Below are 95,967 nucleotides of genomic sequence, written 5' to 3'. Positions count from 1 at the left end.
CGTCGCCGGTGCCGCCGACCAGGGTGTCATCGCCGGCGCCGTCGGTCAGGGCGTCGTTGCCGGCGCCGCCGTCGATGGAGTCGTTGCCGGCTTCGCCAAAGAGGTTGATGTCGGTGCCGCTGCCGCCGAGGAGGGTGTCGTCTCCCTCGCCGGCGTAGACGTTGCCCCAGCCCCAGACGTGGCTGCTGCCCAGCTCGATCCAGTCGTTGCCGGCGCCGGTGCTGATGTAGTCGTCGCTGCCCCAGCTGCCGGTGTGCACCGTGTCATCGCCGCTGCCGGTGCTCAGGTTGATCGCCTCCACCTCCTGCAGTTGGTGTGCGCCCACCTGGCCGGCCAGCGGTTGGCGCAGGTCCACGGTCAGGGCCGCGGTGGCGTCGCCCAGGTAGGCGGAGACCCGGTCCCAACCTTCGCCGCCCACCAGGGTGTCGGCGCCGTCGCCGGCATACAGCAGGTCGTCACCCTCACCGCCCAGCAGGCTGTCGTCCCCAGCGCCGCCGTCCAGCACGTCGTTGCCTTGCCCGCCGTCCAGCAGGTCGCGGCCGGTGCCGCCCCACAGCTGGTCATGGCCTTCGCCGCCTTGCAGGGTGTCACGGCCGGCCCGGCCTTCCAGCCAGTTGTGGCCGGCATTGCCGACGATCAGGTTGCCCTTGGCGTTGCCGATGCCGGCCAGGTCGCCGCTGCCCATGAGCCGCAGCTCCTCCAGCCGCCCGCCCAGCTGGTAGCTGGTCCAGGCCTGGACCACGTCCCAGCCTTCGCCCGGCCGCTCCTTGATCACGTCGCCGGCGCTGTCCACCACATAGGTGTCGTCACCCAAACCCCCGCGCAGGGTGTCGTCGCCCGCGCCGCCGTCGAGCAGGTCGTCCTTGTCGGTGCCGCGCAGCAGGTCGTCCCCCTCTGTGCCGGTGACGGTCTTGTCGGCGGAGGCGGCGGGATGCCGGCGGGCAAGGTGTGCAGAGGCCATGGCGTGTCTTCCTGGAAAGTGAGGTGGGATGGCCGGGGTTGTAACGGCTGGTGCGTTACCCCGGCGTTATTGGGTGCGGGTCACGCCGCTTCAGTTTGGGGGGGAGGGTTCGGTTGTGCCGGAATGGAGCAGCTTGTGACACCTGGTGGTCGGCTCACCGGCTGGCGCGGGCTTCTGGCGGGGAAAGTGCCGGCTGTTCGCGGCGGCGGCCCTGCGGTCTGATGCGGGACAGTCCCCATCTCAGCGCCTTTTTGGCCCCTGCACCGTGTTTCACCCCCGCCGTTCCCTGACCCTGTTTTCCGCCAGGCCTCCGTGTGGGCCTGCGCCTGTGGCGCATGCCTTGGCTTGTGCACTGGGCCTGCCCCTGCTGCCAGCCCTGGCCCATGCGACAGAGCCCCCGTTGGAGGAGGCCGTTGAGCGTGTGGTGGTCACCGGTGCGGTGCAGCCCGGCCGCGTGATGGCCATGCCCTATGCCGTCAGCGTGGTCGACCGCGAGGCCCTGCGCCTGTCGGGCCCCGGCGTGAACCTGAGCGAGGCCATGGCCCGGGTGCCGGGCCTGGTGGTCAACAACCGCGCCAACTATGCGCAGGACCTGCAGATCAGTGCCCGCGGCTTTGGCGCGCGCGCCGGCTTTGGCGTGCGGGGCGTGCGCCTGTACGCTGATGGCATTCCGGCCAGCGGCCCGGATGGCCAGGGCCAGGTCTCGCACTTCAACCTGGGCGACGCCCAGCGGGTGGAGGTGCTGCGCGGCCCCTTTTCCGTGCTCTATGGCAACAGCTCTGGGGGTGTCATCAACCTCATCAGCGCCCCGGTGGACCGGGCTGAGGCCGAGCTGGCGCTGGATGCCGGCTCCTTTGGGCTGCGCCAGGCCCGAGCCCGTGTGGCAGGCCCCCTGGGCCAGGGTTGGGACGCCCGCTTGAGCCTGTCGCAGTTCCGCTGGGACGGCTTTCGGGAACACAGCGCCGCCGAGCGCACCCAGGCCCACCTGCGGCTGGGCTGGACCGGGGCCAGCGACCGGGTGGTGCTGGTGGCCGGCTACTTTGACCAGCCTTCTGACGACCCCCTGGGCCTCAAGCCCGCCGACTTTGCGGCCGACCCGCTGCAGACCGTGCCCGAGGCCGAGCAGTACAACACCCGCAAAGTGGCCCGCCAGACCCAGCTGGGCCTGAGCTGGCGCCACGACTTTGGCGAAGACGGCCCCCTGCGCGAGAGCCTGCTGAGCGCCTACAGCGGCCAGCGCGGCGTCACGCAGTGGCAGGCCATTCCCGTGGGCACGCAAGGCAACCCCCGCCATGGTGGCGGGGTGGTGGACTTTGACCGCGACTACAACGGGCTGGAGGCGCGCCTGCGCTGGCAGTTGGACACGGTGGCCCTGGTCACTGGCCTGGCCTGGGACCGGCAGGTTGACGACCGGCGTGGCTACGAGAACTTCATCGGCAGCACCCTGGGCGTGACCGGTGCCCTGCGCCGCGAGGAGGACAACACCGCCCGCAGCCGCGACGCCTACGCCCAGGCCGACTGGCCGCTGGCGGCGGACTGGACCGCCAGTGCCGGCGTGCGCAGCGGCCGCGTCCGCTATGTCACCGAGGACCACTACGTCAAACCGCCCAATGTGGACGACTCCGGTGCCCTGGCCTACGACTACACCAACCCGGTGCTGGGCTTGCGCTGGCAGCTGGACCCCGGCTGGCAGCTCCATGCCAGCGTGGCGCGGGGTTTTGAGGCGCCCACCCTGGGCGAGCTGGCCTACCGACCGGACGGCGCAGGTGGCTTCAACACGGCGCTCAAGCCGCAGGTGAGCCGGCAGCTGGAAGTGGGCGGCAAATGGCGCCGCCACGGCTGGGCGCTGGACCTGACGGCCTTCCTCAACCGCGTGAGCGACGAGCTGGCCACCCTGACCAACAGCGGCGGCCGCTCTACCTTCCAGAACGTGGGCGACACCCGCCGCCAGGGCCTGGAGCTGGCCGGCCGCTGGCAGTTGGCGCCGCAGTGGCGCGCCCAGACCGCACTGACCTGGCTGCAGGCCGAGTACCTGGACGCCTTCAAGGCCTGCGCCGGCACCCCCTGCACCAGCCCCAGCCTGCTGGTGCCGGCGGGCAACCGCATTGCCGGCACCCAGGGTCGCGCCGCATGGGCCGAGCTGGCCTGGCAGGGCGGGCACTGGGGCGAATGGGCGGTGGAGGCCCGCGGCGTGGGCCGTGTCCAGGCCAACGATGCCAACACCGCCTCAGCCGCCGGCCACGGCCTGGCCGCCCTGCGCTGGAGCCAGCGCTACGCCCTGAGCGGCGCCCAGCGCCTGGAGGTCCTGGCGCGGGTCGACAACCTGGCCGACCGCCGCTACGCCGGCAGCGTCATCGTCAACGACGGCAACGGCCGCTACCTGGAAACCGGCAGCCCCCGTGCTGTGCTGCTGGGCCTGCGCTGGGTCGGGGGCCTCTGAGCGGCCTTCGGCTGCCCCCCCCCACGTCCCGGCGGCGCCTTCTCCTGATCCAAGCCCGGAGGTCCCATGTCCCCGTCACGCCTCTCGATCCCGGTCGCGCCCCACCTGGCGCGGTGGACGCGGGTGCCCGCCTGGACCCTGGCCCTGGCCTGGGCCCTGGGCGGCGCGGCCATGGCCCAGACCTCTGCGCCCCCCGGGGCCCCGGGGGTGGCCGACGCCTTCGAGGGCGATCCCTTCCGCTCGCTGCCCTGGGTTGACATGCGTCGGGAGTACCTGGGGCCACAGGCCCAGGTGCGCTGGGAGGCGCGGGTGCGGGTCCAGGGCCCGGACTTTGCCGAAGACCCGATGAACGTCCCCATCCACGTGCAGGTCGACCCCGCCCTGGGGCCCGTGCGCCAGATCACCGTGCTGGTGGACCGCAACCCCATCCGCCGGGTGGTGGACTACTTCCCGGTGCAGGCCTTGCCCAGCCTGTCTTTCCGCTTCAAGCTGGAGCAGGCTTCGCCCGTGCGGGCGGCGGTGCAGACCGCCGACGGGGTCTGGCATGTGGGCGGCACCTGGGTGGAGTCCGCCGGCGGCGGCTGCACCGTCAGCGGCGCCACGCGCAAGGACGGCAGCTGGTCCCAGACCCTGGGGGAGGTCAGTGGCCGGCTCTTCAGCGGCCTGCCTGAAGGGGCGGGCGCCGCCTCGCGCCTGCGGCTGCGGGTCATGCATCCCATGGACACCGGGCTGGTCGGTGGCATTCCCGCCTTCTTCGTCAACCGCCTCTCGGTGCGGGATGCGCAGGACCGCGAACTGGCCCGCCTGCACAGCTACGAACCTGTCAGCGAGAACCCGGTGTTCAGCTTCGACTTTGCCCAACCGCCCGCCGGCGGCGTGCGCATCGTCGGCAGCGACAACAACGGCAACCGCATCACCAGCCGCCTGGAGTGAGACCCGTGACCGCCGGTGCCACCATGTTCCGCCGCTCCCGCCTCGTCGAATCGCGCCTGTGGCGCCGCGTCACGCCGGGGCTGCGCCTGCTCCTGCTGGCCTGCCTGCTGGTGGGCCTGGCCGCCGCCTTGCCGGTGCTGGCACAGCCTGTGGCCGGCGCCGCCGCCGACCTCCCGACCCCCCGGGCTGATGCCGCCCGCCTGGACTACCGCCTGCAGGCCCGTCCGCTGGCCCCGGGCGCTTGGGTGGTGGAGGGCGACAACGCTGACTTCAGCGTGCCCAACGGCTGCAACATCATCAACACCGCCTTCTTTGCCACCGGAGCCGGCGTGGTGGTGGTCAACACCGGCACCAGCCGGCGCTACGGCGAGCAGCTGCGCGCCCTCATCGCCCGCACCACCCCCGAGCCGGTGGTGCGTGTGCTGCACCTCAACCTGCACCCCGACTACTTCCTGGGCAACCAGGCCTTTGCCGATGTGCCCCGTGCGGCCACTGCCGCCACCCGGGCTGGCATCGCCCGGGAGGCCGCCGCCTACGAGACCAACCTCTACCGCCTGTGCGGGGACTGGATGCGCGGCACCGAGGCCCTGGCCCCCGACCAGGAACTCGAGGCGGCGGTCCGCACCGGCGTGCTGCAGGTGGGCCAGCGCCGCTTCGAGCTGCTGGAGCTGCAGGGCCACACCGAGAGCGACCTGGTGCTGTTCGAGCCCCAGTCCGGCGTGCTGCTGGCTGGCGGCCTGGTCTTTGTCCAGCGGGTGCCCACCACCCCCCATGCCCAGTTGGGGCCCTGGCGGGCCAGCTTGGCGCGGCTGGCGGACTGGGCGGCCCCCCGCGGGGTGCGCTGGCTGGTGCCCAGCCACGGGCCGGTGCAGGCCCTGTCCGGCGGACCGGCGGTGGCGGCCGCCACCCAGGGCACCGACCGCTACCTCGACTGGCTGGACCGCCACTTCAGCCGCTGGGCGGCACAGGGCGGGGACATGAACGACGTCATCCGGGCCGAGGTGCCGGTCGAGTTCCGTGCCTGGGCCGCCTTTGGCACCGAGTACCTGCGCAACGTCGCCCACCTTTATCCCGCCTATGAGCGGCAGGTGATGGCGCCCGGCCGTCCGGCCGCACGCTGAGGGCGCGCCCGGGCGTCAGCCGGCGGCGCCGCGGCCTTGGGCCGCGGCCCGGCAGTCCGGGCATTGGCCATACAAGGTCAGCTCATGGCCCTGCACCTCAAAGCCCGGCGGCGCCAGCCGGCCCAGATCACCCGGGCAGGCATGCACGTCGAACACCCGCTGACAGCCCAGACACTGGAAATGGTGGTGGTGGTGGTGGGTGGTGGCCTCGTAGCGCACCCCGTCGCCCGGCAGCGTCACCGCCTGGATCAGGCCCGCCTCCAGCAGCGACTTGATGTTGCGGTAGACCGTGGCCAGGCCGATGCCCGGCACGGCGTCGCGCGCGCCCTCCAGGATCTCCGGGGGTGAGAGGGGGCGTCCGGCCTGCTCGATCAGGTTGCGGATGGCGGTGCGCTGGCGGGTCGAACGTTCCATGGGCCGGAGGCAGCGGGGTGGGGCGGCCCGCATTCTCGCCGCTGCGGCCCGTGCCGGGGGGGCCGCCTCTCCATCCACCCGTTTCGCCGGACGCCAAACCCTTGCACGCCGATATTGAGAGTGCATTTGCAATAATGGCCATCTGCGTGCCCCGAGCCGCCGGCATCCCTGCCGGCCGGGTGCCTGCGCCCCACCGCCATGACCGCCCACGCCGCCACCGCCCTGGAACCCCTGGACCGCCACCCGCCCTTGCCGCGGGCCGGTGACGCCGCGGCCCCCGTCGGCGGCTCGGTGATGGCCTGGGCCACGGCCCGGTCCGCGGGGCCGGCCCTGCCGCCGCCCTCGGTGGTCTGGTCCGGCCTGGGGGCACGCCTGGCGGTGGTGGCTCCGGCGCTGGCCTTGCTGTGGCTGGCCGTGGCCTGGGCGCTGGCCGGTCAGGGCGGATGAGCGTGGCCGAGGCGGGACTGGCGCTGCAGGGTCTGGCGGCCTGGCAGGCCGGCCGGCAGGTGGCCGGCCCGGTCCATGGCACGCTGGCCATTGGCAGCTTCACCGCCCTGGTGGGCGCCAACGGCGCGGGCAAGGGCAGCCTGCTGCAGGCCTTGCAGGCCGCCTGGGTGGCCGGGCCGGGCGCGGCGCGGCCGGGGTGGTGGTCGCGGCTGGGGGCCCTGGCGGGCCGCCAGGCGTCGGCTTCCCGCAGCCAGGCCGGGGGGGCCGCGTTTGCCGGGCGGGTGCAGTGGCAGCCGCCCCCGGGCGGCTCGGCACTGCACCCGCGCCTGGTGGTGCTGCCCCAGCAGCATGGGGTGGACCGCAGCCTGCCGCTGACCGTCTGGGACCTGCTGCTCATGGGGTTTTGGCCTCGGTTGGGTGCCTGGCGGCCACTGGACGCAGCCCACCGCCGGCAGGCGCAGGCGGTGCTGGAAGACTTTGGCCTGGGCGGCCTGGCCCCGCGGCTGCTGGCCGAGCTTTCGGGCGGCCAGTTCCAGCGCCTGCGCCTGGCCCGACTGGCGCTGATGGATCCGGCCATTCTGCTGCTGGACGAGCCCTTCACCGCCCTGGACGAGGCCGGTTCGGCCTGGCTGCTCACCCGGCTGCAGACCTGGGCGGCGGAAGGCCGCATCGTGCTGGCCGTGCTGCATGACCTGGCGCTGGCCCGCCGTGCCGTGCCCCAGGCCCTGTGGCTGGAGCAGGGCCGGGTGCGGGCCTGGGGCCCTGCCGACCAGGTGCTGGCCCCGCACCGCGCCGATGCGGGTCTGTCCGACGCCGGAGCTGTCCATGGCTGAACTCTGGCAACTCCTGGCCACACCGCTGGCGGCCACCCTCTGGCAGCCCTTTGCCGAGTTCGGGTTCATGCGTCGGGCCCTGGTGGCCTGTCTGGCGCTGGCCCTGGCGGCCGGGCCGGTGGGCACCCTGCTGGTGCTGCGGCGCATGAGCCTGGTGGGCGATGCCATGGCCCATGCCCTGCTGCCCGGTGCCGCCCTGGGCTACTGGGTGGCGGGCCTGTCGCTGCCGGCCATGAGCCTGGGCGGCTTTGCCGCGGCCATGGTGGTGGCCCTGCTGGCGGTGGCCGTGGCCCGCCTGACCCCGCAGCGCGAGGAGACCAGCTTTGCGGCCTTCTACCTGCTGGCGCTGGCTGCCGGGGTGATGCTGCTGTCGCTGCGGGCCAGCAGCGTGGACCTGCTGCATGTGCTGTTCGGCAGCGTGCTGGCGGTGGACGACGAGGCGCTGTGGGCGGTGGCGGGCACCGCCAGCCTCACCGTGGCAGGTCTGTCGCTGCTGTTGCGGCCGCTGCTCATGGACACCGCCGATCCGGCTTTTGCCCGCAGCGTCGGCCTGCGCGGTGGCGGGGTGCACCTGGCCTTCATGGTGCTGGTGGTGGCCACCCTGGTCAGCGGCTTCCAAGCCCTGGGCAGCCTGATGGCCGTGGGCCTGATGATGCTGCCGGCGGCCAGCGCCCGGTTCTGGGCCCGCCGGCTGGGCGGGCTGATGGCCGTCTCCACAGCTGGGGTGGCGCTCAGTAGCGTCTGCGGCCTGCTGCTCTCCTTCCACCTCAACGTCCCCTCCGGGCCGGCCATCGTGCTGTGCGCCGGGGGCGCCTATTGCCTGTCCCTGCTGCTGGGCCGCCATGACAGCGCCTGGGCCCGCTGGCGTGTCCGCCGGCTGGCCGGGCAGGGCCCCGTCACCTCTGCCCCAGGGCCCAGCCCATGACCCCTACCCGTCTTCTGATCTCCCGTCCTGCGGGCCTGCGTCGGCGCGCTGCCCTGGGCCTGGCCCTGGGCTCGGCGCTCCCGCCGGTGCTGGCGCAGCCCGACGCCGCGGCGACCCCGGCCGCCACGCCCCCGCTGCGGGTGGTGGCCAGCTTTTCCATCCTGGCCGATCTGGTCGCCCAGGTCGCCGGCCCAGTGGCCGAGGTCAGCGCCCTGGTGGGCCCTGACGCCGATGCCCACGTCTACCAGCCCACCCCGGCCGACGTGCGCCGCCTGGCGCAGGCCGATCTGGTGGTGGTCAACGGCCTGCACTTTGAGGGGTGGCTGCAGCGCCTGGTGCGCAGCGCCGGCTACCGCGGCCCGGTCCTGGTGGTCAGCCAAGACATCCAGCCGCGCCAGCAAGGCGGGCATGCCGATCCCCATGCCTGGCAGAGCCTGGGACATGCGCGGCGTTACGTGGCCCGCATCGCCCAGACGCTGCAGGGCTTGCGGCCCGGGCAGGCCGCCAGCCTGCAGGCCCGGGCCCAGGCCTATGACCAGCAGCTGGCGGCGCTGGACCAGCGCCTGCGCGCCGACTTTGCTGCCTTGCCGCCTGAGCGCCGGCGCCTGATCACCGGCCACGACGCCTTCGGCTACCTGGCCGAGGCCTATGGCCTGACCCTGCTGGCCCCCCGCGGCGTCAACACCGAGCAGGACGCCTCGGCCGCCGACGTGGCGCGCATCATCCGGCAGATCCGCAGCGAGCGGGTGCCAGCCGTCTTCCTGGAGAACGTGAGCGATCCGCGACTGGTGCGGCGCCTGGCCGAGGAGGGGGGCGCCCGCCTTGGCGGTCAGCTCTACTCGGATGCGCTCTCCGGTCCCGGCGGCCCAGCCGCCACCTACCTGCAGCTCTACCAGCACAACGCCCGCACCCTGCTGGAGGCGTTGCGCTGACCTGTCCGCCCTGGAGGCCCCATGAGTCCTGTGCCTGCTGCGTCCTCTTCTCGCCCCCTCCTGCCGTGGACGGGTGGGTGTGCCGGCCCGGCCCGTGTCCGGGTGCTGGCGGTAGCCGGTGGCCTGGCTGTCTGGATGGCGGCCCCGTCCGCGCAGGCGCAGCACGGGCATGCCGCCCATGTCCACGGTCAGGCCCGTCTGGAGCTGGGTTGGGACGTCGGGCCGGCGGGTGGCCAGCTCAGCCTGGCGTTGGAGGCCCCGCTGGAGAGCCTGCTGGGCTTTGAACATGCGCCGCGCACCGCCGCCCAGCGCCAGGCCGCCCAGGCTTTGCTGGGCCGCCTGCGCACCGCCCAGGGCCTGTGGACCCTACCTGCCGAGGCAGACTGCCGCCTGGCCCAGGCCCAGGTGCAGGCGCCGGTGCTGGAGGCTGCCCCAGCCCCCGGCGCGGCGACGCCGGACGCAGACGGCCATGCCGAGTTGCAGGCGCAGTGGCGCTACGACTGCGCCCGGCCCGCAGCGCTGACCGGCCTGCAGCTGCATCTGCAAGGCCAATTCGCCCCGCTGCGCCGGCTGGAGGTGCAGGCCGCGGTGCCGGGTGGCCAGTTCCGCCGCGTGCTGGGCCGCCAGGACCGCGGCGAGCTGCGCTGGGGCCGCTGATGGCCGCACCCGTGCTGTGCTGGAGCGCGCTGCGCCAGGCCTGGCCGGGCCAGCCCCTGCTGCTGGACCTGCCGCCCGGCCAGGTGGCCGTCGGCGAACGCCTGTTCCTGCACGGCCCCAGCGGCTGTGGCAAGAGCACGCTGCTGGCCTTGTTCTGCGGCATGCTGACCGCCCAGAGCGGGCAGGTGAGCCTGCAGGGCCAGGACTGGGCGGCCCTGCCGGCGGGCCGGCGGGACGCCTGGCGTGCCACCCACCTGGGCTTTGTGGGCCAGCAGTTCAACCTGCTGCCCTGGTGGCCGGCGCTGGACAACGTGCTGCTGCCCGCCCGCTTCTCGCCTGCACGGGCCCGTGCTGCCGCCGCCGCGGCCGGTGGCCTGGAGGCCGCGGCGCTGGACCTGCTCGAGCGCATGGGCCTGTCGCCGGCGCTGGCCCGCCAGCCCGCCGGCCAGCTCTCCGTGGGCCAGCAGCAGCGCGTGGCGGCAGCCCGGGCGCTGCTGGGCGGCCCGGCCCTGCTGGTGGCCGACGAGCCGACCTCCGCCCTGGACGAGGACAGCCGTGCCGCCTTCCTGCAGACCTGGCAGCAGGCCTGCGCGCAGGCCGGCAGCGCCCTGGTGCTGGTCAGCCACGACCGTCGCCTGGCCGAGGGTTTTGACCGCGTGCTGCACCTGCCCAGTCTCAACCGCGCCGGCCCGCCGGCCGGCACCCGGAAAGGCCTGTCATGAATCCGCGTTGGCACCGCAGTGGCGGCGGCCCCGGGGCCGGCGCCACCCTGCTGCGGCTGGCCGTGGGCAGTGCCTGGCACCGTCGCTTTGTGCTGGGCCTGGGGGTGGCCGCCGTGGCCCTGGCCAGCCTGCTGCTGGTGGGGTTGGAGCAGTTGCGCCACGACCTGCGGCGCAGCTTCAGCCAGAGCCTGAGCGGCACGGACCTGGTGGTGGGGCCGCGCACCGGCTCGGTGCAGCTGCTGCTCTATGCCGTCTTCCACCTCGGGCAGCCGGCCCATGCCTTGGGCTGGGGCAGCGTGCAGGCCTTGGCCGGGCACCGTGCGGTGGACTGGGTGGTGCCGGTGGCGCTGGGCGACAGCTTCCGCGGTTTTCCGGTGGTGGGCACCACCCGCGCCTATCTGGACCATCTGCAGGTGGGCGACCGGCAGCCTCTGCGCCTGGCCCGGGGCCGCTGGTTTGTGGGCGAGCCCGGGCCTCAGGGCGAGTCCGGGCCGCTGGCCGAGGTGGTGCTGGGCGCCGAGGTGGCCCGGCGCCTGGGGTTGGGCCTGGAGGCGCAGGTGGTGCTGGCCCATGGCGATGGGGCGCTGGCCGAGAACGATCACACCGAACTGCCTTTTCGGGTGGTGGGGGTGCTGGCGCCCACCGGCACCCCGGTGGACCGGGCCCTGCACGTCAGCTTGAGTGCGCTGCAGGCCCTGCATGTGGACGGGTTGAGTGGGGTAGGGGGCCTGGGCGCCTTGGGGGCCTGGGCGGGCCTGCCCGGCATGGGCGGGCCGCGGGCCGAGGGTCAGCCCGGGGGGGCGACCCCCGGCGCGCGCGACTGGCGGCAGGTGGACCTGCGGCCGCGCAGCGTCACCGCTGCCTTCGTCGGGCTCAAGAGCCGGGCGGCGGTCTTCTCGGTGCAGCGCTGGGTGGCGCAGCAGGGGCCGGAGCCGGCGATGGCGGTGCTGCCCGGGGTGGTGTTGGATGAGCTCTGGGACGTGCTGGGCCCGATGGAGGAGGCCCTGCTCGGTGCCAGCCTGCTGGTGGGCGCGGTCAGCCTGAGCGGCCTGGTGCTGGCCTTGCTGGCGGGTCTGGAATCGCGCCGGCGTGAGCTGGCCCTGCTGCGGGCGGTGGGGGCGGGACCACGCCATGTGCTGGCCCTGCTGGCGCTGGAGGCCGCCCTGCTCACCGCCGCCGGGGTGCTGGCGGGTGCCCTGCTGGCCTGGGTGGCCATGGCCGCCCTGCGCGAGCCTTTGCTGCAGACCTGGGGCATCGTGCTGCAGCCGGGCTGGCCCTTGCCCGGGCAGTGGCGGGCGCTGGGCGCGGTGCTGGCGGGCGGCGTGCTGGCCGGCCTGCTGCCGGGATGGCGCGCCTACCGGCTCTCGCTGCAGGATGGTCTTACCCCCCGGGACTGAAGGCCGGCCGTATGCTGCGGCCTGGGCGGGCGGCCCCAGTTGGCAGCCCCTCCCAGGCCCGGCCCGCCACGCCTGCCCGCCACACCTGCCCGCCACCCCGCGCTGCCCCAGACCTCCACCCTTGCCTGCCTACCCCTGAGCCCTTTGGCCTGCGTGACATGACCCCCGCCTCCGACCTTCCCTCCCGGCTGCGCCGACGCGGCCTGTTGCAGACCCTGGCCGCGCTCGCCCTGGGCCACGCCGCCACCTGGCCAGTGCGCGCCGCCCCGCGCGAGATCAAGTGGCTGGAGCTGGTGCCCGCCGGCTGGGACCCCTTCGGTCCGCTGCGCCAGCAGCTGCAGGGGCGCGACGCCGCGAGCTTGTCGGACGGGGATCCCCAGGTGCTGGAGCTGATGCGCCAGGTCCGCCAGCTCTGGGATGCCGCCCCCACGGTGCCGGCCATGGACGGGGTGACGGGCCGCATCCCCGGCTACATCGTGCCGCTGGACGATGCCAGCCAGGGCCTGCGTGAGTTCCTGCTGGTGCCCTATTTCGGCGCCTGCATCCACCAGCCCCCGCCACCGGCCAACCAGATCCTGCGGGTGGTGGTTTCCGGTGCGCCGCTCAAGGGCTACCGCACCATGGACACCGTCTGGCTCACCGGCACCCTGCGCATCGAACGCCAGGACACCGCCCAGGGCGCCAGCGGCTACCGCCTAGAGCTGCAGCGCATCGATCGCTACACCGCCAGCACCCGCGAGCGCTGAGGGGCCGTCAGTCCTCGTCCTCGGTCGGGCCGTCCTGGGCCAGGGCGGGTGCCCCGGCGGTGGCCGCTTCCTTGGGGTGGCGGAAATGCCACCAAGGCAGGGCCTTGGTCAGTGAGAGGACTTCGCCCGGCTGGCTGGCACCGTAGCCGGCCAGGCCCGCCAGCAGGCGCGGCCAGGCCGGGTCCTGCAGCACCTGGCACAGCTTGATCACCGCGGGGTGCTCCAGCGCCTCCTTCAGGCACACCAGAAAGTACTCCTCCTCCACCAGCGGGATGAAGTCCAGGCCGAAGGCTCGGGCGGCCGCCTCGATACCCACGCCGGCGTCGCCCAGGCCGCTGGCCACGGCGGCGGCCACGGCCATGTGACTGTCCTCCACCGTGTGGTGGTAACTGCCGATGAGGGACGGGTCCACCCCGGCCTGCGCCAGCAGGTGGTCGGTCAGCAGCCGGGTGCCCGAGCCCGGCTGCCGGTTGATGAAGCGCAGCGGGCTGTGTGCCAGCTCGGTCAGGCTGCGCAGCCGCAGCGGGTTGCCGTGGGCCACCATCAGCCCCTGCTGGCGCCGTGTGCAGCCGATGAGCTTGTGGCGACCGGGCTTGAGCAAGGGCTTGAGCCCCTGGGCAAAGACCCCGCCGCCATCTTCCAGCCGCGGTACATGGAATCCGGCCACGCCGCAGCGCCCCTCGGCCAACGCCCGCAGCGCGTCCATGCTGCCGGCAAAGCGCAGGTCAATGTGCAGGCGGTGGCCGGCGCTGGCCTGCTCGCGCATCAGCGGCAGCGCCAGGTCGTGGCTGGCATAGACCGTCAGCACCTGCTGGGTGCCGTCCAGCGCCTCGGCCAGCACCCGCTCCAGCTCGGCGCGCAGCGCCTCGATGTGCGGCGTGAGCCGGGCGCGGGCACGGGTCTCGGCCCACAGCAGGCGCTCGGCAAAGGGCGTCAGCCGTGCGGGCTGGCCCTGCGCCCAGGTCACCAGCTTCTCGCCCATCACCTCCTCCCACTGCCGCAGCGCGCCCCACACATGCCGGTAAGAGGCGCCCATGGCCTTGGCCGCATGCTGGATGGAGCCGTGCTCACGCACCGCGGTGAGCAGGTCAAACAAGGGGTTCTGCACCTCCGCCCCCCGCTGGCCCTGGGGGTGGAAGCTGTACTGAAGGTGGACGCCGCGTGATTGCATGGCGCCGATTGTGCGTGCCGGGCCCGGCGGTCCCGACCCTGCAGGCTACTGTGATTTCACACAGCACTGTATGAAAAAACAGTATCCTAGCGCCCGGCGCGGCTCCACGGCCTCCGCGTCTTCCGTGGCCGCTCCGGGGCGCCCGGCTCCTCCCAGGCCGATGCCGTGCCGCCTGTTGCCATGCCCACGCCGGATCTGTCGCCCTCATCTCCCCTCGCCCCTGCTCAGGGGCCCAGTCGCCGTGTGCAGTTCAGCGCCGCGCTGGCCCTGGCCACCACCGCCGTGGGGGTGGCCATGGCCGCCGCCGCGGCGGCCGAGCGCTCCGGGAACGGGCCGGACCGCTGGCTGGTGACCGCGGCGGCCATCGTGCTGGCCCTGGGGGCGCACATGCTGCCAGCCCTGGCGCGCCGCCAGCCCCTGGCCTGGGCCCTGTGGCTGGGCTGTGTGCTGGCCACCCTGTATGGCCATGCGCACTTCTTTGCCGCCGCCCAGCACCGGGCCGGCCTGCAGCGGGCCGAAGGCGTCACCGCCGGCCAGCAGGCCGCGGCGTGGCAGGTGGAGCTGGCCGCGATTTCGGCCCGGCCGTTGGCGGTGGTGGCCGACGAGCACGCGCGCCAGGCGGTTCGCCATCAGCAGGCCGAGCGGGCCTGGCAGCGATGCGAGCGCGGCAGCCCGGGGCAATGCCAGGGCCCGCAGGCGGTGCAACAGGCGGCGGTGGCCCGTCTGAGCGCCCTCGACACCGAGCGCCAGGAGGCCCAACGGGCACAGGCCCTGCGCGAGCGCCTGAGCCAGGCTGCCGGCGAGCTGGACCGCCGCCAGGCCGCGGCCCGCCAGGACCCCGTTCATCTGGAGTTGGCCCAGCTCACCGGCCTGACCCCGCCGGTCATCACCCTGGCGTCGGCCGTGGGCCAGTCGCTGCTGGTGGAGCTGCTGGCGGCCATGCTGTGGGTGCTGGCCACCCCGCCTACCCCGGCGGGGCCCGGAACGGGCTCCCGCCGGCAGCCCGGGCCAGGCCCGGCGACCGGCACCATGAACGCCGTGGCGACTTCCGCAGGCGCCTCGGTGGCGGGCGCCCTCTCGGGCGGCTGGCGGCCCGGTCGGCGTGTCGCCGTGGCGCCAGCGGTGGCCGCGGGGGGCTTGCCGGGCACCACGGGCCAGCCGGCGCCGCACGCCGAGATGCGCTGGCGGCAGGCGGCCGCGGCCACCGTGGCGGGGGTGCTGCCCTGGCCTCCGGCCGCCTGGGCTCTGGGGGCCATGCCGCCGCCGGCCCCGCCGGCCTGGCGTCAGGCCGGTCCGCAGCTCGCCCCGGGCTTGCCGGGCGGCTGGCCACCGGTGGTGCTGCGCCTGTCGGACCCATGGACCACCGCTGCGCCGGCGCTGTGCGCGGGCACCGGTGCGGACGCAGGCGCGGAGGCTCTGCCTCGGGCGGTGCCTCCGCCGGCTGCGTCGCCGGGCCCGGCCCCCTCGTGCACACCGACCGCCCCAATGTCCGGGCGGTCGGCCCCGCCGCAGCAGCCTTGCCTGTTTGGCGGCCTGGACGGGGACGATCAAGCGGCGGCCCTTCAGGCCGGCGCACCGGCGCGTCCGGATGCCCGCCCCCGGGTCCGCCGCCCCTTGCCGGCTGGCCGCTTCGGCGGCACGGGGGCCTGAGCGCCGACCGTCCCGCAAGGGGTCACCTGCCGTGTGACCCACTGGCGACGGCCTTGTGTCCCCCAGCACCGGCGCACAGAATCGGTGGCCATATGCCCGCCGCCGCCGCCCCCTTCGTTTCCGCTCCAGCCCCCGTACCTGCCGGTGCTGCCGCCACCGTCGGCCCGGTCCCCGATCCCGCAGAGGCTGCGCGTCCGGTCGGGCTGGACGCGCCGGACCGGACGGCCCTGGCCGCCCGGCGCGCCCGCATCGGCGCCTGGATCGCCCACCTGGAGGCCGGCTTGCTGGAGCGGGCGGCCGCCGTGCGTCTGGTGCTGCTGGCGGCCCTGGCGGGTGAGCATGTGCTGCTCATCGGCCCGCCGGGCACCGCCAAGAGCGAGCTGGCGCGGCGGCTGCACCGCGCGCTGCAAGGCGCGCCCTATTTCGAGCGGCTGCTCACCCGCTTCTCCACGCCGGAGGAACTGTTCGGCCCGCTGTCCTTGCAGGCCCTGGAAGCCGACCGCTACGAGCGGCTGACCCGCGGCTTCCTGCCCGAGGCGGGGGTGGCCTTTCTGGACGAGGTGTTCAAGGCCAATTCAGCCATCCTCAATACGCTGCTGACGCTGCTCAACGAGCGTGAGTTCGACAACGGCAGCGGCCGGCAGGCCACGCCGCTGGTGACGGTGGTGGGCGCCAGCAACGAGGGCCCGCTGGATGAGGGGCTACAGGCCTTCCACGACCGCTTTCTGCTGCGGGTGCCGGTGGCGCCCGTGGGCGAGGAGAGCTTTGCCGCGCTGCTGGCTTTGCCTGCCGGAGCCGCCATGCCGGTGGCCTCGGCACCGGCCGCCTGGACCCCGCAGGAGCGCCAGGCGCTGGCGGCTGCGGCGCAGCAGGTGGTGCTCTCGCCGGCCTTTGTGCAGGCCTGCCTGGCCCTGCGCCGCTGGCTGGCGGCGCAGGGCCGGCAGCTGTCAGACCGGCGTTGGCGGCAGTGCACCGGTCTGCTGCGGGTGTCGGCAGCGGCCGAGGGCCGTACCGCCTTGGACGAGCTGGACCTGTGGCTGGCGCCCTATGTGGCGGCTTCACAGCCGCAGGAGGTGCCGGACCTGATCGATTGGTGGGTGGGGGACTGCCTGCAAGCCCGCCCTCAGGAGGCGGCTTGGCTGACGCGGGCGGTGGAGGCCTTTGAGCGGCAGCTGGAGCTGGAGACCAGCGCCCGCGACGACGCCCAGGGTCAGGACGCGGCGGGCAAGCTGGCCCTGGCCCGTGCCATCGGCGGCGCGCAGGCGGCTGAGCCCTCGGGCGGCATGCGCATGCTGTCGGCGGCGCTGGAGGTGCAGACCCGCCGCCACTACAGCCCGGTGCACGTGGCCGCGCGCGTGGCCCAGGTGGAGGAAGTGCTGGCCCAGCTGCAGCCCGCCCTGGCGCAGGCCGAGGCCGGCGCCGCCGCCCTGGCGCAACGTCTGGCCGATCGTCTGTGGTGGCCACCGGCTTTGGGGGAGCAGGTTTTGGCGGGCCCCCGCCGCACCGTGGCCGTGCTGCAAGCCCTGGCCGACCGCCTGGCGGCCACGCGCCAGGGGTTTGCCAGCCTGCCCCTGCGTCCCGATGTCCCGCAGGCCTTGGCGCAGGACGACCCGGGCGCTTCGCCTGCCACGCCTGCAGCCCTGCCACCGCCGCCGGTGGCCTGGGTGGCATGAACCCGCCCGTGCCCGACGCGACCGGGCTGGATGCCCCCTACCACCAGCTCGCCCCCTTGCCGCGTGGCCTCTGGCTGCCCGCCCTGGTGGCGGCCGTGGGGGACCGCGCGGACCGTCTGGCCCATGTCCGCCACTGGCTGGAGGCGCTGGTGGACGGGCGGCTGCCGCCCGAGGAGGCCGACTGGGGCGAACGCGAGACGCCGCGCGCCGGCCCGTCGCTGCGTGCGGTGGTCGCCGCGCTGGGCCTGCCGGCACTGTGCCGCGGGGTGCCCGATCTGGCCCAGCAAGTCTTGCGCACCCTGCTGTGGCACCTGGACCGCCTGCCTGACCTGCAGCCGGCGCTGAGCCGTGCGGCCGCCGTGCAGCGGGTGACCGACGACTTCCGTGCCGCCTGGACCGACCAGACCCACGGCCTGCAGGACGACCTGGCCCTGCTGCAAGGGCTGGGCGACCTGGCCCACCTGCGATGGGACGCGCTGCGCGGTCACCTCAATGCCCGGCCTTGGCAGGCGGCACGCCGCGCGGCCGACTGGCTGGCCCAGATGCCGGAGCTGGCCGCCCTGATCCAGCGCCTGGGCCGCAGCGAGCCGGTGGGGCAGGTGTCTCCCCGGCCCGCCCCACGGCAGCCGGGCAGCGCCGGCCCGCCGGTGCCGCTGCGGCCGGTGGTCATCCGCCTGCCCGATGCCCCGGGCGAGATCACCGGCATCCGCCTGGCTGGACAGCCCGAGCGCATGCTGGCCAGCCAGGCCTTGATGCTCCACCATCCGGTGCTGCGCAAGCTCTGGCGTGCCCGCTTTGCCGAGGCCCGTCTCTTGTGCTGGGACACCGAGGCGCAGTCGTGTGAGGGGCGCCCCGATCCCGCTGCGGCGCGGCAGGCCCCGTCGGCGCCAGACCGGCCGCAGGCCCTGGAGCGCGGGCCCATGATCGTGTGCCTGGATACCTCCGGCTCCATGCGGGGGGCGCCGGAGAACGTGGCCAAGGCCGTGGTCATTGCGGCGCTGCGCGCGGCGCATGCGACCCGCCGCGGTTGCCTGCTGCTGGCCTTTGGCGGGCCTGACGAGGTGCTGGAGCAGCGCCTGGACCAGGGCGAGGCGGGGCTGCAGGCCCTCCTGGACCTGATGGGTCGCAGCTTTGACGGCGGCACCGATGTGCAGACGCCCATCGAGCGTGCCATCGAGCGGGTGCATGAGGACGCCTGGCGCGGCGCGGACCTGCTGATCGTGAGCGATGGCGAGTTTGGCTGCGTGCCGCAGACCCTGGCCCGGCTGGACGCCGCTCGCGAGCACCTGGGCTTGCGGGTACAGGGCGTGCTGGTCGGCGACCGTGAGACCCTGGGCCTGCTGGAGGTGTGCGACGCCATCCACTGGGTACGCGACTGGCGCCGTTATGCGGAGGCTGCCGAGCAGGGGGCCGCCCGGCCCGGTGCCCCGGCGGCGGGGGGATTTTCCCCGGTGCACAGCAAGAGCCTGACCGCGCTGTACTTTCCCAATGCCCTGTCGGGCCGCGCCCAGCGGCACCACAGGGCGTGAACACCGGCGAGCCCGTCCATGACCATGACCCACAGACCTGTAGCGCCCCCCATCGCCGACCTGGGCCCGGCCCGTGAGGTGCTGGCCATGCTGCAGGCGGCCTTTGAGCGCCGGGCCCCACCCCGTGTCAAGGCCCTGCACCTGCCGCCGCCGCCACCACCGGGTGGACGGCGTGGCGAGTTCTGTGCGCTGGAGCTGCAGGACGGCACCCTGGGCCTGAGCTATGTGCTGCTGGATGCCACCTGGGCAGCCCTGGCGGCCCAGCCCTCGTGCCTGCCCCAGGCGGGGGATGAGGTCTGGCCACTGGCCCAGGGCTGGTGCGCACCTGAGCCCTGGCGCCAGGCCCTGGGGTTGGCCGCGGTCAATGCGCTGACCCGCTGCGTCTTTGACCGGGCCGGTTTCGTGCCGCCTGCCAGCGCCGACTCGATGGGCCACCTAGACCTTCAGCCCGGCGAGACCCTGGGCATGGTGGGCTGGTTCGCCCCGCTGCTGCCGCGGCTGCGCGCCCGGGGAGTGAAAGTGGTGGTGGTGGAGCTGCGCCCGGAGCTGGTGGGGGAGGAGGAGGGGGTGCGCATCACCCTGGACCGGACGGCGCTGGCCGGGTGTGACCAGGTGCTGGCCACCGGCACCCTGCTGCTCAACCACACCCTCTCGGCCATGCTGGCGCCGTGTCGTCAGGCGCGCCGCTTTGCCCTGATCGGTCCCAGCGTGGGGGTGCCGCCCGATCCGCTGCTGGCGCGTGGCGTGAGCCTGCTGGGCGGCAGCTGGGTGGTGGAGGGGCCGGCGGCGTTGCAAGCGCTGCGGTCGGGCCAGGCCCTGGGGGCGGCGGCGCGCAAGTTCGCGCTCACCGCCCAGGACTATCCAGGTTGGCCGGCGCTGATGGCGCGTGGGGGGTGAGGCCACCCGCGTCGACCGGTTCAGCCGCCACCGCGCTGCATGTGCAGGTCAAAGCGCTTCATGAAGGCGATGCGCTCGGGGGCCTCCACCCCCTCGAAGCGGTAGACCACCCACAGGCGCGGCAGCCGCACCAGAGCGATCTGCCGCGGGGCCAGGACCTGCCAACGCAGGTGCAGCACCCCCGCACCCAGGCGCACCTGCGCCTGGCCGGGGCCAGGACCCAGGCTCAGGCCATGGCCGCCGCAGGCCCCGGGCAGCCAGCCCAGCCATTCGGCTTCGGTGCAGCCGGTGTCGCGCTCGAAGGATTCGCCGTAGCTGGCGGTGTCGAACACGGTCGATCCCTTGGGGCGCCGGCCACTCAGCCGCCGGCGATCGGCGGCCAGATGGCCAGGGTGTCGCCCTCGACCAGGGCCAGGGTGGCCCGATCCTCCGGCGCCACGTAGCGGCCGTTGACCAGCACCAGGTGCACCAGCTTCATCGGCAGGGCGAAGGGCTCGATCACCTGTGCAATGCTGGCGCCTTCGGGCACCTCCAGGGCCATCTGGTTGTGGGTGCGCCGATCCGGCGGCAGGTACTCGGTGAGGCTGGCGTAGAGCTTGAATGTGATCTGCATGGTGGCCGCCATGTTGCCGGCCTCAGGCCGCCTTCACCAAGGCATGGACATCGCCTTGCTGGGCGCAGGCCAGGTAGGCCTCCATCAGCAGTGTGGGGTCGGCGATCAGCTTCTCGCGCCAGGGGCCCAGCTTGACCTCCCCCTCGACCAGACCGCGCATCACCCCGACGTGCTGGATCCAGCCCACCGAGTTGCAGCCCACCAGCTTCTCATGGTCGAACTGCAGGCTCAGCAGCTTGCCCTCGGCCTCGTCGATCAGCTCCACCTGCCGGCCGCCGGGCACGCCGTCCCATTTGCCGAAGCTCGAGGAGATCATGCCCAGGGTGTCGAGCACATTGATCTGGGTGACGCCCTTGAGCTCGGCCTTCTGGCCGGCCATGTTGAGCGCCGCCACCCGGGCCTGCTCGGCGGCGTTGGGCTGGATCGCCGAGACGATGGTCTTGCCGCTGACCTTGTCGAAGGCCTCGGCGCAGTCACCGGCGGCGTAGATGCCCTCGACGTTGGTCTGCAGGTGCTCGTCGGTCAGCACGCCCACCAGGCAGCGGATGCCGGAGTTCTCCAGGAAGCCGATGTTGGGCCGCACGCCGGTGGCGCTGATGACCAGGTCGGCCTCCAGCGATTGGCCGGTGGACAGCTTGACGCGCATCGGGCCGCTGGGGTTGTCGGCCTGCTGACCCAGGCCCACCATCTGGGCGATCTTGCCCAGCAGGCCGGGCTCGGCGGCGGTGCCGCGCTCGATGGCCTCGACCCGGGCCCCGGTGTAGACCTTCACGCCCTTGGTTTCGCACCAGCGGCGGATCATGCCGCCGGCGGTGGGACCCATCATGCGCGGCACCATGCGGTCGCCCATCTCCACCACCGAGAGCTCGACGCCGCGCTGCTGCAGTGCTTCCATGATGATGCAGCCGATGAAGCCGGCGCCCATTTGCAGCACCTTGGCGCCGGGCTTGGCCAGGGCCTGGATGTTGCGTGCGTCGGCCAACGTCCAGCAGGTGTGCACGCCAGGGCCGTGGATGCCGGGAATGGGCGGCGTGGCTGGCGAGGAGCCGGTGGCGATCAGCAGCTTGTCGAAGGGCACGCGGTGCCCGTCGGACAGCAGGATCTCGCGCCGGCCCACGTCCACGGTGGTGGCGCGCACCCCGCGGCGCACCTCGATGCGCAGGCGCTCGAAGTGCCCCGCCGTGTGGCGCAGGTGGGTCCCTTCCTCACCCACCTTGCCGATCAGCAGGTAGGGAATGGCCATGCGCGAGTAGGGCGCCTCGGGCTCGTCGCCGATGACGAGGATGTCGTCGTTCGGGGCGTGCTTGCGCAGGGTTTCGGCGGCGATGACGCCGGCCGGGCCGGCGCCGAGGATGACGTGCTTCATGGGGTGCTTCGGTGCGGGGGGATGAAAAAGGGCGGTTCCGAGAACCGCCCCGTGGCTCAGGTCATGACGGGTGATGCCCCCGTCACGCGGCCGTCACAGGCCCAGGCGCGAACGGGTCTCGTCCTTGAGCTGGCCGTCCTCGTTCCAGCCGCGCAGGGCGTAGTACTTGGGCAGCATCTCGGGCAGCTTGTTGACCAGGCCCTTGGCCGGACCGGTCTTGGCGGGTTCTTCCAGCAGTCGCTTGGGCAGGGTGTCGTCCTTGCTGGTGAAGCCGGCCCGGTTGTTGAAGTCGCGCTCCATGTTCCAGATGCGCTCGCCGATCTGCGAGAGGTTCTCCAGCGTGAACTCTTCGCCGCAGGCGGCGGCCACCTGCGGCTGCACGTCGGCCAGGCCCCAGGCGAAGCTGGTGAAGATGCAGATGCCGGCGGCGTCGAAGGCGGCGGTGGCGTCCTGGAAGGCGATGACCAGCTCAGGCTTGCCCTCGGCGGTCAGCGGGTCGGTCTTGACCGGGATGCCCAGCACCTCAGAGGCGATGGTGTAGCTGCGCAGGTGGCAGGCACCGCGGTTGCTGGTGGCGTAGGTCAGGCCCATGCCCTGCACGCCGCGCGAGTCGTAGGCCGGGAACTCCTGGCCCTTGACGCTCATGGACAGCTCGGGGTGGCCGTACTTCTTGCACAGGCGGGCCGAGCCCTGGCCAATTTCCTTGCCAAAGCCTTCGCCCCGGGCGGTGATCTCGGCGAAGTGGGCCAGCGCCTTGGCGTCACCGAACTTGGCGTCGATGCCCAGCTGCTCGGCGGTCAGCACGCCCATCTCGTAGAGCTCCATCACCGCGCCGATGGTGGCGCCGAAGGAGATGGGGTCCATGCCCTGCTCGTTGCACAGCACGTTGGCGTACTGCAGGGCCTCCAGGTCGTTGACGCCGTTGGCCGCGCCCAGCGCCCAGGCCGCCTCGTACTCCAGGCCGCCCGAGGCACCCCAGTACTGCGGCTTGTTCTCGACGGTGAAGTGGGACTTGTCGATCTTGGAGATGCGGCCGCAGGCGATGGTGCAGCCGAAGCAGGCCTGGTTGGTCACCAGGTGCTTCTTGCCGTCGGTGGCGCGCGGCGTGGCCATGGCTTCGGCCGAGATGTCCTTGGCGCCTTCGAACTGCACGTCACGGTGGTTGCGGGTGGGCAGCGCACCGATCTCGTTGATGACGTTCATCAGCACCTGGGTGCCATAGGTGGGCAGGCCGGCACCGGTGACGGCGTTGTCATGCAGGATCTTCTTCTTCTCGAAGGTGACCTTCATGAACTCCTTGGGGTTGGCGATGTTGCCCACACCCTGGGTGCCGCGCACCACCACCGCCTTGAGGTTCTTGCTGCCCATCACCGCGCCCACGCCCGAGCGGCCAGCCGCGCGGTGCAGGTCGTTGACGATGGCGGCGTACAGCACCTGGTTCTCACCGGCCAGGCCGATGCAGGACACGCGCACCAGCGGGTCCTGGTGTTCCTTCTTCAGGCCTTCCTCGGTTTCCCAGACGCTCTTGCCCCACAGGTGCGAGGCATCCTTCAGGGTGGCCACCTCGTCTTCAATGCTCAGGTAGACCGGCTTGGCGGCCTTGCCCTCGAAGATGACCATGTCCCAGCCGGCCATCTTGAGCTCGGCGCCCCAGTAGCCGCCCGAGTTGGAGCAGGCGATGGCGCCGGTGAGCGGGCCCTTGGTGACGACGGTGTAGCGGCCGCCGGTGGAGGCCATGGTGCCGGTCAGCGGGCCGGTGGACCAGATGATCTTGTTGTCGGGCGACAGCGGGTCCACCTTGGCGTCGACTTCCTCGACGAAGTACTTGGTGGCCAGGCCGCGCGAGCCCAGGTAGAGCTTGGCCCAGTCCATGCGCAGCGGCTCGGACGTGATGGCACCGGTGGAGAGGTTGACGCGGAGGAGTTTTCCAGCCCAGGACATTGCGGTGTTCTCCCAGTCGGTTCAGGTGGCGGACGGCTGGTTGCCCAGCTTGTCGGCCCAGGCGGCCATCTTGTTGAGGCCGGTCCAGTTGGCGTCGATGTAGGTGATGGCGCCGGTGGGGCAGGCCTCGGCGCAGGCGGGGTTGCCGTCGCACAGGTCGCACTTCTGCACCTTGCCGGTTTCCTGCATGTAGTTCACCGTGCCAAAGGGGCAGGAGATGGTGCAGACCTTGCAGCCCACGCAGGTGGTCTCGCTGACCACCTTGGCGCCGGTCTTCTTGTCCACCGTGATGGCTTCCACCGGGCAGGCGTGCAGGCACCAGGCCTCGTCGCACTGGGTGCAGGTGTAGGGCACCTTGCGCCCGGTCTCATGGAAGTTGAAGACCTTGATGCGTGACTTCGCGGGGGCGAACACGCCGTAGTTCTCGTAGCTGCAGGCCATTTCGCACTGCAGGCAGCCGGTGCACTTGTCCGGATTGATGTGGAGGCTCTTCTGCATGACGGGGTCTTTCGCAGTCGGTCCGGGTTGAAGGGGTCGTGGATCCCGGAATGCAGGCGACGCCTCCCCGGGGTGCTATGCAAGTGTCTGCATAGCGTTTCGCACGGCAAACCTGGGGCTAACCCTGGAAAGTGCGGGGCTTTTGCCCGGCGGAACGAAAAAAGGGCCTGGTCCGTTCCAGCTTGGTACAACTGGAACGGACCAGGCCCTGGAGATGCGAGGCGTTCTCGATGCAGAACGCCGCGCTCAGGCGCCCGAGGCGGTGCTCAGGGCTTGGCGTTGGGGAAGAACAGCGGCTCGCCGTTGATCTTGTAGGCGGCGATGCTGGCCTGGCCGCCCGGGCTCACCACCCAGTCGGCGAACTGCTGGGCCATGTCGGCCTTCACATGCGGATGCTTGGCGGGGTTGACCACCATCACGCCGTACTGGTTGAACAGGCTCTTGTCGCCCTCGACCAAGACAGTGAGGTCGGCGCGGTTCTTGAAGGCCAGCCAGGTGCCGCGGTCGGTCAGCACATAGGCGCCGGTGGAGGCGCCCATGTTCAGCGCCGGGCCCATGCCGCAGCCGCATTCCTTGTAGCCTGCCGGCTTGGCCGCGGCGGGGTCGACGCCCACCTTCTTCCACAGGCGCAGCTCGGCGGCGTGGGTGCCGCTCTTGTCGCCACGGGAGATGAAGCTGGCGCCGCTGGCGGCCAGCTTGCCGAGCGCCGTGCCGATGTCCTGTCCCTTGACCTTGGCCGGATCGGCGGCCGGGCCGACGAGCACGAAGTCGTTGTACATGACGTTGCGCCGCTGGGTGGCGAAACCCTCGGCCACGAACTTCTCCTCGGCGGCGGTGTCGTGCACGAAGACGATGTCGGCATCGCCACGGCGGCCGGTGTCCAGTGCCTGGCCAGTGCCCACGGCCACCACGCGCACCTCGATGCCGGTCTTGTCCTTGAAGGCCGGCAGCAGGTGCTTGAACAGGCCGGACTGCTCGGTGGAGGTGGTGGAGGCCATCACGATGAACTTCTCCTGCGCTTGGGCCGGCAGCAGCGGCGCCATGGCCAGCGCCAGCATGGCCAGCAGGGGGCGGCGGCGGTTCAAGGTCGGGGCCGTCGGGTGGGTCAGAGCCATGGCAGTTCTCCTTGGAGGAATTGGGCCGCCTCTTGCGGCAGGTCTCGGGCGTGGAAGAAGTCTTCGGTGGGCCGGTCGGCCAGCACGCGGCCGCCGCCCAGGCAGATTACGCGGCGCGCCAGGCGCTTGACCTGGCCCAGGTTGTGGCTGCTCATCACAATGGCCACGCCGTCGGCGGCCACCTCCTCGATGAGGCGCTCCACTTCCTTCTTGGCAGACGGGTCCAGGCTGGCCGTGGGCTCGTCCAGGAACAGCACGTCGGGTCGCAGGGCCCAGGCGCGCGCCAGCGCCAGGCGCTGCTGCTGGCCCCCCGAGAGGCTGCGTGCCGGACGCTGAGCCACATCGGCCAGGCCCACACGGGCCAGCGCCAGCGCGCAACGCGCCTCGCGCTCGGCGCGGGGCACACCGCGCAGCCACAAACCCAGCAGCACGTTGCGTCGCGCCGAGCAATGCAGCAGGAAGGGGCGCTGGAACAGCATGGCCCCCACGGGCGGGCGGCCGTCCGGTTGTGGTGGCACCTCCCGCCGCCCCTCGGTGGGCGCCACCAGTCCATGCAGCAGGCGCAGCAGACTGGTCTTGCCAGCCCCGTTGGGGCCCACGAGGGCCAGGCGCTCACCGGGGTGCAGGCCCAGGCTTACGCCCTGCAGGGCCTGCACACCCCCCAGCCGCAAACCGGCCTCATGCAGCTGCACCAGGGGGAGGGGCAGGGCGCCCGCAGCCGGCATGGAGGCAGCCCGCCCGCTCATGCCAGGCCCTCCTGGCTGCGGCCGGCGCCCCCCGGCAACAGGCCGACCAGCAGGTTGATCAGGCCCACCACGCCCAGCAGCACCAGACCCAGGCCCAGGGCCAGGGGCAGGTCCCCCTTGCTGGTTTCCAGCGCGATGGAGGTGGTCATCACCCGGGTCACCCCGGCGATGTTGCCACCCACGATCATCACCGCGCCCACCTCGGAGATGGCCCGGCCGAAGGCGGTGAGCAGCACGGTGAGCACGCCATAGCGGGCATGGGCCAGCAGCAGCAGGGCCCGCGCCAGCGGCCCGGCACCCAGGGACTGCAGCTGCTCGCCGCCTTCGGCCAGGCCGTCGAGCACCAGGCGGCGCGAGAGCGCGGCGATCAGGGGCACCACCAGCACCGTCTGCGCCACCACCATGGCCGACGGCGTGAACAGCAGGCCCCAGGGGCCCAAGGGGCCGGAGCGCGACAGCAGCAGGTACACGCCCAGCCCGACCACCACCGAGGGCAGGGCCAGCAGGGTGTTGAGACCCCAGACCAGCGCCCGGTGGCCCGGGAAGCGGGCCACCGCCAGCCAGGCCCCACCCAGCAGGCCCAGCACGGCGCCCAGGGCGATGGCCGTGCTGCTGACCTGCAGGGACAGGCTGACGATGCGCAGCAGCTCGGCGTCGGCGTCGCGGATCAGGGCCAGGGCGGTGAGCAGGCTGTCGTGGAGCGTGGACATGTCGCGGCGTCTTGCCGGGCGGAGCCGCCCGGGGTGCGGGAGGCGCCAAAGAGGGGGCGCCGGCATTCTGGCGGCAGGCCGTGGGCAAAGCGATATGCATCGAGATGCATAGGTTGGGCGGATGCCGTCCCCCGGGGCGGCGGCGTCACAATGACGCCTTCCGTCTGCCCTTTGATGCCCATGCCAGAACTCGGACCCTCTCCCCTCGCCAGCGGCCAGGAGCTGCCCGTGGACGAAGCCCGTGCCCGGGTGGCCGCCTGCCTGCAGCCGCTCACCGAGACCGAAACGGTGCCGCTGTCGGCGGCCTTGGGCCGCGTGCTGGCGGCTGATGTCATCTCCCCCATCGATGTGCCGGCCCACGACAACTCGGCGATGGATGGCTATGCACTGCACGGCGCCGACCTGCTGGCCGGGCAGGCCACGGCCCTGCAGGCGCTGCCCACCACCGTGCTGGCCGGAACACCCTTCACCGGCGTGGTGGCCCGCGGCCAGTGCGTGCGCATCATGACCGGGGCGGTGATGCCGCCGGGCCTGGACACGGTGGTGCCCATCGAGCTGTGCCAGGTGCAGGGCGAGGTGGTGCAGCTGCGCGCCGATGTGCTGCGCCCGGGGGAGAACCGCCGGCGCCAGGGCGAGGACCTGGCCTGCGGGCGGCCGGCGCTGCGCGCGGGCCAGCGCCTGCGACCGGCCGACCTGGGGCTGGTGGCCTCGCTGGGGGTGCCGCAACTGCAGGTGTTCCGGCGGCTCAAGGTGGCCTTGTTTTCCACCGGTGACGAACTGCGCAGCCTGGGCGAGCCCCTGGCCCCCGGGTGCATCTACGACAGCAACCGCCACACCCTGACCGGGGCATTGCAGCGCCTGGGCGTGGAGGTGCTGGACCTGGGTCTGGTGCGCGACGATCCGGCCGCGCTGCAGGCCACCCTGGACCAGGCCATGGCGCAGGCCGATGTGGTGATGACCAGCGGCGGCGTGAGCATGGGCGATGCCGACTACACCCGCGACCTGCTGGCGGCCCGTGGTGAGGTGGGCTTCTGGAAGGTGGCGATGCGGCCCGGCCGGCCCTTTGCCTTTGGCCCTTTGCACGGACCGCAGGGCCGGCGTCCGCTGCTGTTTGCCCTGCCGGGCAACCCGGTGGCCGCCCTGGTCACCTTCTATGCCTTTGCCCGCGAGGCCCTGATGGTCCTGTCCGGTGCGCGGCCCGAACCGCTGCCCCGCCTGACCGCGCGCAGCGCCGCCCCCATCCGCAAGCGGCCCGGCCGCACCGAATACCAGCGCGGCATCGTCGAGCCCACCGAGGAGGGCGGCTGGCAGGTGCGCCTGACCGGCGCCCAGGGGGCGGGCATCCTGCGCAGCATGAGCGAGGCCAACTGCCTGGTGGTGCTGGGGCACGGACAGGGGGCCGTGGCCGCGGGTGAACCGGTGACGGTCTGGCTGTTCGACGGCCTGGTCTGAGGCCCGTGGCCCTGCTGCCCTACCGCCTGCTGCGCGCCTGCACCACCCGTTCCGGGTGGCGCAGCACCCAGGCCTTCAACCCCAGCAGGGCCAGGCTGGCCAGCACCAGGCCGGCCGTGGCCGCCACCCAGAAGCCGGGGGCGCCCCGCAGGGCCTCGGGGGTGCTGCCCGGCGCGGAGAAGGCCAGGTGCTGGCCCAGGCCCAGGCCCACGCCCCACAGCGCGCCGGCGTAGATGAACATCGGCCAGGCGGCCACGCGCCAAGCCCGCAGGGTGAAGGCCACCAGCGTCTGCACCGCATCGGCGATGTGGAAGGGCACCAGCCAGGCCAGCAGGGGCAGGGCTGCGGCCAGCACGGCGGCATCACCGGTGTAGAGCCCCAGCACCGGCTCGCGTGCCAGCCAGACCCCCAGCGCCAGGGCGGCGGAGACACCGCAGCCCAGTTGCAGGCCATGCCAGCCCAGGCGTCGCGCGTCCTGCAGGTCGCCTGCCCCGATGCGCTGTGCCACCAGGGTGGTGGTGGCGTTGGCCAGGGACAGCGGCAACATGAACATCAGCGACACCAGGTTCATCACCAGCTGGTGGCCGGCCACGGCGGTGGGACCCAGGCGGGCGATGAACAGGGCCATGAAGGCAAAGCCCGAGACCTCGATGAGGATGGCCGAGCCGATCGGCAGGCCCAGCCGGGCCTGCGCCCAGAGCACTCGGCCATCGGGCCGGTGCAGGCCGCGTCCCCACAGCTCGAAGCGCTCGTAGAAGCGGTCGCGCCGCAGCAGCCACAAGGCCCCCAGCAGCTGGACCGACATGGCTGCGGCCGTGCCCAGGCCGGCGCCGGTCACCCCCAGCGACGGCAGGCCCAGAGCGGGTGCCCCGCCCACCAGCAGCACGGTCAGCGGCGCCTTGACCACCAGTCCGCCCAGCTGCAGCGCCATCACAGCCTTGGGGCGGGAGACGGCGTTGTTGAAGGCTCGGAACACGGTGAACAGCAGTGCGGGTGGCAGCGCCAGCGCCAGGGCCAGCAGGTAGCCGCGCACGCCACCGGCCAGCTCGGGCGAGGCCCGCGCGATCCAGAGAAAGGGCTGCGGAAACAGCAGCAGGCCGCAGCCGGGCAGGGCCAGCAGCAGGGCCAGCCAAACGCCCTGGTGCAGCTGGTCGCCAGCCGTGCCCAGCCTGCCAGCGCCATAGAGCTGGCCCACCAGGGGCGACAGGCCGAGCACCGTGCCCATCAGGCCGATGAAGATGGTGATGTAGGCGGCCGCGCCCACGGCGTAGGCCGCCAGGTCCTGCGGCGCATGCCGGCCGACCACCACCGTGTCGATGGTGGCGAAGGCCAGCACCGCCAGTTGGCCCACCAGCAGCGGCCAGGCCAGGGGCAGCAGGCGGCGGGCGTCCCGGACCAGGCCGTGGCCGGCGCGGCGCGACTCAGCCACGGGCGCGCTCGGCATAGCGGTTGAAGCGCCAGGCGGTGCCTTCGGCGGTGATGCGCCGCCAGACCTGACGTTTCTGCGCCGGGCTCAGGCTGGGCCAGTGCTGCACCTCGACTTCGGTGCGGCCGCAGCCCTTGCAGACCGCATCGCCCTGGGCGGTGGAGCAGATGGCGATGCAGGGGGCGTCGGGAGTGCTGGCGTACCAGGCCAGCCAGGCGGCATGCGCGGCACCGTCCAGCCGGGACTCGGGCACCTCCTGTTCGCGGCGGTAGACCATGTCGCCATAGACCTGGGCCAGCGCGAGCACCTCGGGGCAGGCCTGCACCCCGTCGAGGGAGGGATGCTTGTCGCGCCACCAGTTGATGGCGGCTTCCAGGTCGGTGATGTGCAGTGAGGCCATGGGCAGCGCGGGCCGCCTGTGGGGCGGCCCCAAAAGGCAGAGGCCACCCGTGTGGGGTGGCCTCCAGGGGCGATGCGCCGGATTCTAGGAGCCTGGGCTCAAGCCTGCAGCGCCTTGGTGCAGAGCTTGAAGTCGGCGTCCTCAGGAAAGGGCTTGACCGCGAAGCCCAGGCCACGCATGAGCTTGAGCATCGAGTCGTTGTTGGCCAGCACCAGGCCCTGGATCTCGTCGAGGCCCTTGGCGCGGGCCACGTCCATGATGGCCAGCATCAGACGCGAGCCCAGGCCCTGGCCGGCGCAGGCATCGGACACCACCAGCGAGAACTCGCAGGTCGTCTGGTCCGGGTTGGTGATGTAGCGCGAGACGCCGATGATCCGCTCCACCTCGGTGAAGCTGCCGTCCTCCTGCAGCTGTCGCTCGGTCTGCACCGCGGCCAGGGCCATCTCGCGGTCGTAGTCGATCAGGGTGTAGCGGGCCAGCATCTTGGCCGGCAGCTCCTGCATCGAGCTGACGAAGCGGAAGTACCGGCTTTCCGGACTCAGCGAGCGCACCAGATCCTGCAGCATCTGCGCGTCGTCGGGATGGATGGGCCGGACCTTGACGACGCCACCGCCCTTCATGGGCCACTCCCGCTCCAGGCCCGCCGGGTAGGGCAGGATGGCCAGGTGCGGATAGGCTTGGTTGCTCTGGGCCGCGTGCTCCACCACGATGCGGGCATCCACCGCCACGGCGCCATCCTCGTCCACGATGATGGGGTTGATGTCCATCTCCCGCAGCTGCGGCAGCGTGCAGACCATCTCGGAGACGCGCAGCAGCACCTGCTCCAGCGCTTCCAGGTCCACCGGCGGGCTGCCCCGCCAATGCTGGAGGGTCTCGGCCACCCGGGCACGCTCGATCAGGCGCTGGGCCAGGAACTGGTTGAGCGGCGGCAGCTCCATGGCCCGGTCGTTGATCAGCTCGATCATGGTGCCGCCGGCGCCGAAGGTGATGACCGGCCCGAACGGGTCGTCGGTGCTCAGGCCGATGTAGAGCTCGCGGCCGCGTGGCTTGCCGCTCATGGGCTGCACCGTGGCCCCATGCACGCGCGCAGCGGGCTGCAGGCGCTTGACCCGTGCCAGCATGTCGTGGAAGGCGTCGCGCACCTGGCTGGCACTGGTGAGGTTGAGCACCACGCCCTGCACATCGCTCTTGTGGCTGATGTCGGGCGAGTCGATCTTGAGCGCCACCGGGTAGCCCAGCTGGCTGGCGATCAGCATGGCCTCGGTGGGGGTGCGGGCCAGCATGGTCCGCGTGACCGGGATGTGGAAGGCCGCCAGCAGCGCCTTGGATTCCATCTCGGTGAGCACCCGCCGGCGCTCGGCCAGCACGCCTTCGATCAGCAGGCGCGCGCCTTCGGCGTCGGGTTCCTGCAGCGCACTCAGCGGCGGCGGGGTCTGCTGCAGCAGTTGCTGGTTCTGGTAGAAGCTGGCGATGTTGCCGAAGGCGTCCACCGCCGCCTCCGGGGTGCGGAAGCTGGGCAGGGGCTTGGCGTGGAGCAAGGCACGCGCCTCGCGTACCGAGTCATCACCCATCCAGCAGGCCACCACCGGCTTGGACAGGCGCTGGGTGGCCTCCAGCACGCCCTGGGCGATGCTCAGCGGGTCAGACTGCCGGTAGCACGCCGGCTTGGGGCTGTAGATCACCAGGATGCCATCCACCCCGGCATCGCCGGCACACGCCTGCACGGCGGCCTTGTAGTGCTCGCCGTTGGCCTCCTCGCCCAGGTCGATGACCTGGCTGACCGCGGCCACTGGCGGCAGCTTGAGCGCCAGCGCGGCACGGTTGGCCTCGCCCAGGCGGGCGACCTCCAGGCCGATCTCGTTGGCCCAGTCGGCGGCCAGCACGCCCGGCCCGCCGCCATTGGTCACGATGGCCAGGCGCTTGCCGGTGGGGCGGTAGCGTGAGGCCAGGCAGCGTGCGGCCGAGAACAGCTGGGTGAAGCTGCGCACCCGCACCACGCCGGCGCGGCGCAGCGCGGCCTCAAAGACGTCATCGGCGCCGACGATGGCGGCCGAATGGGTGAGTGCGGCGTCACTGCCGGCGGGCTTGCGGCCGGCCTTCATCACCACCACCGGCTTGACGGCGGCTGCGGCCCGCAGGGCGCTCATGAAGCGCCGGGCGTGGGTGATGCCCTCCATGTAGACCAGGATGGAGTGGGTGGAACCGTCGTTGGCCAGGAAGTCCAGCACCTGCGCCAGGTCCACCGCGGTGTTGGCCCCCAGCGAGACCACGGTGGAGAAGCCCACACCGTTCTGCCGCGCCCAGTCCAGGATCGAGGACGTGAGCGCGCCGGACTGCGACACCAGGGCCAGCGGACCGGGCGAAGCCAGCGCCCCCGCCACGCTGGCGTTGAGCTTGAGTGCCGGACGCTGGAAGCCCAGGCTGTTGGGCCCCAGCAGGTACACACCGTGGCGCTTGGCCACCGCATGCAGGGCCGCGCAACGCGCGGCCGGCAGCCCCGAGGTGGCCACCAGTGCCGCCTTGCAGCGGATGCGCCCGGCGATTTCCAGCGCCGGCTCCAGCTGGTCATGGGGCAGGGCGATCAGGGCCAGATCGGCGCGCGAATGGGCCAGATCGGCCAGCGTGCCCTGCATGCCGATGTCCAACCAGGTGATCGCGCCGGCGAAACCGCAGCCCTTGAGGGATTCGATCAGCGCGGCGGCCATGGGGTCGGCCAGTTCCGGATGCTCAGGATCGCCCGCGAAGACCACGATGGACTTGGGCAGGAACAGGGGTGTGAGGAAATGCTGGTCCACGGACGTGTCGCCCGCCGTTGCCGGGGGCGTGTGTAGTGCTGGGGTGACGGGGCAGGATACGCCCGGGCGTGGGCCCGCGTCGTGTCCGGGGCGTCGCGTGCTTGCTTTGCGTCAAGGCCTGGGGGCCCGGAGCCCCCTGCCCGCCAGGCCTGGCGAGAACGCGGCAGCCGGGGCCAGCGCCCAAAGGCACTGAACCGCCGGCCCCGTCCTCCCGGGGGCGCGGGCGGTGGGGCAAGGCGGTTCAGCAGAAGGGCGGCGGCGGGCGCCGCTCAGAAAGGTGGGGCGGGTGGACTCACCAGGAGGCCCGACCCATCCCCATCACGCGGCGGTACCACTCGTGGAAGTGCTGCATGCCGATCTCCATGGGCTCCTGGTAGGGACCCACCTCGTCATCGCCGCGCTCGAACAGGGCCTTGCGGCCGGCGTCCATGCGCTCGCCGATCTCGTCGTCCTCGATGCAGGTCTCCATGTAGGCCGCGCGCTGGGCTTCACAGAACTCACGCTCGAAGGCGGCGATTTCCTCGGGGTAGTAGAACTCCACCACGTTCAGGGTGCGGTCGATGCTGATCGGATACAGCGTGGACACCGTCAGGACCTTGGGGTACCACTCGACCATGATGTTCGGGTAGTAGGTCAGCCAGATCGCCCCCTGCTTGGGCGGCTGGCCGTCATGGGCTTGCAGCACCTGGTCGCGCCAGCGCCGGTACACCGGCGACCCCACCTGCTTGAGCTGGTCGTGGATGCCCACGGTCTGTACCGAGTGGTGCTTGCCAAACTCCCAGCGCAGGTCGTCGCAGGTGACGAAGTGGCCCAGACCGGGGTGGAAGGGGCCGACGTGGTAGTCCTCGAGGTAGACCTCGATGAAGGTCTTCCAGTTGTACCTGCACTCGTGCATCTCGACGTGGTCGAGCACGTAGCCGGAGAAGTCCAGGTCGGCGCGCGGTCCCAGGCCGGCCAAGTCGGCGGCGATGTCGCGGCCGTTGTCCTCGAAGACCATGCCGTTCCAGGTCCGCACCTTGTAGTTGTTGAGGTGCAGGCAAGGGTCGTGGTCGAAGTGCGGGGCACCAATCAGCTTGCCCTGCAGGTCGTAGGTCCAGCGGTGCAGCGGGCAGACCACGCTGCTTTTGGTGTTGCCCCGCCCCTTGAGCATGATGGCTTGCCGGTGCCGGCACACGTTCGACACCAGCTGCACCCCATCTCGGGTACGCACGAGCATGCGCCCCTCGCCCTCCTGGGGAAGGGCGTAGTAGTCGCCCAGTTGGGGCACGGACAGCTCATGCGCGAGGTAGCGCGGCCCGTGTTGAAAGATGAGTTCCTGTTCACGCTTGAACAGGTCGCCATCGAAGTAGGTGGATACAGAGAGTTGAGAGCGCGTGCGCTCCAGAGCTTCCAGCGTGATGCTCAGGTCCGACATGATCCCCAGGATCTCCAAAAACACATGCCAGTGAACCCCCCACCCGGTGGCCCCGCGGGTGGGTTTGTGACGATTCTTCCTGCGGCCGGGCGATGCCGTCTCCGGTGCCGACCGGACCGGCCTGGGCGCCTGCGCGGGGCAGGATTTGGGGTCGCCAGGCAGGCTTTTGGCCGCAAAAAGGGGCTGAATTCTAGCGTGTACCCTGCGCCTCGGGGTGGTTTGGCGTCTGATCAGGATCAAGGCTCCCCAGGGACTGCCCGCGTGGTCGCCCGGGGCCATGAGGGGCGATGACTACAATCCGTGGCTTTTGTCCTGCCCCGCCGCCATGTGCTTTTCTCGACGTCTGCCGGGCCTGCGCCGGCCCCTTGCGCCGAACCCGACGGGCCCGCGCGGTGGTCTGGCGTGCTGTCCTTCGCCCGGTCCTCGCGGGGTGGTGCGGTGACGGCGCAGCATCCCCTGTCGGCCTGGATGGCCAACGAGCAGCGGCGCATTGAGACCTTGCTGGGCACGATGGTTCCCCGGGAGGCGCCGGCCGGTCTCGGTGAATCCATGCGCTATGCCGTGCTGGACGGCGGCAAACGCATCCGCCCGCTGCTGGTGATGGCCGCTGCGGAAGCTGCAGGCGGGCGGCATCCCGAGGGCGCCGACCGTGCGGCCGTGGCGGTGGAGCTGATCCACGCCTATTCGCTGGTGCATGACGACATGCCGTGCATGGACAACGACTTGCTGCGTCGCGGCAAGCCAACGGTCCATGTGAAGTTTGGCGAGGCCCAGGCGATGCTGGCGGGCGACGCCATGCAGGCCCTGGCCTTTGAGGTGCTCACGCCAGAGCCTTCGGCGCAGCTGCCCTGCGCCCTTCAGGCGCGGCTGGTCGCGCTGCTGGCCCGGGCGTCCGGGCATGCGGGCATGGCGGGTGGCCAGGCCATCGATTTGGCCAGCGTGGGTCGGCCCCTGGACGAGGCCGCGCTGCGGGACATGCACCGCCGCAAGACCGGCGAGCTGCTGTGCGCCAGCGTGCTGATGGGGGCGGCCAGCGGTGGCGAGACGGCCGTGGTGGAGCCCCATTTCCACGCCTTCGGCCAGGCCCTGGGCGTGGCATTCCAGGTGGTGGACGACATCCTGGACGTCACGCAGGCCTCCGAGGTGCTGGGCAAGACCGCCGGCAAGGACCAGGACGCCAATAAGCCCACCTACGTCTCCATGCTCGGGCTGGAGGCTGCGCGGCAGTACGCCGCCCAGCTGCACGCCCAGGCACTGCAGGCCCTGGCCACCTGCGGCCCCGAGGCCGACAAGCTGCGCTGGCTGGCCGACAAGGTGCTGCATCGCCAGCATTGAGCCCGCCCTCGGGCACTCGTCACGACATCGCGCAAGAACCGGAACCTTCCGCATGAACCACCCCTTGCTGGAGACCATCGACAGTCCGGCCGATCTCCGCGCCTTGAGCCGGCCACAGCTCAAAACCCTGGCGGCGGAGCTGCGGGACTTCCTGCTGCAGAGCGTGAGCCGCACGGGCGGCCACCTGTCCTCCAATCTGGGGACGGTGGAGCTCACCATCGCGCTCCACCATGTCTTCGAGACGCCACACGACCGACTGGTCTGGGACGTGGGCCACCAGAGCTATCCCCACAAGATCCTCACCGGCCGCCGCGAGGCGATGGCCACCCTCAAGCAACTCGGCGGGATCAGCGGCTTTCCTCGGCGCAGCGAGAGCGAGTACGACACCTTCGGCACCGGGCATTCCTCGACCTCGATTTCTGCGGCGCTGGGCATGGCCCATGCGGCCAAACTCAAGGGCGAGCGTCGGCGTGTGGTTGCCGTGATCGGCGACGGGGCGCTCACGGGCGGCATGGCCTTTGAAGCCCTGAACCACGGGGGGTATGCAGGCGGCGCCGGGCTGCCGGACATGCTGGTCATCCTCAACGACAACGACATGTCCATCTCCCCGCCGGTGGGAGCGCTCAACGGATACCTGGCCCGACTGATGAGCGGGCGCTTCTATGCCGCCGCGCGCGAAGGGGCTAAGTCGGTGCTGCGGCACACGCCGCTGTATGAGCTGGCCAAGCGCCTGGAGGAGCATGCCAAGGGCATGGTGGTGCCCGGCACGATCTTCGAGGAGTTCGGGTTCAACTACGTCGGCCCGATCGATGGGCATGACCTGGACTCTCTGGTGCCCACGCTGGAGAACCTGCGCCAGGCCAAGGGGCCGCAGTTCCTGCATGTGGTGACCAAGAAGGGCTTTGGCTACAAGTTGGCCGAGGCCGATCCGATCAACTACCACGGCCCTGGCAAATTTGATCCGGCAGTCGGTTTGCAAAAGCCTGCTGCGCCCGCCAAGCTCACCTTCACCCAGGTCTTCGGGCAGTGGCTGTGTGACATGGCGCAGGCCGACCCCCGGCTGGTCGGCATCACCCCGGCCATGCGGGAAGGGTCCGGCATGGTGGAGTTCGAGCAGCGCTTCCCGAACCGGTACCACGATGTGGGCATCGCCGAGCAGCATGCCGTCACCTTCGCGGCCGGGCTGGCCTGCGAAGGCCTCAAACCGGTGGTGGCGATCTATTCCACCTTCCTGCAGCGCGGCTATGACCAGCTGATCCACGATGTGGCGTTGCAGAACCTGCCGGTGGTGTTTGCGCTGGACCGTGCCGGCTTGGTTGGCGCCGACGGCGCCACCCACGCGGGTGCCTTCGACATCGCCTACCTGCGCTGCATCCCGAACATGGCGGTGCTGACGCCTGCCGACGAGCGCGACTGTCGGCAGGCCCTGTCCACCGCCTACGGCCGAGAACATCCAGTGGCCGTCCGCTACCCGCGTGGCGCCGGGGCAGGCGTGGCACCGGACGCGGATCTGGACGTCTGGCCCTGGGGCCGTGCGGAGCTGCGCCGAGAGGGGCGCAGGGTCGCCATCCTCGCGTTCGGCACCCTGCTTTGGCCTGCGCTGCAGGCGGCGCAGGCCTTGGATGCCACCGTGGTCAACATGCGTTTCGCCAAGCCCCTTGACTTGGAGATGGTCGAGCGCATGGCTGGCAGCCACGAACTCCTGGTCACGCTGGAGGAGGGGTGTCTGGCGGGTGGTGCCGGTTCCGCGGTTCAAGAGTGGTTGGGCCAGCAGGGGCTGACCGTCCCGGTGTTGAGTCTGGGTCTGCCCGACGAGTTCATCGAGCATGGTGATGCCTCGCGTCTGCTCAGCGACGTGGGGCTGGATGCTGCAGGCATCCAGCGGCAGATCGAGCGGCGGTTGGCTGGGCCCTGACTCCCCTACGTCCTAGGGGTGGTCTGGGTTCGCGTGCACTGTTTCACGCGCTTTCCCGCTCGTCTTGGGAGCTTGTCCGCTGGTACTGCAACATCTTGAAACTTGTGGTGATCGGTTCAATATGCACGGGTGACCACCCCCTTCGCAAGCCCTGTCCCACTCGTCTCCCAGCGCGGCATGACCCTTGTCGAGCTGATGGTGGTCGTCCTGATCGCGGCCATCCTGGCCACCATTGCCGTACCGGCGTACCAGAACATGCACAAGACCCAGACCGTCGACGCCATGGCGTCGGTGTTGACGGAGTCCTTGCAGTTCGCCCGTTCCGAGGCCTTGCGGCGTAACGCTCGTGTTGTCGTGTGCGCGAGCACGGACGCCGATGCGACGGCGCCAAGCTGTCGGGCAGAGGGTGATTGGTCCGAGGGCTGGATCGTGTTCCTGGATGCCGACGCCGATGGCACGCTCGCCGACGGGGACCGTGTGCTCAAGGTCCACTCCGTCCTGGGCATGGGTACCGAGGCGACGGACCTGGATGACCAACTGGCAATGACCTTCCTGCCCAATGGCATGGTGTTGGCCACCGAGGCCGCCATCGCTGCGGACCGCAACGCCGTCCATGGGCTCAAGGTCTCTCCTTTCACTGATGACGCCGCAGACTACCAGCGGGTGGTCTGCGTGACCCGTGCCGGCCGCATCGAAGCCAAGTCAGGGACACACGCATGCTGAGCAGTCAACAGGCCCGGCGAGGTCCCGCGCGGCACCGACGTCGTTCACGTGGCGTCTCCCTGATCGAAACACTGGTGGCAGTGTTCGTGACGTCCATCGGCTTGCTGGCCATGGCTAGCCTGGTTGGCATCGCCGCCCGGTATGCCAAGACAGCCGAGTTCCGCATGGAGGCCTCCCTCCTGGCCCAGGACATGGCAGACCGCATGCGCGCCAATCAAGGCACCGCCGCAGAACTCGACAACTACATCCTGCAGCCCACGGACCTGGCGCAGGCGGCGCCTGAGGCGCTGCCCACCTGCGCCGTCGCCACCGAGTGCACCCAGGCGGAAATGGCGGCCATAGACCTGGCGCTTTGGCGGCGAGGGCTGCGCAACCGCCTGCCCAACGGGACGGGCTACATCGCCGTGGCCGACCAGGCTCTGCGTGCTGTGGACCTCTGGGTCGTCTGGCAGGATCCTGCCGCCTTGACCAGCACCGACGACTGGGGTGAATACCTCAACGCGGGTGACAGCGAGCGCTCCTGTCCCCCGCAGATCAAGGACATCACGCCCTTGCCCCGTTGTCTCTACATGCGGCTTGGTCTGTGATGCGCGCGCGCTTGACTCCTCGGCGGGCGGCCCGGCGTCGGCAACACGGGCTGACCTTGGTCGAATTGATGGTCTCCGTGACCATCGGGCTGTTCGTGGTTGCCGCCATGTTCCTGGCCTATTCCAATTCGGGTGGCACGAGCCGGCAGGCCAACATCGTGATCCGCATGTCCGAAGACGCCGCCCTGGCCTTCAACGTCCTTCGCCAGCAGGTGAGTCTGGCGGGTTTCAGCATGCCAGTGGGCGTCAACGCCGGCCAGACGGCGTTGACCAAGCGATTCAACAGCCGGGGTGTTTTTGGCTGTGACGGCGCATTCGAGGACATGGACGCCGACATCGACACCCTGGCCTGTGACGAGGCCGCCGGGGCCGCCCCCGACAGCTTGGCCGTGGCCTTCGAGGCAGACGCCTTCAACAGCGTCCTGACCGCCGATGGGTCGCCCGTGGATTGCATTGGCAATGGCATTCCCCTGGTACCCGGCGCCGACTACTGGGTGTCCTATTCACGCTTCTATGTGAGCAACGGCACGCTGTTCTGCCGCGGGTCCGGCAATGCCGGAGGCCAGGCCCTCATCGACAACGTCCAAGAGGTGTCCTACCAGTTTGGCGTGGCCAAGGCCGGCGAGCATCGGGCAAGTTACTACGACACGGCTGGCAATCTTGACGCGGCCGCCTGGAGCCGGGTGGTGACCGTCAGGGTGTGCCTGGTGCTGCGGAGCGCGGAGCCAATTCTGGAAGGCGTCAGCGTGGCCAATCCCAACACCTATCAAGGCTGTGACCCCTTCGCCGATCCGGTTGACATGGGGGCGGCGGACCGGCGTCTCTACCGTGCCTTCACCAGCACCATTGCGGTCAACAACCGGCTTCTGAGGCAACCTTCATGAGTACTTTGTACGCTCCGGTCTTCAGGCGGCCCACCCAGCGGGGGGCCGCCCTGGTGGTGGCCCTGGTGCTGCTCATGCTGATGTCCCTGGGGGCCGTCTCCTTGATGAAAGGGGCGGTGAACGCGGAGGTCACCGCCAACAACGCCCGCCTCAGGGGCCTGGCCGAGCAGGCGGCACAGGTTGCACTGCTGCACTGCGAACGCCTCTACCAGGCAGAGTCCGCTGATCTGCCGGTCCTGCCCAGCCAGGGCGTGGACGACCGCTGGTCCAATCCGGCCGAATGGCGTGATGGCCGGCGCTACGTGTTGCCCATGAGCGCCCTGATGTCTGATATCAGTTCGTTCACCAGCTATGGCCAGGACGCCATGCCGCAGTGCATGGCAGAGTTGGAAGAACTGCCCGACGGGACCGAGGTGGTGATCATCACCGCCCGAGGCTTCAGTCCGGATTACTCGGCTTCGCCGAATGGCGCTACCTTGTCTGGGGCGCAGGTCTGGCTTCAGAGCACCAGTTTCTTCAAGGACGTCTCAGAGTGATCTGGCGGATTTCCATGCAACACCACGGTTTGTCCATGGCCACCCCACCAGGTTTCGGGCTGGTGGGGGCGCTCCTGTTGTCGTCGGTGAGCCTTGCGGTGGAGCCTTCGCAGCGCCCGTTGGTCGTCCGCTCCGGCGAGGTCCCGTTCCCCAACGTGATGATCACGCTGGACGACTCGGGCTCCATGCTGTTGGATTACATGCCCGAGGGCAACTTCAAGGTCAACGGCTACTCCCTGACCCTCAGCAACGGCTTGGGAAATCCGGTGGGTTTTCCGGGGGAGCCGCGCTACAACACCGTTACCGTCCCCGCACTCAAGACGGGCGCTTCCGCCTATCAGATGCAGTACCGGTCGCCGGACGTCAATGTGCTCTGGTACAACCCCGCGATCCTCTATCTTCCCTGGAGCCGCTCCGACAAGACGGGCGGCAACTACGGTAACGCGGTGGCCACCGCCGCCAAATGGGACCCTGAATTGCTGGTTCCGCCGGCATATCCCGCCTACAACCTCAGCCCGACGGGTGGCAAGGTCACGCTCAATATCAATTGGTGCGAGGCATCGGACTGTTACCGTGGCACCAAACGTCGACAGGACTTTTATCCTGGCACTTATTACCGGCTCAAGGCTGGGCAGGATCCGACCAAGACGGCGAGCTATGACCGGTATGACGTGAACGACACCACCGGGGCGCATGCGGCCTCGGGCATTCCGCCCAACCGGACCGATTGCAACACGTCTGCGGAGATCGCCGCCAACAAGTGCAATCAAGCGCATGAATTGCAGAACTTTGCCAACTGGTTCAGTTACTACCGCACCCGTGAAGGGTTGGCCAAAGGCGCACTGTCGCAGACCCTGGCCAACTTCAAGGACAAAATGCGTGCCGGCTTCGGTCGGATGAACACGTCCAGCAGCGACTTTGACTGGGATACCTATACGCCCCGCACCCTGACGGTCGACGGTCGAACGGGCTACGTGGTGAACCTCGGCATCAGGCCCCTGGACACGGATCATCTCAAGCGCATGCAGGAGTTGATCTTCACCACGGTCTCCTTCGGCAATACACCGACCCGATTTGCACTGGATGAGGTGGGCCGGTATTTCAAGGACCGAACAGACGCCTACAGTCCCTGGCTGTCCACGGTGGGCGTGCCGTCCAGCGGCAAACTGCGTTGCCGGCGGTCCGTGAGCCTGCTGGTGTCAGATGGGTACTGGAACGCCAGTGAGCCTGACGGCTGGGTCGCGCCAGAGGACCTCGACACCTCCGCCTCTCCTTTCGACTACAGCAGCAGCGCGGACAATCCCTATGGCTTCTCGCCGACCCAGTACCTCCCCGTACGCCCCCTGGTGGATGGCGCTGGTTCTGCGGGAACAGCCGTTGCCGGGACACTGGCAGATGTGGCGGCCAAGTACTACCGGGAGGATCTCGACGCGTCGGTGGAGAACGGCATTGCGCCCAGCGATGGCGATGTGGCCTATTGGCAGCACCTGACCCAATACATGGTCGGTTTGGGCGTCAGCGGCACCCTGGATGCTTCCTCTGCCACGGCCAAGGCCGAGACGTTGAGAAAAATCCGTCTGGGCGACCTCAACTGGCCTTCACCTTTCTCGGGATCGACCAGCACCCGCATCGACGACATGTGGCATGCGGCGGTCGTCAGCGGTGGCGATTTCTATTCGGTACGCAACCCCACCGAACTCTCCAACGCGCTCAAGGATGCGCTGGGCAGCGCAGTGGGGGTGCTGGCCAAAGAGGCGGGTGTGGCCACCACCACCAGTACGCTCACGGCCGGGAACATCAAGTACGTTCCCCGCTACAAGTCGGTGGCTTGGTGGGGTGATGTGGAAGCCTACAGTCTGGATGCCCGGGGCTCGGTTCCCACGGGCAGCTCGCCGATCTGGGTGGCCTCTTCGTCCTTGCCTGCGCATGGGTCTCGTGCGCTCTACACCATGGGCTCCGCGGGGCCGCTGCAGTTCAAATGGGCAGGTGCGATCCAGGCGGATGCGGCCTTGGTTTCTGCCACGGGCTTGACGGAGAACCTCGTCAATTACATCCGGGGAGATGCCACCCGGGAGGGGGATTCCAGCACTTTCCGCTCCAGAGGCTCGAAGTTTCTGGGCGACTTCGTGAACTCGCCCCCGCTGCTGATACAGGGCAATCTGGATCTGGATTACGAAACGCTTTCCGACAGCAGCCAGTCCCAGAGTTACTCGGCCTACCTCGCGGCCAAGAAGGCGCGCACGCGGGGTGTCCTGGTGGTCGGGGGCAACGCCGGCGCGCTGGAGTTCTTCCGTACGACGGACGGACAGGAGGTCTTTGGTTATCTGCCGCGAACCGGTTTGAAGAACCTCGGCATCCTGGGTCAGCAGGACTACGGCAGCGACGCCAACTACCACCGGTATTTCGTTGACGGCCCGACCTACGAGACGGACGCCCACATCATCCCGCGAGGTGAGTCTGCCGCCCGGTGGACGAACATGGTGCTCAGTTCCATGGGCAGCGGTGGCCGATCGGTTTCTGCCTTGGTCGTGCCGACGGATGATCCTTCTGCGATCGTGGGTGCCGACGCCGTGCAGTGGGAGCTCCGGGATGACCCCGACCTTGGGCACGTCACCGCAGATTTCCGCGTCGGCAAGGTGCAGGGCAGCGGGGGGGGCTGGTACGCTTTCATTGGCAATGGCATCCACAGCCCCAGTGGCGTGGGTGCCCTGCTGGTGGTGGACCTCAGGACCGGTGCGGTGGTCCGGCGTCTGTATGTGCCGGCCACGGCCACCAACGGCCTGATGGGGGTTCGCCTGCTGCGTAATGCCCATCAGGAGGTCTATGCGGCATACGCGGGAGACCTGCTGGGCAATCTGTGGCGGTTTGATTTTCGGGGCCCCTCCCCAGACGACTGGCAGGTTGGTTTTTCGGGGCAGCCGGTGTTCAAGGCGACCGACGCTTCTGGCGCGCCGCAGCCCATCACCGCAGCGCCCAATGTCAAGGTGCATCCCCGCAAGGGGCATCTGGTGCTGTTTGGCACTGGCAAGCTGCTGGACGAGTCGGACTTGGCGGTCTCGCAGGTCCAATCCTTGTATGGCATTTGGGATGACACCGAAGAGGGGCAGTCCAGCGTGGGCCAAGACAGCCCCTTCAAGTCGTTGTGGGATGCCGGGCGTGCGGGCAGGCAAGCGTTGCAGACCCAAACTGTCGACCGTCCCATCCAGGTGGAGGGTGAGACCCAGTACGTGCTGACCCAGAATCCGGTGGACTGGGAGACCCAGCAGGGCTGGGTCCTGGACCTCACGCGCGCCTCAGGCGAGCGGGCGACGTATCTGGGCACGCAGGTGGGTGATTCGGTGACTTTCACCACAACGGTGCCGGTGGCCAACGTCGAGGCCTGCCGGGTGGCGGTGGGCGGGGCCTACAACTATTTCCTCAACGCCCTGACGGGCGGGGCCATCGATGACTTCTCCGGGCCCGGCAGCACCATTGCCGGCTCCATCTATGCAACCCGTGCCGACGGTCGTGACACCCTGCTGCAGTCCCAGGAGGGCTTGATCTGCAACGAGGATGTGGGGACATGCGCGCCACCGACCTGTTCGGCGAGCGAGCTCTGTCCTGACGGGACAGGCCTGGTGGCCATTGTCAACACCGACAACCAGGCCGTGCTGCGCTGCGTGCCTTGCGGCAAGGGACCGGAGGTCAAGACCCGCAAGCTGATCGACCGCATCTGGCGCCCCATCGTCAATCCGCCTAAGTGAGTGTGCACACAACCATGTTTTCTCAGCTCAGGGGTGCCGTGCGTGGACGCCAACAAGGCTTCACGCTGATTGAACTGTTGGTGGTGGTGGCGGTTGTGGGGATCCTGGGGTCCATCGCCTACCCGTCCTACACCAAGTATGTGCAGAGGGGAAAGCGCTCCCAGGCCCAGTCGGCCATGGTGGCCGCCACCCAATTTCTCCAGCGCTATTACTCTGCGCGGGGAACGTACTCGAACGCGACATTGCCTCCGGCCTATGAGCAGGGCGCTGGGGGTTATGACATCACGTTGACGGTGGATGAGGATGGGCAGGGGTTCTGGCTGAGCGCCAACCCCAAGGCGGGAGCGCTGGAAGGAACCGCCATTGATCCGCAGTGTGGAGTGCTGAGCCTGGCCGCCACGGGTGCCAAATCAGTCAGTGGGTCGGGGACGGTGGCTGAGTGCTGGAAATGAACGACGCCCGGTCGGGCTTACGCTGTCCCCGGGCGCCGTAGTGCTCAGATTTCTTGGATGAGACGGCTGAACTCATCCACGTCCTCGAAACTTCGGTACACCGAAGCGAAACGCACATAGGCGACCTTATCCAGTCGCTTGAGTTCTCGCATCACCAATTCGCCCACGCGGGTGGAGGGCACCTCGCGCAGGCCGCTGGCCAGGAGTTGCTCCTGGATGCGCTCGATCGCCGCATCGATTTGCTCGATGCTCACCTGACGTTTGCGCAGCGCCAGGGTCATGGAAGCCCGCAGCTTGGCGGGTTCAAACTCGACACGTGCTCCGCTGCGCTTGACCACCGCGGGCAGGGCGACTTCGGCCCTTTCGTAGGTAGTGAAGCGTTTGCCGCAGCCATGGCACTTACGTCTCCGGCGGATGACGTCCCCATCATCCGATTCCCGGGTCTCAACCACCTGACTCTCGGTGTGGGCGCAATACGGGCAACGCATGGGTCCGGAGTGTCGCAGCACGCACGGGCAGGTGGCGCCGCCTCAGGCGGGCCGTCTGCCGTCATACGTTCTGTGGATCAGCGATAGACAGGGAAGCGCCGGGTCAGCGCCGCCACCTGCTCGCGCACACGGGCGAGGTTGGCCTCATCATGCGGGTTGTCCAGCACGTCGGCGATCAGGTTGGCGGTCAGGCGCGCCTCTTCTTCCTTGAAGCCGCGGGTGGTCATGGCCGGCGTGCCCAGCCGGATGCCGCTGGTGACCATAGGCTTTTGCGGGTCGTTGGGGATGCCGTTCTTGTTGCAGGTCATGTGGGCGGCGCCCAGGATGGCTTCGGCTTCCTTGCCCGTCAGGTTCTTCGGCCGCAGGTCCACCAGCATGACATGGCTGTCCGTGCGACCAGACACGATGCGCAGACCCCGGGCGATCAGGGTGTCGGCCAGCACCTTGGCGTTCTTCACCACCTGTTCCTGGTAGGCCTTGAACTCAGGGCTCAGGGCTTCCTTGAAGGCCACCGCCTTGCCAGCGATGACGTGCATCAACGGGCCGCCTTGGATGCCGGGGAAGATGGCTGAGTTGACCTTCTTGGCCACGGCTTCATCGTTCATGAGGATGATGCCGCCACGCGGGCCACGCAGGCTCTTGTGGGTGGTCGAGGTCACCACGTCGGCATGGGGCACCGGGTTGGGGTACACACCCGCGGCGATCAGGCCGGCGTAGTGGGCCATGTCCACCATGAAGTAGGCACCGATTTCCTTGGCGATCTTGGCAAAGCGCTCGAAGTCAATGCGCAGGGCGAAAGCCGAGGCGCCGGCGATGATCAGCTTGGGCTTGTGCTCGCGAGCCAGCGCTTCCATCTGCTCGTAGTTGATGTCTTCAGCAGCGTCCAGGCCGTAGCTGACGACCTTGAACCACTTGCCCGACATGTTCAGCGGCATGCCGTGCGTCAGGTGGCCGCCTTCAGCCAGGCTCAGGCCCATGATGGTGTCGCCCGGCTGCAGCAGGCCGAAGAACACAGCTTGGTTAGCCTGCGAGCCGGAATTGGGCTGCACGTTGGCGAAGTTGGCGCCGAACAGTTCCTTGACCCGGTCGATGGCGAGCTGTTCCACCACGTCCACGTTCTCGCAGCCGCCGTAGTAGCGCTTACCCGGGTAGCCTTCGGCGTACTTGTTGGTCAGTTGGGAGCCCTGCGCGGCCATGACGGCCGGAGAGGTGTAGTTCTCGCTGGCGATCAGCTCGATGTGCTCTTCCTGGCGCAGGTTCTCGGCCTGCACAGCGGCGAAGACTTCGGGGTCGACATGGGCCAGCGTCGATTGGGAGCGGTCAAACATGGAGATTCCTTCAGGTCGGGGCGTGATAACCCTGCGTATCCGCCCGTGTTGGCGGTCGGCAGGGTGCCCAGGCGAGCGGCAATTCTTCGCTGCGCTGCGCAGCGCCGCGCTCCACGGTGGTGATCCACCCATCACATGGTCGCCCCGGAGGGACGGGCCACGGACTTTCGCCAGTCGCGCGTAGGAACAGGATTCTAGCGGGCAGGGGCCGTCGCGGCCCTGCCGGAGGCATCAGCGGGCCAGACGTGCTTCGCTACCGGCCTTGTCCCAGCTGAGGGACAGATCGGCCTGGGCCAGCGGGCCATTGGGGGCGGCCGGTGCCGCCTCTGGCACCACGTTGGGCACATTCACTGGAATCTTTCGCCCGGACGCCACTGCAGACAGGTGGCGCTGTTCCGTCAGCACGCGGTGCGCGTAGCCGCCGTCGTCCTCCAGGTTGGCTGCGCCTACGTAGAAGCGCAGACCCGCCTCCAGACTGCCTGCGCGTGCGATGCACTCCTTGAGTACCTGCACCCCGACGCGGAGGTTGGTCACCGGGTCAAAGGCGGCCAGACGTCCACCGAATGCCTCGTACTTGTCGTTGTGGACATGGGTCATGACCTGCATGAGGCCCTGCGCGCCCACGGGGCTCTGGGCAAAGGGGTTGAAGCTCGACTCGATGGCCACGATGGCCAGGATGAGCGTGGGCTCCAGACGTACCTTGCCGCCGACTTGCCAGGCTTCCTTGACCAGCCGTGCGACCGGTTCGGGTGCCACGCGGTATCGGCGGGCCAACCACTGCGTCACGGCCGCCTGCTGCTTGTCCAGGCTGGAAGGATCGGCCGCCAGCGCCTTGGCCAGCTGGGCGACTTCCGCGTCCTCTGGCAAGCTGTAGACGCCGGCATCTGCCACGCGGGCCGCTTCGCGGGCCTGCAGCCAAGCGAAGATGGATTCTTCGGCCTGGGCGCGCAGGTCCGCACGACCCAGCACGAGCAGACCGAGTGCCAGCACCAGCAGTCCGAGCATGGCCAGCATGTTGTGGCTCACCTCGAGCAGTCCATGGCCCACGTCCGTCAGGAACACCCGGGTGGCGTTCTTGCCGTTGGTGGCCATGCGCTGAACCCAGGAGGTTCCCGTCATGTCCGTCCTTTCGAAGCACGTCAGGCGATGCGGCAAGTCCGCACGAACAGGCGGTGCAAGCACGCTGACGATAATCGGCTGCCACCGGTTTGACTGCGGTGGAGGCGCTCCAGGGCGCCGGGGTGGCAGGGCTTGGCAGTCCGACCTGTCACGGGACGCGTCGTTGTGCGCGCCGGATCGGGCTGTGTTCTTGATGTTTTCCGGGATTGTAGGAAGGTCGAAAATAACCGGTCAACAATAAGGGCAGGCTCTCTTATTACTTTCATGTATGAAATTTCGCGATCTTCGAGACTTCCTGCAGGGGCTTGAAGCCCAGGGAGAGCTGCGTCGGGTTGCTGAACCCGTCTCCCCGCACCTGGAAATGACGGCGCTGGCCGACCGCGTGTTGAGGGCAGGCGGACCGGCCTTGCTGTTTGAGAACTCAGGCCGCAACGGTGTGCAAGTACTTGCAAACTTGTTTGGCACTCCCCGTCGGGTGGCCTTGGGCATGGGGGCTGATCAGGTGTCGGATCTGCGGGATGTCGGCCGGCTGCTGGCGGCCCTGAAGGAGCCGGATCCCCCAAGATCGTTGAAAGATGCCGGCAAGCTGCTGGAGATGGCCAAGGCGGTCTGGGACATGAAGCCTGCCCTGGTCCGCCATGCACCGTGCCAGGAAGTGGTGCAGCAGGCCGACGAGGTCAACTTGGCCGACTGGCCCATCCAGCATTGCTGGCCGGGGGATGTGGCGCCCCTGCTCACCTGGGGGCTGGTCATCACCCGTGGGCCGCAGTCGGTGGCCCGGCCGCGCCTTCGGCAGAACCTGGGGATCTACCGTCAGCAGGTCATCGGCCGGCGGCGTCTGATCATGCGCTGGCTGGCCCATCGCGGAGGTGCCTTGGATTTCCGCGACTTCGCCCGAGCGCAACCCGGGCGCCCATTTCCACTGGCGGTGGCCTTGGGCGCGGATCCGGCCACCACCCTGGGGGCCGTCACGCCGGTGCCTGACACCTTGTCGGAGTATCAGTTTGCGGGTCTGTTGCGGGGGGGGCGCACTGAGCTGGTGGAGACCTCGGTCGGCGAGGGGGCGCTCAAGCTCCAGGCGCCAGCCCGCGCGGAGATGGTGCTGGAGGGACACATCCCTGTGGCCGCAGTCGGCTACCAGGGAGAGAGCGAGTTGGGCATTCCCCTCAAGGAGGTGGGGGGCTACCTGCATGCCTTGGAGGGGCCCTACGGTGACCATACGGGCTACTACAACGAGCGGGATTGGTTCCCCGTGTTTGAGATCGACCGGCTGACGCACCGTCGCGATCCCATTTACCACTCCACCTACACCGGCAAGCCGCCTGATGAACCTGCGGTGTTGGGCGTGGCGCTCAACGAAGTGTTCGTGCCGATCCTGCAGCGGCAGTTTCCGGAGATCGTGGACTTCTACCTGCCGCCCGAGGGCTGCAGCTACCGGCTGGCCGTCATCTCCATCCGAAAGTCCTATCCCGGGCATGCCAAGCGGCTGATGTTCGGGCTGTGGAGCTTCCTGCGCCAATTCATGTACACGAAGTTCATCATCGTCACGGATGACGATGTCGACATCCGTGACTGGAAGGAGGTCGTCTGGGCAGTGACCACTCGAATGGATCCAGTCCGGGACGCGACGCTGGTCGAATCCACCCCCATCGACTACCTCGACTTCGCCTCACCGGTGAGTGGCCTGGGCGGCAAGATGGGGCTGGATGCCACCCACAAGTGGCCGGGTGAAACCGACCGTGAATGGGGCCGGACCATCACCATGGACGAGGCCGTGACCCGCAAGATGGATGACCTTTACGATCGTCTGTTCTCCAAGTCTTGAGTCGTCTTGCCAAAGGTGGCGCAGCGCGCTAATCTAACAGCGCCTCTTGTGCGAGGCATCTCAAAGGGCCGCATCCGTGCAGCCCCTGGAAGGGTCGGCCCTGCAACCGCCGGCGCTCTCCAGCAAGGTGGTCCGCGTGACCACCACGAGCCCCTCCCACGGTCGTGGTGAGGGGCTTCGTGCTTCTGGGGGCTTGATGCGGTGGAGCGGGGGGCCGGCGGGGCCGGTGGCATGCCCGTTAGCCCACAATCGCGCCCCAGTGGATGGGAGCCCGGAAGTGGGTACGTGGAGATACATGTCCTTTTTGCGTAGCGTGTGGTTCAAGTGGCTCTCGGTGGGCCTGCTCCTGGGGGGCGGTGGCCTAGGTCTGCTGCTTTGGTGGGGCGTACCCTGGGGGCTGCAGCAGGTCCTCCAAGGCCCGGTGAGCGACAAGCTGGGCCGTGCTTTGCGCGCGCAGTCCATTGATTTCCAGCCATGGGATGGGCGGCTGGTGATCCAGGGCTTGGCGATTGCGGGCGCTACGCCGGGGCAAGACTCGCTGCTGACGCTGGATCGGCTCGACCTGGATGTGGCCGTGTTCCACAGCCTGTTGCGCCTGGCTCCCGTGGTGGAAGGCCTCGAAGTGGTGCGTCCTGTGGTGCGGGTGGCCCGTGTGGGAGCGGGACGCTACGACTTCGACGATGTGCTGTCGCGTCTGAGTACCCCGCCGTCTCCTGATGAGCCGAAAGCGCAGGCACCGCTGCCCCGCTTCGGCTTGCACAACATTCGCCTGGTGGGTGGCGAGCTGCTGCTGGATGACCGCCCGGTGGGCCGTCGGCACCATGTGCAGGCGTTGCAGGTGGCGCTGCCCTTCCTGTTCCACCTGGACCACCAGGATGTGGAGACGGTGGTGGAGCCTGCCTTGAGCTTGCGCCTGAACGGCGCCGTGTTGGCGGCGCGCGCTGAGGCGACGCCTTTGGCACCCAACCGGGCCGGTCGCCTGGAGTTTTCGCTCAGTGGATTCGCCCTGGGGGAGTGGCGAGAGTACCTGCCTGCGGCGGTGCCCGTGATCCCGGAGTCGGGGCAGTTGGACCTGCGGGTGGCGCTGGACTTCTCTGCGCCCGCCCAGGCGACGCCAGCCTTGAAACTCTCGGGTTCGGTACGCGTGGCCGATCTGGTCCTGCGTGAGCGCACGGCTTCGGGCCAACCAGGGGGGCGCCTTTTGCAGTTGCAGCGGGCACAACTGGATGTGCAGGCCGTCGACCCCTCCCGTCGGCGCGTGGGATTGGAGGCCCTGACGCTGAAGGGGCTGGACCTCTGGGTCGAGCGGCGCGCGGACGGCCGCTTGAGCGGCCTGCCCGCTGGACCCTCACCCTCCCAGGCGGCTGCGGCGCCGTCCGAGCCGCCCAAGCCGCAGGTGCCCGCCGCAGGCGGTCCCACAGGCCCCTCTGCATGGCAGCTGGCCCTGCAGCGGCTGGATTTGCAGGACATCCGTCTGCATTGGCGCGATCGTGTGCCGCAGCCCAGCGCCGAGTGGGACCTCAAGTGGCCCCGGGTGTCAGGCCACCAACTGGCCTGGCCGCTTGTCGACGGGGCGGCGCCTGGGCGCCTGGCGGCGGAAATGTGGCTCCACAGCGCCAGGGAGGGGGGACAAACGATGGGCCACCTGGACCTCCAGGGGCATATGTCCACATCCGGCACCCGGGTGACCCTGCTGGCATCCGACCTGGATTTGGACTTGGTGGGGCCCTATCTGCGGTCGCATTTGGCCCCTCGGCTGCGCGGGCTGGTTGGCCTTCAAGCCGAGGCGGCCTGGGCGGGTTCACCCGATGGACCGCCGACTGAATTGCGAGTGGTGCAGGCGGACTTGCGGGACCTGGCGGTGCACGAGCCTGGCGAGGCCGCGAATTTGCCCGCTGCGCGCTGGCGGCGCCTGGCGGTGCGGCAGGCTCAGGTTGATTTGGCGGCCCATCGGGTGCAGGTCGAAGAGGTGCGGTGGACTGCCCCGCAGTTGTTGGTGCGCCGGGATGCGCAAGGGCAGCTCAATGTGGCCCGGTGGTTACACCCGGGCCGGCCTGAAGGCGCGGTGGTCGCTTCAACGGCGGCGCCATCGTCTCCGCCGGCGACTGCTGCTCCGGCCTGGTCTCTGGGGCTGCAGCGGTTTGTGCTGGAAGACGCCGCCCTGCAATGGCGCGATGCCTGGCCGGCGGCCGGACCCGTGGCGATGGACCTGGATCGGCTTCAGCTCACGGTGGGCGCCCTGGCCTGGCCTCCTGCACCCGGCTTGCCGGTGGCGGTTGCAGGCAGCGCCCAGGTGCGCGCTCCCGGTGCCGAGCGGCAGCTCGCCGGCCAGATGGGCTGGCGGGGGCAAATGGGCCTGGCGCCCTTGGCATGGCGTGGCCAGGCGCAGATCGAGCGATTGCCGGTTCATCTGGGGGCCGCTTATGCCGGTCAGGCGTTGCCGGCCCGTCTGGTGCGGGCCCTGTTGGGATGGCGGGGGCAGACCGAGCTGAGGCTGGCCCCCGCGGGGCTGCAGTTGCAGACACAAGGGGATGCCCGGCTGACCGATGTGCTGGTCCGTACACGTGCCGAGGGACTCAGGGAGGCGGAGGACCTGCTGAGCTGGCAGGCGTTGAACCTTTCCGGCCTGTCTGTGCAGCTTCAGCCCGGGCGAGTGCCGCAGTTGGCACTGGCGGAGGCGAGCCTGACGGACTTCTTCGCCAGCATCCTGATCGACGAGCAGGGCGGCCTCAATCTGGCGCCCTTGGTGCCAGCCCCTGCGCAGGGCGCCGTGTCAGCACCGGCGGCGGTGGCCGCGGCCCCAGCGCCTGCCGACGCAGCATCGGCACCCGTTGTGGTCAGTGCCTCAAGAGAGGCGCCGCCTGCCGCGGTGTTCGAGGTAGGGGCCCTGCGACTGCGAAACGGGCGCGTGGAATTCACGGACCGTTTCATCCGCCCCCAATACAGTGCCTCGCTCAGCGAGCTCAACGGTTACGTCGGCCGCCTCTCCAGCGGGAGTCGAGACATGGCGCCGGTGGAGATCAGTGGTCTGATCGCCGGCACGGGTCTGCTGGATGTCCGAGGGGGCGCCAATCCTCTGGTCAAGCCGCCTGTGCTGGACCTCCGGGCCAAGGCGCAGGACATCGAGTTGGCCCCCCTGTCCGCTTACGCCGCCAAATACGCCGGATATGGGATTGAGCGCGGCAAGTTGTCCGTTCATCTCGCCTATCGCGTGGACCCGGGTGGCGCGCTGCAGGCAGAGAACCAGCTGGTGCTCAACCAGTTGACTTTTGGCGACGCCTCCAACAGTGCCGAAGCCACCAAGCTACCGGTGCGTCTGGCCCTGGCCCTGTTGAGCGACCGGCATGGTGTCATCGACGTCAACTTGCCGGTCAGTGGTTCGCTGAGCGACCCACAGTTCAGCGTTGGCCAAGTGGTGCTGAAGCTCCTGGGCAACATGCTGGTCAAGGCGGCCACGGCGCCATTTGCCTTGCTCATGGGCGCAGGGGAGGCTGCGCCCGACGCCCTGCCGTTCCCGCCGGGACTGGCGCAGCCTGCGCCTGAGGCGCTGGGGGCGCTGGACGCCTTGGCGGGCAAGCTCAAGGAGCGCCCGGGGCTGCAGCTCGGCCTGACCGGTTTGGCGGATCCGCAGCAGGAGCGGGAGGCCATGCGTAACGCCTGGCTGGAGCAGCAGCTGCGGATCGAACGGCGCAAGGAGCTGCTCGCCGCAGGGGCGGCGCTGGATGTGGAGGTGTCTCCCCCTCAAGGCGCAGAGCGTGAGCGTCTGTTGCGCGCCTTGCACAAAAGCCGCCGTGGTGCCTCCTGGGTGGGGCCATTCCAATCGACGCTGCCGGTGGCACAGGTGGAGTCCGAACTGCGGGCCACGCATGTCGTGGGTGAGGACCAGGCACGGGAGTTGGCGCTGCAGCGTGGCATGGCGGTCCGCGACGCGCTGATCGCCCGCGGGGTGTCGCGGGAACAGTTGTTCCTGGGCGCCCCGCGCCTGCACCTGTCGGCAGAGGACGAAGGCGGCGCGCCGTGGTCGCCGCGGGTCCTGCTCGGGCTGGAGACCCGCTGAGTTTCAGGGGTGCCACGGGCCCCCTGCGCACCCGGGCTTGCGAGATCGTCCAATGGAGGACCGCGGGAGCCCCTTGGAAGTGCTCCTTGTCCACCTGCTGGAGATGCCTGAATGGATACGCACCACGCTTCACCCTCGTCCCCACCCGCAGACAGCCCCCGCGCTGTCGAGACCATCACCTTGGCCGGCGGCTGCTTCTGGTGCCTGGAGGCGGTGTTCGAGCAGTGCGTGGGCGTGATCTCCTGCACGTCGGGCTATGCCAATGGACACATCTCCCATCCGACGTACGAGCAGGTCTGCAGCGGCCAGACGGGCCATGCCGAGGTGGTCCGCCTGCAGTTCGATCCCCGGCGGGTCAGCCTGCGGGAGCTCCTGGAGGTCTTCTTCCTCATCCATGACCCCACGACCCTCAACCGTCAGGGGCACGACGTTGGCACCCAATACCGGTCCGGCATCTACTGGCATCACGAGTCGCAGCGTCAGGTGATTGAGTCCGTGGTGGCCGAGCTGAGTGTCAACCTGAGTGCAGCCGGAGGGGGGACGCCCGTCACCGAGCAGGCGCCGCTGCGCAGCTGGTGGCCTGCGGAGCCGGAGCACCAACACTACTTCGCCAGACATCCGCATCAAGGCTATTGCGCCTGGGTCGTTGCCCCCAAAGTCCACAAATTTCAGGCCGCCATGGCGCGCCTGGTGCGACCCGGGCCTTAAGGGCACCCGGGTTGAGCCGCCGGTTTAGTGGCTCAGGGGTGAAAAAAAGTGCCCGTGCAGCCCTCAAATTTCCGCATGGTGAAATTCCACTTCAAGAAGACGTTGGCCGGTCAGGCCCGGGCAATGAAAATCATGCACCCTTGCTCGCGCCGGACGGACGGAGAACCGTCTGCCGGCTGTCCCTTCATAACCCTTGTTTCGCCCCCCTGTTCCGGAGACATGCATGAGTGACCAGCAGCCCACCATCATCTACACCCTGACCGACGAGGCGCCGCTGCTGGCGACGGCGTCCTTCCTGCCCATCATCCGGACCTTCGCCAAGTCGGCGGGCGTCCAAGTCGATACCGCCGACATCTCCGTGGCCGGCCGTATCCTGGCCGCATTTCCGGAGTGCCTGACGGAAGAGCAGCGGGTGCCCGACTACCTGGCGTCTTTGGGCAAGCTCACGCTGCGCCCCCACGCCAACATCATCAAGCTGCCCAACATCAGCGCCTCCATCGCCCAGCTGAAGGCTGCGATCAAGGAACTGCAGGGCAAGGGCTTCGCCATTCCCGACTATCCGGAGAATCCGGCCACCGCAGAAGAGCAAGCCATCAAGGCGCGCTACTCCAAGTGCACCGGCTCTGCTGTGAATCCTGTCCTGCGTGAAGGCAACTCTGACCGCCGCGCCCCCAAGGCCGTCAAGGAATACGCCCGCAAGAACCCGCACAGCATGGGCGATTGGAGCCAAGCCTCGCGCACCCACGTCTCGCACATGCACCACGGCGACTTCTACCATGGTGAGAAGTCGATGACGCTGGACAAGGCGCGCGACGTCAAGATGGAGCTGATCACCAAGTCGGGCAAGACCATCGTCCTGAAGGAAAAGGTCTCGCTGCTCGACCGTGAGGTGATCGACAGCATGTTCATGAGCAAGAAGGCCTTGCTGGACTTCTACGAGCGCGAGATCGAAGACGCCCGCAAGACCGGCGTCATGTTCTCGCTGCACGTGAAGGCCACGATGATGAAGGTGTCCCACCCGATCGTCTTCGGCCACTGCGTCAAGATCTTCTACAAGGACGCCTTCGCCAAGCACGCCCAAACCTTCAAGGACCTGGGCGTCAACGTCAACAACGGCATGGTCGATCTCTACACCAAGATCGAGAAGCTTCCGGCCTCGCTGCGTGACGAGATCAAGCGCGACCTGCACGCCTGCCACGAGCACCGCCCCGAGCTGGCGATGGTCGACTCGGCCAAGGGCATCACCAACTTCCACTCGCCCAATGACGTGATCGTCGATGCGTCGATGCCGGCCATGATCCGCGCCGGCGGCAAGATGTACGGCGCCGACGGCCGCCTGAAGGACGCCAAGGCCGTGATGCCGGAGTCGACCTTCGCCCGCATCTACCAGGAGATGATCAACTTCTGCAAGTGGCATGGCAACTTCGACCCGAAGACCATGGGCACGGTGCCCAACGTCGGCCTGATGGCCCAGCAGGCTGAAGAGTACGGCTCGCACGACAAGACCTTCGAGATCCCGGAAGACGGTGTCGCCAACATCACCGACATCGAGACCGGCGAGGTGCTGCTGAGCCAGAACGTCGAGGAAGGCGACATCTGGCGCATGTGCCAGGTCAAGGACGCCGCCATCCGCGACTGGGTCAAGCTGGCCGTCAACCGCGCCCGCAACAGCGGCATGCCGGTGGTCTTCTGGCTGGACAGCTACCGTCCGCACGAAGCGCAGCTGATCCGCAAGGTCAAGATGTACCTGCACGAGCATGACACCAACGGCCTGGACATCCAGATCATGAGCCAGGTGCGAGCCATGCGATACACGCTGGAACGCGTCGTCCGTGGCCTGGACACCATCAGCGCCACCGGCAACATCCTGCGCGACTACCTCACCGACCTGTTCCCGATCATGGAGCTGGGTACCAGCGCCAAGATGCTGTCGATCGTGCCGCTGATGGCCGGTGGCGGCATGTACGAGACGGGCGCTGGTGGCTCGGCCCCGAAGCATGTGCAGCAGCTGGTCGAGGAGAACCACCTGCGTTGGGACTCACTGGGTGAGTTCTTGGCGCTGGCGGTGTCCCTGGAGGAGCTTGGCATCAAGAACGGCAATGCCCGTGCCAAGCTGCTGGCCAAGGCCCTGGACGCTGCCACGGGCAAGCTGCTCGATCAGCGCAAGTCGCCGTCGCCCAAGACCGGCGAGCTCGACAACCGCGGCAGCCAGTTCTACCTGTCGCTGTACTGGGCGCAGGAACTGGCCAACCAAGCCGACGACGCCGAGCTGGCCGCAGCGTTCGCTCCGCTGGCCAAGTCGCTGGCCGACAACGAGGCGCGCATCGTGGAAGAGCTGGCGGCCGTGCAGGGCAAGCCGGTGGACATCGGTGGCTACTACATGCCCGACACCGCCAAGCTGGAGGCCGTGATGCGTCCGAGCGCAACCTTCAACGCGCTGCTGGCGCAGGTCTAAGCTGTTAAGGAAGAGGGGCGCAGCCCGCCCCTCTGCAGCTTAGGGGGAGCTTCAAGATCCCTAGGTGTAACGTCTTGTGAAACCTTGGGGTTCTTGAGATACTCGCCCGCAATCGGATTATTTTGGCTTGCGTGGGGTGGGATGGGTCCCTCGCCAAGCGGTCCGGCGCTGCAACCATCGGTTCATCTCTTGTCAGGAGAAACGCATGAAGACTTCTTTCCTCAAGACCGGTGTGGCGATGGCTGCTCTGGGCTTCTCTTTGGCTGCGGGTGCGGCCACCTCCAGCCAAACGCTGACTTTTGCCAGCGGCACCACCACGTACCAAGACACTGAGAATTTTGCGCTGTTCGATTCGTCGCTGGGTACTCTGACGTCGGTCGCCATCTCGTACAACTTCTCGTTCAACGCGGGCACTTTCGCCGTGAAGGCGACCACGAGTAATGATGTGTTTGTCATCAGCGGCACGGCTAATGCCACCGTCAACCTGATTGGTGCGAGCACTGGTTTCTTTGATTCCGCATCCAGCCAAGTGCTGAATGTTGGCTCGTTGGTGCAGGTGGCAGGTAACACCACGCACACGTTCAGCACTTCGGCTGTCAACGTGGCGGATTCCGTCACTCTGACGTCAGGTCTCACCAGCTACCAAGCTCTGGGTGGTGGCACCGGTAGCTTCATGGCCCAAGCCACCAAGACCCAGTCGCTGACCATGTCGGGTGGTGACAACCAGACGAACTTCGTCAGCAATGCCGGCGGCACGATGACCATCGTGTACAACTACACGCCGACCTCGGCTGTGCCGGAACCCGAGAGCTACGCCATGCTGCTGGCCGGTCTGGCCGCTGTGGGTGCTGTGGCCCGCCGTCGCCGCATCCAGGGCTGAATCCCCCCGCACGGGCTCCAGCCCTAGCAAAGAGCCGCCCAAGGGCGGCTTTTTTCATGGCGCTTCGTGTTGTCGGGGCGGTTGGCAAGCCACGCGCTGCGCCTGGATGACCGGTGTCGTCAGACGGTGGTGCCTTCGGTGCCGGCCCGCACCACGGTCACCGTGCAATCGGACTCCGCCACCACCTGGGAGGACACGCTGCCCAGGTAGCGCCGTAAGGCAGACTGCCCCCGGGCGCCCATGACGATGTGGTCGACATGGGTGCGCTTGGCAAACTCCACGATGGCGGTGGCCGGATCCGGTGCTTCCAGCACATGGAAGGTCAGTCGACCCTCTTCCAGATTGAGGGCCTTGCTGATGGGGCGCGCCCAGTGCTTGAGGTGGACGAGCTGCTTGACGTGCACGCTTTGCCCGGACTTGTCGACCAGTTCGTCCATGCCGATGCGTGCGGTCTTCATCACGCTCACGCAGGCCAGGCGTGCGCCGGGCTCGGTCAGGACCAGGCGTCGCACGGTTTCGCGCAGCTGCTTGAGCAGCTGCTCCGAAGCCCCTTCCACATCCACCGCGGCCATGATGATCGGGCTGCGGTGCACCAGGTCTGCCACGCTCAGCTGCGGCCGCGCGTCGGGCTCGGAGCCCAGAGCGAAGAACCAGCGCTTGGCGCGAGAGAGGGCGCTGCTGCGCTGCAGGCGCTCTGCCCGCTTGGTCAGCGGCACCTGGCTCGGGTCTTGGAGCGCCAGGCCCAGCTGGGCGGCGCTCTGGTACCGATTCTCCGGCTTGACCTCCAGGCATTTCAGAATCACTTCCTGGAGCCAGGGGGGGCAGTCGGGCCGCAGCTGGCGTGGGGGTACGGGGTCCAGGTAGAGGCGCTTGCGCAGTCCTTGCACCGAGGTGGGCGCACCGAAAGGCCGTTCACCGGTGGTGAAGTGGTAGAGCATCACCCCCAGCGCGAACAAGTCGCTGCGGGGGTCATTCCGCACGAACTGAACCTGCTCCGGCGACATGTAGGGGCCGGTCCCCATGGGGAGGGTGAACTCCTCGTCCAGCAGATCGGGCAGATGGTCGTGCCGGGACAGGCCGAAATCCACCAGCACGGCTGTCCCGTCAGGACGCATCAGGATGTTGCTGGGCTTGATGTCCAAGTGGACCACATGCTGGCGATGCAGGTCATGCAGGGCGGTGGCCACCCGGATCCCGATCTCGATGACCTCGTCCAGGGCCAGGGGGGCCTCATCCAGGCGCGGGCGCAGGGTCTGCCCGGGAATGTGCTCCATCACGATGTAGGGCTGCCGGGTGAAGTCGCCCTTCGCCACGAAGCGTGGCACATGCGGTCCCGACAGGGTGGGCATGATCATGCGCTCCACCTCAAAGCCCACGATCGTGGCGGGATCCTCGCCACCCTTGATGCGCGGCACCTTCATGATCAGGGGCATGTCACCCACGCTCGTGGCGAGCCCCTGCTCATCGACCCGGGTCACGCGCCAGAGCCCGGCCATGCCGCCCTGATGCAGACGCTCCTCCAGCCGGAACCGGTCAATGACCTGGCCTATCTCCAGGGGGCGCTGACCGCACTCGGGGGCGGGGACATCGTCCCGGCCTTGGCCGAAGGAGCCGCTACTGTCCATGGGCCAACCTCGCCGCCAGGCGCTCAGGCAGTCCGGCGCGACGGATCTTGTCGGCCGCGAGTTCATGGTCGTAGGGCACGCGCTGGAAGGTCAGCGTCTGTTCGGCGATGTTGAAGATCGCATAGCACGCGGCGGGGTTGCCGTCGCGCGGCTGCCCGGCCGAGCCCGGCACCACCAGCCACTGCCGGTGCGGTGGGATGGGGATGGCCACGCCCGGCGTGGGCACGAAATCGCCCGCCTTGCCAGTGCCCGAGAGGTGGAACAGCTTGGGCTCATGCATGTGCCCGCAGAAGGTGTAGTGGCAGGTGGTGGCGTGCAGGCTGCGTACCGCCTCGATACGCCCCTGGATGTACTCCCATTCCGCGGGGGCAAAGGCGTTGGCATGCACGAACAGCATGTCGTTCTCGGTCCTTGACAGCGGCACCTGGGTGAGGAACCGGGCCTGCTCGTCGTTGAGCTGTGCCCGGGTCCATTCGATGACCTGACGCGCCTCGGGTCGCATCTGCGGCGAGGCGCCCTGCACGACGCCAGCGTCATGGTTGCCACCCACGGCGATGGCGCCGTCCTGGACATACTGGCGCACGGTGTCGATGACCCAGCCGGGGTCTGCACCGTAACCGACATAGTCACCCAGGAAGGCGTAGCGCTGGACACCCTGTTGGCGGGCGTGGTCCAGCACGGCCTGCACGGCCTCTCGGTTGGCGTGCAGGTCGGTGATGAGCGCGAGCTTCATGTCTTGTCTTGTCTCCTCGTGGCGAGCATGCGCCGCCCGCCTGACGATAGCCTGTCCGTCCGGCGGTGGCGCTTGGGCGTCCCCCGGTGTGGCGGGCTGGTGCGGCGCCGGCGGCGTGGCGTTCAGCCAATGCGTCCCAGCAGCAGGTACTCCATGAGTGCCTTCTGCACATGCATGCGGTTCTCGGCCTCATCCCACACCACCGACTGCGGGCCGTCGATCACCTCGGCCGTGACCTCCTCACCCCGGTGGGCAGGCAGGCAGTGCATGAACAGGGCGTCTGGCTGTGCGGCAGCCATCATCTCGGCATCCACGCACCAGTCGGCAAAGGCCTTGAGGCGGGCTTCGTTTTCCGCCTCGTAGCCCATGCTGGTCCATACATCGGTGGTCACCAGGTGGGCGCCGCGGCAGGCGTCCAGCGGGTTCTTGAAGACCTTGAAGCAATCTGGGTTGGAGATGCCGGCGACCTTGGCATCCACCTCGTAGCCGCTTGGCGTGCTGACATGCACCGTGAAGCCCAGGATCTCGGCAGCCTGCAGCCAGGTGTTGGCCATGTTGTTGCCGTCGCCCACCCAGGCCACCACCTTGCCCTTGAGGCAGTCCAGGTCATAGCCCTTGGCGCCCACCGGCGCGCGGTGTTCCAGGTAGGTGAACAGATCGGCCAGGATCTGGCAGGGGTGGAACTCGTTGGTCAGGCCATTGATCACCGGCACGCGGCTGTGGGCGGCGAAGCGGTTGAGTTTGTCCTGGCCGAAGGTGCGGATCATCACCAGGTCAACCATGCGGCTGATGACGCGGGCGCTGTCCTCGATGGGCTCAGAGCGGCCGAGCTGGCTGTCCCCGGTGGTCAGGTGCACCACCGAGCCGCCCATCTGGTACATGCCCGCCTCGAAGCTGACGCGGGTGCGGGTGCTGGCCTTCTCGAAGATCATGGCCAGGGTGCGGTCGCTCAGGGGGGTGTAGCGCTCGTAGTTCTTGAAGCGGCTCTTGATGATGCGGGCGCGCTCGAACAGGTAGGCGTACTCCTCGGCCCGGAAATCCTTGAACTGGAGGTAGTGCTTCATGAGGCTGTATCCCGGTTTCATGCGGCAGGGGTTTCGGCGAGGAATTGCTGGATGACGGGCACCAGGATGCCGATGATCTCGTCGGCTTCGGCCATGGTCAGGATCAAGGGGGGCACCAGACGCACCACGCTGTCAGCCGTGACCGAGAGCAGCAGCCCCGCTTCCATGGCGCGGGTCAGGATCACACCGCAAGGACGATCAAGCTCGATGCCGAGCATCAGGCCTTCGCCGCGCACCTCAAGCACACCGGCGGTGCCCGCCAGGGCCGACTGCAGGCCGGCCTTGAGGTGGGTGCCCACACGGGCTGCGTTTTCCATTACGCCGTCCTCCTGCATGATGCGCAGGGTTTCCAGGCCAGCGCGCATCGACAGTGGATTGCCGCCGAAGGTCGTGCCATGGTTGCCAGGGCCGAAGATGTGGCGGGCCTTCTCGCCCACGACCACCGCCCCGATGGGGACGCCAGAGCCCAGTCCCTTGGCCAGGGGCATGACGTCCGGCAGCACGCCCGCCCATTGGTGGGCGAACCATTTGCCGGTGCGGCCCACGCCGCACTGGACCTCGTCAAGCATCAGCAGCCAGTTCTGCTGGTCGCAGATCTGCCGCACCTCACGCAGGTAATCCCAGCGGGCCGTATGGATGCCGCCTTCGCCCTGGATGGTCTCCAGGAAGACCGCCACCACGTTGGGGCGCTGGCGCGCCACCTCGCGCAGGGCTTGCGCATCGTTGAGCGGTACACGCACAAAGCCTTCAACCAGGGGGCCGAATCCAGCCTGTACCTTGGGGTTGCCTGTGGCGCTCAGGGTGGCGATCGATCGTCCATGGAAAGCCTTTTCGAAGACGATGACCTCAGGCCGCTCGATGCCCTTGTCATGGCCAAACTTGCGGGCCAGCTTCAATGCCGCTTCGTTGGCCTCCAGGCCGGTGGAGCAGAAGAAGGCCGAGGACAGCCCCGACAGTGCACAAAGCTGCTGGGCAAGGGCCTCCTGCAGCGGGCTCTCGTAGTAGTTGGAGGCGTGGATCAGGCGGCTGATCTGCTCCTGCAGGGCTGGGACCAGCTTGGGGTGGTTGTGGCCCAGGGTGTTGACGGCGATGCCGCCCAAGCCGTCCAAATAACGTCGGCCCTCGGTATCCCAGACGTGGCAGCCCTGGCCGTGCGACAGCGCGATCGGCAGTCGGCCATAGGTGTTCATCACATGGGGCATCGAGGCAGTCATCCAAAGACTCCGGTGGGTCATCAAGTCAGGGGCGTGCCCGGCCGGTGGCTGGACACGAAAAGAAAAGAGCTGACCCCGCGGTGAGCCGCGCGGTCAGCCCTAACAAATTCTAAGGCCTGGGGCAAGTCGGCCGAAAACGCCGGGGTGGCCCTAGGCTGTGCTGCGGTTCGTGCTGCGGTGCAGCAGGGAGAAGGCACAATACGCACCGCTTTGTCGCCATCTGAAACACGGATCGAGGCATTGACGATGCGCACGGCGTCATGCCGTGGTCCTGTTGTTCTTGCGTTCCGCCATCGCTGCCGTACATGTCTGCCTCCAAGCCGCGTGAAGTCTTCATCCAGGGCCTGACCAAGGAAGGGCGCACCTTCCGTCCGAGCGACTGGGCGGAGCGGCTGGCGGGTGCCATGTCCTGCTTCCGCCCGGGCGGCGTCAAGGGGGGCATCGGGGCTTACATCGGCTACTCGCCTTACTGTGTGCCGCGGGTCATCAACGGGGTGAAGTGCGTGATCGTCAACGAGCGCTTGCGCGACATCGAGCCCATGGCGTGGGACTTCGTGATGAATTTCGCGCGGGACAACGGCCTCCAGGTGACGGAAGCCTGCCTGCTGCCCGAAGGGCCGGGCGAAGGGCGTGGCGCCGCCTGAGGCGCTGGGTGCCGCCTCGTGACGGGGTGGCAGTCGGCGGGCGCTGGGGGAGCGGCAGGATGCCGGCCTCAGTTCCGCTGAGGATCGCCTTCATTCCTGCCGGAGGGCGGGGCTCCACTCAGACCGCTGAGGAGCTGGCCGCAGGGCGTCGGTCAGGAATGTGGCGTGCAAGAAGCTCCGGCTGCTGCGCGGAGGCTTGAGAATGAAAAAGGGCCCGCGATCGCGAGCCCTTTTACCACCCGGAACGGCTTATCAGGCAGCCAGCGCCTTGATCTTGGCCGACAGGCGGCTCTTGTGGCGAGCAGCCTTGTTCTTGTGGAAGATGCCCTTGTCGGCGATCGAGTCGATCACGCCTTGGGCCGTCTTGAACAGATCGGTGGCCTTGCTCTTGTCGCCCGAGGCCACGGCCTTCAGGACGTTCTTGATCGAGGTGCGGAACTTCGAGCGCAGCGACGAATTGGCCGCGTTGAGCTTGACGTCCTGGCGGGCGCGCTTGCGGCCCGAGGCCAGGCGCACGGTGCGCTTCTTGGCTTTGGAAGAGGTTGCCATGCTTGTATTGGGTCCAGGTGGAAAAGACCGTCGAGTATAGCATGTGCAAAAGGCGACGGCAAGGCAGCAGGGACGGGCCTGCCGCAGCCTTCCTATAATCTGTCCCTTTTTGACCTGCCGGTGCCGGCCTGCTCCCCGGCAGCGGGCCCGACCCCGCTCCTGCATGAACCTGCTCAAGGCCGCTTCCACCGTCTCGCTCTGGACCCTGTTGTCGCGGGTGACGGGCTTGGTGCGCGACCAGATCATTGCCGCCCAGTTCGGGGCCAGCGCCTTGACCGACGCCTTCAACGTCGCCTTCCGCATCCCTAACCTGTTGCGGCGGCTGTTTGCGGAAGGGGCATTCTCCTCAGCCTTTGTGCCCATCTTGGCGGCCACTCGTGCTGAGAAGGGGGACGACGCCACCCGCGCGCTGATCCATGCGGTGGCCACCGTGCTGGTCTGGGCGCTTCTGCTGACCTGCGCGGTGGGCATCGTGGGGGCGCCTGTGGTGGTCTGGCTGTTTGGCGCCGGCCTGCAGGAGCTGGACCTGGCCGTGCTGATGACGCGCTGGATGTTCCCCTACATCGGTTTCATGTCCCTGGTGGCCTTGTCGGCGGGCATCCTGAATACTTGGAAGCGTTTCGCCATTCCGGCGGCCACGCCGGTGCTGCTGAATGTGGCCATGATCCTGTGCGCAGCGGCGCTGGCTCCCGGCCTTCAGGCTTGGGGCATCGCGCCCATTCATGCCCTTTCGGCGGGGGTGCTGCTGGGGGGCGTCCTGCAACTGTCGCTGCAGGTGCCGGCGCTGCGCCGCATCGGTTGCCTGCCCCGCATCGGGCTGTCTCCGGCGGCCGTGCGAGCGGCATGGCGCCACGAGGGCGTCCACCGGGTGCTGGGACACATGGCGCCCGCCCTGCTCGGGGTCTCGGTCGCGCAGCTGTCGCTGCTCATCAACAGCCAGATCGCCTCTCACCTGGGCCCCGGCGCCGTCTCCTGGATGTTCTACGCCGAGCGTCTGATGGAGTTCCCCACCGCGCTGCTGGGGGTGGCCCTGGGGGTGGTCCTCATTCCTGGTCTCACCGCCCTGCAGGCGAAAGGTGACCGGGAGGGCTATTCCGGCCACCTGGACTGGGGGTTGCGGTTGGTCATGCTGCTGGCAGCACCCTGCATGCTGGCCTGCCTGCTGTTTGCCCAGCCCTTGCTGACCGTGCTCTTCCACTACGGCCGCTTCACCGCGGAATCCGTGGCCATGAGTGCCCTGGCTTTGCAGGGCTATGGCTGTGGCCTGCTCGGGCTGGTGGCCATCAAGGTGCTGGCTCCCGGTTTCTATGCCCGTCAAGATCTGCGCACCCCGGTGCGCATCTCCATCGTGGTGCTGGCCGCCACCCAACTGATGAACCTCGCCTTCGTACCCTGGCTGGGGCATGCGGGCCTTACCCTCTCCATCGGCCTGGGGGCCATGGTCAATGCCGGCTGGCTCTATCTGGGCCTGCGGCGTCTGGGGGTGTTGGTGCCCACGCCTGGCTGGGCGGGTTTCCTGCTGCGGCTGGCGGTTGCCAATGCCGTGCTGGGGGGCTGGCTGTTCTGGGCCGCGCAGGCGGTGGACTGGATCGGTCTGCAGGCCCGGTGGGGCTGGCGCGCCGGTTTGCTGGCGGCGGTGTTGCTGGTGGCGGCGCTGGCCTACTTTGGTGTGCTGCGGCTGCTGGGTGTGAACCTGCGGCAGTTCGCGCGCCGGGGCTGAGGCGGTCGGCGGCGCATGTCAGGGGCGCTCCTAGAATTCGGGGCCGTGGCGCCGGGAAGGCCGACGCTGCGTGGCGCACCCCTGGGAGAATTTCGATGAACCTGACCCCGACCCAGCGCCAGTCCCTGGGCTGGCTGGCCATCGCGCTGGTGCTGGTCACGCTCATCTGGCTGTTGGCACCGGTGATGGCGCCCTTTGTGGTCGCAGCGGTGTTGGCTTATGTGCTGCATCCCGCGGTGGAGCGGCTGGTCCACCGGCGTGTGCCCAGGGTGCTGGCCGTTGTGGGCGTGGTTGTGCTGGCCCTGCTGGTGCTGGCCGCGTTGCTGCTGCTGGTGGTCCCCATCCTGTCCAAGGAGTTGCCGCTGCTGCGCCAGCAGGTGCCACTGTTGGTCGAGCGCATGGGCACGCAGCTGCAGCCCGTGTTGGCTGCCTGGGGGGTTCAGGTGCGACTGGACGTGGCATCGCTCAAGGCCCTGGTGCTCAAGGCCCTGGATGGCAACCTCGAGGAGTGGCTGGCCACGGTGCTGAGTTCGGTGCGTCTGGGGGGCAGCCTGTTGTTGGCACTGCTGGGCAATCTCTTTTTGGTGCCCGTGGTGCTGTTCTTCCTGCTGATGGACTGGCCGCGGTTGGTGGCACGCTGGTTGGGGTTGATCCCGCCGCGGCACCGCCAGGCGGTGGACAGTTTTCTGGCGGAAGCCGATGAGGTGTTAGGCCAGTACCTGCGCGGCCAGCTCATGGTGATGCTGGCCCTGTCAGCCTTCTACACCTCAGGTCTGGCCCTGGCGGGTTTTGACTTGGCGCTGCCGGTAGGGGTGTTCACCGGGCTGGCGGTCTTCATCCCGTATGTGGGTTTCGGCCTCGGGTTGCTGCTGGCCCTGATGGCGGGCCTGCTGCAGTTCGGCGGCTGGTACGGCCTGCTGTCGGTGGCGGTGGTTTATGGGCTGGGCCAGTTGCTGGAGAGTTTTGTGCTCACGCCCCGTCTGGTGGGCGAGCGCGTCGGCCTGAGTCCGCTGGCAGTGATCTTCGCCCTGATGGCCTTTGGCCATCTTCTGGGATTTGTTGGCGTCCTCGTGGCGCTGCCCGTGTCGGCCGTTGCCCTGGTGGCCTGGCGCCGGCTGACCTGCATGTATCTGTCGAGCCGTCTGTACCAGGGATGAAACAGCTGCCACTGCCCATCGCGTTCGAGGAGTCCCCGCGGCTGTCGGACTTCGTGCTTGGGGCCAATGCCGAAGTGCTGCATGGCTTGCGTGACCTCGCGTGGCCGGGACCGCCGGTATACCTGTGGGGGCCTGCGGGCGTCGGTAAGACGTATCTGCTGTCGGCCCTGGTCAACGAGGTCCAGCTCGCCGGTGGCCGTGCGGCCTGGTTTGACGCCCGGCAGGGACTGCCCTGGGAGGTCAGCCCTGGCCTGGCCCTGATCGTGCTGGATGGCGCCGAGCGTCTGGATCCCGATCACCAGCACGCCGCCTTCACCCTCTTCATCGAGGCGGCCGCCCATGGCGTGCAGATGGTGTCGGCGGGGCGGATGCCGCCGGTGGATCTGCCGGTGCGTGAGGACCTGCGCACCCGCTTGGGCTGGGGGCCCGTGTACGCCGTGCACCCGCTGTCCGAGGCCCAGATGCGGCAGGTGTTGCAACGTGACGCCCTGAGGCAGGGCCTGAGCCTGCCGACCGAACTGCTTGACCACTTGTTCACCCACCATGCGCGCGACCTGGCCAGCCTGCAGGCCCTGGTCAGGCGCCTGGAGCGTTTCTCCCTGGCTGAGGGGCGCGCGATGACTGTGCCGCTGCTGCGCCGGATGCTGGCCGAAGAAGGACCTTGAGGATGAATCTCGCCCTGTTTGACCTGGACGGCACCCTGCTTCCAGGCGACTCCGACCATGCCTTTGGGCAGTTCATGGTGGACATCGGCTGGGCCGATGGGGCCGCCTGGCGTGCCCGCAACGACGAGTTCTATGCGCACTACATGGCGGGCACGCTGGTGTTGGCCGACTACATTGAGTTCGCCACCGCCGTCTGGCGTCAACGGCCTCTGGAGCAGGCCCTGGCCGCACGCGAGCGCTACATGAGCGAGGTGATCCTCCCGATGATCCAGCCCCAGGCCCGCGCGCTGGTGGCGCGCCACCAGCGCGCGGGTGATCTGGTGGCCATCGTCACGGCCACCAATGAGTTCGTCACCCGCCCCATCGCCGACGCCTTCGGGGTGCAGACCCTGCTGGCTGTGGAGCTGGAACGCACCGAGAATGGCCTGTTCAGCGGCAGCATCCGCGGTGTGCCTACCTTCCAGGCCGGGAAGATCGCACGGGTCAAGGCTTGGCTGGCTGACCAGGGACGCACGCTGGATGACTTCGGGGATGTCCACTTCTACAGCGATTCCACCAACGACCTGCCGCTGCTTGAAGTGGTGCGCACGCCGGTGGCCACCAACCCCTCTCCTGCGCTGGCCCGCATCGCGGCCGAGCGCGGATGGCAGGTCCTGAACCTGTTCGACACACCATGATTCGCAAGTTCATCAATAAGCTCCTGGGCAAGGACGCCGCCCAGACCCCCGCGCCCGTCCGCATTCCCCTGGGCCAGCGCGTGGAAGTGCCCGTGGCAGAGCACGGCATCAATCCGCGTCTGCTCGATGACCGTGCGGTCAAGGTGGTCACCACCCTGCAGGATGCAGGCTATGAGGCTTACATCGTCGGCGGGGCGGTCCGCGACCTGCTGGTCGGACGTCGTCCCAAGGACTTCGACGTGGCCACCAACGCCACGCCGGAGCAGGTCAAGGCCCTGTTCCGTCGCGCGTTCATCATCGGTCGTCGCTTCCAGATCGTGCACGTGATCCACGGCCGCGGGCGCGACCACGAGGTCATCGAAGTCTCCACCTTCCGCGCCTACCTGGATCCCGCCGCGGCCGAACCGGTGCAGGGCAACGAAAAGACCGCCAAGTCCGCCATCGCCCACAAGCAGCATGCGGTCGATGCCAGCGGCCGGGTGCTGCGTGACAACGTCTGGGGTCCCCAGATCGAGGACGCCGCCCGGCGTGACTTCACCGTCAACGCCATGTACTACGACCCCCGCACCCAGACCGTGATCGACTATCACCAAGGTCTGAAGGATGCCAAGGGCCAAGTGTTGCGCATGATCGGCGACCCGGAGACCCGCTATCGCGAGGACCCCGTGCGCATCCTGCGTGTAGTGCGCTTTGCCGCCAAGCTGGGCTTCACCATCGATGCCCGTACGCAGCAGCCCATCCGTGCCATGTCCAGTTTGCTGGCCAACGTGCCGGCCTCCCGTCTCTTTGATGAGATGGTCAAGCTGCTGCAGACCGGCCATGCTGTGGCCAGCGTGGCGCAGCTCAAGGTCCACGGGCTGGACCGCGGCGTGTTTCCGGTGCTGGATGCCGTGCTGGCGCAGGCGCCTGAAGGCAGCGACCGCTGGAAGTTCATCCTGCTGGCGCTGCAGGACACCGACCGCCGGGTCCAGGAAGGCAAGGCCGTTGCCCCAAGCTTCCTGCTGGCCTGCTTGCTGTGGCATGACGTGCTGCAGGGCTGGGAGCAGCGCCGTGCCCAGGGAGAGCCCGCCACGCCGGCGCTGTCCCAGGCCATCGACGCGGTCTTCGATGCCCGCATCGGGGACATTTCCGGTCGCGGCAAGTTGGCCGCCGACATGCGGGACATCTGGATGATGCAGCCCCGCTTCGAGCGCCGCGGTGGCCGATCGCCCTACACCCTGGTCGAGCAGCCGCGTTTCCGGGCCGGCTACGACTTCCTGCGCCTGCGGGCGGATGCCGAGTCCGGCCTGGCTGACTTGGCCGAATGGTGGGAAGACTTCTCGCTGGGTGATGAGGGTGAGCGCGAGGCCCTGGTGGAAGCGGTGCGGGAGCAGGCCCCGCGCACCCGGCGGCCGGCCCGGGAGGCCGTCCGCGATGCGGCGGTGCGCCCCGCAGGCGAGGGCGGTGACGAGCCAGAGGACGCGGATGCCGATGCCGAGGCGCCGTCTGCCGACGGCGGCGAAGCGCCGGCACGCAAGCGCCGTCGCCGCCGCCGCAAGCCGGCCGGCGCCCGCGTGGAGTCGACGGCCGCAGGGCAGGGCGGCGGCGACACCGGTCCTGCGGCATGACCGCTGCAGCGCCCGAGGTGCAGCCGGCCTGGATCGGCTTAGGGGCCAATCTGGGGGATGCCCGGGCCACGCTGGAGGCGGCACTCCAGGCCCTTCGGCGCTTGCCGGGGGTCGACCAGCTTCAGGCCTCGGCCTTTTATCGCACAGCGCCGGTAGGCGCCGGCGGGCCGGACTACCTCAATGCCGTGGCGCGGATCCGCACCACCTTGCCGTCGTTGGCGCTGCTGCACGCGCTGCAGCGCATCGAGCTGGACCATGGTCGTGAGCGCCCGTATCCGAACGCACCCCGGACCCTGGACCTGGACCTGCTGATGCATGGCCAGCAGGTTCTGAACACCGTGGAGCTGACTTTGCCGCACCCGCGGCTGGCCGAGCGTGCCTTTGTGCTGGTGCCGCTGCTCAGTCTGGACCCGACCCTGCAGGCGCCGGGTCTGGGCCGGCTGGACGCCTACCTGCCCGCGGTGGCGGACCAGAACATCCTGTGCCTGGCCTGAAACCGATGGCCGGTCGGGGTAGTTACAATACGAAGATGACGTCGGCGTGACGACCGTGTGGATCCATCCGGACGCGCGGCTGCGCCCCGTCTCAAGCCGAGCGGTTGCAGGCTGACGCCCGCCGCCATACGCCACCCGCCAGGGTGGCGTCCGAGACGCCCCCGTGCCTCCCCGGGGGCGTGATTGTTTGAACGCCAGGGCCGCAGTGCCTGGCAGGAGACCCTGATGATCTTCGGCAAGCTGTTGCCCAAGGATGGCAATTTCTTCGAGCTGTTCAACGAGCATGGCCAGTACATCGTGGCAGGTGCCCGATCCTTCATGTCCATGGTCCAGAACTACGAGGACAAGGTCCAGCGCGAGAAGTTCGCCTCTGAGGTGGACGCCGCCGAGCACAGCGCGGACAAGGTGACCGCCGAGGTCAACCGCCTGCTGCACCGCACCTTCATCACGCCGCTGGACCGCGAGCAGATCCACGGCCTGATCAATTCCATGGACGACATCCTGGACCTGCTGCAGGACTCCAGCGAAGTCATGGCGCTGTACGACGTGCAGCATGTGACCGAGGACGTCGTGCGCCTGTGCGAAATCTCGCTGAAGTGCTGCGAGCGTGTGCAACACGCCGTGACCCTGTTGCCCAAGCTCAACGTCCCCGAGATCACCGAGGCGGCCCTCAAGACCTGCGAAGAAATCGACCGCCTGGAGTCCGATGCCGACCGCGTCATGCGCAGCGCCATGTCGCGCCTGTTCCGCGAAGAGGCCGACACCCGCGAGTTGATCAAGCTCAAGGCGATCTATGAGCACCTGGAGACCATCTCCGACCGCTGCGAGGACGTGGCCAACCTGATCGAGGGCATCGTCCTCGAGAACTCCTGACCGCGGCGGAGCCTAGAGCATGGAAACAGCTTCCATCGCGTTCTGGGTCGTGGCCATGCTGGTGGTGCTGGCGCTGGCCTTCGACTTCATGAACGGCTTCCACGACGCGGCCAACTCCATTGCCACCGTCGTCTCCACTGGCGTGCTCAAGCCGCAGCAGGCGGTGCTGTTCGCGGCCTTCTTCAACGTCATCGCTATCGCCATCTTCCAGCTCAAGGTGGCGAGCATGATCGGCAAGGGCATCGTCGAGCCGGGCATCGTGGATCACCACGTGGTGTTTGGTGCCCTGATCGGTGCCATCACCTGGAATGTGATCACCTGGTGGTACGGCATTCCGTCGTCAAGCTCGCACGCCCTGATCGGCGGCATCATCGGCGCGGTCATGGCCAAGGCCGGCGTGTCCAAGCTGATTGGCGCGGGCATCCTCAAGACGGTGGTGTTCATCTTCGTGTCGCCGTTCCTTGGCTTTGTCCTGGGGTCGCTCATGATGGTGCTGGTGGCCTGGGTCTTCCGGCGCACCTCGCCCATTCGGGTGGACCGCTGGTTCCGTCGACTGCAGCTGGTGTCCGCCGGCCTGTACTCGCTGGGCCATGGCGGCAACGACGCCCAGAAGACCATCGGCATCATCTGGATGCTGCTGGTGGCGGCCGGCTACATGACGGTGGATGCCAAGGCCCCGCCGAGCTGGGTGATCTGGAGCTGCTACCTGGCCATCGGCGCCGGCACCATGTTCGGCGGCTGGCGGATCGTCAAGACCATGGGCCAGCGCCTGACCAAGCTCAAGCCCGTGGGCGGCTTCTGCGCCGAGACCGGAGGGGCGATGACCCTCTTCCTGGCCACCAGCTTGGGCATCCCGGTGTCCACCACCCACACCATCACCGGCGCCATCGTCGGGGTGGGGTCGGTGCGCAACCCTTCGGCGGTTCGCTGGGGTCTGGCAGGCAACATCGTATGGGCCTGGATCTTCACCATCCCGGCGTCGGCCTTTGTGGCGGCCATGTTCTACTGGCTCAGTACCGTGTTGTTTGATTGACCCGGTAACGCGGCTGCTGGTGAAAGCCTGCGGCGGCACTCTATAATCGTGGGTTCCGGTTGCGGCCCTGCATGTTGGTGCGGGGTGTATCTAACCAGCCGGAAGACCCTCCAACCGGATGGCGCCGGCCTCGTGCAGGCGCCACCCAAGCCGGCCGGGTTGCGCTGAGTGTCTCCAGCCGTGACAGGTCACTTTACAAATTCTGCAAGGATCGATCATGGTCGTGATTCGTCTGTCCCGCGGCGGCTCCAAGAAGCGCCCTTTCTACAACATCGTCGTCTCCGACTCCCGTGAGCGCCGTGATGGCCGCTTCATCGAGCGCGTGGGCTTCTACAACCCGATGGCCAAGGGCCAGGCCGAAGGCCTGCGCGTGGCGCTGGACCGCGTGACCTACTGGATCGACAGCGGCGCTCAGCCGTCTGACACCGCTCTGCGCCTGATCGCCCAGGCCAAGGCTCAGGTCGTGCCGGCCGCTGCTGCCTGAGTATTGCGCGCCCATGACCACGACGGCATCCGCGGCGCTGACCCTTTGGCAGCAGCTTGACGAGGTGACCGTGTGGCCTGACGATGCGGTCGAGGTCGGCCGCATCGTCGACGCCTGGGGCATCAAGGGCGGCTTCAAAGTCCAACCCTTTTCAGCCGACCCCAAGGCGCTTTTCTCTTCACGGCGCTGGTTCCTCCAGCCACCGGCTGCCCCGACCCGTGCCGGCGTTGTGCCGGCGCCAACACCCGGCGTGCCCGCCGGCCCCCGACTGCTCAAGATCACCCATGCCAAGGCGCATGGCGAGGTCGTGGTGGCGCAAGCGCAGGACGTGCCTGACCGCAGTGCGGCTGAGGCCCTCAAGGGCACCCGCGTGTTCGTGGCGCGCGGCAGTTTCCCTACGCCCACCGATGGCGAGTACTACTGGGTGGACCTGATCGGCCTGACCGTCGTCAACCGCCAAGACGAGGTGCTGGGGGTGGTGGCCGACCTGCTGGACACCGGGCCGCATTGTGTGCTGCGCATCCGCGCCCGTGCCGACGCGCCTGAAGGCGGCGCCGATGAGCGCCTTGTCCCCTTTGTCGAGGCCTACGTCGACCGGGTGGACCTGCCTGCCCGCCGCATCGTGGTGGACTGGGGCCTGGACTATTGAGCTGACGGGGGCGCGCCTGCTCGCAGGCGGCCCTGTCTTTGAGGGCCGCATGCCGTGCGGTCGGCCCGTCAGGGCCACCGGAGGCCGATCGCCTGCCCTTCAGTCCGGAGGTCCCGTGCGTTTTGACATCCTCACCCTCTTCCCCGACCTCTTCACGCCCTTCCTGCAGCAGGGCATCAACCGTCGAGCCTACGACAGCGGGCGCATACAGCTGCACCTGTGGCCCTTGCGTGAGCATGCCGAGGACAACTACCGCCGGGTCGATGACCGTCCGTATGGCGGTGGCCCCGGCATGGTGATGCTGGCAGAGCCCCTGGAGCGGGCCCTGAGGGCTGTCCGAGCCGCCAGCCAAAACGAGCCGACCCGGCCTGTGGTCCATTTCAGCCCCACGGGGCGGCGCATGGACCAGGCCCTGATGCGCGAGATGGCGGCCGGTCCGGGGGCGATTCTGCTGTGTGGCCGCTATGAGGGTATCGACCAGCGCGTGCTGGACCGGCATGTGGATCTGGAACTGAGCCTGGGGGATTTTGTGCTCTCTGGCGGCGAGTTGCCGGCCCTGGCGCTGCTCGATGGTGTGGCCCGCCTGCAGGAAGGCGTGCTTTCCGATGCGCGCTCCCACCTCGAGGACAGTTTCGAGAACGGGTTGCTGGACTGTCCCCACTACAGTCGTCCTGAAGTGTTGGTCGACGAGCAGGGCCAGCCTTGGCCGGTGCCAGCCGTGCTGCTGTCGGGTCATCACGCGGCCATTGCCCGCTGGAGGCGGGAGCGCTCCTTGGCCCTGACCCAGGCGCGGCGTCCGGACCTGATCGTGGCGGCGCGGGCAGCGGGTCTGTTGAGCAAGGCGGACGAGCAGTTCTTGAAGTCACTGGCTTGAGCTAGAATGCGCGATTCGATCCTCTGCCGGGACAAGTCGCGGGCCACCCAGTGGGCTGCGCAAACCCTCAGGCAGGTGACTGGCCGGTGTGTCTTTCAAGATACCAAGCCAGGCCTGCCGCGTTCTCCATCTGGCACCTGACAGCCCGGACCGCCTGGCGGTGAGGTCCATCTGGTGTGCAGTGCGGGACGCTCTTCATCCACAACGCCGGCATGATCCTGTGGAGCAACCATGGACCTGATCCAGACCCTCGAGCAAGAAGAAATTGCTCGCCTGAACAAGACCATCCCCGCTTTCGCCCCTGGCGACACCGTGGTGGTGAACGTGAACGTGGTGGAAGGCACCCGCAAGCGCGTGCAGGCCTACGAAGGCGTCGTGATTGCCAAGCGCAACCGCGGCCTGAACTCCAGCTTCATCGTCCGCAAGATCTCCAGCGGCGAAGGCGTGGAGCGTACCTTCCAGCTGTACAGCCCGCTGATCGCCTCGATCGACGTCAAGCGTCGTGGTGACGTGCGTCGCGCCAAGCTGTACTACCTGCGCCAGCGTTCGGGCAAGTCGGCTCGTATCAAGGAAAAGCTGGCCTGATCGGCTGGTATTTCTGCGGCGGCCCCCGTCGCCTTGCCAAAAGGCCACCCTCGGGTGGCTTTTTTTTCGCCCGGCCTGAGCGTGGCGCGGAGGCTGGCGGTTGTGCACCGGTGGGCGTGTGTGTGGGTGCGTGTGTGCGATGCACCATGAAGAAGGCCCGGACGAGCCGGGCCTTCATGCAAGTGGCGGAGACGGTGAGATTCGAACTCACGGAGGGCTTCCACCCTCGGCGGTTTTCAAGACCGCTGCCTTAAACCACTCGGCCACATCTCCTTGGAGCCGCGGATTATGTCCTATGCGGCCTGAGGGTGGTGTGGCGGTGCAGGTCTTCAGGCCAGCACGGCCTGGTTCCGGCCCGCATGCTTGGCGCGGTAGAGGGCGTTGTCGGCCTGGCGCAGCAGGGCATCGAGCTGGAAGGCAGGGGCTGGCACTCCGCCGTCTTGTCCCGGGTGGCAGGCCATGCCCACCGACAGGGTGCATTGCAGCCGGCGCCCGTCGGGCAGCCGCACCGCGCTGCGGCGCGCCTGCTGCACCAAGCGTTCGCCAAAGCCCAGGGCTTCGGTGGTGCCGCAGTGCCGCAGCAGCACGCAGAACTCCTCGCCGCCGTAGCGCCCCACCAGGTCCTGGCCGCGCACGCCGCCGGCGATCAACCGTGCCATGTGGGCCAGCGCCAGATCGCCGTTGGCATGTCCATGTTCGTCGTTGACCTGCTTGAAATGGTCCAGGTCGATCATGGCCACTGCGCAGGGACGGGTGGGGTCGAGCTGTTCCGCCGCCTCGAAGAAGGCGGTGCGCGTCAGCACACCGGTCAGGCCGTCGCGCCGGGCGTGCTCCAGCACCTCGCGGCGGCGCAACTCGTGGGCCATGCTGAAGAAGCTGATCGAGGCGCCGGCGATGAACAGGCCGCCGGCCACGAGCGAGCCCAGGTGGGCCGGGCCATCGCTGGTGCGGGTGATGTTGATGGGCGGCAGTTCCCCTAGCAGCGCCATGGCCGCCCGCCAGGTGAAGCTGATGAAGCAGGCCAGCGCCACGAGGGCAGCGAACGGCGCACCGGGCAGGGTGCGGGCCACCGGGTGGGAGGTCATGATGCGGCCGTACAACAGGGCCATGGCCGCTAGGCTGCTGGACATGGTGATGGCGGCCAGGTTGGCGTCCCATTGCAGGGCTGCAGACACCGCCACGCCGCCGAAGCCCCATACGCCCGTGGCCATCAGCGCCCGGCGTGGTGGCGGCGCCTGCACCAGCTGGTACTGGGCCCGCAACAGCAAGGATGGGATCAGGATGGCGGCGGCATTGCCGCCGATGAAGCTCAGGTACCAATCGATGTGGCCGCGCAGGTAGTAGAGCAGGAAGGCGACGCCCGTGGCCACCATGGCACCGGCCCACAGGCGCAGGCTGTCCCGCTGGGCCGGCATGGCCCGGGCGGCGCTCAGCGCGAAGGCGGCCATGACAAAGCCCATCAGCGCCGTGGCGAAGAGCAGTGTGGCCGCGTCCAGCGGCGGACCGGGCAGTCGGCTCATCTCATCTTCCGGGGCCAGGGGCTTGCGCCTGGTTGCAGCGGACCTGGTGCAGGTCCTGGCGTCCGCCGTCCACGCGCACGGCGGTCAGCTGCCCTCCCCAGACGCAGCCGGTGTCCAGTGCCAGCAGCAGGGGGCTGCACCGCAGGCCCAGGGTGGACCAGTGGCCAAAGGCCACGGGCTGGTCCCGCGTGGCCCGCTGCGGGTGGTCAAACCAGGGCGCGAAACCATCGGGGGCCTGCGCGGCCCCGTCCTTGGTGGCGAATTCAAGCGTGCCATCCGCGGCACAGAAACGCAGCCGGGTCAGGGCATTGACGATGAAACGCCAACGGGACACCCCGCTGAGCCGCGGATCCCAGCGTGCCGGCTCGTTGCCGTACATGGCATGCAGAAAGTGCGGCAGCCCCGGCCCGCGCAACACGGTCTGCACCTCGGCTGCCAGGCTCAGGGTGATGTCGCGGTCCCACTGCGGCACCACGCCGGCGTGGACCGTGAGCCAGCCGCAGGCCACATCGGCCAGCGGCCGCTGGCGCAGCCACTCCAGCCACGCCTCACGGTCGGGCGCTTCCAGGATGGCGGCGCAGGTGTCCTGGCGGTGGGCTGGGCGTACCCCGTGGGCTACCGCCAGCAGGTGCAGGTCGTGGTTGCCCAGCAGGCAGGTGGCGCTGGCGCCCAGGTCGCGCAGGCGCCGCAGGGTGCCCAGGGAATCGGGGCCGCGGTTGACCAGATCGCCCAGCACGTGCAGGTGATCGCGCGAGGGTGAGAAGCCGATGTCGGCCAGCAGCCGCTCCAGGGCATCGCAGCAGCCCTGGACGTCGCCCATGAGGTAATGCATCACCTGATTCTGCTACGCTCGCCCCCCAAATCTTTCCCTTCACACGCCCAGCGGGCCGGACAACCGGGCCTGCCGTCCATGGACATAGCGCTTCTCATCTTTCTGATCCTCCTCAACGGCATCTTTGCCATGTCCGAGATGGCCCTGTCGGCCAGCCGCAAGGCGCGGCTGCAGGTGATGGTGGAGGCGGGAGACGGGGGGGCCCGGGCGGCGATAGAACTGCACGACAACCCCACGCGCTTTCTCTCGACAGTGCAGATCGGCATCACGTCCATCGGGGTGCTCAACGGCATCGTGGGCGATGCAGCCTTTTCCGGACCGCTTTCGACCTGGTTCCAGGCCCACCTGCCTGTCTCGCCTGGGGCGTCTGAAATCGCGGCGACCGCGGTGGTGGTGGTCATCATCACGATCTTGTCGATCATTTTTGGTGAGCTGGTGCCCAAACGTCTGGGCCAGATGTACCCCGAAAGTGTTGCCGCGCTGGTGGCCCGCCCGATGCAGTGGCTGTCCGTGGCCACCCGGCCCCTGGTGGCGCTGCTGGCCACCTGCACCGACGCCATGCTGCGTCTTCTGGGCATTCGCGGCGGACCGGCCCGCAGCGTGACCGAGGAGGAGATCGCCGCAAGCCTGGAGGAAGGCTTGGATGCTGGCGTCATCGAGGCCACGGAACACCAGATGGTGCGCAACGTGTTCCGGCTGGACGACCGCCAGATCGGCTCGATGATGCTGCCGCGGGCCGAGATCCATTGGCTGGACGCCAACGCGCCGATTGAGCAGGTGTTGCAGACCATTGCCGAAGAGGAGCACGCGCGCTATCCGGTCTGCCGCGATGGCCTGGATGATGTGATTGGCGTGGTGGCCTCGCACAGCCTGATCAAGCCCATGGCCGATGGCCAACTGCACCGCCTGACCGACCACCTGGATCCGCCGGTGTTCGTGCCCGAGACCCTCTCGGGCATGGAGTTGCTGGAGCATTTCCGCACCTCGGGTGCTGAGCTGGTCTTTGTCGTCGACGAGTACGGCGCGGTGCAAGGCATGATCACCGTGCGCGACGTGCTGGAAGCCATCGCCGGGGAGTTTGGCGAGGAGGGTGGTGCGGACGCCTGGGCGGTGCAGCGCCAGGACGGCAGCTGGCTGATCGACGGCCTGATCCCGGTGCCCGAGCTCAAGGACCGGCTGCAGGTCAAGGAACTGCCCGAGGAGGACCGCGGGCGCTACAACACCCTGGCGGGCATGATCATGCTGTTGCTGGGCCGGCTGCCGCACACCACCGACGTGGTGCACTGGAGTGGCTGGCGCTTCGAGGTGGTGGACCTCGATGGCAAGCGGGTGGACAAGGTGCTGGCCACGCGCACCGCTGACGATGGAGAAACCGAGTGATCAATGCCGAACTGCACAAGCAGCCGGTGGCGCTGGACCGTGAGCAGCACCGCAAGCTGCGGCTGCGTCAGGATGTGAACCACCTGGCTGCGGCCCAGACGTTCAATGCCTTCTTCCTCACGGCCGCCGAGTTTGGCGACGCCTGCAAGGAATACCCCATCCTGTTCCTGCCTGCTGGCAAGGACGGTGACGGCAAGACGCTGGTGGCGCCAGTGGCGGTGTTTGGCCTGGCGCAGGGCGAAAACCTGTTCCTGCAGGCCGATGGCCGCTGGGATGCCCACTACGTGCCCGCCATCCTGCGCGCTTATCCCTTCACCATGGCCCGGGTGGCCGACGACCGCTACGTGGTTTGCTTTGACGCCGCTTCACCCGGGGTCTCCGAGACCGAGGGCACACCTCTCTTTCAGGAGAACGGGGAGGGCTCGACCCTGCTGCAGGACGTGAGCAAGTTTGTCGAGCAGGTGGAGGTGGAGGTGGAGCGTACCCGGCTCATCGGCAAGCGCCTGATGGAGCTGAACCTGCTCAAGCCCAAGCGCTTTGATGCCAAGCTCAGCGATGGCACGCCGGTGCAGGTCGATGGCTTCCTGGCCGCCGACGAGGAAACGCTGAATGCGTTGCCCGATGCCGACCTGCTGGACCTGCAGCGCAATGGCCTGCTGATGCTGCTGCATGCCCACCAGTTCTCCATGGGCAACATGCGCAGACTGATCGATCGCCGCCTGGCCCGTCTGCAAACCCCGGGCTGAGTCCTGCCCCGCCACCGGCGGTGACCTGCCGCCCGGTGCCCACGCCTCAGGCCTGGACGGCTTCTGCCGCGCGCCAGCCCAATTGGGCGGACAACTGGCCCGCGGCTTGGCGCAGGGCCTGCGCCAGGGGTCCCCGGGCATCCAGGTTCACCAGGGCCGACGGCCCGATGGCCGTCAGGCTCAGCACCAGCCGGCCGCTGCCATCGCGCACCGGCGCGGCCATGGCCCGCACACCGGGCACCGCGCTGCCGTCCACCCAGGCCAGGTCCTGGGTGCGGATCGTCGACAGCGTTTGGCTGAAGGCCTCGTCCCACACTTCCTCCGCCGGCCAGGCCGCGCGCACCTCCGCCTGCGGCAGGCAGGCCGCGAACAGCTGGCCGGAGGCTGTGCCCTTGAGGCTCATCACCGTGCCATGGCGCATGCTCACGTGCACGGGGCTGGGGGCCTCGGCGATGCGCACCAGCGTGGGCCCGCGGTTGCCCCACACCGCAATGGCCAGCGTCAGCCCGGTGCTCAGCGCCAACTCTTCGATGACCGGCGTAGCCAGGCGCACCGGATCGAACTGCTGCAGGCTGATCAAGCCCAGCTGCAAGGCCAGCGGGCCCAGACCGTAGCGGCCACTGCCCGATTCCTGTGCCACCAGCCCGATCTTCTGGAAGCTGACCAGGTAGGGATGCGCCTTGGCCGGCGGCATGCCGGCCTCGCGGGCCAGGTCCTTCAAGGCCAGCGGGCGGCCGTGGTGCGCCAGGGCCAGCAGCAGTTGCCCACCCACCTCGATGCTCTGGATGCCGCGCGGGCCGCGCGCCTCGCCGGCCGAGGCGTCGGTGGCCTCGGTGTCTGGGATAGTCATGACAGGGTTTCTACTAAAGCAAATCAGTTAGACATGGGCAAACGGACTGACTAAGATCAAACCTGAGATTCGTTGATAACGAATTTGTTCGTTCTATCAGAACTTGGCTGTTCGGGCATCGGGTCCGAACCGCATGGCAGGCCGCCAAGCCGGCCGATGATCCGGAGCCTCACGATGACCAAGACCTTCGCCTCCCACGCCGACCTAGAAGAAAAGCGCGTGAGTTTCACCCAGCTCTCGGCCCACGCCTGGGCCTATACCGCTGAGGGCGACCCCAACACCGGCGTCATCATCGGTGAGGACGCGGTGATGGTGATCGACACCCAGGCCACGCCGGTGATGGCCGCCGACGTGATCCGCCGCATCCGCGAGGTGACCGACAAACCCATCAAGTACGTGGTGCTGAGCCATTACCACGCCGTGCGCGTGCTGGGGGCCAGCGCCTACATGGCCGAGGGCGGCGAGCAGATCATCGCCAGCCAAGACACCTGGGACCTGATCGTCGAGCGCGGCGAGCAGGACAAGGCCAGCGAAATCGGTCGCTTCCCGCGCCTGTTCCGCAATGTCGAGAGCGTGCCGGCGGGCCTGACCTGGCCCACGCTCACCTTCACCGGCAAGATGACCCTGTGGCTGGGCGGACTGGAAGTGCAGCTGCTGCAGCTCGGCCGTGGCCACACCAAGGGTGATACCGTGGTCTGGTTGCCCCAGGAGAAGGTGCTGTTCTCGGGCGACTTGGTGGAGTTTGACGCCACCCCCTATGCCGGCGACGCCTATTTCCAGGACTGGCCGCAGACGCTCAGCAACCTGGCCGCCCTGCAGCCAGTCGCCCTGGTGCCGGGCCGTGGCGCTGCCCTGACCACGCCCGAACAGGTCCAGGCCGGCTTGGACGGCACGCGCGCCTTTGTCTCGGAGCTGTTCGCCAGCGTCAAGGCCGGCGCCGCCCAGGGCAAGGCGCTGCGCGCGGTGTACGAAGAGACATTCGCCCGTCTGCAACCCAAGTACGGCCAGTGGGTGATCTTCAACCACTGCATGCCCTTTGACGTGACCCGCGCCTACGACGAGGCCACGCAGTACCCCGATCCGCGCATTTGGACGGCCCAGCGCGACATCGACATGTGGAAGGCCCTGGAAGGCTGAACCCGGAGGTGCGCACATGCTCTCAACCTACACCTACCCTGAATTCGCATTTGTGCGGCCGCCTGAGCTGGACGGCGTCCCCTCGCACCGCCGTCCCGTGGTGGTGGTGGGCGCCGGCCCCGTGGGCCTGAGCGCGGCCATTGAGCTGGCGCAGCTCGGCTTGCCGGTGCTGATGCTGGACGATGACAAGACCGTCAGCGTCGGCTCGCGCGGCCTGTGCTACGCCAAGCGCGCCCTGGAAGTGCTGGACCGCCAAGGTGCCGGCCAGCCGGTGGTGGACAAGGGCGTCACTTGGAACGTCGGTCGCACCTTCTTTGACACCGAGGAGGTCTTCCACTTCAACCTGCTGCCCGAGGCGGGCCACGAGCGCCCCGGCATGGTCAACCTGCAGCAGTACCACCTGGAGGAAATCCTGCTCAAGCGGGTGGCCGAGTTGCCCGGCATCGAGCTGCGCTGGCTGAGCAAAGTCACCCAGGTGGAGCCGCATGGCCAGGGCGCGAGCCTGTGCGTCAGCACGCCTGAGGGCGACTACACCGTGGACACCGACTGGCTGGTGGTGGCCGATGGCGCCCGCAGCCCCATCCGCCGCCTGTTGGGCCTGGAGATCGAGGGCAAGGTGTTCCAAGACCGCTTCTTGATCGCCGACGTGGTGATGAAAGCCGACTTTCCTGCCGAGCGCTGGTTCTGGTTTGATCCACCTTTCCACCGTGGGCAGAGCGTGTTGCTGCACCGTGAGGCGGACAACGTCTGGCGCATTGACTTCCAACTCGGCTGGGAGGCCGACCCTGAGGAAGAAAAGAAGCCCGAGCGGGTGATCCCCCGCATTCAAGCCATGCTGGGGCCGGAGCACGCCTTCGCGCTGGAGTGGGTGAGCGTGTACACCTTCCAGTGCCGTCGCATGCAGCGCTTCCGCCATGGGCGGGTGCTGTTTGCCGGTGATGCGGCGCACCAGGTCTCGCCGTTCGGCGCTCGGGGTGCCAACTCTGGCCTGCAGGATGTGGACAACCTGGGCTGGAAGCTCAAGCTGGTGATCGACGGGGTGGCGCCTGAGGCCCTGCTCGACAGCTACAGCGACGAGCGCTGCGTGGCGGCGGACGAGAACATCCTCAACTCCACCCGCTCCACCGACTTCATCACCCCCAAGAGCGCCACCTCCAGGCTGTTTCGCAACGCCGTGTTGGGCTTGGCCCGTGAGCACGCCTTTGCCCGGGCGCTGGTCAACTCGGGCCGGCTCTCGGTGGCCACCCACCTGAGCGGCTCGGCGCTGAACACCCCGGACGCCGAGCCCTTTGAAGGCTGGATGGCCCCGGGCGCCCCGATGGACGATGCGCCGGTGGACCTGCCTGGTGGTGCGGGCTGGCTGCTGCGGCAGGTGACGGCTGGGGCCGATGCGCACTTCACGCTGATGGTCTTTGGCGAGGGGGCGCTGCCGGTACTGCCCACCACCCCGGTGCCGGTGAAACTGCTGCGGGTGTTGCCGGCCGGCAGTGCGCCGCGCGACGGCGCCGTGGTGGACCGCGAGGGCCTGATCGCCCGTCGCTACGACGGCCGCCCCGGCACCGCCTACTTGTTGCGCCCGGACCAGCATGTGGCCGCCCGTTGGCGCCACCTGGAGCCCGCCCCGTTGCAGGCCGCGCTGCGCCGCAGCCTGTGCCTGCACTGACCCGACCCCGGAGCACCGCCATGACCGCCACTTCCGAGGCCCCGCTGCAGCACCTGAACACCCAGCCGCACTTCGGCATCCCCGGACAGCGCTTCCTGCGCGCCTACACGCCGGGCGATGACTTCTACGAAGCCCTGATCCAGACCCACCAAGGCCTGAGCGACGAGCAGAGCCAGCTCGTCAACGCCCGTCTGGTGCTGCTGCTGGCCAACCATGTCGGCGACCTGCGCGTGCTGCGCGAGGCGCTGTCTGCCGCCGCCCAAGGCGTCTGAACCCGTCAGGAGATCCCCATGCAGATCGACCGCATCCACCACGTGGCCTACCGCTGCAACGACGCCAAGGAAACCGTCGAGTGGTATCAGCGCATGCTGAAGATGGACTTCGTGCTGGCCATCGCCGAGGACCTGGTGCCCAGCACCAAGGAGCCTGACCCCTACATGCACATCTTTCTGGACGCCGGCGGCGGCAATGTGCTGGCCTTCTTCGAGCTGCCCACCAAGCCGCCGATGGGGCGTGACCCCAACACCCCCGCCTGGGTGCAGCACATCGCCTTTCGGGTGAAGGACCGCGAAACCCTGCTGGCCTACAAGACGCACCTGCAAGACGAGGGGTTGGAGGTCATCGGGCCCACCGACCACGGCGCGTTCCACTCCATTTACTTCTTTGACCCGAACGGCCACCGCCTGGAGCTGGCCTGCCCGGACCCGGAGGAGGCCGAGATGATCCGCCGCATGGACGCCGTGAAGTGGCAGATGCTGGCGGACTGGACCGCCACCAAGCGCGCCCCCAAGCACGCCGCTTTTCTGCATGAACGTGAGTTCAAGCCCGCCCCGGAGGCCCTGAAGTGAGCGCCATGCTGGATTTCACCCACGACCCCGCCCGCCAGAGCTGGGTGGACTCGGCCCAGGCGCCGGGCACCGACTTTCCTCTGCAGAACCTGCCGTTCGGGCGCTTTCGCCGGGCTGGTAGCGGCCAGGCGCTGCGTATGGGCGTGGCCATCGGCGACCAGATCCTCGACCTGGCCGCCGCCCGGGTCGCCGGTGGCTGGACCGAGGCCGAGGCCGCTTGGCTGCAGCCCCTGGCCCGGGGCGACCTCAACGCCTTCATGGCCCAGGGTCCGGTGGCCCGCCGTGGCCTGCGCCACGCCCTGAGCCGCGCCCTGGAAGCCGGCAGCCCCGCACAGGCGCGGCTGGCCGCCTGCCTGCTGCCGCAGGACCAGGCCGAGATGGCCGTGCCGTGCCACATCGGCGACTACACCGACTTCTACACCGGCATCCACCATGCCACCACGGTGGGCAAGCTCTTCCGCCCGGACAACCCGCTGCTGCCCAACTACAAGTGGGTGCCCATCGGCTACCACGGCCGCTGCTCGTCCATCGGCGTGAGCGGCCAGCAGTTGCGCCGGCCGATCGGGCAGTTCAAAGCGCCCGATGCCGCGGTGCCGAGCTATGGGCCCTGCCAGCGCCTGGACTGGGAGCTGGAGATGGGCGTGTTTGTGGGCCAGGGCAACGCGTTGGGCGAGCCCCTGGGCATGGACCGGGCCGAGGAGGACTGGTTCGGCCTGTGCCTGCTCAACGACTGGTCCGCCCGCGATGTGCAGGCCTGGGAATACCAGCCCCTGGGGCCCTTCCTGTCCAAGAGCTTTGGCTCCACGCTGTCGCCCTGGATCGTCACCCAGGAAGCGCTGGCGCCGTTCCGCCGGCCCTTCACCCGACCCGAGGGCGATCCGCAGCCGCTGCCCTACCTGGACTCAGCTGCCAACCGCGCACACGGCGCGCTGGACATCACGCTGAGCGTGGCCCTGCAGACCGCCGCCATGCGCGAGCAGGGCCTGCCGCCCCAGGTGCTGATGCATAGCAACGCCGGTGACGCCTACTGGACCGTGGCCCAGCTGCTGGCCCACCACAGCAGCAACGGTTGCAACCTGCAGCCGGGGGATCTGCTGGGCAGCGGCACCTTGTCCGGCCCCACGCCGGCGCAGGGGGGCTCACTGCTGGAGCTGACCTTGGGCGGCAAGCAGCCGCTGACCTTGGCCAACGGCGAGCAGCGGTGTTTCCTGCAGGACGGTGACACGGTCGTGCTGCGCGGCCGCTGTGAGGCGCCCGGCGCTGTCGCCATCGGCCTGGGCCCCTGCCTGGGCACGGTGCTGCCGGCGCGCCATGCCGAGTCGGCATAGCAGATATGGTCCGGCACAGGACGTCTGCACGCCACATCACGGGGTTCACCCGATGAGGCCGGGGCAGGGCGGGGGCTAACCTGCCGCCACCACCTGCCCTGGCGGCGCCATGCCCCCATGGCGCAGAACATTCACTGGAGACAAGACACATGCACAAGAACACTTCCCGCCGGGCGGGCTGGCGGCTGCAGGCCGCGGCGCTGGCCGCGGCACTGGCCACCTCCACCGGCGCCCTGGCCCAGGAGGTCACGCTCAAGTTCCACCACATCTGGAACACCCAGGCCATGGCCTCGGTACAGGTCATCCAGCCCTGGTGCGAGAAGATCGCCAAGGACTCGGGCGGCAAGCTCAAGTGCCAGGTGCTGCCGGCCATGTCCGGCGGCGGCACGCCGCCGCAGCTGGTGGACCGCGTCAAGGACGGGGTGGACGACCTCATCATCACCCTGCCGGGCTACACCGCCGGCCGTTTCCCGGCCATGGAGGTGTTCGAGCTGCCCTTCATGACCAACTCCGCGGAGGCGGGCGCCCGCGCGGCCTGGGATTACCTCCAGAAGTACGCGCTCAAGGAGTTTCCGGGCACCAAGGTCCTGGCCACCTGGGTCCACGACGAGGGCTACATCCACACCCGGGACAAGCCGGTCAAGACCCTGGCCGACTTCAAGGGCCTGAAGATGCGTGCGCCCACCCGGCAGACCAACAAGCTGCTGGCGCTGCTGGGGGCCTCGCCGGTGGGCATGCCGCTGCCGGCCATTCCCGACGCCATCAGCAAGGGCACCATCGACGGCTTTGTGCTGCCCTGGGAGCCGCTGCCTTCGCTCAAGCTGCAGGAGATGGTCAAGTACCACGCCGAGACCGACCCCAGCCGGCCGGCGCTCTACAGCGCGGTGTTCGTCTTCGCCATGAACCAGGCCAAGTACGACAGCCTGCCGCCGGAGCTCAAGAAGGTCATTGACGCCAACAGCGGGGCCGATTATTCCCGCCAGGTCGGCAAGGTCTGGGACGGCAGCCAGGGGGCCGCGCGCAAGGCCGCCCAGGACCGTGGCAACACCTTCCACCTGGTGCCAGCGGCCGAGCTGGACCACTGGGTCAAGGCCTCCGCCCCGCTGTACGACAGCTGGGTCGGTGAGGTCACCGGCCGCGGCATGCCCGGCGCCCAGATGCTGCAGGACGCCCGCGACCTGCTGGCCAAGTACCGCACCGCCAAGTAAGCGCGACGTCCCGCTGCCTGCCCACGGGGTCCGCGGCGCCGCCTGGCCCGCCGGCGCCCCTGCTGCGCCGCGCCTGCGCGCCGGCGGGGCGGCGGCCCCTTTCCCTGAGCCCTCAGACGGGCCGGCAGGCCCTGTGGTCGGGCCGGCCCGGGAGCCCTGCCATGCTGCTGATCCTGCAACGCCTGGCCCACCTCTTCGCCTGGCTGGGCGGTGCGGTGGCCTGCGGCGTCGCCCTCATGACGGTCTCCTCCGTCACCCTGCGAGCCGCCATCACCCAGCCCATCCAGGGCGATGTGGAACTCACCCAGCTGGGCATCGCGCTCAGCATTTCCCTCTGTTTGCCTTGGGCGCAGCTTCGCCGCGCCAACATCATCGTGGACTTCTTCACCCAGCGCCTGCCCGACCGGGTCAACCACCTGCTGGACGCCGCCGGCGCCCTGCTGCTGGCCCTGATGTGCGCCCTGCTGGCCTGGCGCACCAGCGTGGGCGCCGTCGGTACCCGTGAGGCGTTCGAAACCACCATGATCCTGGGCCTGCCGATGTGGTGGGCTTATGCCTCCCTGGCGCCCGGCCTGGCCCTGACCGCCCTGGTCGCCGGGGTGCAGGCCCAGCGCCAGCTGCGCGCTGCTGCCGACGGCTCACCCCTGCCGGCCCAAGGAGAGCATTGACCATGGACGCCCTCACCATCGGCCTGCTGATGTTCGTCGGCATGCTCATCCTCATGGCCCTGCGCGTGCCCATCGCCGCGGCCATGTTCGTGCCCGGCGCCCTGGGCTACTGGGCCATGACCCAGGACGCCGCGCTGCTCAACCAGCTCAAGGGCAGCGCGGTGGCCCGGCTCACCGTCTACGACTTGTCGGTGATTCCACTGTTCCTGCTCATGGGCCAATTTGCCACCCAGGGGGGGCTCTCGCGTGCGCTGTTCCAGGCGGCGGCGGCCTTCGTGGGCCACATCCGCGGTGGCCTGGCCATGGCGGCGGTGCTCAGCGCGGCGGCCTTCGGCGCGGTCTGCGGCTCCTCGGTGGCCACCTCGGCCACGATCACGCAGGTGGCCTACCCCGAGATGAAGGCGCACGGTTACCACGGCCGGCTCGCCACGGCCACCCTGGCTTCCGGTGGCACGCTCGGCATCCTGATCCCCCCCTCGGTGCCGCTGGTGGTCTACGCCATCCTGACCGAGCAGAACATCGCCAAGCTCTTTGCCGCGGCCATGGTGCCGGGGCTGCTCGCCATGCTGGGCTACATCGCGGTCATTGCCGTGGTCTGCCGCCTGCAGCCGGAGCTGGCCTCCCCCAGCGCCCCCACGCCCTGGCCGCAGCGCTGGCAGGCCCTGCTGGGCATCTGGCCCATCGTGGTGGTCTTCGTGGTGGTCTTCGGCGGCATCTACGGCGGCCTGTTCTCGCCCACTGAAGGGGCGGCCGTGGGCGCCGTCGGTACCTTCCTGGCGGCGCTCCTGCGCCGCGAGCTCGACTGGGCCGGCATCCGGCGCAGCTTCATGGGCACCGCCGAAACCTCGGCCATGGTGTTCATGATCTTCCTGGGTGCCGACATGATGAACGCCTCGCTGGCGCTCACCCAGATGCCCAAGCTGCTGGCCGACTGGATGGTGCATCTGCCTGTCGCGCCGCTGGCCATCATCGCCGCCATCATGGTGCTTTATGTGGTGCTGGGCTGCGTCATGGACGAGCTCTCCATGATGCTGCTGACCATTCCTGTGCTCTTTCCGGCGGTCATGGGGTTGGACCTCTGGGGCCTGAACCCCGAGATGAAGGCCATCTGGTTCGGCATCCTGGTGCTGATGACCGTGGGCATCGGCATGACCGCGCCGCCGGTGGGCCTGAACGTCTATGTGGTCAACAGCGTGGCCAAGGAGGTGCCCATGGCGGAGACCTACAAGGGCGTGATGCCCTTCTTGCTCACCGATGTGGCGCGCACGGTGGCCATGCTGTTCTTCCCCAGCCTGTGCCTGGGGCTGATCACGCTCTTCTTCTGACCCCCCGCCGGATCGGCGCGGCTCAGGGCTTGCGCACGTCGGCCACCGGCTCGGCGCCGTAGTCGGGCCGGTCCAGCCAGGCCAGCAGCTTGCGAGCCGTGTCCTCGGCGCTGGCCAGCTGACCGTCCTGGTGCAGGCGGGCAAAGCCGCTTTGGTCGGCGAAGGCCCGCGGGTCGGCGCTGCGCAGCTGCACCTGCATGTCGGTGTCGATCACCCCCGGCGCGATGGAGACGATGCGCGCGCCGTTGGGGTGCGCGGCCTCCTCCAGCGCCACCGCCCGGCTGAAATGGTCCATGCCCGCCTTGGCGGCGCAGTACGAGGCGCTGCCGGCCATGGCCCGCCGGCCCAGGCCGGAGGAGATGTTCATCACCTTGCGCGGCACCAGCCAGTCCACGGTGCCCCGCAGGAACACCCCGGTCAGCACCATGGCCGCCTCCAGGCCCACCCGCAGGGCCCGAGCGGTGTCGGCGGGCTCGAGGGCGGCCAGGTCGCGCAGCGGTGCGATCACCCCGGCGTTGTTGATCAGCGTGGCGCTGGAGAACCGTGCGGCGCCGGCCGACTGCAGCCAGTCCAGCATCGGCCAGGCGGCCTGTTCCGGCTCGGCCAGGTCATGGGTCCACTGGTACAGCTCGCCGCCGTAGCGTTCGGCCAGCGCCGGCAGCCCGGGGTGGGGCTGGCGCGAGATGCCCAGCACCACATGGCCCTTGCGCAGGCACTGCGCCGCCAGCGCGGCGCCCAGGCCGCGGGAATGTCCGGTCAGGAGGGTCAGGGGTTTGCTCATGGCGCCCAAGCCTACGCGTTCCCGGCCCCGTTGGACAATGCCGGTATGACCGATGTCTCTGAGGATTCGACCCCCGCCCCGGCCTGGCCGGCCGTCCGGCTGCCCTGGTGGCAGCGGCCGTCGGTGCTGGCCCTGGGCTTCACCGTTCTGCTGCTGGGCGGCGCCCTGGCCTGGCCCCTGCTGCGGATGTCCTGGGCCCCACCGGCAGCGCCTGCGACAGAGCAGGGCCTGCCCTGGCAGATCCGGCCCGGCCCGCAGGGGCAGACCAGCGAGGTCTTCGGCTTGACGCTGGGGCAGGTGGACCTGGGCGGGCTGCAGCAACGCTGGGGCGACGACCTCAAGCTCGGCCTGATCACCCCGGTGCCCGCCCAGCCCGGGCAGCCGCCGGCGCTGGAAGCCTATGTCGAGCAGTTCCGTGCCGGCTTCATCACCGGCAAGCTGGTGGTGGCGCTGGAGGCGCCGGCCGACTGGCGCCACGCCGCGCTGGACCGGGTGGCTGGTAGCGAGGTGGGGGACGGTGGCCGGACCCGTCGCCACACCTTGTCGGCCGACGACCTGCTGCAGGCCCGGCGCTGGCCGGTGGCGGGCCTGAGCTTCGTGCCCTCGGCCCGGCTCGATGGTGAGGTGGTGGCCCAGCGTTTTGGTCCCCCCGAGGAGAAGCTGCAGGGCCCGGGGGGGGAATGGCAGTGGCTCTATCCCCGCCTGGGCCTGGTGGTGGTGCTGCCGCCGGCAGAAGGGGAGGGCGCCCGGGCCAAGGCGGTGCTGCAGTACGTCACCCCCCAGGACTTTGAGCTGCGCGTGCGCACCCCGCTGCAGGCGGCCCTGGCCGCCTCGGCGGCCGGACGCTGAGCCTGCACCTCTGCCGGCCCGCGCCCTGGGGGGGGTGGGCGACATTGTGTTACATGTGATGTCGCGGCCTCTACACTCCCGGGATGAATCGGCCTGAAGTGCGCTCCTCCCCTGACCTCCACCGCCGCGCCCCGCTGCGTGAGGTGCCGGTGCTGGATGCGCGCCACCACCAGCGGGTGCAGCGCATCCTGTGGGTGGCCATCGTGCTGGTGGGCGGCTACGGCCTGCTGTTCGGGCTGTTCTTTGCCTGGCGCGGCCTGCTGGCGCCCCTGGTGCTGGACGGCGTCAGCCTGGGCACCGCCGTGTGGGCCGGGCTGCTGATGCGCCAGCGCCGGCCCCGGCTGGCCGCCCGCCTGCTGGTGGGCGTGATGACGGTGGTGCTCACCTTGAATGCCGCCTTTCTGGATGTGCCCACGGTCAGCCTGCCGCGCTCATCACACCACTTTTTGCTGGCGCTGGGCGTGGTGGCGGCCCTGGTGCTGCGCGATGAGCCCAGCCTGCTGCGTCACGGCGCGCCCGCCCTGTGCCTGACCGCCTTTGGCATGCTGGCGGTGCTGCCCACCCCGGTTGATGCCCTGGCCTTCTCCGTCTGGGCGGTGCCGCCGGATGTGCGCCGCGTCGGCATCTGGGTCAACGTCAGCCTGGCGCTGTTCACCATCTGGCTGGTGCTGCGCCTGCTGCTGCAGGACGTGCGTGAGCGCAACGCGCTGGAGCGCGAACTGCTGCAGGCGCTGGTCAATGACGAGCTGCGCATGCATCTGCAGCCCCAGGTCGACGACCGGGGTTGCATCACCGGCGCCGAGGCCCTGGTGCGCTGGGCCCATCCGCAGCGCGGCCTGGTCATGCCGGCGGACTTTGTGCCGGTGGCCGAGCGCAGCGGCCTGGCCGAGGCCCTGGGCGAGCGGGTGCGGCACGAGGCCTGCCAACTGCTGGGCCAGTGGGCCCGCGATCCGCAGCTCGCCGGCCTGACGCTGGCGGTCAACGTCAGCGCTGCCGAGCTGGCCCGCGAAGACTTCTGTCCGGGGTTGGAGCGCCTGCTCGCGCGTTGGCAGGTGCCTGCCGGTCGGCTCAAGCTGGAACTGACCGAGAGCGTGCTGGCCGGCGACCTGGAGCGTGTGGCGGCGCAGATGGCCCGGCTGCAGGCCCTGGGCGTGGGCCTGGCGCTGGACGACTTTGGCACCGGCTTTTCCTCGCTCAACTACCTGCGCCGCCTGCCGCTGGAGCAGCTCAAGCTCGACCAGGTCTTCGTGCGGCAGCTGGCGCAGTCGCCGCAGGACGTGGCCATTGCCCGGGCGGTGATCGGCCTGGGCCAGAGCCTGTCGCTGACGGTGGTGGCCGAAGGGGTGGAGACGGCGGCCCAGCGGCAGCTGCTGGCCGAGCTGGGTTGCCGCTGCTTTCAGGGCCACCTGTTCAGCCCGGCACTGGCGGTGGACGCCTTCGAGGCCCTGGTGCGCACGGCGCCGCGCGGGGGGCTGGCCGCGGCCTGAACCGGCACGCTGAGGCCGGTGTCCGGCGGTTCAGCCTTCGCCGCTGCCGGCATCCAGCGCCCGGCCGGGTGTGAGGAAATGTCCGCCCGCCACATGGTGCAGGGTGCGCAGCGCGTCGCCGGCCTGGTCGAAGGTCCAGCGGCCTTGATGGAAGACCCGGGCGTCGGCCCAGGCGGCGGTCACTTCGGCCAGGAACAGGTCGTAGCTCTGCTCCACATGCGGCTCGCGCAGCAGCCGCGCGTCCAGCCAGGCGACGCAGCCGGCCACCAGCGGGCTGGCGGCCTGCGGCTCGTCCAGCGCGCAGGCGCCCTCGGGCGGGGTGAACTTGTCCCGCGTGGCGCCGCTGTAGCCGCCCAAACGGTGCACCAGGGCGGCCTGGGCGGCGCAGGGCACGCTCAGGGCCAGGCGTCCGCTGGCCTCGATGAGCTGGCGGGTGTAGGCCGCCTTGTCGATCACCACCGCCACCCGCGGGGGGTGGAAGTCCAGCGGCATGACCCATGCCGCTGGCATCAGGTTGGCGCGGCCCTCGTGACAGGCGCTCACCAGCACGGTGGGGCCGTGGTTGAGCAGGCGGTAGGCATGGCGCAGGTCGATGGCTTGACGCATGTCGGTGGGCAGAGTGGCGAAGAGGGGCGACGCCGGGGGGGGGGCGCCGCCGGCAAGCATGTCAGAAAGGCAGCGGCGCTTCCAGCTGCAGGAACTGGCCGGTGAACGGATGCTGCAGGTCCAGGCGCCAGGCATGCAGGCACAGCCTGGGGGCCGCCGCCACGGCCGCCGGCGGGGCGTAGAGCTCATCGCCCAGGATGGGGTGCCCCAGGGCCTGCAGGTGCACCCGCAGTTGGTGGGAGCGGCCGGTCAGCGGCTCCAACAGCAGGCGTGCGCCATGCGGTCCGGCCGGCGCCAGGCGGCTCCAGCGGGTCTGGGCCGGCTTGCCGCGTTCCCGGTCCACCTGCTGGCGGGGCCGGCGGGGCCAGTCGCAGGCCAGGGGCAGGTCCACCTCACCCTGGTCCGCCGGCGGCGTGCCCCACACCAGGGCCTGGTAGCGCTTGTCCACCTGCCGCAGCTCGAAGGCCCGCGACAAGGCCCGCTGCGCCTGTACATGCCGGGCCAGCACCAGCAGGCCGGAGGTGCCCATGTCCAGGCGGTGCACCACCAGTGCCTCGGGGTTGTCCTGCAGCACCCGGCCCCAGGCGTGATCGGCCCCGGCCTCGCCCTTGCCGGGGACCGACAGCAGGCCCGCCGGCTTGTCGATGACGATCAGGTCGGCGTCCTCGAACACCCGCGCCGGGGGGCCGGGCGGGACGGCCACCGGCCGCGGCGGGGGCGGTGGGTCGCGCGCCGGCAAGCCAGGAGGCAGGGCCTGGGAGCCGTCGGGCAGCGGGGGCGTGGAGGCAGGCGGGGCATTCACGGCCCGAAGTGTGCCAACAAGTCCCGGCGCGACGGACGGCCACCTGCTGTTGGCAATACCCCACCAAGTAACATGCGCGCCATGCTGCACTCCCTGTTTCCCCTGGGCTGGGTCCATTACCTGGCCGGTGGCCTGCTGCTGGGCACCGGCGTGGGCCTGCTGTTCCTGCTCACCGGCCGCATCGGGGGCATGAGCACGGTCTTCTCCTCCACCTGGACCTATGTGGTGGACCGGCCGTTCTTCCGCCAGGTGCGGCTGGTGGACAGCCGTGCTTGGCGTCTGGTCTACGCCCTGGGCCTGGTGGCGGGGGCCGGCCTGTGGTGGGGCCTCTCCGGCGCGGACCAGACCCTGTCCACCGGGCAGAGTCCATGGCGCCTGCTCCTGGGCGGCCTGCTGGTGGGTTTTGGCGCTCGCCTGGCCAATGGCTGCACCTCCGGACATGGCTTGTGCGGCCTGGGTTCGCTGCATTGGCCCTCGCTGGTGGCGGTACTGACCTTCATGGCCGCGGCCTTTGCCACCGCCCAGTGGCTCCACCACCTTGGCGTCTGAGCCCATGCTGTACCCGACCCCCTCCCCCTGCTTTGCGCTCACCCCGGCACGAGCGCTGGCCGTGTTCCTGTGCGGCGGCCTGTTTGGCTATGGCCTGTCGCTGTCCACCATGATCCAGCCCCAGGTGGTGCTGTCCTTTCTGCGTTGGCAAGACTTCGGCCTCACCCTGGTGATGGGCGGCGGCGTCGCGGTGATCCTGTTGGCCTATGGCCTGGGCCCGCGCCTGTTGCGCCAGCCGCTGCTGGGCGGGCGTGGTGTGGGCTTTGACGCCCACCTGGCGCGGCTGGACCGGCCCACGGTGCTGGGCTCGGCCCTGTTTGGTGTGGGCTGGGGGCTGTGCGGCGTCTGTCCCGGCCCGGCCATTGCCGGCCTGGGTGCGGGCATGACCGACCTGTTGTGGGCCCTGGCCGGCATGGCCGGCGGGGCGCTGCTGCAGGGCTGGTGGGCCGACCGGCGCCGGGCCTGAACCGCCCGGTCTGCCTCCGGCTTCACCAGGCCCGCGACCAGGCCAAGGCTGGGCGGCCCTGGCCGTCCAGGCGCAGGGCCAGGCCTCCCCCCGGGCGCGTGGTGCCCGATGCCTGCGCCGCCGGCCGCACCACCGCCCCCAGGCCGGTGCCGATCAGGGCGCCGGCCACCATGTCCGAGACCCAGTGCCGGTGCGACTGGATGTCCGAGGCCAGGCCCAGGACCAGCAGGCCGTAGGGCCAGGCCAGGCTGTCGTAGCTGTCGGCATAGACCTTGGCCACCGCAAACCACACGGTCACATGAAAGGACGGCATGGAGGTGCCCATGGGACCGGAAGGCAGGCGCGTCGCGCGGCGGTGGCCGAAGTCCCAGGGGTCGTCGGTGAAGGCGCCCTCCGCATCGGTCTCCGGGTGCCAGGGGTCCTGGGGGCGCTTGCGCCCGGTCACCGTCTTGAGCAGCAGCTCGCTGACCACCACCGACCAGACCATGGCCTGCCCGGCGGCCAGCCCGGTGCGCTCGGCCTGCGCGTCGCCCAGGGCCCAGCCACCCAGCCAGGTCCCGGCCACGCCCAGGGCCAGCCAGCCGTCGGTGCCGCCGGTGCCCACATGCCGCAGCGGGCCAGGCGCCTCGGGCAGGTGGAAGCCTTGCAGCGGCTTTTCCACATGCTGCTGCCAGGCGCGGGTCAAGGGCTTGTCCAGCAGCACCAGGCCGGCCACGCCCAGGGCAGCCCGGGCCACGGTCTGCCGGTCTTCGCCCCAGGGGGCGGTGGCAATGCGCTGTGCCTGGGCTGGCCAGGCCGACCAGGCTTGCGACCAGGGCGAGGCGGGACCGGCCTCCGGTGCGGCAGCTGCCGGGGCGGGCGCCGAGGAGGCCGGTGGCGAAGCCTCCGGGGCGGGTGGTGGCGCCAAGGCCGATGACGCCGGCGGGGCCGCCGCCTGCGTGCCCGTCACCTGCGCGCCCGCCACCCAGGGGGCACCGGCCAGCAGGGCGCACAGCCCCAGGGTCCAGGGTCTGCGACGGTGCCGGCAGGCCCGGGGCTGCAGCGAGGGGGGGCAGGGGGACAGGACAGGCGGACGCATGCCGCGATCTTGCGTGGCGCCGGGGGCCGGCCAAGCCCGGAGCAGCAGGGACCTCCCGGCGCAGTTCCGGACCCAGGCCGCCCGGGCGCCCGCCCTGACCGCGGGCTGTGGCCGGCTGTGGGCGGCTTTCTATACTGGTGGGTTCCACACAAGGCTTGGACATGACGATGACCCCCAAGGCGACGGCTGGCGCCACCCTTCTGGTCCTGGCGGCGCTGCTGGCCGGCTGCGCGCAGCTGCCCGCGGGCTTTGAGCCCGATCCGAACTTCGAGGTGCCCTCGGTGCTGTCTCCGTCCAGCGGCCGAACCCGGGTGTGGGTGAGTGACCGCGCGGCCGCCGGTGCCGATGCCCTGGCCCAGCGTGCCGTGGGCGAGCTGGCCGAGCACGTCCGCCGCCAGATCGAGGTGGAGGGGCGTACCGAGCTGCTGCTGCGCCCGCCCGAGGGGGAGCCCTTCGTGCAGGTGCAGCCCCGGGTGCTGCGGGCCCAGGTCGAGGACCAGTGGATTGAAGGCGGCACCGAGGCCTACAAGCTGGTGATGACCCGCAAGGTCGGCCCCTCGCACACCCACACCGCCCGGGTCGAAGGTGCGGTGGACCTGCAGGTGATGCCGCAAGGTCCCCTGCTGGCCAGCCTGCCCTTCAAGGCCGAGGTGGTGAGCACCGGCGAAGCCCAGGCGCCCACGCCCGAGCAGGCCCGTCAGCTGCTGGACCAGGCGGTGCAGCAGGCCGTGCGCAGCATGCGTGGCGCCTTTCCCAGCGCCGTGGTGCGCGAGACCGCCCAGGCCGTGCTGCTGCGCGGCCGGGTGATGGCCCGCCAGGTGCAGCCGGCCACCGGCGCCGCCTTGTTCCAGGTGGCCCTGGGCAAGGACGATGGCCTGCGCCACCAGGACCCGGTGCGCTTTGTGCGCACCGAGCTGGACACCGCCGGCCGCCCGGTGGAGCGCATCACCGGTGAGGGCCGGGTGGTGCAGGTCCTGCATGCCGATCGCGCCTGGGTGCGGGTGGACGATCCGAGCCAGGCCCGCGCCATCCACGGCGGCGACCAGGCCCGCAAGGTCTACCCGGTCCAGGTCGGGTCCTGAGGCGTCCGGCCGGCCCGCCTGCCGGCCACGGCCCTGGTGTCCGTCCGCAGGTCGGCTGACACGATCGGGCAACACGCCTTTACATGGTGGCAGCACGGCGGCTGCCGACCGCGTGGAGCATGACGGACCTCAAGGCTTCAGGGCCCTGGCCGGGGTCAGATGGGCCCCGTGGGCCAGGGCGCTGGCCCGACCGCCTGGCCTCACCGTCTGGACCTGCCGTGCCCCGTCCCGTCTCATCTCCCGCCCATATCCTCCTCCCGTCCGCGGCCGCCTGCACCGCAGGACGGCTTTTGCCGCACCGTCTGGCCCGTGCGGTCCTGGGTCTGGGCCTGGGGGCCGGCCTGTGCGTGGGCCTGGGCGCCTGCGCCGTGAAGGGGGCAACGGCGGCGGCTCCCGGCCCGGCCCCGTCAGCCACCGCGGCCACGCCGGCCCCGGTGGGCCCGGCCCAGCTGCCCCCCGCCTGGGCCCAGGCCGGCGAGCTCCCCGGCACCGCCCCGGATGCAGAGGCCCTGGCCCGCTGGTGGCGCCTGCTGGACGACGCCCGGCTCGATCGCCTCATGCAGCGGGCGCTGGCCCACAACAGCACCCTGGCGCAGGCCCAGGCCAGCCTGCGCCAGGCCCAGGCGGTGCGCCGTGCCACCGAGGCCAGCCAGGCTCCTGCCGTCTCGGCCAGCGCCGGCTACAGCCGCAGCCGCAGCGCGGGCAGTACCGTGCCCCGCGCCGAGGCCGGCCTGAGCGCGGGCTGGTCCCCCGACCTCAACGGCGCCCAGGCCGCCGCCCGTCGTGCGGCCGAGGCCGATGAGTCCGCCGCCCTGGCGGACGTGGACACCGCCCGCATGACCCTGGCGGCCCAGGTGGGTCTGGCCTATCTGGGCTGGTGTGATGCCCGCTTGCGCGAGGAGCTGCAGCGCCGCTATGCCGAGAGCCTGGGCCAGACCCTGGTGCTGACCCGTTGGCGGGCGCAGGCCGGCCTGGACAGTGTGCTCACCCTGGAGCAGGCCCGTCTGGCCGCCGAACAGGCCCTGGCGGCGCTGCCGCTGCTGGCCATCGAGGCGGCCCAGGCCGAGCACCAGCTCGCGGCCCTCACCGGCCAGACCCCCGGCGCGGTGCAGGCGCTGCTGGCGGGCCCGGCGGGCTGGCCCGACGAGCGCGCCGC

The 95,967-nt window shown here is 69.4% G+C and carries 88 protein-coding genes, 1 tRNA gene and 1 riboswitch (1 of these 90 running past the window's edge); of the genes, 58 read left to right on the top strand and 31 right to left on the bottom strand.

Annotated elements, in window-relative coordinates; all coding sequences use genetic code 11:
• Positions 1 to 961, bottom strand: a 961-nt coding sequence (locus G3A44_RS11240) for a calcium-binding protein (RefSeq protein ID WP_163457608.1), incomplete at its 3' end; no start/stop codon positions are given.
• A 340-nt stretch (positions 962 to 1,301) separates the two neighbouring features.
• Here G3A44_RS11240 and G3A44_RS11235 point away from each other — a divergent pair.
• The 3 genes from G3A44_RS11235 to G3A44_RS11225 all read left to right on the top strand — a co-directional run bounded on the left by G3A44_RS11235 (position 1,302) and on the right by G3A44_RS11225 (position 5,455).
• Positions 1,302 to 3,401 carry a TonB-dependent receptor family protein gene (locus G3A44_RS11235; protein ID WP_239061813.1) on the top strand — a complete coding sequence of 700 codons (2,100 nt, stop codon included), beginning with the start codon at positions 1,302 to 1,304 and terminating at the stop codon, positions 3,399 to 3,401.
• Positions 3,402 to 3,467: 66 nt separating this feature from the next.
• Positions 3,468 to 4,334, top strand: coding sequence for a quinoprotein dehydrogenase-associated SoxYZ-like carrier (locus tag G3A44_RS11230; RefSeq protein ID WP_239061812.1), 867 nt, complete (start codon positions 3,468 to 3,470; stop codon positions 4,332 to 4,334).
• A 5-nt stretch (positions 4,335 to 4,339) separates the two neighbouring features.
• Positions 4,340 to 5,455 (top strand): quinoprotein relay system zinc metallohydrolase 1, encoded by a 1,116-nt coding sequence (locus G3A44_RS11225; protein WP_310734362.1) that lies wholly within the window; start codon positions 4,340 to 4,342, stop codon positions 5,453 to 5,455.
• A 15-nt stretch (positions 5,456 to 5,470) separates the two neighbouring features.
• Here G3A44_RS11225 and G3A44_RS11220 read toward each other — a convergent pair whose 3' ends face one another.
• Positions 5,471 to 5,869, bottom strand: a complete 399-nt coding sequence (locus tag G3A44_RS11220; protein ID WP_163457607.1) for a Fur family transcriptional regulator — start codon at positions 5,867 to 5,869, stop codon at positions 5,471 to 5,473.
• Positions 5,870 to 6,067: 198 nt separating this feature from the next.
• On the opposite strand from G3A44_RS11220, the gene G3A44_RS11215 reads away from it, so the two are divergent.
• The 8 genes from G3A44_RS11215 (at position 6,068) to G3A44_RS11180 (ending at position 12,528) form a co-directional block, all read left to right on the top strand.
• Positions 6,068 to 6,316: a hypothetical protein gene (locus G3A44_RS11215; protein ID WP_163457606.1), complete on the top strand. Its 249-nt coding sequence runs from the start codon at positions 6,068 to 6,070 to the stop codon at positions 6,314 to 6,316.
• Entirely contained in the window at positions 6,313 to 7,149 is an 837-nt protein-coding gene (locus G3A44_RS11210; protein ID WP_163457605.1) for a metal ABC transporter ATP-binding protein, read from the top strand. Before G3A44_RS11215 ends, G3A44_RS11210 begins: the two co-directional genes overlap by 4 nt.
• Positions 7,142 to 8,074 carry a metal ABC transporter permease gene (locus tag G3A44_RS11205; protein WP_163457604.1) on the top strand — a complete coding sequence of 311 codons (933 nt, stop codon included), beginning with the start codon at positions 7,142 to 7,144 and terminating at the stop codon, positions 8,072 to 8,074. The genes G3A44_RS11210 and G3A44_RS11205 overlap by 8 nt, the downstream gene beginning before the upstream one ends.
• Entirely contained in the window at positions 8,071 to 9,006 is a 936-nt protein-coding gene (locus G3A44_RS11200; RefSeq protein WP_163457603.1) for a metal ABC transporter substrate-binding protein, read from the top strand. Before G3A44_RS11205 ends, G3A44_RS11200 begins: the two co-directional genes overlap by 4 nt.
• 135 nt (positions 9,007 to 9,141) lie before the next feature.
• Positions 9,142 to 9,663, top strand: coding sequence for a ZrgA family zinc uptake protein (locus G3A44_RS11195; protein WP_163457602.1), 522 nt, complete (start codon positions 9,142 to 9,144; stop codon positions 9,661 to 9,663).
• Complete coding sequence (locus G3A44_RS11190) at positions 9,663 to 10,385, top strand: ABC transporter ATP-binding protein (RefSeq protein ID WP_163457601.1); 723 nt, start codon at positions 9,663 to 9,665, stop codon at positions 10,383 to 10,385. Before G3A44_RS11195 ends, G3A44_RS11190 begins: the two co-directional genes overlap by 1 nt.
• Positions 10,382 to 11,782: an ABC transporter permease gene (locus G3A44_RS11185; protein WP_163457600.1), complete on the top strand. Its 1,401-nt coding sequence runs from the start codon at positions 10,382 to 10,384 to the stop codon at positions 11,780 to 11,782. Before G3A44_RS11190 ends, G3A44_RS11185 begins: the two co-directional genes overlap by 4 nt.
• 158 nt (positions 11,783 to 11,940) lie before the next feature.
• On the top strand, positions 11,941 to 12,528 hold the full coding sequence (locus G3A44_RS11180) for a DUF3299 domain-containing protein (protein WP_163457599.1): 588 nt from the start codon (positions 11,941 to 11,943) through the stop codon (positions 12,526 to 12,528).
• A gap of 7 nt (positions 12,529 to 12,535) precedes the next feature.
• Here G3A44_RS11180 and G3A44_RS11175 read toward each other — a convergent pair whose 3' ends face one another.
• On the bottom strand, positions 12,536 to 13,699 hold the full coding sequence (locus G3A44_RS11175; RefSeq protein ID WP_163457598.1) for a substrate-binding domain-containing protein: 1,164 nt from the start codon (positions 13,697 to 13,699) through the stop codon (positions 12,536 to 12,538).
• A 243-nt stretch (positions 13,700 to 13,942) separates the two neighbouring features.
• Here G3A44_RS11175 and G3A44_RS11170 point away from each other — a divergent pair, with 243 nt between their 5' ends.
• From G3A44_RS11170 to G3A44_RS11155, 4 genes are all read left to right on the top strand, one after another.
• Entirely contained in the window at positions 13,943 to 15,349 is a 1,407-nt protein-coding gene (locus tag G3A44_RS11170; RefSeq protein ID WP_163457597.1) for a hypothetical protein, read from the top strand.
• 92 nt (positions 15,350 to 15,441) lie between these two features.
• Positions 15,442 to 17,022 (top strand): AAA family ATPase, encoded by a 1,581-nt coding sequence (locus G3A44_RS11165; RefSeq protein ID WP_163457596.1) that lies wholly within the window; start codon positions 15,442 to 15,444, stop codon positions 17,020 to 17,022.
• Positions 17,019 to 18,551 carry a VWA domain-containing protein gene (locus G3A44_RS11160; protein WP_163457595.1) on the top strand — a complete coding sequence of 511 codons (1,533 nt, stop codon included), beginning with the start codon at positions 17,019 to 17,021 and terminating at the stop codon, positions 18,549 to 18,551. The genes G3A44_RS11165 and G3A44_RS11160 overlap by 4 nt, the downstream gene beginning before the upstream one ends.
• A gap of 24 nt (positions 18,552 to 18,575) precedes the next feature.
• Positions 18,576 to 19,448 carry a Rossmann-like domain-containing protein gene (locus G3A44_RS11155; RefSeq protein ID WP_239061811.1) on the top strand — a complete coding sequence of 291 codons (873 nt, stop codon included), beginning with the start codon at positions 18,576 to 18,578 and terminating at the stop codon, positions 19,446 to 19,448.
• 20 nt (positions 19,449 to 19,468) lie between these two features.
• On the opposite strand, the gene G3A44_RS11150 is transcribed toward G3A44_RS11155, so the two are convergent.
• The 8 genes from G3A44_RS11150 to G3A44_RS11115 form a co-directional block, all read right to left on the bottom strand.
• The gene (locus G3A44_RS11150; RefSeq protein WP_163457594.1) at positions 19,469 to 19,780 is read right to left on the bottom strand and encodes a hypothetical protein; all 312 of its coding nucleotides are present in this window, start codon (positions 19,778 to 19,780) and stop codon (positions 19,469 to 19,471) included.
• A 26-nt stretch (positions 19,781 to 19,806) separates the two neighbouring features.
• Complete coding sequence (thiS, locus tag G3A44_RS11145; RefSeq protein WP_163457593.1) at positions 19,807 to 20,061, bottom strand: sulfur carrier protein ThiS; 255 nt, start codon at positions 20,059 to 20,061, stop codon at positions 19,807 to 19,809.
• Positions 20,062 to 20,083: 22 nt separating this feature from the next.
• The gene (locus tag G3A44_RS11140) at positions 20,084 to 21,427 is read right to left on the bottom strand and encodes an NAD(P)/FAD-dependent oxidoreductase (protein WP_163457592.1); all 1,344 of its coding nucleotides are present in this window, start codon (positions 21,425 to 21,427) and stop codon (positions 20,084 to 20,086) included.
• Between the two features lie 93 nt (positions 21,428 to 21,520).
• Positions 21,521 to 23,368 carry an aldehyde ferredoxin oxidoreductase family protein gene (locus tag G3A44_RS11135; RefSeq protein ID WP_163457591.1) on the bottom strand — a complete coding sequence of 616 codons (1,848 nt, stop codon included), beginning with the start codon at positions 23,366 to 23,368 and terminating at the stop codon, positions 21,521 to 21,523.
• Between the two features lie 21 nt (positions 23,369 to 23,389).
• Entirely contained in the window at positions 23,390 to 23,866 is a 477-nt protein-coding gene (locus tag G3A44_RS11130) for a 4Fe-4S dicluster domain-containing protein (RefSeq protein WP_163457590.1), read from the bottom strand.
• A gap of 266 nt (positions 23,867 to 24,132) precedes the next feature.
• Positions 24,133 to 24,981, bottom strand: a complete 849-nt coding sequence (locus G3A44_RS11125) for an ABC transporter substrate-binding protein (RefSeq protein WP_163457589.1) — start codon at positions 24,979 to 24,981, stop codon at positions 24,133 to 24,135.
• Complete coding sequence (locus G3A44_RS11120; RefSeq protein ID WP_163457588.1) at positions 24,972 to 25,727, bottom strand: ATP-binding cassette domain-containing protein; 756 nt, start codon at positions 25,725 to 25,727, stop codon at positions 24,972 to 24,974. Before G3A44_RS11120 ends, G3A44_RS11125 begins: the two co-directional genes overlap by 10 nt.
• Entirely contained in the window at positions 25,724 to 26,437 is a 714-nt protein-coding gene (locus G3A44_RS11115) for an ABC transporter permease (RefSeq protein WP_163457587.1), read from the bottom strand. The genes G3A44_RS11120 and G3A44_RS11115 overlap by 4 nt, the downstream gene beginning before the upstream one ends.
• Positions 26,438 to 26,665: 228 nt before the next feature.
• Here G3A44_RS11115 and moeA point away from each other — a divergent pair, with 228 nt between their 5' ends.
• Positions 26,666 to 27,889 (top strand): molybdopterin molybdotransferase MoeA, encoded by a 1,224-nt coding sequence (gene moeA, locus G3A44_RS11110; protein ID WP_375138650.1) that lies wholly within the window; start codon positions 26,666 to 26,668, stop codon positions 27,887 to 27,889.
• 19 nt (positions 27,890 to 27,908) lie between these two features.
• Here moeA and G3A44_RS11105 read toward each other — a convergent pair whose 3' ends face one another.
• The 4 genes from G3A44_RS11105 to G3A44_RS11090 form a co-directional block, all read right to left on the bottom strand.
• Positions 27,909 to 29,333: an MATE family efflux transporter gene (locus G3A44_RS11105; RefSeq protein WP_163457585.1), complete on the bottom strand. Its 1,425-nt coding sequence runs from the start codon at positions 29,331 to 29,333 to the stop codon at positions 27,909 to 27,911.
• Positions 29,311 to 29,715: a DUF3717 domain-containing protein gene (locus G3A44_RS11100; RefSeq protein WP_163457584.1), complete on the bottom strand. Its 405-nt coding sequence runs from the start codon at positions 29,713 to 29,715 to the stop codon at positions 29,311 to 29,313. Before G3A44_RS11100 ends, G3A44_RS11105 begins: the two co-directional genes overlap by 23 nt.
• A gap of 98 nt (positions 29,716 to 29,813) precedes the next feature.
• Positions 29,814 to 32,510 (bottom strand): bifunctional acetate--CoA ligase family protein/GNAT family N-acetyltransferase, encoded by a 2,697-nt coding sequence (locus G3A44_RS11095; RefSeq protein ID WP_163457583.1) that lies wholly within the window; start codon positions 32,508 to 32,510, stop codon positions 29,814 to 29,816.
• Between the two features lie 292 nt (positions 32,511 to 32,802).
• Positions 32,803 to 33,924, bottom strand: a complete 1,122-nt coding sequence (locus tag G3A44_RS11090) for an aromatic ring-hydroxylating oxygenase subunit alpha (protein ID WP_163457582.1) — start codon at positions 33,922 to 33,924, stop codon at positions 32,803 to 32,805.
• Between the two features lie 468 nt (positions 33,925 to 34,392).
• Between G3A44_RS11090 and G3A44_RS11085 the strand changes: the two genes are divergently transcribed.
• From G3A44_RS11085 to G3A44_RS11050, 8 genes are all read left to right on the top strand, one after another.
• On the top strand, positions 34,393 to 35,259 hold the full coding sequence (locus tag G3A44_RS11085; RefSeq protein WP_163457616.1) for a polyprenyl synthetase family protein: 867 nt from the start codon (positions 34,393 to 34,395) through the stop codon (positions 35,257 to 35,259).
• Positions 35,260 to 35,311: 52 nt separating this feature from the next.
• Positions 35,312 to 37,174 (top strand): 1-deoxy-D-xylulose-5-phosphate synthase, encoded by a 1,863-nt coding sequence (dxs, locus tag G3A44_RS11080; protein WP_163457581.1) that lies wholly within the window; start codon positions 35,312 to 35,314, stop codon positions 37,172 to 37,174.
• A 129-nt stretch (positions 37,175 to 37,303) separates the two neighbouring features.
• The gene (locus G3A44_RS23520; RefSeq protein ID WP_310734361.1) at positions 37,304 to 37,897 is read left to right on the top strand and encodes a GspH/FimT family pseudopilin; all 594 of its coding nucleotides are present in this window, start codon (positions 37,304 to 37,306) and stop codon (positions 37,895 to 37,897) included.
• Positions 37,891 to 38,484 (top strand): type IV pilus modification protein PilV, encoded by a 594-nt coding sequence (pilV, locus tag G3A44_RS11070; protein WP_239061810.1) that lies wholly within the window; start codon positions 37,891 to 37,893, stop codon positions 38,482 to 38,484. Before G3A44_RS23520 ends, pilV begins: the two co-directional genes overlap by 7 nt.
• Positions 38,484 to 39,368 (top strand): PilW family protein, encoded by an 885-nt coding sequence (locus G3A44_RS11065; RefSeq protein WP_259372997.1) that lies wholly within the window; start codon positions 38,484 to 38,486, stop codon positions 39,366 to 39,368. The genes pilV and G3A44_RS11065 overlap by 1 nt, the downstream gene beginning before the upstream one ends.
• On the top strand, positions 39,365 to 39,904 hold the full coding sequence (locus G3A44_RS11060) for a PilX N-terminal domain-containing pilus assembly protein (protein ID WP_163457578.1): 540 nt from the start codon (positions 39,365 to 39,367) through the stop codon (positions 39,902 to 39,904). The genes G3A44_RS11065 and G3A44_RS11060 overlap by 4 nt, the downstream gene beginning before the upstream one ends.
• A gap of 35 nt (positions 39,905 to 39,939) precedes the next feature.
• Positions 39,940 to 43,647, top strand: coding sequence for a pilus assembly protein (locus G3A44_RS11055; protein WP_163457577.1), 3,708 nt, complete (start codon positions 39,940 to 39,942; stop codon positions 43,645 to 43,647).
• A 14-nt stretch (positions 43,648 to 43,661) separates the two neighbouring features.
• Positions 43,662 to 44,099, top strand: coding sequence for a type IV pilin protein (locus G3A44_RS11050; protein ID WP_163457614.1), 438 nt, complete (start codon positions 43,662 to 43,664; stop codon positions 44,097 to 44,099).
• A gap of 44 nt (positions 44,100 to 44,143) precedes the next feature.
• Here G3A44_RS11050 and nrdR read toward each other — a convergent pair whose 3' ends face one another.
• The 3 genes from nrdR to G3A44_RS11035 all read right to left on the bottom strand — a co-directional run bounded on the left by nrdR (position 44,144) and on the right by G3A44_RS11035 (position 47,034).
• On the bottom strand, positions 44,144 to 44,587 hold the full coding sequence (gene nrdR, locus G3A44_RS11045) for a transcriptional regulator NrdR (RefSeq protein ID WP_163457576.1): 444 nt from the start codon (positions 44,585 to 44,587) through the stop codon (positions 44,144 to 44,146).
• A gap of 77 nt (positions 44,588 to 44,664) precedes the next feature.
• A complete protein-coding gene (gene glyA, locus G3A44_RS11040; protein ID WP_163457575.1) occupies positions 44,665 to 45,915 on the bottom strand; it encodes a serine hydroxymethyltransferase in 1,251 nt (416 codons plus the stop codon).
• Between the two features lie 58 nt (positions 45,916 to 45,973).
• Positions 45,974 to 46,103, bottom strand: a riboswitch (ZMP/ZTP riboswitch).
• 43 nt (positions 46,104 to 46,146) lie between these two features.
• Entirely contained in the window at positions 46,147 to 47,034 is an 888-nt protein-coding gene (locus G3A44_RS11035) for a lytic transglycosylase domain-containing protein (protein ID WP_239061809.1), read from the bottom strand.
• A gap of 268 nt (positions 47,035 to 47,302) precedes the next feature.
• Between G3A44_RS11035 and G3A44_RS11030 the strand changes: the two genes are divergently transcribed.
• The 5 genes from G3A44_RS11030 (at position 47,303) to G3A44_RS11010 (ending at position 56,959) form a co-directional block, all read left to right on the top strand.
• Positions 47,303 to 48,859: a UbiD family decarboxylase gene (locus tag G3A44_RS11030; RefSeq protein WP_163457574.1), complete on the top strand. Its 1,557-nt coding sequence runs from the start codon at positions 47,303 to 47,305 to the stop codon at positions 48,857 to 48,859.
• A gap of 295 nt (positions 48,860 to 49,154) precedes the next feature.
• The gene (locus G3A44_RS11025) at positions 49,155 to 52,916 is read left to right on the top strand and encodes a DUF748 domain-containing protein (protein ID WP_163457573.1); all 3,762 of its coding nucleotides are present in this window, start codon (positions 49,155 to 49,157) and stop codon (positions 52,914 to 52,916) included.
• A 111-nt stretch (positions 52,917 to 53,027) separates the two neighbouring features.
• Positions 53,028 to 53,624 carry a peptide-methionine (S)-S-oxide reductase MsrA gene (gene msrA / locus G3A44_RS11020; RefSeq protein WP_163457572.1) on the top strand — a complete coding sequence of 199 codons (597 nt, stop codon included), beginning with the start codon at positions 53,028 to 53,030 and terminating at the stop codon, positions 53,622 to 53,624.
• Positions 53,625 to 53,847: 223 nt separating this feature from the next.
• A complete protein-coding gene (locus G3A44_RS11015; protein ID WP_163457571.1) occupies positions 53,848 to 56,079 on the top strand; it encodes an NADP-dependent isocitrate dehydrogenase in 2,232 nt (743 codons plus the stop codon).
• A 205-nt stretch (positions 56,080 to 56,284) separates the two neighbouring features.
• Positions 56,285 to 56,959: a choice-of-anchor E domain-containing protein gene (locus G3A44_RS11010; protein ID WP_163457612.1), complete on the top strand. Its 675-nt coding sequence runs from the start codon at positions 56,285 to 56,287 to the stop codon at positions 56,957 to 56,959.
• A 119-nt stretch (positions 56,960 to 57,078) separates the two neighbouring features.
• On the opposite strand, the gene G3A44_RS11005 is transcribed toward G3A44_RS11010, so the two are convergent.
• The 4 genes from G3A44_RS11005 to G3A44_RS10990 form a co-directional block, all read right to left on the bottom strand.
• Positions 57,079 to 58,584: a bifunctional serine/threonine-protein kinase/universal stress protein gene (locus G3A44_RS11005; RefSeq protein ID WP_163457570.1), complete on the bottom strand. Its 1,506-nt coding sequence runs from the start codon at positions 58,582 to 58,584 to the stop codon at positions 57,079 to 57,081.
• Positions 58,574 to 59,317, bottom strand: coding sequence for a metallophosphoesterase family protein (locus G3A44_RS11000; protein WP_163457569.1), 744 nt, complete (start codon positions 59,315 to 59,317; stop codon positions 58,574 to 58,576). Before G3A44_RS11000 ends, G3A44_RS11005 begins: the two co-directional genes overlap by 11 nt.
• Positions 59,318 to 59,439: 122 nt before the next feature.
• Positions 59,440 to 60,402: an ornithine carbamoyltransferase gene (argF, locus tag G3A44_RS10995; RefSeq protein WP_163457568.1), complete on the bottom strand. Its 963-nt coding sequence runs from the start codon at positions 60,400 to 60,402 to the stop codon at positions 59,440 to 59,442.
• A complete protein-coding gene (locus G3A44_RS10990; protein WP_163457567.1) occupies positions 60,399 to 61,595 on the bottom strand; it encodes an aspartate aminotransferase family protein in 1,197 nt (398 codons plus the stop codon). The genes argF and G3A44_RS10990 overlap by 4 nt, the downstream gene beginning before the upstream one ends.
• A 305-nt stretch (positions 61,596 to 61,900) precedes the next feature.
• Here G3A44_RS10990 and G3A44_RS10985 point away from each other — a divergent pair, with 305 nt between their 5' ends.
• Entirely contained in the window at positions 61,901 to 62,239 is a 339-nt protein-coding gene (locus G3A44_RS10985; protein WP_163457566.1) for a DUF3579 domain-containing protein, read from the top strand.
• 252 nt (positions 62,240 to 62,491) lie between these two features.
• On the opposite strand, the gene rpsT is transcribed toward G3A44_RS10985, so the two are convergent.
• Positions 62,492 to 62,788, bottom strand: coding sequence for a 30S ribosomal protein S20 (rpsT, locus tag G3A44_RS10980; RefSeq protein WP_163457565.1), 297 nt, complete (start codon positions 62,786 to 62,788; stop codon positions 62,492 to 62,494).
• A gap of 163 nt (positions 62,789 to 62,951) precedes the next feature.
• Between rpsT and murJ the strand changes: the two genes are divergently transcribed.
• From murJ to rplS, 12 genes are all read left to right on the top strand, one after another.
• A complete protein-coding gene (gene murJ / locus G3A44_RS10975) occupies positions 62,952 to 64,508 on the top strand; it encodes a murein biosynthesis integral membrane protein MurJ (RefSeq protein ID WP_163457564.1) in 1,557 nt (518 codons plus the stop codon).
• Positions 64,509 to 64,603: 95 nt separating this feature from the next.
• Positions 64,604 to 65,665: an AI-2E family transporter gene (locus tag G3A44_RS10970; protein WP_163457563.1), complete on the top strand. Its 1,062-nt coding sequence runs from the start codon at positions 64,604 to 64,606 to the stop codon at positions 65,663 to 65,665.
• Complete coding sequence (locus tag G3A44_RS10965; protein ID WP_163457562.1) at positions 65,662 to 66,330, top strand: HdaA/DnaA family protein; 669 nt, start codon at positions 65,662 to 65,664, stop codon at positions 66,328 to 66,330. Before G3A44_RS10970 ends, G3A44_RS10965 begins: the two co-directional genes overlap by 4 nt.
• A gap of 2 nt (positions 66,331 to 66,332) precedes the next feature.
• Complete coding sequence (locus tag G3A44_RS10960; protein ID WP_163457561.1) at positions 66,333 to 67,007, top strand: histidinol-phosphatase; 675 nt, start codon at positions 66,333 to 66,335, stop codon at positions 67,005 to 67,007.
• Entirely contained in the window at positions 67,004 to 68,614 is a 1,611-nt protein-coding gene (pcnB, locus tag G3A44_RS10955) for a polynucleotide adenylyltransferase PcnB (RefSeq protein ID WP_163457560.1), read from the top strand. Before G3A44_RS10960 ends, pcnB begins: the two co-directional genes overlap by 4 nt.
• The gene (folK, locus tag G3A44_RS10950; protein WP_163457559.1) at positions 68,611 to 69,108 is read left to right on the top strand and encodes a 2-amino-4-hydroxy-6-hydroxymethyldihydropteridine diphosphokinase; all 498 of its coding nucleotides are present in this window, start codon (positions 68,611 to 68,613) and stop codon (positions 69,106 to 69,108) included. Before pcnB ends, folK begins: the two co-directional genes overlap by 4 nt.
• Positions 69,109 to 69,333: 225 nt before the next feature.
• Entirely contained in the window at positions 69,334 to 69,981 is a 648-nt protein-coding gene (locus G3A44_RS10945) for a DUF47 domain-containing protein (protein ID WP_163457558.1), read from the top strand.
• 19 nt (positions 69,982 to 70,000) lie between these two features.
• The gene (locus tag G3A44_RS10940) at positions 70,001 to 71,014 is read left to right on the top strand and encodes an inorganic phosphate transporter (RefSeq protein ID WP_163457557.1); all 1,014 of its coding nucleotides are present in this window, start codon (positions 70,001 to 70,003) and stop codon (positions 71,012 to 71,014) included.
• Between the two features lie 217 nt (positions 71,015 to 71,231).
• Positions 71,232 to 71,498 carry a 30S ribosomal protein S16 gene (rpsP, locus tag G3A44_RS10935; protein WP_163457556.1) on the top strand — a complete coding sequence of 89 codons (267 nt, stop codon included), beginning with the start codon at positions 71,232 to 71,234 and terminating at the stop codon, positions 71,496 to 71,498.
• A 13-nt stretch (positions 71,499 to 71,511) separates the two neighbouring features.
• Complete coding sequence (gene rimM / locus G3A44_RS10930) at positions 71,512 to 72,147, top strand: ribosome maturation factor RimM (RefSeq protein WP_375138649.1); 636 nt, start codon at positions 71,512 to 71,514, stop codon at positions 72,145 to 72,147.
• A 115-nt stretch (positions 72,148 to 72,262) separates the two neighbouring features.
• A complete protein-coding gene (gene trmD, locus G3A44_RS10925) occupies positions 72,263 to 73,021 on the top strand; it encodes a tRNA (guanosine(37)-N1)-methyltransferase TrmD (protein ID WP_163457555.1) in 759 nt (252 codons plus the stop codon).
• A gap of 231 nt (positions 73,022 to 73,252) precedes the next feature.
• A complete protein-coding gene (gene rplS / locus G3A44_RS10920; RefSeq protein WP_163457554.1) occupies positions 73,253 to 73,606 on the top strand; it encodes a 50S ribosomal protein L19 in 354 nt (117 codons plus the stop codon).
• 183 nt (positions 73,607 to 73,789) lie between these two features.
• Here the strand turns inward: rplS and G3A44_RS10915 are convergent.
• The 3 genes from G3A44_RS10915 to G3A44_RS10905 form a co-directional block, all read right to left on the bottom strand.
• Positions 73,790 to 73,879, bottom strand: a tRNA-Ser gene (locus G3A44_RS10915).
• 56 nt (positions 73,880 to 73,935) lie between these two features.
• Positions 73,936 to 75,126 carry a GGDEF domain-containing protein gene (locus G3A44_RS10910; RefSeq protein WP_163457553.1) on the bottom strand — a complete coding sequence of 397 codons (1,191 nt, stop codon included), beginning with the start codon at positions 75,124 to 75,126 and terminating at the stop codon, positions 73,936 to 73,938.
• A gap of 1 nt (position 75,127) precedes the next feature.
• On the bottom strand, positions 75,128 to 75,958 hold the full coding sequence (locus G3A44_RS10905; protein WP_203561368.1) for a symmetrical bis(5'-nucleosyl)-tetraphosphatase: 831 nt from the start codon (positions 75,956 to 75,958) through the stop codon (positions 75,128 to 75,130).
• Between the two features lie 78 nt (positions 75,959 to 76,036).
• Here G3A44_RS10905 and G3A44_RS10900 point away from each other — a divergent pair, with 78 nt between their 5' ends.
• The gene (locus G3A44_RS10900; RefSeq protein WP_163457551.1) at positions 76,037 to 77,338 is read left to right on the top strand and encodes a hemolysin family protein; all 1,302 of its coding nucleotides are present in this window, start codon (positions 76,037 to 76,039) and stop codon (positions 77,336 to 77,338) included.
• Positions 77,335 to 78,084: a SapC family protein gene (locus G3A44_RS10895; RefSeq protein ID WP_163457550.1), complete on the top strand. Its 750-nt coding sequence runs from the start codon at positions 77,335 to 77,337 to the stop codon at positions 78,082 to 78,084. Before G3A44_RS10900 ends, G3A44_RS10895 begins: the two co-directional genes overlap by 4 nt.
• Before the next feature lie 46 nt (positions 78,085 to 78,130).
• On the opposite strand, the gene G3A44_RS10890 is transcribed toward G3A44_RS10895, so the two are convergent.
• Positions 78,131 to 78,934 carry an IclR family transcriptional regulator gene (locus G3A44_RS10890; RefSeq protein WP_163457549.1) on the bottom strand — a complete coding sequence of 268 codons (804 nt, stop codon included), beginning with the start codon at positions 78,932 to 78,934 and terminating at the stop codon, positions 78,131 to 78,133.
• Positions 78,935 to 79,108: 174 nt separating this feature from the next.
• Between G3A44_RS10890 and G3A44_RS10885 the strand changes: the two genes are divergently transcribed.
• From G3A44_RS10885 to G3A44_RS10850, 8 genes are all read left to right on the top strand, one after another.
• The gene (locus G3A44_RS10885) at positions 79,109 to 80,071 is read left to right on the top strand and encodes an MBL fold metallo-hydrolase (RefSeq protein ID WP_203561367.1); all 963 of its coding nucleotides are present in this window, start codon (positions 79,109 to 79,111) and stop codon (positions 80,069 to 80,071) included.
• A 16-nt stretch (positions 80,072 to 80,087) separates the two neighbouring features.
• The gene (locus G3A44_RS10880; RefSeq protein ID WP_163457547.1) at positions 80,088 to 81,734 is read left to right on the top strand and encodes an FAD-dependent oxidoreductase; all 1,647 of its coding nucleotides are present in this window, start codon (positions 80,088 to 80,090) and stop codon (positions 81,732 to 81,734) included.
• A 20-nt stretch (positions 81,735 to 81,754) separates the two neighbouring features.
• Complete coding sequence (locus G3A44_RS10875) at positions 81,755 to 82,006, top strand: DUF2783 domain-containing protein (protein WP_163457546.1); 252 nt, start codon at positions 81,755 to 81,757, stop codon at positions 82,004 to 82,006.
• 18 nt (positions 82,007 to 82,024) lie between these two features.
• Positions 82,025 to 82,582, top strand: coding sequence for a VOC family protein (locus G3A44_RS10870; protein WP_163457545.1), 558 nt, complete (start codon positions 82,025 to 82,027; stop codon positions 82,580 to 82,582).
• 5 nt (positions 82,583 to 82,587) lie between these two features.
• The gene (gene fahA, locus G3A44_RS10865; RefSeq protein WP_163457544.1) at positions 82,588 to 83,910 is read left to right on the top strand and encodes a fumarylacetoacetase; all 1,323 of its coding nucleotides are present in this window, start codon (positions 82,588 to 82,590) and stop codon (positions 83,908 to 83,910) included.
• Between the two features lie 149 nt (positions 83,911 to 84,059).
• A complete protein-coding gene (locus tag G3A44_RS10860; protein ID WP_163457543.1) occupies positions 84,060 to 85,118 on the top strand; it encodes a TRAP transporter substrate-binding protein in 1,059 nt (352 codons plus the stop codon).
• A 161-nt stretch (positions 85,119 to 85,279) separates the two neighbouring features.
• Positions 85,280 to 85,786 carry a TRAP transporter small permease gene (locus tag G3A44_RS10855; protein WP_163457542.1) on the top strand — a complete coding sequence of 169 codons (507 nt, stop codon included), beginning with the start codon at positions 85,280 to 85,282 and terminating at the stop codon, positions 85,784 to 85,786.
• A 2-nt stretch (positions 85,787 to 85,788) separates the two neighbouring features.
• A complete protein-coding gene (locus tag G3A44_RS10850; RefSeq protein WP_163457541.1) occupies positions 85,789 to 87,111 on the top strand; it encodes a TRAP transporter large permease in 1,323 nt (440 codons plus the stop codon).
• 22 nt (positions 87,112 to 87,133) lie between these two features.
• Here the strand turns inward: G3A44_RS10850 and G3A44_RS10845 are convergent, their stop codons facing one another.
• Positions 87,134 to 87,892: an SDR family NAD(P)-dependent oxidoreductase gene (locus G3A44_RS10845; RefSeq protein WP_163457540.1), complete on the bottom strand. Its 759-nt coding sequence runs from the start codon at positions 87,890 to 87,892 to the stop codon at positions 87,134 to 87,136.
• A gap of 45 nt (positions 87,893 to 87,937) precedes the next feature.
• Here G3A44_RS10845 and G3A44_RS10840 point away from each other — a divergent pair, with 45 nt between their 5' ends.
• Positions 87,938 to 88,741, top strand: coding sequence for a hypothetical protein (locus G3A44_RS10840; protein WP_163457539.1), 804 nt, complete (start codon positions 87,938 to 87,940; stop codon positions 88,739 to 88,741).
• An 83-nt stretch (positions 88,742 to 88,824) separates the two neighbouring features.
• Entirely contained in the window at positions 88,825 to 90,228 is a 1,404-nt protein-coding gene (locus G3A44_RS10835) for a putative bifunctional diguanylate cyclase/phosphodiesterase (protein ID WP_163457538.1), read from the top strand.
• A gap of 30 nt (positions 90,229 to 90,258) precedes the next feature.
• Here G3A44_RS10835 and G3A44_RS10830 read toward each other — a convergent pair whose 3' ends face one another.
• Both G3A44_RS10830 and G3A44_RS10825 read right to left on the bottom strand, forming a co-directional pair.
• Entirely contained in the window at positions 90,259 to 90,834 is a 576-nt protein-coding gene (locus G3A44_RS10830) for a flavin reductase family protein (protein WP_163457537.1), read from the bottom strand.
• 61 nt (positions 90,835 to 90,895) lie between these two features.
• The gene (locus G3A44_RS10825) at positions 90,896 to 91,636 is read right to left on the bottom strand and encodes an RluA family pseudouridine synthase (RefSeq protein ID WP_310734360.1); all 741 of its coding nucleotides are present in this window, start codon (positions 91,634 to 91,636) and stop codon (positions 90,896 to 90,898) included.
• Between G3A44_RS10825 and G3A44_RS23935 the strand changes: the two genes are divergently transcribed.
• A complete protein-coding gene (locus tag G3A44_RS23935; RefSeq protein WP_310734363.1) occupies positions 91,589 to 92,185 on the top strand; it encodes a YeeE/YedE family protein in 597 nt (198 codons plus the stop codon). The genes G3A44_RS10825 and G3A44_RS23935 overlap by 48 nt on opposite strands.
• A 4-nt stretch (positions 92,186 to 92,189) precedes the next feature.
• Positions 92,190 to 92,651 carry a DUF6691 family protein gene (locus G3A44_RS10815; RefSeq protein WP_239061807.1) on the top strand — a complete coding sequence of 154 codons (462 nt, stop codon included), beginning with the start codon at positions 92,190 to 92,192 and terminating at the stop codon, positions 92,649 to 92,651.
• A 22-nt stretch (positions 92,652 to 92,673) separates the two neighbouring features.
• On the opposite strand, the gene G3A44_RS10810 is transcribed toward G3A44_RS10815, so the two are convergent.
• Positions 92,674 to 93,729 (bottom strand): phosphatase PAP2 family protein, encoded by a 1,056-nt coding sequence (locus tag G3A44_RS10810; RefSeq protein WP_163457534.1) that lies wholly within the window; start codon positions 93,727 to 93,729, stop codon positions 92,674 to 92,676.
• A gap of 161 nt (positions 93,730 to 93,890) precedes the next feature.
• On the opposite strand from G3A44_RS10810, the gene G3A44_RS10805 reads away from it, so the two are divergent.
• Both G3A44_RS10805 and G3A44_RS10800 read left to right on the top strand, forming a co-directional pair.
• Complete coding sequence (locus G3A44_RS10805; RefSeq protein ID WP_163457533.1) at positions 93,891 to 94,811, top strand: hypothetical protein; 921 nt, start codon at positions 93,891 to 93,893, stop codon at positions 94,809 to 94,811.
• A 290-nt stretch (positions 94,812 to 95,101) separates the two neighbouring features.
• Positions 95,102 to 95,967 carry the 5' portion of an efflux transporter outer membrane subunit gene (locus G3A44_RS10800; protein WP_163457532.1) on the top strand. The gene runs 676 nt beyond the window's last position, so only the first 866 of its 1,542 coding nucleotides appear in the window; the start codon lies at positions 95,102 to 95,104; its stop codon lies off the right edge, out of view.

This window comes from Ideonella livida, from assembly GCF_010499455.1.
GTDB classification, from domain to species: domain Bacteria; phylum Pseudomonadota; class Gammaproteobacteria; order Burkholderiales; family Burkholderiaceae_C; genus Ideonella; species Ideonella livida.
The sequence above is the reverse complement of the archived record's forward strand: the minus strand, read 5'-3'. Positions and strand labels throughout refer to the sequence as shown.

Bases quoted from the DNA above. Each gene is read 5' to 3' on its own strand.
- G3A44_RS11230 (WP_239061812.1), top strand. From the start codon at position 3,468: ATGTCCCCGTCACGCCTCTCGATCCCGGTCGCGCCCCACCTGGCGCGG.
- G3A44_RS11220 (WP_163457607.1), bottom strand. From the start codon at position 5,869: ATGGAACGTTCGACCCGCCAGCGCACCGCCATCCGCAACCTGATCGAG.
- G3A44_RS11215 (WP_163457606.1), top strand. From the start codon at position 6,068: ATGACCGCCCACGCCGCCACCGCCCTGGAACCCCTGGACCGCCACCCG.
- G3A44_RS11210 (WP_163457605.1), top strand. From the start codon at position 6,313: ATGAGCGTGGCCGAGGCGGGACTGGCGCTGCAGGGTCTGGCGGCCTGG.
- G3A44_RS11205 (WP_163457604.1), top strand. From the start codon at position 7,142: ATGGCTGAACTCTGGCAACTCCTGGCCACACCGCTGGCGGCCACCCTC.
- G3A44_RS11200 (WP_163457603.1), top strand. From the start codon at position 8,071: ATGACCCCTACCCGTCTTCTGATCTCCCGTCCTGCGGGCCTGCGTCGG.
- G3A44_RS11195 (WP_163457602.1), top strand. From the start codon at position 9,142: ATGGCGGCCCCGTCCGCGCAGGCGCAGCACGGGCATGCCGCCCATGTC.
- G3A44_RS11190 (WP_163457601.1), top strand. From the start codon at position 9,663: ATGGCCGCACCCGTGCTGTGCTGGAGCGCGCTGCGCCAGGCCTGGCCG.
- G3A44_RS11185 (WP_163457600.1), top strand. From the start codon at position 10,382: ATGAATCCGCGTTGGCACCGCAGTGGCGGCGGCCCCGGGGCCGGCGCC.
- G3A44_RS11180 (WP_163457599.1), top strand. From the start codon at position 11,941: ATGACCCCCGCCTCCGACCTTCCCTCCCGGCTGCGCCGACGCGGCCTG.
- G3A44_RS11175 (WP_163457598.1), bottom strand. From the start codon at position 13,699: ATGCAATCACGCGGCGTCCACCTTCAGTACAGCTTCCACCCCCAGGGC.
- G3A44_RS11165 (WP_163457596.1), top strand. From the start codon at position 15,442: ATGCCCGCCGCCGCCGCCCCCTTCGTTTCCGCTCCAGCCCCCGTACCT.
- G3A44_RS11160 (WP_163457595.1), top strand. From the start codon at position 17,019: ATGAACCCGCCCGTGCCCGACGCGACCGGGCTGGATGCCCCCTACCAC.
- G3A44_RS11155 (WP_239061811.1), top strand. From the start codon at position 18,576: ATGACCCACAGACCTGTAGCGCCCCCCATCGCCGACCTGGGCCCGGCC.
- thiS (WP_163457593.1), bottom strand. From the start codon at position 20,061: ATGCAGATCACATTCAAGCTCTACGCCAGCCTCACCGAGTACCTGCCG.
- G3A44_RS11140 (WP_163457592.1), bottom strand. From the start codon at position 21,427: ATGAAGCACGTCATCCTCGGCGCCGGCCCGGCCGGCGTCATCGCCGCC.
- G3A44_RS11135 (WP_163457591.1), bottom strand. From the start codon at position 23,368: ATGTCCTGGGCTGGAAAACTCCTCCGCGTCAACCTCTCCACCGGTGCC.
- G3A44_RS11130 (WP_163457590.1), bottom strand. From the start codon at position 23,866: ATGCAGAAGAGCCTCCACATCAATCCGGACAAGTGCACCGGCTGCCTG.
- G3A44_RS11125 (WP_163457589.1), bottom strand. From the start codon at position 24,981: ATGGCTCTGACCCACCCGACGGCCCCGACCTTGAACCGCCGCCGCCCC.
- G3A44_RS11120 (WP_163457588.1), bottom strand. From the start codon at position 25,727: ATGAGCGGGCGGGCTGCCTCCATGCCGGCTGCGGGCGCCCTGCCCCTC.
- G3A44_RS11115 (WP_163457587.1), bottom strand. From the start codon at position 26,437: ATGTCCACGCTCCACGACAGCCTGCTCACCGCCCTGGCCCTGATCCGC.
- G3A44_RS11105 (WP_163457585.1), bottom strand. From the start codon at position 29,333: ATGCCGAGCGCGCCCGTGGCTGAGTCGCGCCGCGCCGGCCACGGCCTG.
- G3A44_RS11100 (WP_163457584.1), bottom strand. From the start codon at position 29,715: ATGGCCTCACTGCACATCACCGACCTGGAAGCCGCCATCAACTGGTGG.
- G3A44_RS11090 (WP_163457582.1), bottom strand. From the start codon at position 33,924: ATGTCGGACCTGAGCATCACGCTGGAAGCTCTGGAGCGCACGCGCTCT.
- G3A44_RS11085 (WP_163457616.1), top strand. From the start codon at position 34,393: ATGGCCAACGAGCAGCGGCGCATTGAGACCTTGCTGGGCACGATGGTT.
- dxs (WP_163457581.1), top strand. From the start codon at position 35,312: ATGAACCACCCCTTGCTGGAGACCATCGACAGTCCGGCCGATCTCCGC.
- pilV (WP_239061810.1), top strand. From the start codon at position 37,891: ATGCTGAGCAGTCAACAGGCCCGGCGAGGTCCCGCGCGGCACCGACGT.
- G3A44_RS11065 (WP_259372997.1), top strand. From the start codon at position 38,484: ATGCGCGCGCGCTTGACTCCTCGGCGGGCGGCCCGGCGTCGGCAACAC.
- G3A44_RS11060 (WP_163457578.1), top strand. From the start codon at position 39,365: ATGAGTACTTTGTACGCTCCGGTCTTCAGGCGGCCCACCCAGCGGGGG.
- G3A44_RS11055 (WP_163457577.1), top strand. From the start codon at position 39,940: ATGGCCACCCCACCAGGTTTCGGGCTGGTGGGGGCGCTCCTGTTGTCG.
- G3A44_RS11050 (WP_163457614.1), top strand. From the start codon at position 43,662: ATGTTTTCTCAGCTCAGGGGTGCCGTGCGTGGACGCCAACAAGGCTTC.
- nrdR (WP_163457576.1), bottom strand. From the start codon at position 44,587: ATGCGTTGCCCGTATTGCGCCCACACCGAGAGTCAGGTGGTTGAGACC.
- glyA (WP_163457575.1), bottom strand. From the start codon at position 45,915: ATGTTTGACCGCTCCCAATCGACGCTGGCCCATGTCGACCCCGAAGTC.
- G3A44_RS11035 (WP_239061809.1), bottom strand. From the start codon at position 47,034: ATGACGGGAACCTCCTGGGTTCAGCGCATGGCCACCAACGGCAAGAAC.
- G3A44_RS11030 (WP_163457574.1), top strand. From the start codon at position 47,303: ATGAAATTTCGCGATCTTCGAGACTTCCTGCAGGGGCTTGAAGCCCAG.
- G3A44_RS11025 (WP_163457573.1), top strand. From the start codon at position 49,155: ATGTCCTTTTTGCGTAGCGTGTGGTTCAAGTGGCTCTCGGTGGGCCTG.
- msrA (WP_163457572.1), top strand. From the start codon at position 53,028: ATGGATACGCACCACGCTTCACCCTCGTCCCCACCCGCAGACAGCCCC.
- G3A44_RS11015 (WP_163457571.1), top strand. From the start codon at position 53,848: ATGAGTGACCAGCAGCCCACCATCATCTACACCCTGACCGACGAGGCG.
- G3A44_RS11010 (WP_163457612.1), top strand. From the start codon at position 56,285: ATGAAGACTTCTTTCCTCAAGACCGGTGTGGCGATGGCTGCTCTGGGC.
- G3A44_RS11005 (WP_163457570.1), bottom strand. From the start codon at position 58,584: ATGGACAGTAGCGGCTCCTTCGGCCAAGGCCGGGACGATGTCCCCGCC.
- G3A44_RS11000 (WP_163457569.1), bottom strand. From the start codon at position 59,317: ATGAAGCTCGCGCTCATCACCGACCTGCACGCCAACCGAGAGGCCGTG.
- argF (WP_163457568.1), bottom strand. From the start codon at position 60,402: ATGAAACCGGGATACAGCCTCATGAAGCACTACCTCCAGTTCAAGGAT.
- G3A44_RS10990 (WP_163457567.1), bottom strand. From the start codon at position 61,595: ATGACTGCCTCGATGCCCCATGTGATGAACACCTATGGCCGACTGCCG.
- G3A44_RS10985 (WP_163457566.1), top strand. From the start codon at position 61,901: ATGTCTGCCTCCAAGCCGCGTGAAGTCTTCATCCAGGGCCTGACCAAG.
- rpsT (WP_163457565.1), bottom strand. From the start codon at position 62,788: ATGGCAACCTCTTCCAAAGCCAAGAAGCGCACCGTGCGCCTGGCCTCG.
- murJ (WP_163457564.1), top strand. From the start codon at position 62,952: ATGAACCTGCTCAAGGCCGCTTCCACCGTCTCGCTCTGGACCCTGTTG.
- G3A44_RS10970 (WP_163457563.1), top strand. From the start codon at position 64,604: ATGAACCTGACCCCGACCCAGCGCCAGTCCCTGGGCTGGCTGGCCATC.
- G3A44_RS10965 (WP_163457562.1), top strand. From the start codon at position 65,662: ATGAAACAGCTGCCACTGCCCATCGCGTTCGAGGAGTCCCCGCGGCTG.
- G3A44_RS10960 (WP_163457561.1), top strand. From the start codon at position 66,333: ATGAATCTCGCCCTGTTTGACCTGGACGGCACCCTGCTTCCAGGCGAC.
- pcnB (WP_163457560.1), top strand. From the start codon at position 67,004: ATGATTCGCAAGTTCATCAATAAGCTCCTGGGCAAGGACGCCGCCCAG.
- folK (WP_163457559.1), top strand. From the start codon at position 68,611: ATGACCGCTGCAGCGCCCGAGGTGCAGCCGGCCTGGATCGGCTTAGGG.
- G3A44_RS10945 (WP_163457558.1), top strand. From the start codon at position 69,334: ATGATCTTCGGCAAGCTGTTGCCCAAGGATGGCAATTTCTTCGAGCTG.
- G3A44_RS10940 (WP_163457557.1), top strand. From the start codon at position 70,001: ATGGAAACAGCTTCCATCGCGTTCTGGGTCGTGGCCATGCTGGTGGTG.
- rpsP (WP_163457556.1), top strand. From the start codon at position 71,232: ATGGTCGTGATTCGTCTGTCCCGCGGCGGCTCCAAGAAGCGCCCTTTC.
- rimM (WP_375138649.1), top strand. From the start codon at position 71,512: ATGACCACGACGGCATCCGCGGCGCTGACCCTTTGGCAGCAGCTTGAC.
- rplS (WP_163457554.1), top strand. From the start codon at position 73,253: ATGGACCTGATCCAGACCCTCGAGCAAGAAGAAATTGCTCGCCTGAAC.
- G3A44_RS10910 (WP_163457553.1), bottom strand. From the start codon at position 75,126: ATGAGCCGACTGCCCGGTCCGCCGCTGGACGCGGCCACACTGCTCTTC.
- G3A44_RS10905 (WP_203561368.1), bottom strand. From the start codon at position 75,958: ATGCATTACCTCATGGGCGACGTCCAGGGCTGCTGCGATGCCCTGGAG.
- G3A44_RS10900 (WP_163457551.1), top strand. From the start codon at position 76,037: ATGGACATAGCGCTTCTCATCTTTCTGATCCTCCTCAACGGCATCTTT.
- G3A44_RS10890 (WP_163457549.1), bottom strand. From the start codon at position 78,934: ATGACTATCCCAGACACCGAGGCCACCGACGCCTCGGCCGGCGAGGCG.
- G3A44_RS10885 (WP_203561367.1), top strand. From the start codon at position 79,109: ATGACCAAGACCTTCGCCTCCCACGCCGACCTAGAAGAAAAGCGCGTG.
- G3A44_RS10880 (WP_163457547.1), top strand. From the start codon at position 80,088: ATGCTCTCAACCTACACCTACCCTGAATTCGCATTTGTGCGGCCGCCT.
- G3A44_RS10875 (WP_163457546.1), top strand. From the start codon at position 81,755: ATGACCGCCACTTCCGAGGCCCCGCTGCAGCACCTGAACACCCAGCCG.
- G3A44_RS10870 (WP_163457545.1), top strand. From the start codon at position 82,025: ATGCAGATCGACCGCATCCACCACGTGGCCTACCGCTGCAACGACGCC.
- fahA (WP_163457544.1), top strand. From the start codon at position 82,588: ATGCTGGATTTCACCCACGACCCCGCCCGCCAGAGCTGGGTGGACTCG.
- G3A44_RS10860 (WP_163457543.1), top strand. From the start codon at position 84,060: ATGCACAAGAACACTTCCCGCCGGGCGGGCTGGCGGCTGCAGGCCGCG.
- G3A44_RS10855 (WP_163457542.1), top strand. From the start codon at position 85,280: ATGCTGCTGATCCTGCAACGCCTGGCCCACCTCTTCGCCTGGCTGGGC.
- G3A44_RS10850 (WP_163457541.1), top strand. From the start codon at position 85,789: ATGGACGCCCTCACCATCGGCCTGCTGATGTTCGTCGGCATGCTCATC.
- G3A44_RS10845 (WP_163457540.1), bottom strand. From the start codon at position 87,892: ATGAGCAAACCCCTGACCCTCCTGACCGGACATTCCCGCGGCCTGGGC.
- G3A44_RS10840 (WP_163457539.1), top strand. From the start codon at position 87,938: ATGACCGATGTCTCTGAGGATTCGACCCCCGCCCCGGCCTGGCCGGCC.
- G3A44_RS10835 (WP_163457538.1), top strand. From the start codon at position 88,825: ATGAATCGGCCTGAAGTGCGCTCCTCCCCTGACCTCCACCGCCGCGCC.
- G3A44_RS10830 (WP_163457537.1), bottom strand. From the start codon at position 90,834: ATGCGTCAAGCCATCGACCTGCGCCATGCCTACCGCCTGCTCAACCAC.
- G3A44_RS10815 (WP_239061807.1), top strand. From the start codon at position 92,190: ATGCTGTACCCGACCCCCTCCCCCTGCTTTGCGCTCACCCCGGCACGA.
- G3A44_RS10810 (WP_163457534.1), bottom strand. From the start codon at position 93,729: ATGCGTCCGCCTGTCCTGTCCCCCTGCCCCCCCTCGCTGCAGCCCCGG.
- G3A44_RS10805 (WP_163457533.1), top strand. From the start codon at position 93,891: ATGACGATGACCCCCAAGGCGACGGCTGGCGCCACCCTTCTGGTCCTG.